The sequence below is a fragment of the Geodermatophilus arenarius genome (assembly GCF_042654585.1).
Taxonomy (GTDB): Bacteria; Actinomycetota; Actinomycetes; order Mycobacteriales; family Geodermatophilaceae; genus Geodermatophilus; species Geodermatophilus arenarius.
This window is the reverse complement of record NZ_JBHSGR010000005.1, coordinates 57,539-169,130: the sequence shown is the minus strand read 5'-3', so window position 1 is coordinate 169,130 and position 111,592 is coordinate 57,539. Positions and strand designations below refer to the sequence as shown.

Below are 111,592 nucleotides of genomic sequence, written 5' to 3'. Positions count from 1 at the left end.
CGCCCTGGATCTGGGCCTGGACGCCCTTGGGGCCCTCGTCGCGGATGATCTTCGCGATCTTCTTCGCGACGTCGGACTCGATGCCCTGCTTGATCCGCGCCGACAGCTTGTAGGCCTTGCCCGAGGACTGCGGCTCGTCGGCGTCGAGGGCCTTGAGCGAGATGCCGCGCTTGACGAGCTTGTCCTTGAACACGTCGAGGGCGGCGTTGACCCGCTCCTCGGTGTCGGCCTGGAGGAGGACGCCGTTCTCCCCGGCCCAGGCGATGCTCGCGTTGGTCCCGCGGAAGTCGAAGCGCTGGGCGAGCTCCTTGCCCGCCTGGTTGATGGCGTTGTCGATCTCCTGGTGGTCGACCTTGCTCACGACGTCGAAGGACGAGTCGGCCATGTCTGCTCCTCACCCCGCGCGGAGGACCCGCGACGGGACCTCGTCGGGCCGTCGCCGGCCCGTCTTGTACGCTCTCCCCGTGGGTCCACGGCGGGTTGCCCGAGTGGCCAATGGGAGCGGACTGTAAATCCGTCGGCTTAGCCTACGAAGGTTCGAATCCTTCACCCGCCACCCCTCGCAGAGCGGCCCCCGACCGGCAGGTCGGGGGCCGCTCCCGCGTTCCGGGCCCGCGTCCCCGGCTCAGGGCAGCGTCGGCGCCTGCGCGCCGGCCACCGCGGTGACCTCCAGCGGCCGTCCGCCCAGGAACAGCCAGCCGAAGGCGATCTGCACCGACCGCGTGCAGCGGACCGTGACCTCGGTGCCGTCGGTCTCCGCCGACCAGGCGTCCAGGGCGGTCCCGCCGTCGGCCAGGTGGTCGGCGACGGCGGCCCGCGCCGTCTCGCCGGTCAGGGGCAGCGCCGTGCCCACGCCCGTGGCGTAGACCCGCCCCTCGTCGGTCCGGTTGGCGGCGGCCAGTGCCGCGCCGTCGCACACCGCCTGCACGTCCTGGTGCTCGAGGAAGGCGTCGGACGCGGCGACCGCACCCAGCGCCATGAAGGCGGCCACCAGCCAGCAGACGAGGACGCACGGCATCGCGGAGCCGCGCTCCTCCTCGCCGCCGACCGGCCTCCCGCCTCCCCGCACGGCGGCAGCGTAGGTGCGGCGCGGCTCCGGCGGACCGCCGTCCACGGACCCGGTCGATCACACGGGCACCACCTGTCACCCGTGCCGGTGACGAGTTGCTGATCAACAACCACTGTCCGTAGTGACACTACGGCCCGTCACCCGTTCGTGATGCTCCGTGCTTGCCTCGCCCGAGTGAGGGCAACGATGGTTCCGGGCGCGGTCCGTACTCGAACGACGCTCTGCCCCCGCGCCTGGGTGACAGCCGCAGCTGCCAGCTGTCTTTTCCATGCCTGAGGAGGCGTCATGAACGAGCGTGGTGCGAAGTGGGCTCGCGGGGCCAAGTGGGCGCGGGGCGCCAAGTGGGCCCGGGGTGCGAAGTGGGCTCGCGGAGCCAAGTGGGCCTGATCCGCGGCTGACCCCGTCCCGATCGGGACGGGGTCACGGGTGGGGCGTCCGCCCTCCCTCCTTGGGGTCGGATCGGTTCTGGGGGGCGGCCTGCGCTGTTAGCCTCGGCGCCGCCTCTTCCCTCCTCACAGATCCGGATGACCTTGGCGAGTCGCGCGCGTGTCACGCCCCGTCGTGTCGGCGCGCTGCTGCCCCTGGGCGTGATCGCCGCCGCCGGCGTCGTCCTCGCGACGGTCGCCGGCCTGCTGGTCTTCCCCGCCGCGCCGGCCGAGTTCCGGCTGGCGCCCTTCCTCGTCGTCGTGGCGGCCTTCTTCGCCACCGACATGGTCTCCCTGCACGTGGAGTTCCGGCGCCAGACGGTGGCGTGGTCGGTGAGCGAGCTCGCCCTGACGATCGCGCTCGTCGAGTTCGGCGGCGTCTGGGCAGCGGTGGCCCGGGTGGTCGGGCTCGGCGCGAGCATGGCCTACCAGCGCTACGCCTGGGCGAAGATGGTCTACAACCTCGCGGTCGCCGTCATCGAGGTGGCTGCGGCCGTCACCGTGCTGCAGGTGCTGCCGTTCGGGGCGCTGGAGGACCCGCTCAGCTGGGTGAGCCTCCTGGTCGCCGTCCTGGTCGCCGACCTCGTGGGCGCTCCCCTCGTCGTGGCGGCCATCCGACTCAGCGGTGGCAACCCCACGTGGCGGCTGTGGAAGGAGCTGTTGCTCCCGATCGGGGTCGTCGCTCCCTTCGCCGTCTCCGTCGGGCTGGTGGCCGCCCTCCTCAACGCCCGGACCGGCTGGGCGGCCTTCCTCATCGCCCCCGCGGCGGTGGCCGTCATCCTGCTGTTCCGGCGGTTCGCCCAGGTCTCCCGGGCGGGGCAGGGGCTGGAGCAGATCTACGACTTCGCCCGGCGGATCGAGTCCGTGTCGCCCGACGAGGACGGGCCGCTCGAGATCGCGGTCGCGGTCAAGGAGCTGCTCAACGCGGACAAGGTCGCGCTGTGGCTGCCGCCCTACCTCGACGAGCCGCCGCGGCTGGTCGTGGCCGGCGACGGCGGCGTCACCTGGTACGACGGGCCGGCCGACCCCGAGGACGTCCTGCGCCAGCGGGTGCTGACGCCCGGGTCCACCGAGCCGGTCCTGGTGACCGCCGGCCGCGCGACGCCGGCCGAGTCCGCCGCCCTGACCCGCCGCGGCGCCCAGGAGGTCCTCGGCGCCCCCGTGGCGACCGCGGCCGGCGAGCCCGGCTACCTCGAGGTGTGCGACCGGCGCAGCGACGTCGTCTCCTTCTCCGGCAGCGACCGCTCCGCGCTGGACTCGATGCTGACCCACGTCAACGCGGCGATCCGCCAGCAGCAGCTGCTCACCCAGATCCGCTACGACGCCGACCACGACCGGCTGACCGGGCTGCCCAACCGGCAGCGGCTGGCCGCCGAGATCGACCAGATGCTCGGCGCCGACCCGGTCGGTGCGCGGGCCGGGCTGGTGCTCGCCGCGCTGGACAACCACACCGAGATCGTCGACACCCTCGGCCACGCCGCGGCCGACGAGCTGCTGCTGGTCACCGCCGGCCTGCTGCGCGAGCACGCCCCGCCGGCCGCGCTCGTCGCGCGGATGGAGGGCGAGCAGTTCGCCGTCCTCCTGCCGGGGCTGTCCCTGCCGGCGACCGAGCGGGCCGCCCGGCGGCTGCGCGAGGCCACCTCCACCCGGGCGCGGGTCGCCGGCCTGGACCTGGAGGTCACGCTGACCATCGGCGTGGCGGCCGCGCCGGTCCACGGCACGGACTCCGGCACGCTCATGCAGCGGGCCGACGTCGCGCTGCTGGCGGCCGCCTCCGAGAGCGGCGGCGTCGCCAGCTACCACCAGGTGCTGGACCAGCAGAGCCTGCGCCGCCTGCAGCTGGGCACCGAGCTCGAGCAGGCCATGGCCGACGGGCAGATCAGCGTCGTCTTCCAGCCGATCATCGACGCCCGGACCTCCGACATCGTCTCGGTGGAGACCCTCGTGCGCTGGGCGCACCCGCGGTTCGGCGCGATCCCGCCGGACGACTTCATCCACCTCGCCGAGCAGATCGGCCGCATCGGCCCGCTCACCGACCACGTGCTGGACCTCGCGCTGGCCCGCTGCCGGCGGTGGCTGAACCAGGACATCGCGCTGTCGGTCGCGGTGAACCTCTCCGCGCGCTGCCTGGCCGAGCCGGACCTGGTCGAGCGGGTGCAGCGCGCGCTGCGCCGCCACGGCGTCCCGGGGGAGCTGCTCATCCTCGAGCTGACCGAGGGCAGCGTCGTCGACGACTCGGTCCGCTCGGGCACCGTCCTCACCGACCTGCACGCCCTGGGCCTGCGGCTGTCGATGGACGACTTCGGGACCGGCTACTCGTCCCTGTCGCAGCTGCGGCAGCTCCCGATCGACGAGGTGAAGATCGACAAGTCCTTCGTGCTGGGGATGTCCACCAGCCAGGGCGAGTCGTTCATCGCCCGCTCGATCATCGAGCTCGCGCACAACCTCGGCCTGCGCGTGGTGGCCGAGGGCGTCGAGGACGAGCTGACCCGCAAGCTGCTCACCGAGATGGGCTGCGACAAGCTCCAGGGCTTCCTGGTCAGCCGGCCGCTGGCCGACGAGATGCTGGAGAAGTGGCTGCTCGCGCGCACCGGTGTCCGGTCCGCCGCGCCCGGCGCCCAGCACCGCCGGCTGTTCGTCCGCGCCTGACTGTTACAGTCGTCTGGCACACCCCGGAGGGGGTGCGAGACCGCCGGAGACGGTGGGGTAGAGTTCCCTCCGGCTCAGTGAGCACGCCCCTTTAGCTCAGTCGGCAGAGCGTCTCCATGGTAAGGAGAAGGTCTACGGTTCGATTCCGTAAAGGGGCTCCGACCCACCGGTCCTGTCGCGAGACCGGGCCGCGCGGTCTTCCCGGCGGTGTAGCTCAGCCTGGCAGAGCAAGCGGCTCATAATCGCTGTGTCACCGGTTCAAATCCGGTCACCGCTACCCCAGACGGACCCCGTACCCCGGGGTCCGTCGCCGTGTCGGCACCCGCCGCCACGGTCCCCGGCCTCCGGGCCGGTCCGCACAAGGCGAGGAGTGCCCCGTGGCAGCCACCGACGTCCGTCCGAAGATCACCCTGGCCTGCCAGGAGTGCAAGAGCCGCAACTACATCACCCGCAAGAACCGGCGGAACGACCCCGACCGGCTCGAGCTGAAGAAGTACTGCCCGCGGGACAAGAAGCACACGGTCCACCGCGAGACCCGCTGACGCCGGTCCGCGAGGAGCGAGGGAGGGCGGGAGTGGCGCTGGACGCAGGACTGGTCGGGCGCGGCTACCCGCCCTCCGCCGTCTACGAGGTCGGTCGCGCCAAGATCGCCGAGTTCGCCGCCGCCGTCGGCGCGGCCGACCCGGTGCACACCGACCCCGACGCCGCCCGCGCGCTCGGGCACCCCGACGTCGTCGCGCCGCCCACCTTCGCCATCGTGGTCACCCTGGGCGCCGCCGACGTCGTGCTCGCCGACCCCGACGTGGCCCTCGACTACAGCCGGGTGGTGCACGGCGAGCAGCGCTTCACCCACCACCGGCCGATCCGCGCCGGGGACCGGCTGGTGAGCACCACGACCATCGAGGCCGTGCGCAGCGTGGCCGGCAACGACCTGCTCACCACCCGCGTCGACGTCGTCACCGAGGACGGCGAGGCCGTCTGCACCGCCACCTCGATGCTCGTGGCGCGGGGGACGGCGTGAGCGCCCGGCTGCGGGCCGCCGACGTCGCCGTCGGCACCGAACTGCCCGAGCAGACGCACCGGGTCACCCGCGCGGACCTCGTCCGCTACGCCGGCGCCTCCGGTGACCTCAACCCGATCCACTGGAGCGACCGGGTCGCCACCGGCGTCGGCCTGCCCGGCGTCATCGCCCACGGGATGCTCACGATGGGCCTGGCCGCCCGCGCTGTGACCGACTGGGCCGGCGACCCCGGCGCCGTCGTCGAGTACCAGGTCCGCTTCGGCCGCCCGGTGGTCGTGCCCGACGACGACACCGGCGCCGAGGTCACCGTCCGCGGGAAGGTGGGCGCCGTCCTCGACGGCGGCCGGGTGCGCGTGGACCTCACGGTCACCAGCGGCGGCGAGAAGGTGCTGTCCCTCGCCCGCGCCACCGTCGCACTGGCATGACCCCCCGGCGGGCAGTGCCGGCCGCGGCCGCGGCCCTGCTCCTGCTGGCCGGCTGCGGCACCTCCTTCACCGAGACGCTCGCCGCGGACGACACCCCGTCGGCGGCGCCGTCGTCCCCGGGCCAGCAGGGGGACACCGGTGGCGACGACGCCCCGAGCTGCCCGGCCGAGCGCGCCGAGCCCGACCCCGACCGCCCCGTCGTCGACCTGGAGTTCCGGCTCTCCGACGACGGGCGCACCGTCACCGGCACCGAGAACGTCGTCTTCACCCCGGACCGCGCCACCGACGAGATGGTGTTCCGGCTGGTGCCCAACAGCCCCGGTGCGGCCGAGCTCGGCAACAGGATCACCGTCGACGACGTCCGCGGCGACGACGTCGACCAGGCCGGGTACGAGGACGCCGGCGCCGAGGGGCCGGGCGGGCTCTACGTGCTCCAGCTCGACGGCGAGCTCCCGGCCGGCGAGTCCACCGAGGTGGAGCTGGACTTCACCGTCTCCCTCGGCGGCAGCGGCTTCGAGCGGCTCGGCACGGCCGAGGACGTGTCCTGGTGGGCCAGCGGGTTCCCGCTGCTGGCCTGGGAGCCCGGCGTGGGCTGGGCGCGCGACCCGTTCGTCGGCATCATCGGCGAGACCGCCACCAGCCCGGTCGCCGACACCACGATCAGCGTCTCGGCGCCCGAGGACCTCGTCGTCCTGATGACCGGCGACCAGGACGAGCCCTCCGCGCCCGAGGACGGCCGGCGCACCTGGACCTCGCACGAGCCGGTCGCCCGCGACGTCAGCGTCGCCGCCGGGGAGTTCCGGACCGCCACCCTCACCTCGCCGGGCGGCGTCGAGATCACCACCGGGGTGCTGCCGGACTCGCGGACCGGCCCGGGCGAGCTCGCCGACTGGGCCAGCGAGGACGTGACCGCCCTCGCCGACCGGTTCGGCCCCTTCCCGTACGACACCCTCACGGTGCCGCTGCTGCCGGACCAGGGCGGCGGCATCGAGTACCCGAGCTCGATCCTGCTCGCCGGCGCCAGCCGGGTCGTGCTCGAGCACGAGGTCGCGCACATGTGGTTCTACGGGATGGTCGGCGACTCGCAGTTCCGCGACCCGTGGCTCGACGAGGCCTTCGCCACCTACGCCGAGAGCGACGGCGACGTGTCCCGGGAGCGGCTCGACGCGACCCTGGCCGCCCCGGGCGACGTGGGCGCGGCGATGGACGAGTTCTCCGACAGCGGCAGCTACTTCGACGTCGTCTACGCCAAGGGCGGCGCCGCGCTGCTGGCCGCCCGCGAGGCCGCCGGCGCCGCGGAGTTCGACGCGGCGCTGCGCTGCTACGTCCAGCTCAACGCGTGGACGATCGCCACGCCCGCCGACCTGGCGCAGGCGCTGGCCGACCTCCCGGCCGCCACCGAGGTGCTGGTGGCGGCCGGTGCCCTCGACGAGGACGACCTGCCGGACTGAGTCAGCCGAGCAGGCGCTGCAGCCGGCCGACGCCCTCGGCCAGGTCGTCGTCGCCGAGCGCGTAGGACATCCGCACGTAGCCCGGCGTGCCGAAGGCCTCCCCGGGGACGACGGCGACCTCGGCCTCCTCCAGCACGATCTCGGCGAACTCCGCGCTGCTCGACGCGGTGCGCCCGTTGATCGGCCGGCCGAGCAGGCCCTTCACCGACGGGTACACGTAGAAGGCGCCCTGCGGCTCCGGGCAGGTGATACCGGGGATCTCCCGCAGCATCGACACGATGGTCTTCCGGCGCCGGTCGAACGCCGTCCGCATCGCGTCCACCGCCGACAGGTCACCGGTCAGCGCGGCCACCGCCGCCGCCTGGGACACGTTGGCGACGTTCGAGGTGGCGTGCGACTGCAGGTTGGTCGCGGCCTTGACGACGTCGGCGGGGCCGACGATCCAGCCGACCCGCCAGCCGGTCATCGCGTAGGTCTTGGCCACCCCGTTGACGACGACGCAGCGGTCGGCGAGCCCGGGGACCACGACCGGCATCGACGGGGCGGTGACCCCGCCGTAGGTGAGGTGCTCGTAGATCTCGTCGGTGAGCACCCACAGCCCGGCCTCCAGGGCCCAGCGGCCGATGGCCTCGACCTGGTCGGGCGGGTAGACCGCGCCGGTCGGGTTGGACGGCGAGACGAACAGCAGCACCTTGGTGCGCTCGGTGCGCGCGGCCTCGAGCTGCTCGACGGAGACGAGGTAGCCGCTGTCCTCGTCGGCGACCACGGGCACCGGCACGCCGCCGGCCAGCCGGATCGCCTCCGGGTAGGTGGTCCAGTACGGCGCGGGCACGAGGACCTCGTCGCCGGGGTCGAGCATCGTGGCGAACGCCTCGTACACGGCCTGCTTGCCGCCGTTGGTCACCAGCACCTGCGCCGGCGTGACGGTCAGGCCCGAGTCGCGCGCCGTCTTGGCGACGATCGCCTCCTTGAGCGCGGGCAGGCCGCCGGCCGGGGTGTAGCGGTGCATCGCCGGCTGGCGGGCCGCGGCGATCGCCGCCTCGACGACGTAGTCCGGCGTCGGGAAGTCCGGCTCACCGGCGCCGAAGCCGATGACCGGCTTGCCCGCCGCCTTGAGCGCCTTGGCCTTCGCGTCCACCGCGAGCGTGGCGGACTCGGCGATGGACCCGATGCGCCGGGAGACGCGGCGCTCGGCGGGGGAGAGGGCGGACTCCGACGGGGAGACGGCGGTCATGGGTCCATCGTGTCAGGCGCCACGCCGCGGGGGCCCGTCAGTTCCCGGTCCTCCGCAGCGCGACGTGCGGGACCGCCGCGGACGGCACCACCCCGGTGACCCCTGCGCGGGGGGTCCTCCGGAGCGCGGTCACGGACCGGTCCCGCGGTCCCGTACACTGGCAACCCTGGGGCGTTCGACCCCGCCACCGGCGTGCCCCGGATCCTCCCGGGACCGGCGCGCCGACGGCGAGGCCCGACCGTCCCGGGGCAGCCCGGGGTCACCGGCCCCGGGCACTAGGGGTGTAGCTCAATTGGCAGAGCAGCGGTCTCCAAAACCGCAGGCTGCAGGTTCAAGTCCTGTCACCCCTGCCCGTGCCGCCGGCCCGTCCCGGCGGGCAGCACGACCCGGCACGACCGCGCACCGGCTCCCCGGACGCGGCCGCCGGCCGGCGAGCACCACACCAGACGGCCCGACAGCAGCGGCCACCAACCACGACGCGAGCGAGGCGCAGTGAGCGAGAAGCCGGGCCGCGGGGAGGACCCCCGCACCGCCTCGGACGCCGAGCTGACCGACGAGCAGCTCGACCGCGAGGCCCCGGGCGTCGAGGACGCCGCCGAGCTGGAGGCCGCCGAGGACGAGGTCGCCGCCGAGGCGGAGTCCGAGGAGGACAAGGTCGTCAGCACGCCGGCCCGCCGCCGCGGCGGCCGGATCACCGCCGGCGACGACGAGGACGACGAGCCCGCCGCCCCGCGCACCCGTCGCCCCGCCCGCGAGGGGACCGCCGGCAGCCGTCCCGCCGGCCGCGCCACCGAGGGCTCGGGCACCCGGTCCCGGGCCGCCGCGCAGCGGGCGCGGGCCGAGGAGGTCCGGCAGAGGCGCAACCTGCGCCGGTTCCTGCGCGAGGTCGTCGCCGAGCTCCGCAAGGTCATCTGGCCCGGCCGCCGGGAGCTGATCACCTACACGACCGTCGTCATCCTCTTCGTGGCGTTCATGGTGGCGCTCGTCGCGGGCCTCGACGTCCTCTTCGCGCAGGGCGTGCTCGCCGTCTTCGGCTGACCGCCCCCTGCGCCTGACCGCACCCGACAAGGAAGAGACCCCGTGACCGACCCCCGCGAGCCCTTCGACACCGACAGCGACGTCGAGGCCATCGACCTCGACGACGAGCGGATGGACGTCCGCGGCAGCGTCGACCTCGAGACCGGCGCGGACCAGGCCGGCTCCGCCGAGGGGTCGGCCGACACGGCCGACCAGGACACCGCCACCGGTGTCGCCGACGTGACCCCCGCGGTCGAGGGCGGCGGCCGCGACAGCCTGGTCGGCGACCCGCTGGCCGCGCCGGCCCCCGACCACGACCCGGTCGTGACCGAGGCCCTGGCCGAGGCGGAGGCCGCGGACGAGGACCCGCGCGAGACGCTCAAGCGGACCCTGCGCACGCAGTTCGGCGACTGGTACGTCATCCACTCCTACGCGGGCTACGAGAACAAGGTGAAGACCAACCTCGAGTCCCGCATCCAGTCGCTGGACATGGAGGACTACATCTTCCAGATCGAGGTGCCCACCGAGGAGGTCACCGAGATCAAGAACGGCAAGCGCACCCAGGTCAACCGGAAGAAGCTGCCCGGCTACCTGCTCGTCCGGATGGACCTCAACGACGAGTCCTGGGGCGCGGTCCGCAACACCCCCGGCGTCACCGGCTTCGTCGGTGCCACCTCGCGGCCCTCGCCGCTGTCGATCGACGAGGTCGTCAACCTGCTGGTGCCCGACGCCCCGCCGCAGGCGGCCAAGGCGACCGAGGCGACCTCGCCCGCGGCGGCGTCCGCGCCGACCGCCGTCGTCGACTTCGAGATCGGCGAGTCGGTGACCGTCATGGACGGCCCGTTCGCCACCCTCCCGGCGACCATCAACGAGATCAACGCCGAGCAGCAGAAGCTGCAGGTGCTGGTCTCCATCTTCGGCCGGGAGACGCCGGTCGAGCTGTCGTTCACCCAGGTCGCCAAGATCTGAGTGCGCCCGAGCACCACCCCGGCCGTTCGAGCCTGAGTCACACGAGAAGGAAGTCATGCCCCCCAGGAAGCGGTTGACCGCGGTCATCAAGCTCCAGATCAACGCCGGTGCGGCCACCCCCGCGCCGCCCGTGGGTCCGGCGCTCGGCCAGCACGGCGTCAACATCATGGAGTTCTGCAAGGCGTACAACGCCGCCACGGAGTCGCAGCGCGGCAACGTGGTCCCGGTCGAGATCTCGGTGTACGAGGACCGCTCGTTCACCTTCGTCACCAAGACCCCGCCGGCCGCCCGCATGCTGCTCAAGGCCGCGGGTGTCGAGAAGGGCTCGGGCGAGCCGCACAAGACCAAGGTCGCCACGGTCACCCGCGACCAGGTCCGCGAGATCGCGCAGACGAAGATGCCCGACCTCAACGCCAACTCGCTGGACGAGGCCGAGCGGATCATCGCCGGCACCGCCCGGTCGATGGGCATCACCGTCACCGGCTGACGGAAGCCGCCGGGAACCGGCGGCGTCGCACCACCCGGGGCTCGCCCGAGCCCCGCGCACCTGTGGGAGGGCCTGCGCCAGGCCCGCACACCACGCGATCCCCGCACCCGCGGCGGGGGAGAGGAACCACCATGGCGAAGCACGGCAAGAAGTACCTCGAGGCGGCCTCCAAGGTCGACCGCCAGAGCCTGTACAGCCCGCTGCAGGCGGCGGGGCTGGCGAAGGAGACCTCGCCGACCACCTACGACGCCACCGTCGAGGTGGCCATGCGGCTGGGCGTCGACCCGCGCAAGGCCGACCAGATGGTCCGCGGCACGGTCAACCTGCCCCACGGCACCGGCAAGACCGCCCGCGTCATCGTCTTCGCGACCGGTGACAAGGCCGCCGAGGCCGAGGCCGCCGGCGCCGACGTCGTCGGCTCGGACGACCTGATCGCGCGCATCCAGGAGGGCTTCCTGGACTTCGACGCCGCGATCGCCACGCCCGACCAGATGGCCAAGGTCGGCCGGATCGCCCGCATCCTCGGCCCCCGCGGCCTGATGCCGAACCCCAAGACCGGCACCGTGACCCCCGACGTCACCAAGGCCGTCGCGGACATCAAGGGCGGGAAGATCAACTTCCGCGTCGACAAGCAGGCCAACCTGCACCTGGTGATCGGCAAGACCTCCTTCGACGAGACCAAGCTCGTCGAGAACTACGCCGCCGCCCTCGACGAGGTGCTGCGCGCCAAGCCGGCCGCGGCCAAGGGCCGGTACCTGAAGAAGGTCACCATCTCCACCACGATGGGCCCGGGCATCCCGGTCGACCCGAACCGCACCCGCAACCTGACGGTGGACGAGCCCACCGCCTGACGAAGGACCTCGTCCTCCCCACCCTTCGCGAGCTCAGGGCGGGCCCCGGGACGAGGCCGTTCCAGTACGTCACCACGGGGCCCCGCAGCGCACGCGCGCTGCGGGGCCCTGGCGCGTCCGGGCCCGCCCGCGGGTGAGGACGGCGACAGCGGCGTCCGCGCGGCACCGTGTACGCTGGGCGGCGTTCCCCCCACGACCGCTGGTCGTCGCACGTCCGCGTGCGATCGAAGGTCCCGGATCCCCGGGCGGCCCGCGCAGGAGGACGGTTCGATCGCCGCGGCGCCCCGTGCCCGCGTCATTCGCCCCGTGCGCCCTGCGCCGGGGCGTTCCTCGTCTCCGGGCCCCGATCGTCCGCTGCCGTGCGGCGCACGGGTGGTCACCCGTCCGACGAGAGGAGGCCCATGCCCACGCAGGCGAAGGCCGCGGTGATCGACGAGATCACCGAGCGGTTCCAGAAGTCCAGCGCGGCCGTGCTCACCGAGTACCGCGGGCTGACCGTGTCGCAGCTGACCCAGCTGCGGCGTTCCCTCGGTGCGGGCAGCAGCTACGCCGTCGTCAAGAACACCCTGACGAAGCGGGCGGCGGACTCGGTCGGCCACACCGACCTGGCTCCGCTGCTCAACGGCCCGACCGCGATCGCGTTCATCGAGGGCGACGTCGTCGAGGCCGCCAAGGCCATCCGCGACTTCGCGCGCGCCAACCCGCTGCTCGTCGTCAAGGGCGGCGTCGTCGAGGGCCGCACCGTCAGCCCCGCCGAGGTCACCGCCCTCGCCGACGTCGAGCCGCGCGAGGTGCTGCTGGCCAAGCTGGCCGGCGCGATGAAGGGCAACCTGACCAAGGCCGCCGGCCTGTTCCAGGCCCCGCTGTCGCAGGTCGCCCGCCTGGCCGCGGCGCTGCAGGAGAAGAAGGAGTCCACCGAGGGCTCCGCCGCTCCCGCCGCCGACACCGCTGCTGCCGACACCACCACCGACTCCGCTGACGCCGCGGACACCGCGGCCAGCACCGACTGACCCCCTAGGAGAGATCATGGCCAAGCTGTCCAGCCAGGAGCTGCTCGACGCGTTCAAGGAGATGACGCTGCTCGAGCTGTCCGACTTCGTGAAGCAGTTCGAGGAGACCTTCGAGGTCACCGCGGCTGCCCCTGTCGCCGTCGCGGCCGCCCCGGCCGCCGGTGGTGCCGGTGACGGCGGTGCCCCCGCCGCCGAGGAGCAGGACGAGTTCGACGTCATCCTCGAGGCCGCCGGTGACAAGAAGATCCAGGTCATCAAGGAGGTGCGCGGCCTGACCTCGCTCGGCCTCAAGGAGGCCAAGGACCTGGTCGACGGCGCGCCGAAGCCGGTCCTGGAGAAGGTCGCCAAGGACGCCGCCGAGAAGGCCAAGGCCGCCCTCGAGGGCGCCGGCGCCACCGTCACCGTCAAGTGACGCCGTCCCCGGCCTGAGCCGGGGACCAGCACCACCCAGCACGCCACAGGGGCCGCTCTCCTCCGGGAGGGCGGCCCCTGTCGCGTCCGCCCCCCTCGGTGGGGTGGCGTAACAGCGAGCCGTGTCACGTCGGACGAGTGACGCACGTAACCTCCCCCTCCGGTCCTCGTTACCCGTGAGTACGAGGAGCGGTGTCCCGGCGCACGGGGACCCGCGCCGGGACGCGGTCCCGGGGCCCCGCCGCGCGGACCCCGGATCAGGGCGAGGGAGGTCGACGGTGGGCGTCGCGGTCCAGGTCGAGGGGCTGACCAAGTCCTTCGGCAGCCAGAACATCTGGAGCGACGTCACCCTCACGCTGCCGCCCGGGGAGATCTCCGTGCTGCTGGGCCCCTCGGGCACCGGCAAGTCGGTCTTCCTCAAGTCGCTGGTGGGGCTGCTCAAGCCCGAGCGCGGCTCGATCGTCATCACCGACACCGACATCGTCCGGTGCGGCGAGGCGCGGCTCTACGAGGTCCGCAAGCTGTTCGGTGTCCTGTTCCAGGACGGCGCGCTGTTCGGCTCCATGAACCTCTTCGACAACATCGCCTTCCCGCTGCGCGAGCACACGAGGAAGAGCGAGTCCGAGGTCCGCCGCATCGTCCTCGAGAAGATGGACATGGTCGGCCTGCAGGGCGCCGAGGGGAAGCTGCCCGGCGAGATCTCCGGCGGCATGCGCAAGCGCGCCGGCCTCGCCCGCGCGCTGGTGCTCGACCCCGAGATCATCCTGTTCGACGAGCCGGACTCCGGCCTGGACCCGGTCCGCGTCGCCTACCTCAACCAGCTGATCGTCGACCTCAACGCGCAGATCGACGCCACCTTCCTCATCGTCACGCACGACATCGGCACCGCCCGCACCGTGCCCGACAACCTCGGCCTGCTCTACCGCAAGCACCTGGCCATGTTCGGCCCGCGCGAGCAACTGCTCACCTCGCAGGAGCCGGTCGTCCAGCAGTTCCTCAACGGCCGCCGCGAGGGCCCGATCGGCATGAGCGAGGAGAAGGACGTCGCGCAGGTCGAGGCCGAGATGGCCGCCCTGCAGGCCCGCGGCGGCGACCGGCACAACGGCGTCGGGCCCAAGGGCGCCGTCGGCGGCGACGCCGTCCCGCCGCAGCTCGACCCGTCCCCGGGCCTGCCCGAGCGGCGCGCCCAGCGCCGCCGGCAGGAGCGCGTGGCCCGCATGCTGCACGAGTTCGACCCGGCCACCGCCACGGCGATCCGCGACTCCCTGCCCGAGGACCTGCTCGCCCAGGTCGACGCCGGCGTGTTCGCGCCGACGACGGACGCCGCCGGCCGGCACCGGGACACCACGCAGGCGGTCGGCGCGACGGCGGCCGGTGGCTCCCTGCCCGGTCCGCGGAGCGGCCGGTGACGGCCACCGGGAAGCCGGAGGCGCCGGGCCTGCTCGACGGGAAGCTCTCCCCGGCCCGGCCGCTGCGCGCCAGCGGCACGCTGTTCGCCTTCGCGCTCGACACCTTCCGGGCGCTGCCCAGGCGGCCCTTCCAGCTGCGCGAGTTCGTCCAGCAGACCTGGTTCGTCGCCAGCGTGACCATCCTGCCGACGGCGCTGGTCGCGATCCCCTTCGGCGCGGTCATCGCCCTGCAGCTGGGCTCCCTGACCCGTCAGCTCGGCGCCCAGTCCTTCACCGGTTCGGCGTCGGTGCTGGCCGTGCTGCGCGAGGCCAGCCCGATCGTCACCGCGCTGCTCATCGCCGGCGCCGGCGGCTCGGCCATCTGCGCCGACCTCGGCGCCCGCAAGATCCGCGACGAGATCGACGCCATGGAGGTGCTCGGGATCAACCCGATCCAGCGCCTCGTCGTCCCCCGGGTGCTGGCCGCGATGCTCGTCGCCACCCTGCTCAACGGCCTGGTCAGCGTCGTCGGCGTGGCGGGCGGCTACTTCTTCAACGTCGTCCTGCAGGGCGGCACGCCGGGCGCCTACCTGGCGTCCTTCGGCGCGCTCGCGCAGGTCGAGGACTTCTGGTCCGGCGAGATCAAGGCCCTCGTGTTCGGGCTGATCGCCGGGATCGTCGCCTCCTACAAGGGCCTGCGCGCCGGCGGCGGGCCCAAGGGGGTCGGCGACGCGGTGAACCAGTCGGTGGTCATCACCTTCCTGCTGCTGTTCGCGGTGAACTTCGTGATGACGGCGATCTACTTCCAGCTCGTCCCGCCGAAGGGGCAGTGACCCGGTGGCGCTGCTCTCCCCGGTCGACCGGGTCCGCGTCGGCGTGCGCCGGCTGGTCCGCCGCGTCTACGGCCGACCGATGGACACCCTCGAGGACCTCGGCGACCAGCTGTCCTTCTACGGCCGCGCCCTGGGCTGGACGCCGCGCACGCTGCGCCGCTACAAGCGCGAGACGTTCCGGCTGCTGGCCGAGGTCACCTTCGGCACCGGCGCGCTGGCGGTCGTCGGCGGCACCGTCGGCGTCATCGCGTTCCTGTCCTTCTTCACCGGCACCGAGGTCGGCCTGCAGGGCTACGCCGCCCTCGACCAGCTCGGCACCTCGGCGTTCACCGGCTTCCTCTCGGCGTACTTCAACACCCGGGAGATCGCCCCGCTGGTTGCCGGCCTGGCGCTGTCGGCCACCGTCGGCTGCGGCTTCACCGCCCAGATCGGCGCCATGCGGATCAACGAGGAGATCGACGCCCTCGAGGTCATGGGCGTCCCCTCGCTGCCGTTCCTGGTGACCACCCGCATCGTCGCCGGGTTCGTCGCGGTCGTCCCGCTCTACGTCATCGGCCTGCTGAGCAGCTACTTCGCCACCCGGACCATCACCACCGAGGCGTACGGGCAGTCGGCCGGCACCTACGACCACTACTTCAACCTCTTCCTGCCGCCGCAGGACGTGCTGTGGTCGTTCGCCAAGGTGCTCGTCTTCGCCGTCGTGATCATCCTGAGCCACTGCTACTACGGCTACCGGGCCGGCGGCGGCCCGGCCGGCGTCGGCCTCGCCGTGGGCCGGGCGGTGCGCTTCTCGATCGTGGCGGTCATGGTCATCGACCTGTTCCTGTCGCTGGCCATCTGGGGTTCGACGACGACCGTCCGGATCGCGGGGTGAGCGGGAGATGAGCGGGGGCAGGGGCGCGGTGGTGCGCCGTCGGCTGCAGGGCGTGGCGTTCCTCGTCGTCCTGGTGGTGCTGCTCGCGCTGACCGTGGCGCTCTACACCAAGGCCTTCACCGACACCGCCCGCGTGGTGCTGCACGCCGACACCGTGGGCAACCAGCTGCAGGAGGCCTCCGACGTCAAGGTGCGCGGGGTGATCGTCGGCGAGGTGCGCTCCGTCGAGGCCTCCGCCGGGGGCGCGACGATCGAGCTGGCCATCCGGCCCGAGCACCTGGACCGCATCCCCGCCGACGTCACCGCCCGGCTGCTGCCCAAGACGCTGTTCGGCGAGCGCTACGTGTCCCTCGTGGTGCCCGAGCGGCCCTCGGGGGAGCGGCTGGCCGACGGCGACGAGATCGGCCAGGACCGCACCGAGAACGCCGTCGAGCTGCAGCGGGTCATCGACGACCTGCTGCCGCTGCTGCGGGCGGTGCAGCCGCAGGACCTCAGCTCCACGCTCGGCGCCGTCGCCTCGGCGCTGCGCGGGCGCGGTTACCGGCTGGGGGAGAACCTCGCCTCGATCGGCCGCTACGTCGGCGAGCTCAACACCGTGCTGCCCGAGCTGCAGGCCGACATCAGCGGGCTGGCCGACGTCGCCGACACCTACGACTCGGCCGCCGACGACCTGCTGGCCGTGCTCGACGACCTGGCGGTGACCTCGCAGACGCTGGTCGACCAGTCCGAGCAGCTGCGGCGCACGTTCACCGTTGTCGGCGCCTCGTCGGCGACCGCGGCCGGCTTCCTGGAGACCAACGAGCAGAGCCTGATCTCGCTGGCCGCCACCTCGCGGCCGGTGCTCGGGCTGTTCGCCGAGTACTCACCGGAGTACCCGTGCCTGCTCGACGGCCTGGCCCGGTTCAAGCCGATGATCACCGAGGCCTTCGGCGGCGACGGCGACCCCGCGCTGAACCTGGACATCACCGTGACGCTGCCGCCGCGCAACCCCTACCAGCCCGGCGACCAGCCGGCGTACCTCGACCGGTCGGGCCCCGACTGCCAGGGCCTGGACGACATCGACGCGATCATCGCGGCCGCCGACCGGGGCGAGTACTACTGCCCGGTGCCGCCGGTGGACGGCGTCGACTCGGTGGACAACCCGTACAGCGGCAACCCGAACTGCCTGGGCGGCCGGGGACCCGAGGACGTCCCCGCCGGCGCCGGGGAGCCCGACGGCAACGTGACCACCGACCTGTCCGCCTTCGGGAACTCGGTGCCGGGCCGGCTGGCCGGGTCGACGGCGGAGCTGGACTTCGTGCGCAGCATCCTCGGCTACCAGACCGGCGTGGAGCCCGGCGAGGTCTCCGACCTGGCCGCCTCGACGATGGCGCCGCTGCTGCGGGGGACCCAGGTGGCGCTGCGATGAGGGGCCTCGCCGCGCCGCTGACCAAGCTGGCCGTGTTCGCCCTGGTGACCGTGCTCGCCAGCTACGTCCTGGTCAGCACCATCACCAACGCCGGCCACGGCGAGCCGCTGGAGTACCGGGCGCAGTTCACCGACGTCGCCGGCCTGGTGGAGGGCGACGAGGTGCGCATCGCCGGCGTCCGGGTGGGCCAGGTGACCGCCATCGGCCTGTCCGAGCAGACCGACCGGCCGGTGGCCGAGGTGACCGTCGCGGTCGACTCCGACGTCCCGCTGCCCACCTCGGTGCTGGCGACCATCCGCTACCGCAACCTCGTCGGCCAGCGGTACGTCGCGCTGACCGAGGGAGAGGGGGCGGCCGGGCGCACCCTCGAGGAGGGCGACACCATCCCGCTGGCCCAGACGGAGCCGGCGCTGGACCTCACCACGCTGTTCGGCGGGTTCCAGCCGCTGTTCCAGGCCCTGTCGCCGCAGGACGTCAACCGGCTGTCCTTCGAGATCGTCCAGGTGTTCCAGGGCGAGGGCGGCACGGTGGAGAGCCTGCTCGGCCACGTCGGCTCGCTCACCTCGTCGCTCGCGGACAAGGACGCCGTCATCGGCAGCGTCATCGACAACCTCACCTCGGTGATGGGCACGGTCGCCGCCCGGGACGAGCAGCTGTCGTCGCTGGTCGTCTCGCTGCAGCAGTTCGTCTCCGGGCTGAGCGAGGACCGCGACGCGATCTTCGACTCGCTGCAGACCATCGACGGCCTCGCGGTGAGCACCGCCGGGCTGCTCGAGGACGCCCGGGCGCCGCTGGCGGCGGACGTCGAGGGCCTCGGCGACCTGGCCGGCAACCTCGCCGACACCGGCGACGTCCTGGAGGACTTCCTGCAGCTCGCACCGACCAAGATCGACCTGATCACGCGGACCGCCGTCAACGGCAGCTGGTTCAACTTCTACCTGTGCGGGGCGTCCGGCACGGTCACCCTGCCCGGCGCGAGCGAGCCGAGCACCATCCCCGCGGGCGGGCTGTCCTCCGGCGCGAGGGGGTGCTGATGGCCCGCCGTCCGGCCAAGCCGTTCCGCGACCGCAACCCGGTCGTCATCGGGGCGGTCAGCCTCTCGCTGATCGCGCTGCTGGTGCTGCTCGCCTTCAACGCCCGGTCGCTGCCGCTCATCGGCGGGGGCACCGTCTACCGCGCCCAGTTCTCCGAGGCCGCGGGCCTCCGGCCCGACGACCCGGTGCGCGTCGCCGGCGTCAAGGTCGGCCAGGTCGAGAGCCTGGCGCTGGAGGACGGCGCGGTCACCGTCGAGTTCCGCGTCCGCGACGCGTTCGTCGGCGACCGGTCCGAGGCGGCCATCAAGATCGAGACGGTGCTCGGCGCGAAGTACCTGGCGCTGGTCCCGCGCGGCGCGACGCCGCTGGACCCCGAGCAGCGCATCCCGCTGCAGCGCACCGCCTCGCCCTACGACGTCGTCGAGGCCTTCGCGGACCTGTCCACCACCGTCGACGACATCGACACCGCCCAGCTGGCGAGCTCCTTCGAGGTGCTGTCGGAGACCTTCGCCGACACCCCCGACGAGGTCCGCACCTCCCTGGACGGGCTGGCCCGGCTCTCGGACACCATCGCCTCGCGGGACGCCCAGCTGCGCGAGCTGCTGTCGGCCACCCGGGACGTGACCCAGGTCCTGGCCGACCGCAACGGCGAGTTCACCCAGCTCGTCCTGGACTCCAACACCCTGCTCACCGAGGTGCAGGAGCGCCGGGCGCTCATCGACTCGATCCTCACCAACACCCAGACGCTGGCCCAGCAGCTGACCGGGCTGGTCGCGGACAACCGCGAGGCCCTCACCCCGGCGCTGCAGCAGCTGTCGGCCGTCACCGACATCCTGTCGCGCAACCGCCAGGCCCTCGGGCAGACCGTCGCCGACCTGGCGCCCTTCGTCCGGGTCTTCACCAACACCCTGGGCAACGGCCGCTGGTTCGACAGCTTCGTGGAGAACCTGCTGCCCGGCGCCGTCGGGTCGGTGCTCTGCGGGGGCGCCGGCCAGGTGCCCGGGGGTCTCGTCTCCTGCGAGGAGGGCCGGTGACCGGGTCCCTGCAGCGCGGTGTCGCCCTGGTCGCCGCGCTCGTGCTGGTCGGCGCGGTCGGCTGGACCGTCCTGCGACCGGCCGGCCAGATCCGGGTCACCGCGTACTTCGGCCAGGCCGTGGGCGTGTACCCGGGCGGCGACGTGCGGGTCCTCGGCATCGACGTCGGCGAGATCACCGACGTCGTCCCGATGGGCGACCGGGTGCGCGTCGACATGCTCGTCGACGACGAGTACGACATCCCGGCCGACGCCGACGCGGTCGTCCTCGCGCCGTCACTGGTCAGCGACCGGTACGTGCAGTTCTCCCCGGTCTACGACGGCGGCCCGACGCTGGAGGACGGCGCCGAGCTGGACCTGTCGCGCACGGCCACGCCGGTCGAGCTGGACGCGGTGTACGGCGCCCTCGACGAGCTCTCGGCCGCCCTCGGCCCGACCGGCGCCAACGCCGACGGCGCGCTGCAGGACCTGCTGGCCACCGGCGCGGACAACCTCGAGGGCAACGGCGACGCGCTCAACCGGACGCTGACCGGGTTCTCGACCGCGGTGCAGACCCTGGCGGAGAACCGCGACGACCTGTTCGGGTCGGTGGAGGACCTGCAGGCGTTCACCTCGGCGCTGGCCACGATCGACACCCAGGTCGGCCAGTTCAACGACAACATGGCCGCGGTCGCCGCCCAGCTCGAGGGCGAGCGGGAGGACCTCGCCGCCGCGGTGCAGCTGCTGTCGCAGGCGCTGGGGGAGATCGCCACGTTCGTGCAGACCAACACCGCGCTGCTGACGACGAACGTCGACCGGCTGGCCGACGTCACCCTCACCCTGGTCCAGCAGCGGCAGGCGCTGGCCGAGGTGCTCGACGTCGCCCCCGCCGCGCTGGGCAACGTCGCGCACGCCTACAACCCCGACTACGGCACGCTCGACACCCGCGACAACTCGCTGGGCTCGGCCAACCCGGAGGTCGTGGTCTGCCAGCTGCTGGCCCAGGCCGGCCGGCTGCGGATCGCGGGCGTGGACCCCACCGACCTGACCGCGTTCCTGCAGCTGCCGCCGACCGAGCAGGTCTGCCTGCGGCTGCTCTCGGGCGACCCCGGCAACGACGGGCAGCTCGACGACCTCAACGGCGACGGCGTGCCCGACCTGCAGGAGCTGCTCGGCACCCTGTTCGGCCGCGGCACCACCCCGCGGGCCGGCGGCACCCCGCTGGTCGGCCTGCCGCCGGTGCCGGGGGCGCAGCGGTGAGCGCGCTGGGCCGGCGGGCGGTCGCGCTGGGTGCCGGGGTGCTGCTGCTGTCCGGCTGCGGCTTCCGCGGCGCCTACTCCCTCGACCTCCCCGGCGGCGCGGACGTCGGCGACGACCCGTACACGGTGCAGATCCAGTTCCTCGACGTCCTGGACCTCGTCCCGCAGGCCGGTGTCCGCGTCGCCGACGTCCCGGTCGGCCGGGTGCAGGACGTCTCGCTGGGGGAGGACTGGACCGCCCTGGTCACCGTCGAGATCAACGGCGACGTCGACCTGCCGGCCAACGCGGTCGCGATGATCCAGCAGTCCTCGCTGCTGGGGGAGAAGTACGTGGAGCTGGCCGCCCCGGGCACCGAGACGCCCACCGGCGAGCTCACCGACGGCGCGCTCATCGGCCTGGACCGCACCAACCGCAACGTCGAGGTCGAGGAGCTCCTCGGCGCGCTGTCGCTGGTGCTCAACGGCGGGGGGCTGGCCCAGCTGCAGACGATCAGCCGGGAGCTGGGTGACGCCCTCGAGGGCCGCGAGGACGCCGTCCGCGCCACCCTCACCCAGCTCGACACGTTCATCGCCGGCCTCGACCAGCAGCGCGACAAGATCGGCCGGGCGCTGGACAGCGTGGACGCGCTGGCCGAGTCCCTCGCCGCCCGCACCGGGACCATCGAGACGGCGCTGGACACCATCGGGCCGGGACTCGACGTCGTCACCGAGCAGCGCGACCTGCTCGTCTCGATGCTCGACAGCCTGTCCCGCCTCGGCGACGTCGGTACCCGGGTCATCCAGCAGGCCGGCGCGGACACCGTGGCCGACCTGCAGCTGCTGCAGCCGATCCTCACCCAGCTGGCCGCCGCGGGGCCCGACCTCGCCGAGTCGCTGGACCTGCTGCTCACCTACCCGTTCCCGGCCAGCTCGCTGTCGGCGCTGCAGTACCGGCCCGACGCGCGGACCGGCGGCTACGGCCTGTTCACCAACATGACGGCCAACCTGGACCTCGACCTGCGCGAGCTGCTGTGCCGCTACGTCGTCGACCCGGTCACCGGCGGCCTGGAGACCCTCGACCCGCAGGACCTGGCCGGCGACACCTGCGGCAGCGCCGGCACCCCGCCGGCCGACTCCGGAGGCGCCGGCACCGGCTCGTCGTCGCCGGCGCAGTCGCTCGCGCCGGGGCTGGGCGGGCTGGCCGGCACCGTCCTCGGCGGCGGCACCGGCGGCGCGCCGGCCGGCCTGCCCGGGCTGCCCGGCATCCCGACGGGAGGCACGCCGTGATCACCCGCAAGGTCAGGCTGCAGCTGCTCGCGTTCACCGCGGTCGCGCTGCTGGGCATCTCCTACGTCGGCTTCACCTACGTCGGCCTCGACCGGGTGCTGCTCGGCAGCGGCTACGACGTCGACGCCGACTTCGCCGACTCCGGTGGCATCTTCGTCAACGCCGAGGTCACCCACCGGGGCGTCGCCGTGGGCCGGGTCAGCGACATGCAGCTCACCGACGACGGCGTCCGGGTCACGCTGACCATCGACCCCGACGCCGACCCCATCCCGGCCGACACCGACGCCGTCGTGGCCACCCGCAGCGCCGTCGGCGAGCAGTACGTCGACCTGCGCCCGGCCACCGCCGACGGGCCGTACCTGGCCGACGGCGCGGTCATCCCGCAGTCGCGCACGGCCATCCCGATCCCGGTCGAGCAGCTGCTGCTCCACGTCGACCAGCTGGTCACCTCGATCGACCCGGAGGACCTGCGCGTCGTCGTCGACGAGCTCGGCCGCGCTTTCGCCGGCGCCGGCGACGACCTGACCCGGCTCATCGACAACGGCGACCTGCTGCTGGCCCGCGCCGAGGAGTCGCTGCCGCAGACGCTGCGGCTGATCACCGACGGGCGGACCGTGCTGCAGACCCAGGCCGAGAGCCGCTCGGCGATCGAGCAGTGGGCCGCCGACCTGCGCGCGGTCAGCGACACGCTGGTGGAGATCGACCCCGACCTGCGCGGCCTGGTCGTCAACGCGCCCGACGCCGGGGCGGCGCTGCAGGACCTGGTGGACGACGCGGGGCCCGGCCTCGGCTCCCTGGTGCGCCACCTCGACGTCCTCAACGGCGTCACCATCCCGCGCCTCGACGGCGTCGAGCAGATGCTCGTCACCTACCCCGACGCGGTCAGCGGCGGGTTCAGCGTCGTCCGCGACGACGGCGGCACGATGCGCGCGCACTTCGGCCTCGTGCTCAACAGCGACGACCCGCGGGCCTGCACCAGCGGCTACGTCTCCACCGGGCAGCTGCCCAGCCCGGGGTCGGTGGCCGGGCTGGACGTCGACTCCGTCGGCTGCGACGTCGTGGACGGCGCGGACCCGACCCCGGGCGACGGCGTGGACGAGTCGGGCTCGAACATCCGCGGCGAGCAGAACATCGGCCGCGACGGCGGCGTCGGCTCGCCCGGGCCGCAGGGCCGGGCCGGTGTCGGCGCGCCGGTGGCCTCGGTGGCCGACGACGTCCTCGGCGGCCTGCTCGGTGCCCTCCCCATCGCACGGACGGCGGGCTGAGTACGTCATGCTCATCACCCAGAGCACTCGACACGACACGGGACGAGAGGAGGACGCGGTGACGCGCGCCGGGCAGGACACCGCGACGACCCCCGACGAGGTCCCCGCCGACCCCTCCGCCGACTCCTCCGCCGCCGACGACGCGCCGCGCGCCCGCCGCCGGCTGTCGGTCCCGCTGGTGCCCGTGCTCGCGGCGCTGCTCGTGCTGCTGCTCGCCGCGGCCGGGTGGCTGTGGCTGACCCGCGAGGACGAGTCACCGGTGCGCACCGACAGCTACGTGCAGGTGCTGCAGGCGGCCCGCTCGGGGATCGTCGACCTGACCTCCTTCGACGCGGTCACCATCGACGACGACATCGAGCAGGTACGCCGCGTCGCCACCGGCGACCTGCGCGACGAGTCCCTGGCCCAGCTGCAGGACCGCCGGCAGGAGCTGGTCGACGCCCAGGCGGTCGTGCAGACCGAGGTCGTCGGCGCGGGCGTGGTCAGCGCCGACGAGGACTCCGGCACCGTGCTGCTGGTCATCCGGTCGACGCAGCAGAGCACCGCCAGCCCGCAGGCCCAGGTGCTGCGCTACCGCATCCAGGTGGAGCTCGTGCGCGAGGACGGCCGCTGGCTGCTGTCCGGGATCTCGGGGAGGTGACCGGCGTGAGCGAGACCCCGGGGGAGCGCCCCCGCCCCACGCCGCGCCCGCGCGCGGACCGGCCCCGCCCGTCCCCGCGCCCCCGGGTGGCCGGCAGCCGCCGGGACCGGGAGGAGGCCCGCGCCCAGGCGCCGGAGGCATCCGTCACCGAGGTGCCGGCCGAGGCGCCCGCCCGGCACGGCGCCCGCCGCGCCCGCGCCGAGCGCCCGGCCCGGACCCGCACGGTCCCCGAGCCGTCGTCGCGGCGTCCTCGCCGGCTGCCGCTGGTGGCGGTCCTCACGGTGCTGTGCGTGCTCGCCGCCGGTCTCGTCGGCCTCCTGGCCTGGCAGCGGCTGGACCCCGCGCACGTCTCGCCGTCGGTGTTCGCCGCGGCGCGCGAGGACGTGCAGGCCCTCTACGCCTACGACTACCGGGACTCCGAGGGCAGCGTGCAGCGCAAGCTCGACGTCCTGACCGGCGACCTGCGGGACCAGTACGAGCAGGACCTGTCCCAGGGCGGGATCGTCGACACCTACGAGCAGGTGTCGGCCACCACGCGGTACGAGGTGCTCGACGTCGGCCTGCAGCAGGTCTCCGACGACCAGGACAGCGCGACCGTCGTCGTCTTCGGCCAGTACGTCGTCGAGTCGGTGAACAGCGGGACCCAGCCCGCCCCCGAGGGGTCGGAGTGCACGGTCACCCCCGAGGGCGCGCAGTCGTGCACCCAGACCGTCCAGGTGCAGCTGGCGAGGGTCGACGGCGACTGGAGGATCAGCGACCTGACCCTGCTCACGACCGGCTGATCCGGGGGCCGCGGGCCGGGCCGGCTCGCGCTCCGCGCGGCGTGGCGGAGACAGCGGGGCCCCCGGACTGGCATCATGGCCGCGCGGAACGCCGCCCGGTCTGCCGGACGCCGTCCTTCCCGGAGTGTGGCGGGGCTCGCCCCCCACCCCCCGACGTGGACAGCGTGCGCGAGCAGGGGTAGGGTTCTCTGTTGCGCTGCCCCCTGACTGCCTGCCCGCCGAGACGGGTCACCTGGGCTGCCCGGGATCCCCTCCCGGCACCTGGGCGACACCCCGTTCCCCAGCGGGCCGGACGCCGCGGACAGCCCCGCCATCACCGACGACGACCCAGGACGAACCCGCACCCACCGCCCGCACGTCGTGAGGTCCTTGGAAGGACGCATCTTGGCAGGCTCTCGCCCCACCAGCATCTCCCCCAGCACGACCGAGTCCGGCGGCTTCGGCCAGCAGAACCAGACTCCCCAGGCCGGCCCCCGCACCGGAGAGGCCGACCAGCAGAAGATCCCCGGCGCGCCGCTGCGCGTCTCGTTCGCGAAGATCTCCGAGCCCCTCGAGGTGCCGGATCTGCTCGCCCTGCAGACCGCGTCCTTCGACTGGCTGGTCGGCAGCCCCGAGTGGCGCGCCACCCTCTCGCCCGAGGAGCAGGCGACCGCCGTCGGCGGCCTGGCCGAGATCCTCGAGGAGATCTCCCCGATCGAGGACTTCAGCGGCTCGATGTCGCTGTCCTTCTCCAACCCGCGCTTCGAGGACGTCAAGGCGTCCCTCGAGGAGTGCAAGGACAAGGACATGACCTACGCGGCGCCGCTGTTCGTCACCGCCGAGTTCATGAACAACACCACCGGCGAGATCAAGAGCCAGACGGTGTTCATGGGCGACTTCCCGATCATGACGAACAAGGGCACGTTCGTCATCAACGGGACCGAGCGCGTTGTCGTCTCGCAGCTCGTGCGCAGCCCCGGCGTCTACTTCGACAAGACCCTGGACAAGACCTCCGACAAGGACGTCTTCAGCGCCAAGGTCATCCCCAGCCGTGGTGCGTGGCTGGAGTTCGACGTCGACAAGCGCGACACCGTCGGCGTCCGCATCGACCGCAAGCGCCGCCAGCCGGTCACCGTGCTGCTCAAGGCGCTGGGCTGGACCGAGGACCGCATCCGCGAGCACTTCCAGTGGTCGCCGACCGTCCTCGCCACCCTGGAGAAGGACCACATCGCCGGGCAGGACGAGGCCCTGCTCGACATCTACCGCAAGCTGCGGCCGGGCGAGCCGCCGACGCGGGAGAGCGCCCAGGCGCTGCTGGAGAACCTCTTCTTCAACCCGAAGCGCTACGACCTGGCGAAGGTCGGCCGCTACAAGGTGAACAAGAAGCTCGGCGTCGAGGTCCCGCAGGGCACCCTGACGCTGACCGAGGACGACATCGTCGCCACCATCGAGTACGTCGTGCGGCTGCACGCCGGCGAGCCCGACCACGGCGTCGACGACATCGACCACTTCGGCAACCGCCGCCTGCGCACCGTCGGCGAGCTGATCCAGAACCAGATCCGGGTCGGCCTCTCCCGCATGGAGCGCGTCGTCCGCGAGCGGATGACGACCCAGGACGTCGAGGCGATCACGCCGCAGACCCTGATCAACATCCGGCCGGTCGTCGCCTCCATCAAGGAGTTCTTCGGCACCAGCCAGCTCTCGCAGTTCATGGACCAGACCAACCCGCTCGCGGGCCTGACCCACAAGCGCCGCCTGTCGGCGCTGGGCCCGGGTGGTCTGTCGCGTGAGCGGGCCGGCATGGAGGTCCGCGACGTGCACCCGAGCCACTACGGCCGGATGTGCCCGATCGAGACCCCTGAGGGCCCGAACATCGGCCTGATCGGCTCGCTGTCGGCCTACGGCCGGGTCAACGCCTTCGGCTTCATCGAGACCCCCTACCGGCGGGTCGAGAGCGGCGTCGTCACCGACCAGATCGACTACCTGACCGCCGACGAGGAGGACCGCTTCGTCGTCGCCCAGGCCAACTCGCCGCTGGACGCCCAGGGCCGGTTCGCCGAGGACCGCGTCCTGGTCCGCACCAAGGGCGGTGAGGTCGACTACCTGTCGCCCGAGCAGGTCGACTACATGGACGTCTCGCCGCGGCAGATGACCTCGGTCGCGACGGCGATGATCCCGTTCCTCGAGCACGACGACGCCAACCGCGCGCTCATGGGCGCCAACATGCAGCGCCAGGCCGTCCCGCTGCTGCGCAGCGAGGCGCCGCTGGTCGGCACCGGCATGGAGCTGCGGGCCGCCGTCGACGCCGGCGACGTCGTGGTGGCCGAGAAGGCCGGTGTGGTCGAGGACTCGACCGCCGACTACGTCACCGTCATGGCCGACGACGGCACCCGGCAGACCTACCGGCTGCTGAAGTTCCGCCGCTCGAACCAGGGCACCTCGATCAACCAGACCCCGATCGTCGAGGAGGGTCAGCGGGTCGAGGTCGGCCAGGTCATCGCCGACGGGCCGTGCACCGACCAGGGCGAGATGGCGCTGGGCAAGAACCTGCTCGTCGCCTTCATGCCGTGGGAGGGCCACAACTACGAGGACGCGATCATCCTGTCGCAGCGCCTCGTGCAGGACGACGTCCTGTCCTCGATCCACATCGAGGAGTTCGAGGTCGACGCCCGCGACACCAAGCTCGGTGCCGAGGAGATCACCCGGGACATCCCGAACGTCTCCGAGGAGGTCCTCGCCGACCTCGACGAGCGCGGCATCATCCGCATCGGTGCCGAGGTCGTCCCCGGCGACATCCTCGTCGGCAAGGTCACGCCCAAGGGCGAGACCGAGCTGACCCCCGAGGAGCGGCTGCTCCGGGCGATCTTCGGTGAGAAGGCCCGCGAGGTCCGCGACACGTCGCTGAAGGTCAAGCACGGTGAGTCCGGCAAGGTCATCGGCGTCCGCGTGTTCTCGCGCGAGGACGGCGACGAGCTGCCCGCCGGCGTCAACGAGCTGATCCGGGTCTACGTCGCCCAGATGCGCAAGATCTCCGACGGCGACAAGCTCGCCGGGCGCCACGGCAACAAGGGCGTCATCGCGAAGATCCTGCCGCAGGAGGACATGCCGTTCCTCGAGGACGGCACCCCGGTGGACATCGTCCTCAACCCGCTCGGCGTCCCGGGCCGGATGAACGTCGGCCAGGTCCTCGAGACCCACCTCGGGTGGATCGCCAAGTCCGGCTGGCAGGTCGAGGGCACGCCCGAGTGGGCGGCCAACCTGCCCGAGCAGGCGCGCCAGGCGGAGCCGGGCACCCGGACCGCGACGCCGGTGTTCGACGGCGCCCGCGAGGAGGAGATCATCGGCCTGCTGGGCTCGACGATCCCCAACCGCGACGGCAACCGGATGGTGCAGGAGACCGGCAAGGCGCGGCTGTTCGACGGTCGCTCCGGCGAGCCCTTCCCCGAGGCCATCTCGGTGGGCTACGTCTACATCCTGAAGCTGCTGCACCTGGTCGACGACAAGATCCACGCCCGGTCGACCGGCCCCTACTCGATGATCACGCAGCAGCCGCTGGGTGGTAAGGCGCAGTTCGGTGGCCAGCGCTTCGGTGAGATGGAGTGCTGGGCGATGCAGGCCTACGGCGCGGCCTACGCGCTGCAGGAGCTGCTGACCATCAAGTCCGACGACATCCTGGGCCGCGTCAAGGTCTACGAGGCCATCGTCAAGGGCGAGAACATCCCCGAGCCGGGCATCCCCGAGTCGTTCAAGGTGTTGCTCAAGGAGCTGCAGTCGCTCTGCCTCAACGTCGAGGTCCTCTCCGGCGACGGGCAGGCGATCGAGCTGCGTGACACCGACGACGAGGTGTTCCGGGCCGCGGAGGAGCTGGGCATCGACCTGTCCCGCCGCGAGCCCTCCAGCGTCGAGGACGTGTGATCGGCCGCCGGCCGGCCCTCCTCGTGACGGGCCGGCCGGCGTCCCCAGCCAACGACTAGAAGTGCAGTAACGAGCCCCGGGAAAGGGGTCCACTCAGTGCTCGACGTCAACTTCTTCGACGAGCTCCGCATCGGTCTGGCCACCGGCGACGACATCCGCCAGTGGTCGCACGGTGAGGTGAAGAAGCCCGAGACCATCAACTACCGGACGCTGCGCCCGGAGAAGGACGGTCTCTTCTGCGAGAAGATCTTCGGTCCCACGCGGGACTGGGAGTGCTACTGCGGCAAGTACAAGCGCGTCCGCTTCAAGGGCATCATCTGTGAGCGCTGCGGCGTCGAGGTGACCCGGGCCAAGGTCCGCCGCGAGCGGATGGGCCACATCGAGCTGGCCGCGCCGGTCACCCACATCTGGTTCTTCAAGGGCGTCCCCTCGCGCCTGGGCTACCTGCTCGACCTGGCGCCCAAGGACCTCGAGAAGATCATCTACTTCGCCGCCTACCTGATCACCTCGGTCGACGACGAGGCGCGCCACCGCGACCTCCCGACCATCGAGGCCGAGATCAGCGCGGAGAAGCACAACCTCGAGAGCCGGCGCGACGCCGACGTCGAGGCCCGCCAGCAGAAGCTCGAGGCCGACCTGGCCGAGCTCGAGGCGGAGGGCGCCAAGTCCGACGTCCGCCGCAAGGTGCGCGAGGGCGGCGAGCGCGAGATGCGCCAGCTGCGCGACCGCGCCCAGCGGGAGATCGACCGCCTCGAGGAGGTGCTCGACACCTTCCGCAAGCTCGAGGTCAAGCAGCTCATCGCCGACGAGGGCCTGTACCGGGAGCTGCGCGACCGGTTCGGCGAGTACTTCGAGGGCGGCATGGGTGCCGCTGCCCTGCAGAAGCTGCTGGCCGACTTCGACCTCGACGCCGAGGCCGCCTCGCTGCGCGAGACCATCCGCAACGGCAAGGGCCAGCGCAAGCTGCGGGCCCTCAAGCGGCTGAAGGTCGTCGCGGCGTTCCAGCAGACCCGCAACTCGCCCATGGGCATGGTGCTGGACTGCGTCCCGGTCATCCCGCCGGACCTGCGCCCGATGGTGCAGCTCGACGGTGGCCGCTTCGCCACCAGCGACATGAACGACCTGTACCGCCGGGTCATCAACCGGAACAACCGGCTCAAGCGGCTGCTCGACCTCGGCGCGCCCGAGATCATCGTGAACAACGAGAAGCGGATGCTCCAGGAGTCCGTGGACGCGCTGTTCGACAACGGCCGCCGCGGCCGTCCGGTCACCGGCCCGGGCAACCGCCCGCTGAAGTCCCTGAGCGACCTGCTCAAGGGCAAGCAGGGCCGGTTCCGCCAGAACCTGCTCGGCAAGCGCGTCGACTACTCCGGCCGGTCGGTCATCGTCGTCGGCCCGCAGCTGAAGCTGCACCAGTGCGGCCTGCCGAAGCAGATGGCGCTGGAGCTGTTCAAGCCCTTCGTCATGAAGCGGCTGGTCGACCTCAACCACGCGCAGAACATCAAGTCCGCCAAGCGCATGGTCGAGCGCGCCCGTCCCGTCGTGTGGGACGTGCTCGAGGAGGTCATCACCGAGCACCCGGTGCTGTTGAACCGGGCGCCGACGCTGCACCGCCTGGGCATCCAGGCCTTCGAGCCGCAGCTGGTCGAGGGCAAGGCCATCCAGATCCACCCGCTGGTCTGCACGGCCTTCAACGCCGACTTCGACGGTGACCAGATGGCGGTCCACCTGCCGCTGTCGGCGGAGGCGCAGGCCGAGGCCCGCATCCTCATGCTGTCCAGCAACAACATCCTGAGCCCGGCCGACGGTCGCCCGATCACCGCGCCGACCCAGGACATGGTGCTGGGCCTGTACCACCTGACCACCCTGGTGCCGAGCCGGCACGAGGCCGACGGTGGCCGGCCGGCGGCCTTCGGGTCGACCGCCGAGGCGATCATGGCGTTCGACAAGGGCGCCCTGGGCCTGCAGGAGCGGGCGCTGATCCGCCTCGACGAGGTGTTCGGCGTCGACAACGGCAAGGTCAACCCCGCGTGGGAGCAGCCCGCCGACTGGACCCCGGGTGCCCCGGCGCTGGTCGAGACCAGCCTGGGCCGCGTGCTGTTCAACGAGGCCCTGCCCGAGGACTACCGCTTCGTCAACTACCAGGTGCCGAAGAAGGAGCTCGGGGCGATCGTCAACGACCTCGCCGAGCGCTACCCCAAGGTGCAGGTCGCGGCGACGCTGGACGCCCTCAAGTCGGCCGGCTTCCGCTGGGCGACCCGCTCGGGCGTCACGATCGCCATCGACGACGTCGTCACCCCGCCGGCCAAGCAGGAGATCCTCGACCGGCACGAGGCCGAGGCGCGGGGCATCGAGCGGCAGTACGAGCGCGGTGTCATCACCGACGCCGAGCGCCGCGGCGAGCTGATCGAGATCTGGACCCGCGCGCGGGCCGAGGTCTCCCAGGCGATGGTGGACAACTTCCCGACCACCAACCCGGTCTGGGTCATGGTCAACTCGGGTGCCCGAGGCAACATGATGCAGATCAGCCAGATCGCCGGCATGCGCGGCCTGGTGGCCAACCCGAAGGGCGAGATCATCCCGCGGCCGATCAAGGCCAACTTCCGGGAGGGTCTGTCCGTGCTGGAGTACTTCATCTCCACGCACGGTGCGCGCAAGGGTCTGGCCGACACCGCGCTGCGGACCGCGGACTCCGGGTACCTCACCCGCCGGCTGGTCGACGTCTCGCAGGACGTCATCATCCGCGAGGAGGACTGCGGCACCGAGCGCGGCGTGGTCATGCCGATCGCGACCGTCGTCGACGGTGTCCTGACCCGGGACGCGCACGTCGAGACCAGCGTCTACGCCCGCTCCCTGGCCGCCGACGTGGTGGCCGAGGACGGCACGCTGATCGCGCAGGCCGGCCAGGACCTGGGTGACGTGCTGATCGGCCAGCTGGTCGACGCCGGCGTCGCCGAGGTCAAGGTCCGCTGCGTCCTGACCTGCGAGTCCCTGCTGGGCACCTGCGCGACCTGCTACGGCCGGTCGCTGGCCACCGGCAAGCTCGTCGACGTCGGCGAGGCGGTCGGCATCATCGCCGCCCAGTCGATCGGTGAGCCCGGCACCCAGCTGACGATGCGCACCTTCCACACCGGTGGTGTCGCGGGTGAGGACATCACCCACGGTCTGCCGCGTGTCGTGGAGCTCTTCGAGGCCCGCGTCCCCAAGGGCAAGGCCCCGATCGCCGAGCTGGCCGGCTCCGTCCGGATCGAGGACGGCGAGCAGTTCCGCAAGCTGACCATCACCCCGGACGACGGCTCCGACGAGGTCGTCTACGACAAGCTGTCGCGCCGGTCGCGGCTACGGGTCGAGGACGGCGCCCACGTCGAGGTCGGCGAGCAGCTCACCGAGGGTGCGGTGGACCCGCACGAGGTGCTGCGGATCATGGGCCCGCGCGAGGTGCAGCTGCACCTGGTCCGCGAGGTCCAGGAGGTCTACCGCAGCCAGGGCGTGTCGATCCACGACAAGCACATCGAGGTGATCATCCGCCAGATGCTGAAGCGGGTGACCATCATCGACTCGGGCGCCACGGAGTTCCTCCCCGGCGCGCTGGTCGAGCGGACGCTGTTCGAGACCGAGAACCGCCGCGTCGTCGCCGAGGGCGGCGAGCCGGCCTCGGCCCGCCCGGTGCTCATGGGCATCACCAAGGCCTCGCTCGCCACCGAGTCGTGGCTGTCGGCCGCCTCCTTCCAGGAGACGACCAAGGTGCTCACCGACGCCGCCATCCAGGGCAAGAGCGACTCGCTCCTCGGCCTCAAGGAGAACGTGATCATCGGCAAGCTGATCCCGGCGGGTACGGGCATCAGCCGCTACCGGAACATCACGGTCGAGCCGACCGAGGAGGCCCGCGCCGCCGTCTACACGATGGCCGGGTACGACGACGGGCAGTACTACAGCCCGGACGTCTTCGGGTCGGGCTCCGGTGAGGCCGTGCGCCTCGAGGAGTACGACTGGCGGGGCTGACGAAGGACCTCCCTCTCCCCACCGTTCGCACGCTCACGGCGGGCCCCTGAGGGAGGCCGTTCCAGCACCTCACGTGAGAAGGGCCCCGCAGATCGCGAGATCTGCGGGGCCCTTCCGCGTGTCAGGGGAGCGGCTGCGTCACGTGACGCAACACCGGCCTAGCGGTCGGCCAGCTTCCGCATGGTCTCCACCGTCCGCAGCCGGCCCTCACGGCTGTCGTCCAGGGGCTGCAGCGCGATGGTGGTGACACCGGCCTCCGCGTAGGCGGCCACCCGCTCGGCCACGTAGGACTCCGGCCCGATCAGCGACACCCTGCGGACGAACTCCTCGGGCAGCGCCGCGGCCGCCTCGTCCTTCTTCCCGTCCAGGTAGAGGTCCTGGACGGTCCCGGCGGCCTCCTCGTAGCCGTAGCGGCGGGCGAGGTCGTTGTAGAAGTTCTTCCCCCGGGCGCCCATGCCGCCGACGTAGAGGGCCAGCTGCGGCCGCACCAGGTCGTGCAGGTGGTCGACGTCCTCGCCGATCGCCACCGGGACGCCGCAGATGACCTGCAGGTCCCCGAGCGCGGGGTCGCGCTTGGCCTTCCCGGCGCGCAGCGAGTCGCCCCAGACGTCGTCGGCGCGCTCGGGCATGAACCAGATCGGCTCCCAGACCTCGGCGATCTCGGCGGCGAGCTCCACGTTCTTGGGGCCGAGCGCGGCGAGCATCACCGGGATGCGCTCGCGCACCGGGGTGTTGATCAGCTTCAGCGGCTTGCCGAGGCCCGTGCCCTGCTCGGCCGGCAGCGGCACCGTGTACTTCGGCCCCTCGTGCACGAGCCGCTCGCGGCGCCACACCTGCCGGCAGATCTCCACGACCTCGCGGGTGCGCTGCAGCGGGGCGTCGTAGGGGACGCCGTGCCAGCCCTCGATGACCTGCGGGCCGGAGGCGCCCAGGCCCAGGGTGAACCGCCCACCGGAGACGAAGTCCAGGCCGGCCGCGGTCATGGCCGTCAGGGCCGGCGTCCGGCTGTAGATCGGCAGGATCGCGCTCATCAGCTCGACCCGCTGCGTGACGGCGGCCAGGTAACCGAGCTGGCTGACGGCGTCGAAGGTGTAGACCTCCGCGCACATCGCGAGGTCGAGCCCGGCGGCCTCGAGGTCGACGATCTCCGCCGCCGTCTCCTGGAAACCCCCCGCGTAACTGGCCTGGATGCCGATGCGCACCTGCACTCCTCTGGTCGGCGGCGCCCGCGTCGGCGCCTCCGGCGACCGTAGCGGGTGCGCGCGGGCGGGCCCGGGGGCTCAGGCGGTGCGGCTGCGCAGCGGGCGGATGACGCCGACGACCTCGGTGACGACCCGGACGCCGTCGACGTCGCGGGGGACCAAGCCGGCCGCGTCGGCGTCGGCGACGTCGACCTTGACGACGTAGCCGCTGTCCCGCCGGGCCAGGCCGATGCCGACGACCCCCGGCTGGGCGGAGAGCTGGTCGGCGAGGACGCCCTTGGCGGCGCGGGCGGCGGCACGGTCGGTCACGAGGTCTCCTCGCTGACGCCCGCGCGCCGGGTGCCCGGGACGAGGGAGGTCCCGGACGGCCGTGCGGGCTCGGTCACCTCCCCATGGTGCCTCGTTCCCGCCCGGAGCGACATCCCCCTGACCTGGGGGACGACCTCAGGAGGAGGTCAGGAGGCGACCCACTCCGCCCCCAGGGTGGCCAGCACGGTCGACAGGGGGTTGGCGAAGGTCAGCCCGGCGCCGTTGCGGCCGCCCTGGTCGCTGCCGGCGAACAGCAGGCCCAGCGGGACGCGGTCGGCACTGCGCCAGATGACCGAGCCGCTGTCCCCGCCCGCGGAGAACGGCCCCGACAGGCCCTCGATCTCGATCTGGTCGTCGAAGACGTGCACGCCGTCGTCGTACTGGACGGCGACCCCGTCGACCTCCACCGCGGTGACCCGCCCGCGGGTGTGCCCGGTGGTGCGGCCGACCTTCTCGACCTCCTCGTCCGGCTCCACCTCCAGCCCGTCGGCCACGGTGCCGGCCAGCGGGCCGCCGGGGAGCCGGCCGGGCTCGGCCTCGACGCCCGCGTCCAGGACGGCGACGGCGGCGTCGACCTTGTTGCGCCCCTCGGTGAAGCGCTCGAAGGCGGTCAGCGTGGCCACCCGGTCGGCCGGGACGCCGCCGTCGGCCGGCCCCGGCTGCAGCACCGCGTCCCCCACCGCCCCGGCGTCGCTGGCGGCGAGGACGTGGTTGTTGGACAGGATCGCCAGCCGCCCCTCCACCCGGACGAAGCCGCCCAGCGTCCCCGCCGTGACGGCCGGGTGGGCCACCGACAGTCCCGGGTGCAGCGGGCGCGTGCGCCGCTGCAGCTCCGCCGGGGTGGGGGAGGACAGCGGCACTATCGGCCCGGTCACCCGGACGTCGATCTCGGCTCGCACCACGTCGTCGAGGTCGGTGAGCAGCACCCGGGCGTCGTCCTCGGCCGCCACGCGGATCGCGAGGTGCACCCGCCCGGGGGCGACGGGTGCCAGCCCGATGGCCGGCCGCGTCCACACGCGGCCGCCGAGGTCGCTGGCCCGGACCGGGGGGAAGCCCTCGGCCAGGCGCGCGGACAGCCGCGCCTTGAGCTCGCGCGCCGTGTCGATCAGCACCAGGACCTCCGTAGCGGTGAGTGGTCTCGTTGGGACCGACGGTAGGGGCAGGGTCCGACAGTCGCGCGCCCACCGGGGAACGGAGGCGCGGTCGCGCTCCCGGGCGACGTCCCCTGGCGCGCGGCCCCGGCCGCGGTATGGTGCGACCTCCCCCGGGGCCGTGCGGCACGGTCCCCGCGGCGGCCGGGAATGGCCGGCAGCGCCGCGTCGTTGTCCCCGTCGAACGGGCCCGGGTGGCAGGCAGACCCTGCCCGCTCGGCTCCCGGGACCCGGCTTTGACCGCCTCCCAGCACGCGGGTATCGTGGTCAGCCGTGCCCAGGGTGCCCTGGGCCTGCTCCCGTTCGCGGTGCGCCTGGGTGTCCGGAGGTCCGCCTCCTGGCCGCGGGTCCGCCCCGGTGGGCCGTCCACGGAGGACGGTGTCCGGAGGTGGCGGCGCCGAGTCGCGGGGGGCGACCAGTCCGGTTCGACCGCCGGCCGGTCCTGGGGAAGGCGACACGCCCGACCGCGGGGACCGGTGAGTGGCTCGTGACCCGGGCGGACGACCCCGGCAGGACCGGCACCGGCGACACGACAGCAGCACCGTCCACAGCACGACCCAGCGCAGGTAGGAGATCCAGGCCACCCATGCCCACGATCAACCAGCTGGTCCGCAAGGGCCGCGAGGACAAGGTCGAGAAGACCAAGACCCCGGCGTTGAAGGGCTCCCCTCAGCGTCGAGGCGTGTGCACCCGCGTGTACACCACGACGCCGAAGAAGCCGAACTCGGCGCTCCGCAAGGTCGCTCGCGTCCGCCTCACCAGTGGCATCGAGGTGACCGCCTACATCCCGGGCGTCGGCCACAACCTGCAGGAGCACTCGATGGTGCTCGTGCGCGGCGGCCGCGTGAAGGACCTCCCGGGTGTGCGTTACAAGATCATCCGTGGCTCGCTCGACACCCAGGGTGTCCGCAACCGCAAGCAGGCTCGCAGCCGGTACGGCGCGAAGAAGGAGAAGAGCTGACATGCCGCGCAAGGGCCCCGCGCCGCGCCGTCCGCTGGTCAACGACCCGGTCTACCAGTCGCCGCTGGTCACCCAGCTGGTGAACAAGGTCCTCGTCGACGGTAAGCGCTCGGTCGCCGAGTCGATCGTCTACGGCGCCCTCGAGGGCTGCCGCGCCAAGACCGACACCGACCCGGTGGTCACGCTCAAGCGCGCGCTGGACAACGTCAAGCCGGCCCTCGAGGTCCGCAGCCGCCGCGTCGGTGGCGCGACCTACCAGGTCCCGGTCGAGGTCCGCGCCTCCCGCAGCACCACCCTCGGCCTGCGCTGGCTGATCCAGTACAGCCGGGCGCGCCGCGAGAAGACGATGACCGAGCGCCTCATGAACGAGCTGCTCGACGCCAGCAACGGCCTCGGTGCCGCGGTCAAGCGCCGCGAGGACACCCACAAGATGGCCGAGTCGAACAAGGCCTTCGCGCACTACCGCTGGTAGTCGCACCCCCGCTGGTGACACCCGTCCACCAGCACCCGCCGGCGGGGACGCCGGGCCACCCCCGGACCACCGCACGCGGACCAGAGACAAAGAGGAGTGAGACATGGCCAGCAACGAGGCCCAGCTCGCCAAGACCCGCAACATCGGGATCATGGCGCACATCGACGCCGGCAAGACCACGACGACCGAGCGCATCCTCTTCTACACCGGCATCAACTACAAGATCGGTGAGGTCCACGACGGCGCGGCCACGATGGACTGGATGGAGCAGGAGCAGGAGCGCGGCATCACCATCACGTCCGCCGCGACGAAGTGCTCCTGGAACGGCCACGACATCAACATCATCGACACCCCGGGGCACGTCGACTTCACCGTCGAGGTGGAGCGGTCCCTGCGCGTGCTCGACGGTGCGGTGGCCGTCTACGACGGTGTCGCCGGCGTGGAGCCGCAGACCGAGCAGGTCTGGCGGCAGGCGGAGAAGTACGGCGTCCCGCGCATGTGCTTCGTCAACAAGCTCGACCGGACCGGCGCGAACTTCTTCCGCTGCGTCGACATGATGGTCGAGCGGCTCGGCGCCAACCCGGCCGTGCTGCAGCTGCCCATCGGCGCCGAGGCCGACTTCATCGGCGTCGTCGACCTGGTGCAGATGCGCGCGCTCACCTGGCGCGGGGAGACCAAGATGGGCGAGGACTACGCCATCGAGGAGATCCCCGCCGAGCTCGCCGACCAGGCCGCCGAGTACCGCGACAAGCTGCTCGAGACGATCGCCGAGACCGACGACGCGATCATGGAGGCCTACCTGGGCGGCGAGGACATCCCCGTCGACCAGCTCAAGGCCGCCATCCGCAAGGCGACCATCGCCGCGCAGATCAACCCGGTGCTCACCGGCACGGCGTTCAAGAACAAGGGCGTGCAGCCCCTGCTCGACGCCGTCGTGGACTACCTGCCCAGCCCGCTGGACATCGAGGCCATCGTGGGCACCGCCCTCGACGGCGAGACCGAGGTCCTGCGGCACGCCGACGAGGACGAGCCGTTCTCGGCGCTGGCCTTCAAGATCCAGACCGACCAGCACCTCGGCAAGCTGACCTACGTCCGCGTCTACTCGGGCCGGCTCAACTCCGGGTCCCCGGTGCTCAACAGCACCAAGGACCGCAAGGAGCGGATCGGCAAGATCTACCAGATGCACGCCAACAAGCGCGAGGAGCGCGAGGGCGTGGGCGCCGGCCAGATCGTCGCCGTCGTCGGCCTGAAGCAGACGACCACGGGTGACACCCTCTGCGACCCGCAGAACCCGGTGATCCTCGAGTCGATGACCTTCCCGGCCCCGGTCATCTCGGTCGCGATCGAGCCCAAGACCAAGGGTGACCAGGAGAAGCTCGGCACCGCCATCCAGAAGCTGGCCGAGGAGGACCCGACCTTCCAGGTCCGCCTCGACGAGGAGACCGGTCAGACGGTCATCTCCGGCATGGGCGAGCTCCACCTGGAGATCCTGGTCGACCGCATGCGGCGCGAGTTCCGCGTCGAGGCCAACGTCGGCAAGCCGCAGGTCGCCTACCGCGAGACCATCCGCAAGGCGGTCGAGAAGGTCGACTACACCCACAAGAAGCAGACGGGTGGGTCCGGCCAGTTCGCCAAGGTGCAGGTCAGCATCGAGCCGCTCGAGGTCAGCGGCGACGGCCCGACCTACGAGTTCGTCAACGCCGTGACCGGTGGTCGCATCCCGAAGGAGTACATCCCCTCGGTCGACCAGGGCATGCAGGACGCCATGCAGTACGGCATCCTCGCCGGCTACCCGATGGTCGGCGTCAAGGCGACCCTCGTCGACGGCCAGTACCACGAGGTCGACTCCTCGGAGATGGCCTTCAAGATCGCCGGCTCGATGGTCTTCAAGGAGGCCGCCCGCAAGGCCAGCCCGGCCCTGCTCGAGCCGATGATGGCCGTCGAGGTCGTCACGCCCGAGGACTACATGGGTGACGTCATCGGCGACCTGAACTCCCGGCGCGGGATGATCCAGGCGATGGAGGAGCGCTCCGGCGCCCGCGTCGTCCGGGCCCTGGTCCCGCTCTCGGAGATGTTCGGCTACGTGGGCGACCTGCGCAGCCGCACCCAGGGGCGGGCGAGCTACACCATGGTGTTCGACTCGTACGCCGAGGTCCCGCAGAACGTGGCCAAGGAGATCATCGCCAAGGCCACCGGCGAGTGACCCGCCGGGCGGGGTACGTCCCCGCCCGGCACCCCCAGCAAGCCCACCCCAGAGTTCCCGCGCACGACGCGAGACCACGAGGAGAGGAACCCAGTGGCCAAGGCCAAGTTCGAGCGGACCAAGCCGCACGTCAACATCGGCACCATCGGGCACATCGACCACGGCAAGACCACGCTGACCGCGGCGATCACCAAGGTGCTGCACGACAAGTACCCGGACCTCAACGAGGCGTCGGCCTTCGACCAGATCGACAAGGCGCCCGAGGAGAAGGCCCGCGGCATCACGATCTCGATCGCCCACGTCGAGTACCAGACGGAGAACCGTCACTACGCGCACGTCGACTGCCCCGGGCACGCTGACTACATCAAGAACATGATCACCGGCGCGGCGCAGATGGACGGCGCCATCCTGGTGGTCGCCGCGACCGACGGCCCGATGCCGCAGACCAAGGAGCACGTCCTCCTGGCCCGCCAGGTCGGCGTCCCCTACATCGTCGTGGCGCTGAACAAGGCCGACATGGTCGACGACGAGGAGATCCTCGAGCTCGTCGAGCTGGAGGTCCGCGAGCTGCTGTCCGAGTACGAGTTCCCGGGCGACGACGTCCCCGTGGTCCGCGTCTCGGCGCTGAAGGCCCTCGAGGGCGACGCCGAGTGGGGCGACAAGCTCATGGAGCTCATGGACGCCGTCGACACGGCGATCCCCGAGCCGCAGCGTGAGATCGACAAGCCGTTCCTCATGCCCGTCGAGGACGTCTTCACCATCACCGGTCGCGGCACCGTCGTCACCGGTCGCGTGGAGCGCGGCATCGTCAAGGTGTCGGAGGAGGTCGAGATCGTCGGCATCCGCCCGTCGTCGACCAAGACCACCGTCACCGGCGTCGAGATGTTCCGCAAGCTGCTCGACCAGGGCCAGGCCGGCGACAACGTCGGTCTGCTGCTGCGCGGCATCAAGCGCGAGGACGTGGAGCGCGGCCAGGTCGTCGTGAAGCCCGGCTCGATCACCCCGCACACCAACTTCGAGGGTTCGGTCTACATCCTCTCGAAGGACGAGGGTGGCCGTCACACGCCGTTCTTCAACAACTACCGTCCGCAGTTCTACTTCCGGACGACCGACGTCACCGGCGTCGTGACCCTGCCGGCCGGCACCGAGATGGTCATGCCGGGCGACAACACCGAGATGACGGTCGAGCTCATCCAGCCGATCGCCATGGAGGAGGGCCTGCGGTTCGCCATCCGTGAGGGTGGCCGCACCGTCGGCGCCGGTCGCGTCACCAAGATCCTCAAGTAACACCCGACGGGCGGCGGCGCACCCCTGCGCCGCCGCCCGTCCCCGGGTGTGCGTGCTGCGTGTGTGCACCGCCACCCTCCCCGCTGGGGCCGGACCGGATGACGTCCGGACGCACCCGGCGTTCCCCAGCTAGCAGAACAGCGATCGGCAGGAGCGAGAGACAGCGATGGCGGGACAGAAGATCCGCATCAGGCTGAAGGCCTACGACCACGAGGCGATCGACGCCTCTGCGCGGCGCATCGTCGACACGGTGACCAAGACCGGTGCGCGCGTCGTCGGCCCGGTGCCGCTGCCGACGGAGAAGAACGTGTACTGCGTCATCCGCTCGCCGCACAAGTACAAGGACTCGCGCGAGCACTTCGAGATGCGCACGCACAAGCGGCTCATCGACATCCTCGACCCGACGCCGAAGACGGTCGACGCGCTCATGCGCATCGACCTGCCGGCCTCGGTCGACGTGAACATCCAGTAAGGAACCGAGTCCAGTCATGGCGAGTACGTTCCGCGGGCTCCTCGGCGAGAAGCTGGGGATGACCCAGGTCTTCGACGAGAACAACCGCATCGTGCCGGTGACCGTCGTCAAGGCGGGCCCGAACGTGGTGACGCAGGTGCGCACCCCCGAGGTCGACGGCTACTCGGCCGTCCAGCTCGGCTTCGGCGAGATCGACCCCCGCAAGGTGAACAAGCCCGAGGGTGGCCACTTCGCCAAGGCCGGCGTGACGCCGCGCCGCCACGTGGTCGAGCTGCGCACCGAGGACGCCGGTCAGTACACGACCGGCCAGGAGCTCACCGTCGACGTGTTCGACGGCGTGGCCAAGGTCGACGTCATCGGGACCAGCAAGGGCAAGGGCACCGCGGGTGTCATGAAGCGGCACGGCTTCCGTGGCCTCGGTGCCGCCCACGGCACCCAGCGCAAGCACCGGCACCCCGGCTCCATCGGCGGTGCCTCCACCCCCGGCCGCGTGTTCAAGGGCCTGAAGATGGCCGGCCGCATGGGTGCGGTCAAGACCACGACGCTCTCGCTCACCGTCCACAAGGTGGACACCGAGCGCGGCCTGCTTCTGATCAAGGGCGCCATCCCCGGCCCGAAGGGCGGCCTCGTGCTCGTCCGCTCGGCCGTCAAGGGTGGCCCCGTGGGGAGTGACAACCAGTGACCCAGTCGACCGCGACCGAGGCGGCGCGCGCCGACCGCCAGGTCGACGTCCGCACGCCGGCGGGGGAGACCTCCGGCAGCGTCACGCTGCCCGGTGACCTGTTCGACGCGAACGCGAACGTCGCGCTCATGCACCAGGTCGTCGTCGCCCAGCTGGCCGCGGCCCGCCAGGGCACGCACGCGACCAAGACGCGCGGCGCCGTCAGCGGCGGTGGCGTCAAGCCGTACCGCCAGAAGGGCACCGGCCGTGCCCGGCAGGGCTCGATCCGCGCGCCGCAGTTCGCCGGCGGTGGCACGGTCCACGGCCCCCAGCCGCGCGACTACTCGCAGCGCACGCCCAAGAAGATGAAGGCCGCCGCCCTGCGCGGCGCCCTCTCCGACCGGGCGCGCGCCGGCCGCGTGCACGTCGTCACCACCTTCGTCGACGGCGACGCCCCGAAGACCAAGGCGGCCATCGCCACGCTCGACGCCGTGACGGGTGCCAAGCGGGTGCTCGTGGTCCTCGACCGCGACGACGTCCTCAACTGGGTGAGCCTGCGCAACGAGCCGCGCGTGCACTTGATCGAGGCCGGCCAGCTCAACACCTACGACGTCCTGGTCAGCGACGAGGTGGTCTTCACCGAGACCGCGCTGGCCGAGTTCGTCGCCGGCCCGCACAGCGGCAGCGGCGGCAAGGGCGGCACCTCGCTGACCAAGCCGGACCTGACGACGCCGGACATCCCCGGCGCCATCCCGTCCATCCAGCCGGCCGAGGGCACGACCGACCTGGACCTCGAGCAGAACGAGGCCATCGACACCACCGAGGAGAAGGCGTGAGCGTCCGCGACCCCCGGGACGTCCTGCTGTCGCCGGTCATCTCGGAGAAGAGCTACGGGCTGCTGGACGAGAACCAGTACACGTTCGTGGTGCTGCCCGAGGCCAACAAGACACAGATCAAGATCGCGGTCGAGCAGGTCTTCAACGTGAAGGTCCTCGGCGTGAACACCATCAACCGCCAGGGCAAGCGCAAGCGCAGCCGGGGCAACAAGCTCGGCAAGCGCAAGGACACCAAGCGGGCCATCGTCTCGCTGGCGCCCGGCGACCGGATCGAGATCTTCGGGGGCCCGGGCGCCTGAGCCCGGACTGCCGGACCAGAGACAGAGGAACCGAGTCAGCAATGGCTATCCGCAAGTACAAGCCGACGACGCCGGGCCGCCGTGGCTCCAGCGTCGCCGACTTCGCCGAGGTCACCCGCGACCACCCCGAGAAGTCGCTGGTCCGGCCGCTGCACGGTCGCGGCGGGCGCAACGTCCACGGGAAGGTCACCGCTCGCCACCAGGGCGGCGGCCACAAGCGCGCCTACCGCGTCATCGACTTCCGTCGGGCGGACAAGGACGGCGTGCCGGCGAAGGTCGCGCACATCGAGTACGACCCGAACCGCACCTCCCGCATCGCGCTGCTGCACTTCGCCGACGGCGAGAAGCGCTACATCATCGCGCCGGCCCGCCTGAAGCAGGGCGACACGGTGGAGTGCGGCCCCTCGGCCGACATCAAGCCGGGCAACAACCTGCCGCTGCGCAACATCCCCGTCGGCACGGTCGTGCACGCGATCGAGCTGCGGCCGGGTGGTGGCGCGAAGATCGCCCGCTCCGCCGGCACCAGCGTCCAGCTGGTCGCCCGCGAGGGCCGCTTCGCCCAGCTGCGCATGCCCTCGGGCGAGATCCGCAACGTCGACGTGCGCTGCCGCGCCACCGTCGGCGAGGTGGGCAACGCCGAGCAGTCGAACATCAACTGGGGCAAGGCCGGCCGCATGCGGTGGAAGGGCAAGCGCCCGACCGTCCGCGGTGTCGCCATGAACCCGGTGGACCACCCGCACGGTGGTGGTGAGGGCAAGACCTCCGGTGGTCGCCACCCGGTGAACCCGAAGGGCAAGCCGGAGGGCCGCACGCGCAAGCGCAAGGCCAGTGACGCCCTGATCGTGCGCCGCCGGCGCACCAACAAGAAGCGCTGAGCGGGTTAGAGGAGTCCGACAGACATGCCACGCAGCCTGAAGAAGGGCCCGTTCGTCGACGACCACCTGCTCAAGAAGGTGGACGCGCAGAACGAGAAGGGCACCAAGACGGTCATCCGGACCTGGTCCCGCCGCTCGACGATCATCCCGGACATGCTCGGCCACACCATCGCCGTGCACGACGGTCGCAAGCACGTCCCGGTCTTCGTGACCGAGGCGATGGTCGGGCACAAGCTCGGCGAGTTCGCTCCGACCCGGACCTTCCGCGGTCACGTCAAGGACGACCGCCGGTCGCGGCGCGGCTGAGCCCGGTCCCGAGAGAGAGACTTGAGATGACTTCCCAGCTGGGAGAGGAGACGCAGGTCGCCCGGGCCGTCGCCCGCGGCGTCCGCGTCACCCCCATGAAGGCACGCCGGGTGGTGGACCTCATCCGCTACCTGCCCACCGACGAGGCCCTGGCCCTCCTGCGGTTCGCCCCGCAGTCGGCCAGCGAGCCGGTGGCCAAGGTCGTCGCCAGCGCCGTCGCCAACGCCGAGCACAACCTGCGGCTGGACCCGGCCGCGCTCGTCGTCAGCGCCGCCTACGTCGACGAGGGCCCGACCATGAAGCGGATCCGGCCGCGCGCCCAGGGCCGCGCCTACCGCATCAACAAGCGGACCAGCCACATCACCGTCGAGGTGAGCGAGGTCGGCTCCAGCGCCGACCTCGCCGGCAAGTCCCGCACCGCCCGCCGGCGCACCGGCCAGTCCGGCCCGGCGACGCAGCAGCAGGGCACGCAGCAGCGCTCCAACACGAGGGGAGGGACCCGCTAGTGGGTCAGAAGGTCAACCCGCACGGGTTCCGCCTCGGCATCACCACCGACTACAAGTCCCGGTGGTACGCCGACAAGCTGTACAAGGACTACGTCAAGGAAGACGTGGCCATCCGCAAGCTCATGACCAAGGGCATGGAGCGCGCCGGCATCTCGAAGGTGGAGATCGAGCGCACCCGTGACCGGGTCCGGGTCGACATCCACACCGCCCGGCCGGGCATCGTCATCGGCCGCCGCGGCGCCGAGGCCGACCGCATCCGCGGCGAGCTGGAGAAGCTCACCGGCAAGCAGGTGCAGCTGAACATCCTCGAGGTCAAGAACCCCGAGGCCGACGCCCAGCTCGTGGCCCAGGCCGTGGCCGAGCAGCTGTCCAGCCGCGTCAGCTTCCGCCGCGCCATGCGCAAGGCCATGCAGTCGGCCCAGCGCAGCCCGCAGGTCAAGGGCATCCGGGTGCAGTGCTCCGGGCGCCTGGGCGGCACCGAGATGAGCCGGTCGGAGTTCTACCGCGAGGGTCGCGTGCCGCTGCACACCCTCCGGGCGAACATCGACTACGGCCTGTACGAGGCCCGCACCACCTTCGGCCGCATCGGCGTGAAGGTGTGGATCTACAAGGGCGACGTCAGCGGCTCGCGTGCCGAGCGCGAGGCCCTCGAGGCCCTCGCCGCCCGGCAGCAGCGCCGGGAGCGCCCGCAGCGCCCCCGCCGGTCGGGCTCCAGCGGCACCACCGCCGGTGGTACCGAGGCCGGCCGCGCCGCCGCCGAGACGTCGACCGGTCCGGAGACCGGCGACAGCACCGTGGCCGTGACCTCGGGTGAGGTCGCGCCCGAGCAGACCGTCGCCGAGGCCGCCGGCCCCGAGGCGACCGCCGCGGCCGAGACGACCGCGACCGAGAACACGGAGGGCTGACACGTGCTGATCCCCCGGCGCGTCAAGCACCGCAAGCAGCACCACCCGGACCGCTCCGGCCGGGCCAAGGGCGGCACGGCGATCAACTTCGGTGAGTACGCCATCCAGGCCCTCGAGCCGGCGTACGTGACCAACCGGCAGATCGAGTCCGCCCGTATCGCCATGACCCGGCACATCCGCCGTGGCGGCAAGGTCTGGATCACGATCTACCCGGACCGCCCGCTCACCAAGAAGCCGGCCGAGACCCGCATGGGTTCCGGCAAGGGCTCCCCGGAGTGGTGGGTCGCCAACGTCAAGCCGGGCCGCGTCATGTTCGAGCTGTCGGGTGTCCCGGAGTCGGTGGCCCGCGAGGCCATGCGCCGCGCCATCCACAAGCTGCCCATGAAGGCTCGCTTCATCACGCGTGAAGGAGAGGTGTGATGGCCGCCGGTCTGACCGCCCCGGAGCTGCGCGAGCTCTCGGCCGAGGAGCTCGCCACGCGGCTGCGTGAGCACAAGGAAGAGCTGTTCAACCTGCGCTTCCAGGTGGCCACCGGCCAGCTGGACAACAACCGGCGACTGCAGACCGTCCGCCGCGACATCGCCCGGATCTACACGATCATGCGCGAGCGCGAGCTGGGTCTCTCGGTCGCCCCGAACGAGGGTGTGGCATGAGCGAGCCCCAGAACACCGCTGTCGCCAGCGGCCCCGGCCTGGCCGGCCGCGGCTACCGCAAGGTCCGCGAGGGCCTCGTGGTCAGCGACAAGATGGACAAGACCATCGTCGTCGAGGTCGAGGACCGCGTGAAGCACGGCCTCTACGGCAAGGTCATCCGTCGCACCAGCAAGCTGAAGGCCCACGACGAGCAGGGCGTCGCCGGCATCGGTGACCGCGTGCAGATCATGGAGACCCGGCCGCTGTCGGCCACCAAGCGGTGGCGGCTGGTCGAGGTCCTCGAGAAGGCCAAGTAACACCCGTCGGGGGTCCGCGGGCCCTGTGACCCACGCCCTGCGGGGCGGGTCGCGGGACCGGGTACCCTGGACGACTGGCGCCCCTCCGGGTGAGCGCCACATCCCGGTACCCGTGTCGGACGCACCGGCGGCATCAGTCGCCGGTGCGTCCGCGCGTGGGTACCGGACAGCCGGTTCACCGTTCCGGCCCGGCTGTCACCACTGAGATTTGGGAGTAGGACGTGATCCAGCAGGAGTCGCGGCTCCGGGTCGCCGACAACACCGGTGCGAAGGAGATCCTCTGCATCCGGGTGCTCGGCGGGTCCGGGCGGCGCTACGCCGGCATCGGCGACGTCATCGTGGCGACCGTCAAGGACGCGCTGCCCGGTGCCGGCGTCAAGCGCGGCGACGTCGTCAAGGCCGTCGTCGTCCGCACGCGGAAGGAGCGTCGTCGTCCCGACGGCTCCTACATCCGCTTCGACGAGAACGCCGCGGTGATCATCCGCGACAGCGGCGACCCGCGCGGTACGCGCATCTTCGGTCCCGTCGGCCGCGAGCTGCGCGACAAGCGCTTCATGCGGATCATCTCGCTCGCCCCGGAGGTGCTCTGACCATGGCTGCCAAGAAGACCCCGCCGGCCAAGACGCCGGGCATGAAGGTGAAGAAGGGCGACACCGTGGTGGTCCTGTCCGGCAAGGACAAGGGCGCCCGGGGTCGCGTGATCGCCGCCTACCCCAAGCTGCAGAAGGTCCTCGTCGAGGGCGTCGGCCGCGTCAAGAAGCACACCCGCATCAGCTCGAACCAGCGGGGCGCGCAGCAGGGCGGCATCGTCACCCAGGAGGCTCCCATCCACGTCAGCAACGTGATGGTGATCGACTCCGAGGGGACGCCGACCCGGGTCGGTTACCGCCAGGACGAGGAAGGCCGCAACATCCGGGTGTCGCGGCGGACCGGTAAGGACCTCTGACGATGACTGCACCCACCCGTGAGCTCCCGCGCCTGCTGGCGCACTACCGCGAGTCGATCGTGCCGGCCCTCCAGGAGGAGTTCGGCTTCGAGAACGTCATGCAGATCCCGCGGCTGACGAAGATCGTCGTCAACATGGGCGTCGGCGAGGCGACCCGCGACGCGAAGCTGATGGACGGCGCGGTCCGCGACCTCACCGCCATCACCGGCCAGCGCCCGGCCGTCGTCCGGGCCCGCAAGTCCATCGCCCAGTTCAAGCTGCGCGAGGGCATGCCCATCGGCGCCAAGGTCACCCTCCGCGGCGACCGCATGTGGGAGTTCCTCGACCGGCTCCTGGCGCTGGCCCTGCCCCGCATCCGAGACTTCCGCGGCCTGAACGCCAAGCAGTTCGACGGGCACGGCAACTACACGTTCGGGCTGACCGAGCAGTCGATGTTCCGCGAGATCGACGTCGACAAGATCGACCGTCCGCGCGGCATGGACATCACGCTGGTCACCACCGCCACGAACGACGAGGAGGGTCGCGAGCTGCTCCGCCTCCTGGGCTTCCCGTTCGCCGGCCAGCCCGTCGTCACCACCATCCGCTGAGCCGGGCCGAGGAGACAGACAGATGGCCAAGAAGGCGCTGATCAACAAGGCGGCCCGCAAGCCCAAGTTCGCGGTCCGCGGCTACACCCGCTGCCAGCGGTGCGGTCGTCCGCACTCGGTCTTCCGCAAGTTCGGCCTGTGCCGGATCTGCCTGCGGGAGATGGCGCACGCCGGCGAGCTGCCGGGCGTGAGCAAGTCCAGCTGGTAGTCCGCACCACCCGCCCCGCGCGCTGACCGCGCGGGGCGGGCCCCCAGCTCCACCGTTCGCCGAGAGGCCCACGCGAGGGACGCGTGAGGAACCGCGGCGAGAGAGGCACGACACCCATGACGATGACCGACCCGATCGCGGACATGCTCACGCGGCTGCGCAACGCGAACACGGCCTACCACGACTCGACGCGCATGCCGTCGTCGAAGCTCAAGACGCACATCGCCGAGATCCTCCAGCAGGAGGGCTACATCGCCGGCTGGCGCGTCGAGGACGTCGAGAAGGACGGCGCCACCCGCAAGGAGCTGGTGATCGACCTCAAGTTCGGCCCCAACCGCGAGCGCAGCATCGCCGGGGTGCGCCGGGTGTCCAAGCCGGGTCTGCGGGTCTACGCGAAGTCGAACGCCCTGCCGAAGGTCCTGGGCGGCCTGGGGGTGGCCATCATCTCCACCTCGACCGGGCTGCTGACCGACCGGCAGGCGACCAAGAAGGGCGTGGGCGGGGAAGTCCTCGCCTACGTCTGGTAAGAGGAGCGAGCGAGATGTCACGGATCGGACGACTGCCGGTTCCCGTGCCCGGTGGCGTGGACGTCACCATCGACGGCCAGACGGTCAGCGTGAAGGGCCCCAAGGGCACCCTCTCCCACACCGTCGCGGCGCCCATCACGGTCGCCCGGGGCGAGGACGGCACGCTGAGCGTCCAGCGGCCCGACGACGAGCGCGAGAGCCGGGCGCTGCACGGCCTGTCCCGCACCCTGATCGCCAACATGATCACCGGCGTCACCGAGGGCTACACCAAGACCCTCGAGATCGTCGGCGTCGGCTACCGCGTCCAGGCCCGCGGCTCGGACCTGGAGTTCGCGCTCGGCTACAGCCACCCGGTGCCGGTGCGTGCCCCGGAGGGCATCACCTTCACCGTCGAGTCGCCCACCCGCCTGCGGGTGACCGGCATCGACAAGCAGCAGGTCGGCCAGGTGGCCGCCAACATCCGCGGCCTCCGCAAGCCCGACCCGTACAAGGGCAAGGGCGTCCGCTACCAGGGCGAGGTCGTCAAGCGCAAGGTCGGGAAGACGGGTAAGTGATGGCACAGACCGAGAAGGCCGCTCGGGTGCACACGCCCGTCGGCACCGACATCAGCACCGCGCGCCGCGTCTCGCGGCTGCGCCGCCACAACCGGCTCCGCAAGCGGGTCTCCGGCACGCCGGACCGCCCGCGCATGGTGGTCAACCGCAGCACGCGGCACATCCACGTGCAGGTGGTGGACGACACCGCCGGCCGTACGCTGGTGAGCGCCTCGACGCTCGACGCCAGCCTGCGCGGCGCCGAGGGCGACAAGTCCGCCCTGGCCCGCCGGGTGGGCGCCCTGGTCGCCGAGCGCGCCCAGGCCGCCGGCATCACCAAGGTCGTCTTCGACCGCGGGGGCAACCGCTACCAGGGCCGCATCGCCGCGCTGGCCGACGGCGCGCGTGAGGGCGGGCTGGACTTCTGATGAGCAGCACCGCCAACCAGCAGATCGAGAGGGACGTCTGATGCCAGGACCACAGCGACGCGGCGGCGGCGCCGGCGGCGGCAACGACCGCCGCGACCGTCGTGACGGCGGGCGGGGGCCCGGCGGCGCGCCTGCCGAGAAGAGCAACTACATCGAGCGCGTGGTCGCCATCAACCGCGTGTCGAAGGTCGTCAAGGGTGGTCGGCGCTTCAGCTTCACCGCCCTGGTGATCGTCGGCGACGGTGACGGCACCGTGGGCGTCGGCTACGGGAAGGCCAAGGAGGTGCCCGCGGCGATCGCCAAGGGCGTCGAGGAGGCCAAGAAGCACTTCTACAAGGTGCCGCGCATCGCCAGCACCATCCCGCACCCGGTGCAGGGTGAGGCCGCTGCCGGTGTCGTGCTGCTCAAGCCGGCCAGCCCCGGTACCGGTGTCATCGCCGGTGGCCCGGTGCGCGCCGTCCTCGAGTGCGCCGGCATCCACGACGTGCTCTCGAAGAGCCTCGGCTCGTCGAACCCGATCAACATCGTGCACGCCACCATGCAGGCGCTGAAGGAGCTCGTCCGGCCCGAGGAGATCGCCGCCCGCCGCGGGCTGCCCCTCGAGGACGTCGCCCCGGCCGCCATGCTGCGGGCGCGTGCGGGCCAGGGGGTCTGACATGGCGCAGCTGAAGGTGACCCAGGTCCGGTCGGCGATCGGCACGAAGCCCAACCAGCGGCAGACGCTGCGGTCCCTGGGCCTCAAGCGGATCAACGACACGGTCGTGCAGGAGGACCGTCCCGAGATCCGCGGGATGGTCGCCACGGTGACGCACCTCGTCGCCGTCGAAGAGATCTGAGCAGGGACTCGTCATGACTCTCAAGGTCCACCACCTGCGTCCGGCCCCGGGCGCCCACACCCCCAAGACGCGCGTCGGCCGGGGTGAGGGCTCCAAGGGCAAGACCGCCGGTCGCGGCACCAAGGGCACCGGGGCGCGCGGCAACACCTCCGCGCGCTTCGAGGGCGGCCAGACGCCGCTGCACATGCGGCTGCCCAAGATGTCCGGCTTCAAGAACCCGAACAAGGTCGTCTTCCAGGTCGTCAACCTCGACCGGATCGCGTCCCTGTTCCCGCAGGGCGGGCACGTCGACCCCGACACGCTCGCCGACGCCGGCGCGGTCCGCCGCGGCCAGCCGGTGAAGGTCCTCGGCACCGGTGAGCTGGGCGGCGTCCAGGTCACCGTGCACGCGCACGCCTTCTCGGCCTCCGCCGCCGAGAAGATCGCCGCGGCCGGGGGCAGCACCACCCGCATCTGACCGCCGACGACCCCCGGGTGCCCCATCGCCCCGGGGGTCGTCTGCTGTCCGGCCCGCGCGCCCCCGCGTCCGGGCCCCGGGGAGTCGCCCGCCCCGCCCGCCGGTGTGCCACCGGTGAGGGAGGGTGTGACCGGCGCGACCCCCGTCGTTGCTAACCTCATCCGACCGAGCAGGGGAGGGCACGTGCTGCAGGCGTTCGCCGCGGCGTTCCGGACGCCAGACCTCCGGCGCAAGTTGCTGTTCTCCCTGGCGATCATCGCCGTGTACCGGCTGGGCGCCTCGGTGCCCGGCCCGGGGGTCTCCGTCGAGGCCATCAACAGCTGTCTCGAGCAGGCGCAGGCGGGCAGCCAGCGCGACGTCTACTCGCTGGTGAACCTGTTCTCCGGCGGGGCGCTGCTCCGGCTGTCGATCTTCGCGCTGGGGATCATGCCGTACATCACCGCCAGCATCATCGTGCAGCTGCTGGTCGTGGTGATCCCGCGGTTCGAGCAGCTGAAGAAGGAAGGGCAGTCGGGCCAGCAGAAGCTGACCCAGTACACCCGCTACCTGACGATCGCCCTGGCGATCCTGCAGAGCACCGGGATCATCGCCCTGGCCCGCAGCGGCCAGCTGTTCCCCGGCTGCCAGCAGGACATCATCCCGTCGGACAGCATCTGGACGACGGTCGTCCTCGTGGTCGCCCTGACCGCCGGCACCGCGGTGATCATGTGGCTCGGCGAGCTGCTCACCGAGAAGGGGATCGGCAACGGCATGTCCGTGCTGATCTTCACCTCGATCGCGGCCCGCATCCCCGCCGAGGGCGGCTCGATCCTGCAGACCCGCGGCGGCGTCGTCTTCGCCGTCGTCTGCGCCTTCGCCCTGCTGATCATCGGGGCCGTCGTCTACGTCGAACAGGCGCAACGGCGCATCCCGGTCCAGTACGCCAAGCGCATGGTCGGCCGCCGCATGTACGGCGGCACCTCGACCTACCTCCCGCTCAAGGTGAACCAGGCCGGCGTCATCCCGGTCATCTTCGCCTCGTCGCTGCTGTACCTCCCGCAGCTGATCACCCAGCTCCAGGGTGACGAGACCGGCCCGGTCCGGCAGTTCTTCGAGAACTACGTCATCGACCAGAGCAGCCCGGTGCACGTCGCGCTGTACTTCGGCCTGATCGTGTTCTTCACGTACTTCTACGTGTCGATCACGTTCAACCCGGAGGAGCGGGCCGACGACATGAAGCGCTACGGCGGCTTCATCCCCGGCATCCGCCCGGGCCGGCCGACGGCGGAGTACCTGCAGTACGTGCTGTCCCGGATCACCCTGCCCGGGTCGATCTACCTGGGGATCGTCGCGGTGCTGCCGAACTTCTTCCTGTCGATCACGCAGCAGGGGGCGAACCAGAACTTCCCGTTCGGCGGGACCGCAGTGCTGATCATGGTGGGAGTGGGCTTGGAGACCGTGAAGCAGATCGAGACGCAGCTCAACCAGCGCAACTACGAAGGGTTCCTGAAGTAGTGCGCATCGTGCTGCTGGGCCCGCCGGGAGCCGGCAAGGGGACCCAGGCCCAGATCATCGCCGGCCAGCTCGGGGTGCCCGCCATCTCGACGGGCGACATCTTCCGCGCCAACGTCAGCGGGCAGACCGAGCTCGGCCGCAAGGCCAAGGTCTACATGGACGCCGGCGACCTCGTCCCGGACGAGATCACCGTCGCGATGGTCAAGGACCGGCTCGCCGAGCCCGACGCCAAGGCCGGGTTCCTGCTCGACGGCTTCCCCCGCACGATCGCCCAGGCCGAGCAGCTGCGCGGCTCGCTCGAGGAGCTCGGGCACGGGCTCGACCGCGTCGTCGAGCTGGTCGTCGAGGAGGAGGAGCTGGTGCGCCGGCTCTCCGGCCGCCGGATGCTCGTCGACGGCGAGTGGGTGCAGCGCGACGACGACAGGCCCGAGACCGTGCGGCACCGCCTCCAGGTCTACCGGGAACAGACCGCCCCGCTGTCCGGGTTCTACGACGGCGAGGGGTTGCTGTCGCGCATCGACGCGATCGGCACCATCGAGGAGGTCACCGCCCGGGTGATGACCGCCCTGGGCCGGCCCGTCCAGCCCGGGCAGCCGAGCGACGGCTGAGGGGACGGCGCCGCCCATGTCGGCCGGGATCCTGACCCGCCTCCCGCTGCTGGCGAAGTGGAGTGGACGCATGATCCAGATCAAGACACCGCACGAGATCGAGCTCATGCGCGGCGCCGGCCTCGTCGTCGCCAAGGCGATCGCCGCCGTCCGCGCCTCGGTCCGCCCCGGCGTGACCACCGGGGAGCTCGACGCGATCGCCGAGGACGTCATCCGGTCGTCCGGGGCGATCCCGTCGTTCCTCGGCTACCACGGCTTCACCGGCAGCATCTGCGCGTCGATCAACGACGAGGTCGTGCACGGCATCCCGGACCCGGAGCGCACCCTCGCCCAGGGCGACAACATCTCCATCGACTGCGGCGCCATCCTCGACGGCTGGCACGGCGACTCGGCGGTCACGGTGACCGTCGGTCCGCCGTCGGCCGAGGACGCCGCGCTCATCGACGTCACCGAGCGGTCGATGTGGGCCGGGCTGGCGAGGGCCGTGGCCGGCGGCCGGCTGACCGACATCAGCTCCGCGGTCGAGCAGGTCGTCACCGCCGAGGCGCACCCGTACGGGATCGTCGACCACTACGGCGGGCACGGCATCGGCACCGAGATGCATCAGGACCCGCACGTCCTCAACTACGGCCGGCCCGGTCGCGGCCCGCGGCTGGTCCCCGGCCTGGCGCTGGCGATCGAGCCCATGGTGACCGTGGGCGACCCGGCCACCGCCGAGCTCGAGGACGGCTGGACCGTGGTCACCAAGGACGGCTCCCGGGCCGCCCACTTCGAGCACACCGTCGCCATCACCCCCGAGGGGCCCTGGGTCCTGACGGCGGAGGACGGCGGCGTCGCGGGACTGGCCCCCTTCGGGATCACCCCGCGCACCTGAGCCGGCCTCCTCGCCCCACCACTCGCGGGCTCGTGACGGGACTCCCCCGAGGGGGGCCGGCGGCCCACCCGGGGTGTTCCGTTGTGACAGAGGCCGGGTTGGAGCGCCCCGCTGCAGCGGGGTACAGTGAACGACGGCGTTCGCGCCGTCCTGTCGTCGTGCTGTGGCCGCACGACCCGGGACGCCCTCGCGGGAGCGCCTGCACCACCTGATCTGCAACCACCGCGTTCGACCCGACCGGCATCCGGCGCGGTCGCATGCGACTCCAGCACCACACCAACCAGCACCACCGAGTCAGGGAGGCCGTGTCGGGCATGGCGAAGAAGGACGGGGCCATCGAGGTCGAGGGTCGCGTCGTCGAGCCGCTGCCCAACGCGATGTTCCGGGTCGAGCTGCAGAACGGGCACCGGGTGCTCGCCCACATCAGCGGCAAGATGCGCCAGCACTACATCCGCATCCTGCCCGAGGACCGCGTCGTCGTGGAGCTCTCGCCCTACGACCTGACCCGCGGTCGCATCGTCTACCGCTACAAGTGACCGCCGCCGGCGCGGGGCACCTCCGGGTGCCGCGTGGGCGGCCATCGATCGACAGGAATGAGGGGCGGCACCGGTGAAGGTCCAGCCGTCGGTGAAGAAGATCTGCGACAAGTGCAAGGTGATCCGCCGGCACGGCCGGGTCATGGTCATCTGCGACAACGCCCGCCACAAGCAGCGGCAGGGCTGAGGGAGTACCTGAGACATGGCACGACTGGCCGGCGTCGACCTGCCCCGCGAGAAGCGGATGGAGATCGCGCTCACCTACATCTACGGGATCGGCAAGGCGCACGCCAAGGAGACCCTGGCGGCGACCGGCGTCAGCCCGGACCTGCGCGTCAAGGACCTCGGCGACGAGGACCTGCTGAAGCTGCGCGACTACATCGACGAGCACTTCCGCGTCGAGGGTGACCTCCGCCGCGAGGTGGCCGCGGACATCCGCCGCAAGATCGAGATCGGCGCCTACCAGGGCCTGCGGCACCGCCGTGGCCTCCCGGTGCACGGTCAGCGCACCCGCACCAACGCGCGCTCGAGCAAGGGCCCGCGCAAGACCATCGCCGGCAAGAAGAAGGCCGGCAAGAAGTAAGCCGCGCAGCGGCCCGTCGCGGCGACCCGGGAGGGCGGGAGCGGCGGGCTGCGCGCGTGTTTCCAGGCCATACGTCAGAAGGAATCCGGAGAGACATGCCTCCCAGGGCTCGCGCCGCGGCCGGTGCCAAGAAGGTCCGCCGCAAGGAGAAGAAGAACGTCGCCCACGGCGCCGCTCACATCAAGAGCACGTTCAACAACACGATCGTGTCGATCACCGACCCGACCGGCAACGTGATCAGCTGGGCCTCGGCCGGCCACGTCGGCTTCAAGGGCTCGCGCAAGTCGACGCCGTTCGCCGCCCAGATGGCCGCCGAGAACGCCGCGCGCAAGGCCCAGGAGCACGGCATGCGCAAGGTCGACGTCTTCGTGAAGGGCCCGGGCTCGGGCCGCGAGACCGCGATCCGCTCGCTGCAGGCCACCGGCCTCGAGGTGGGGCAGATCCAGGACGTGACGCCGCAGCCGCACAACGGCTGCCGCCCCAAGAAGCGCCGCCGGGTCTGACCGGCCACTGACGAGAAGAACGAGGAGTACCTGACGTGGCCCGTTACGCCGGAGCCGACTGCCGCATGTGCCGGCGCGAGAAGATGAAGCTGTTCCTCAAGGGCAGCAAGTGCGAGTCCCCGAAGTGCCCGATCGAGATCCGGCCCTACCCGCCGGGCGAGCACGGCCGGGGCCGCAGCAAGGACAGCGAGTACCTCCTGCAGCTGCGCGAGAAGCAGAAGGCCCGCCGCATCTACGGCGTCCTCGAGAAGCAGTTCCGCGGCTACTACGAGGAGGCCAACCGCAAGACCGGCAAGACCGGTGAGGTCCTGCTGCAGATCCTCGAGTCCCGCCTGGACAACGTCGTGTACCGGGCCGGCTGGGGCGAGAGCCGCGACATGGCCCGCCAGCTGGTCAAGCACGGCCACATCCGGGTCAACGGCCGCAAGGTCGACATCCCGTCCTACCGGGTCAGCGCGAACGACATCATCGAGGTCGCCGAGAAGTCGCGGCGGATGGTGCCCTTCGAGATCGCCCAGGCCCGCGCCGGCGAGCGCCCCGTGCCGCCGTGGCTGGAGGTCATCAGCGGCCAGCTGCGCGCCGTCGTGCACAGCGTCCCGGCCCGCCAGGTGATCGACACCCCGGTGCAGGAGCAGCTGATCGTCGAGCTCTACTCCAAGTAAGCAGAAGGACCCCTCTGCAGGGTCCCACCGCTCGCACGCTCGCGGCGGGACCCTGCAGAGGGGCCGACGGCCCCGGCGGGCGGACCGATGTCCGCCGGGGCCCGCACCACCCCCTCACGGCGTCATATGGCGGGCGCCGGAGGACCCAAGGGAGAACACACGATGCTCATCGCACAGCGTCCGACGCTGACCGAGGAGACCCTCACCGAGCAGCGCTCGCGGTTCGTCATCGAGCCGCTGGAGCCCGGCTTCGGCTACACCCTCGGCAACTCGCTGCGCCGCACCCTCCTGTCCTCGATCCCCGGCGCTGCCGTCACCAGCATCCGGATCGAGGGCACCCTGCACGAGTTCACGACCGTGCCCGGGGTCAAGGAGGACGTCACCGAGATCATCCTCAACCTCAAGGGCCTGGTCGTCAGCTCCGACTCCGACGAGCCGGTGACCATGTACCTGCGCAAGCAGGGCCCCGGTGAGGTCACCGCCGCCGACATCGCGCCCCCGGCCGGTGTCGAGGTGCACAACCCCGACCTGCACATCGCCACCCTCAACGGCAAGGGCCGCCTCGAGATCGAGCTGGTCGTCGAGCGGGGCCGCGGGTACGTCCCGGCGCCGCAGAACAAGCAGCCCGGCCAGGAGATCGGCCGCATCCCGGTCGACTCGATCTACTCGCCGGTCCTCAAGGTCACCTACGCCGTCGAGGCCACCCGCGTCGAGCAGCGCACCGACTTCGACCGCCTCGTGGTCGACGTCGAGACCAAGCCCTCGATCGCGCCGCGCGACGCCATCGCCTCCGCCGGCTCCACGCTGGTCGAGCTGTTCGGCCTGCTGCGCGAGCTGAACGTCGACGCCGAGGGCATCGAGGTCGGGCCCAGCCCGGCCGAGGCCGCCGACATCGCGAACTTCTCGATGCCGATCGAGGACATGGACCTCACCGTCCGGTCCTACAACTGCCTCAAGCGCGAGGGCGTGCACACCGTCGGTGAGCTGGTCACCCGTTCGGAGGCCGACCTGCTCGACATCCGCAACTTCGGGGCCAAGTCGATCGACGAGGTCAAGATGAAGCTGGCGGCCATGGGCCTGGCGCTCAAGGACAGCCCGCCCGGGTTCATCCCGACCTCGGTCGAGAGCTACGACGAGGGCTACGAGACCGACGCCTACCAGGGCCACGGCGAGTACGGCACCGAGTACGGGCAGGTCCAGTACGACGACGGCTCCTACCAGGAGACCGAGCAGCTCTGACGCTGCACCGGCCGGGCGGCGGGACGACCGCCGTCCGGCCGGACCGCGTGGGCCCGCCGTGCGCAGGCCCGCCACACTGACGAAAGCGACAGCACCACCCGGATGCAGCCGGCAGACGCCCGCCCGGCCGCGTGAGGAAGGACCGACATGCCCACCCCCACCAAGGGCCCCCGTCTCGGCGGGTCCCCCTCGCACGAGCGGCTGATGCTGGCCAACCTGGCCACGTCGCTGTTCGAGCACGGGCGGATCACCACCACCGAGGCGAAGGCGAAGCGGCTGCGCCCGTTCGCCGAGAAGCTGGTCACCTTCGCCAAGCGCGGTGACCTGCACGCGCGCCGCCAGGTGATGACGGTCATCCGGGACAAGGACGTCGTCCACCACCTGTTCGCCGAGATCGGCCCGCGCTTCGAGAACCGGCCCGGCGGCTACACCCGCATCACCAAGGTCGGCCCGCGCAAGGGCGACAACGCCCCCATGGCCGTCATCGAGCTCGTCGAGGCGCTGACCGTGGCCCAGCAGGCCGTCGGTGAGGCCGAGCGCGCCCGCGGCACCCGCTTCGCCGCCGGCGCCGGCGCGGCCGCCGCCTCCGGTGAGGTCACCGCGGACGCCGTCGAGACCGCCGCGGCCGACGAGGACACCACCGAGGCCGCGGACGCCGACGCGACCGAGGCCGAGGCCGAGGTCACCGACGCCGAGGCGAGCGACGCCGACGACACCGCCGTCGCCGCGGACGCCGAGGCCCCGGCCGGGGACGCGGACGGCGCCAAGTGAGCGAGCAGCCGGGCCAGGGCGGCGACGCCGGCGCGGCCGGGGTCTCCGCCGGCGGCGGCGACCAGGGCGCGACGTTCGAGGGCGAGACCACCGGTCCCGGTGGCGACACCTCGCCGGCCGTGACCTCCGGTGAGGTCGACGCCGAGGCGCAGGAGGTCGTGACCGACCTCTACAACCCGGACGGCGAGCGCCAGGACGACGGCGACGTCACCCCCGAGCCCAGGGCCGAGAACCTGGCCGTGGTCGAGGACCCGGTGCTGTCCCCGGACGTGGCCGCAGCGGCGGCCGCGGAGATCGAGGCGGCGGAGATCGGGGACGCCGCGACCGCGGGCACCCACGCCCCCGGCGGCGAGTCCGCGCCCGACCCGAAGTGACCCGCTGCTGAACACCGAGCACCACCGCGACGAGCCCGCTCCCGATCCCGGGGGCGGGCTCGTCCGTCTCCGGCTGTCCGTCGCCTACGACGGGACGGACTTCTCCGGCTGGGCGCGCCAGCCCGGCCGGCGCACCGTGCAGGGCGAGCTGGAGATCGCGCTGGCCACCGTGCTGCGCGCGCCGGTCGAGCTGACCGTCGCCGGCCGCACCGACGCCGGCGTGCACGCCACCGGCCAGGTCGCGCACGCCGACGTCCCGCGCGCCGCCTGGGAGGAGCAGCGCGAGCGCCTGGTCCGCCGGCTGCGCGGCCTGCTGCCGCCGGACGTCGCGGTGCCCGCCGTGACGGAGGCGCCGCCCGGGTTCGACGCCCGCTTCGGCGCCCTGGCGCGGCACTACGCCTACCGGCTCACCGACAGCGACGCCGGGCCCCCGCCGCTGCGCCGGGCGGACACCGTCGGCTGGCCCCGCCGGCTCGACGCCGCCGCCATGGACGCCGCCGCCCGCCTCGTGACCGGCGAGCACGACTTCGCCGCCTTCTGCCGCCGCCGCGAGGGCGCCACGACCGTCCGCACGCTGCTGGAGCTGGCCGCGGCCCGCGACGGCGACCTGGTGACCGTCAGGGCCTCCGCGGACGCCTTCTGCCACTCGATGGTGCGCAGCCTCGTCGGCGCGCTGGTCGCCGTCGGGGAGGGGCGCCGGGCGCCGGAGTGGCCGGCCGGCCTGCTCGACCGCCGGGAGCGGGCGGGCGAGGTCGTCGTCGCCCCGCCCGGGGGGCTCACGCTGGTACGGGTCGACTACCCGGCCGACGCCGACCTCGCCGCCCGCGCGCTGGTCACCCGCGCCCGCCGCGACTAGGGGAGGGCGGCCACGGCGTCGGCGACGGGGGTGTCGCCGGACACCAGCTCCACCACCTCGTTCGTCTTGCCGGAGTCGAGGAAGGCCAACAGGACCGCGGCGACGTCGTCGCGGGGGACCTCGCCGTACTCGACGCCGTGGGCGAGGGTGACCCGGCCGGTGCCGGGCTCGTCGGTCAGCCGCCCGGGCCGCACGATCACGGTGTCCAGCGCGGGGCGCGGCAGGATGACGTCCTCGGCGCGCAGCTTCGCCTGCAGGTAGACGGCGAACACCGGGTCCATGCCCTTCGGCGTCCCCTGCCGGGCCTGCTCGACGCCCATCGAGGACACCAGCAGGTAGGGGCGGACGCCGGCGCGCTCGGCGGCGTCGGCCAGCAGGACCGCGGCGCCGTGGTCGACGGTGTGCTTGCGCTCCGCGCCGCTGCCCGGGCCGGCGCCCGCGGCGAACACGACGGCGTCGGCGCCGCGGACGACCTCCGCGACGTCGTCGACCGAGGCGGACTCGAGGTCCAGCACCGCGGGCGTGACGCCGTCGGCCTCGAGGTCGGCGGTGTGGTCGGGGTTGCGGACGATGCCGACGACGGTGTCCCCGCGCCCGGTGAGCAGCCGGCCGAGGCGACGGGCGACCTGACCGTGGGCACCGGCGATGACGACGCGCATGCGCAGGCCGTACCCCGCGGCCGGGGCGGTCACCCGCCGGCGTCCCTGCGGGCCCGGGCGAGGTCGGCGGGGGTGTCGCAGTCGGTCCACGGCGGCGGGGTGCCCGGCTCCCGGGCGGGGGACCAGCGGGTGACCGTCAGCCGGCCGACCACCCGGCGGACCGGCACCGGGCCGTCCGCGCCGGCCACGGCCGCCCGGAGGGCCGCGGTCCGCCAGACGCCGAGCAGGTACTGGTCGCGGCCGGCGTCGTCGACGACCAGGACGCCGTCGGCGGTCAGCCGCGCCCGCAGGTCGCGGAGCAGCCCGGGGGTCACGAACGGCAGGTCGCCGGCGAGGACGGCGACCACCGCGGTGTCGACGACGGCGAGCCCCGCGCGCATCGCGGCCACCGGCCCGCCGCCGGGCGGCCGCTCGCGGACGACGCGGACGCCGTCGGGGACCGGCTGCGGCGGCCCGACGACGACCCGCGACGCGGCGTCGGGGACCGCGGCGAGGACGGCGGCGAGCATCGTGCGGCCGCCCACCTCCAGCTGCGGCTTGGCCTGCCCGCCCAGCCGGGCCGCGCGGCCGCCGGCCAGGACCACCGCCGCGTAGGGCTGGAGCGGGTCCGGCGCGGTCACGGTCCGACCGTAGGGGCCGCGCATGGGTACCGTCGCCGTTCGTGGGACGAGTCACCAGCCGCACCCCCGTGCTGCGCATCCGGGGCCCCGTGCGCACCACCCGGCCCGACACGGTGGCCGCCGAGGAACCCCTGGAGATCCGGCTGGCCGGGTCGCCCCTGGCGGTCACCATGCGCACGCCCGGCGCGGACTTCGACCTGGTGCACGGCTTCCTGGCCACCGAGGGCGTCATCGGCGGCGTCGAGGACGTCGCCGGGCTGCGCTACTGCGACTCGGTGGACGCCGAGGGCCGCAACACCTACAACGTCGTCGACGTCGACCTGGCGCCGGGCGTGGAGCCGCCGGACACCGCGCTGGACCGCAACTTCCTCACCTCGAGCTCGTGCGGCGTCTGCGGCAAGGCGAGCATCGACGCGATCCGCACCCGCACGCGGTACGACGTCGCCGGTGACGGCACCCGGCTGGAGCTGGCCACGCTGCTGGCGCTGCCCGACCGGCTGCGCGCGGCGCAGGAGGTGTTCACCAAGACCGGCGGCCTGCACGCGGCGGGGCTGTTCACCGCCGACGGCGACCTGGTGGCGCTGCGCGAGGACGTCGGCCGGCACAACGCGGTGGACAAGGTGGTGGGCGACGCGCTGCGCGCCGGCCGGATGCCGCTGGCCGGGCACGTGCTCATGGTCAGCGGCCGGGCCAGCTTCGAGCTGACGCAGAAGGCGGCGATGGCCGGCATCCCGGTGCTCGCCGCGGTGTCGGCGCCGTCGTCGCTGGCGGTGGAGCTGGCCGCCGACGTCGGCATCACGCTGGTCGGCTTCCTCCGCGGCGACGGCTGCAACGTCTACACCCGCCAGGAGCGCATCGTCCTGCCCGACTGACGGCGAGCGTGTGCGCCCACGCCGGTTCTCGGGCCGAGGAACACCGCGCGTACGCACACGCTCGTCGACGCGGCCGGTCAGGGGACGACGTCGAGGCCGATCAGCCACCCCGGGGGTGGTCGCCGCCGCGGAGCTGGCTGACCACGTGGGGGAGCAGCGGGCCGAGGACGGCGAGCCCGTCGCGCACGCCGCCGGGGGAGCCGGGCAGGTTCACGACCAGCGTCCGCCCCGCGGTGCCGGCGATGCCCCGGGACAGCACCGAGGTCGGCACCTTCCCCTCCCCGTGGCGGCGCACCGCCTCGGCCAGCCCGGGCGCCTCCCGCTCGACCACCGCGCGGGTGGCCTCGGGCGTGACGTCGGTGGGGGAGAGCCCGGTGCCGCCGGTGGTGAGGACGACGTCGGCACCGGAGGCCACCGCCTCGCGGAGGACGGCGGCCAGCGCGCCGACGTCGTCGGGGCGCACGTGCGGCCCCTCGACGACGAAGCCGAGCGCCCGCAGCCCCTCGGCCAGCGCCTGCCCGCTGCGGTCCTCGTAGACCCCGGCCGAGGCGCGGTTGGACGCGGTGACGACGACGGCCCGCGCGTCCGCGGGGAGCTCGCTCACCGCCGCCACTCCCCGCTCTTGCCGCCGGACTTCGCGAGCAGCCGCACGTCGGTGATCGAGGCCCGCGGGTCCACGGCCTTGACCATGTCGATCACCGTCAGCCCCGCCACGGCGACCGAGGTCAGCGCCTCCATCTCCACGCCGGTGCGGTCGGCGGTGCGGGCGGTGGCGGTGATCTCCACGGCGTCGTCAGTGACCTCGACGTCGACCGTCACGCCGTGCAGCGCGATCGGGTGGCACAGCGGCACGAGGTCCGGCGTCCGCTTGGCCCCGGCGATGCCGGCGATCCGCGCGACGGCGACGGCGTCGCCCTTGGGCACGCCCTCCCCGCGCAGCAGCGCCACCACCTCGGGGCTGACCAGCACCCGGCCGGCGGCGGTGGCCTCGCGGGCGGTCACCGGCTTGGCGGAGACGTCGACCATCCGGGCGGCGCCCTTCTCGTCGACGTGCGTCAGCTCGCTCACTGCAGGGCTCCCTCGATCAGGACGACGTCGACCTCGGCGCCCGCGGGCAGCTCGGTGACGTCCTCGGGCACGACGACCAGGCAGTTGGCCCGGGCCAGGTGGGCGACCAGGTGCGAGCCGGGTCCGCCGACCTGGGAGACGCGGCCGGCGTCGTAGCGGCCGCGGAGGAACTGCCGCCGCCCGGCGGGGGAGCGCAGCGGCGCGGTGAGCACCGCGGGCGCGCGCAGCCGGCCGGGCGCGGAGTGCCCGAGCGCCCGGCGCAGCGCCGGGCGGACGAACACCTCGAAGGACACGAACGAGCTCACCGGGTTGCCGGGCAGCGTGACCACGGGGACGCCGTCGACCGTGCCGCAGCCCTGCGGGCCGCCCGGCTGCATCGCGACCTTGACGAACTCGACCGTGCCGAGGGTGCGGAACGCGTCCTTGACCACCTCGTAGGCGCCCGCGCTGACCCCGCCGCTGGTGACCAGCAGGTCGGCCTCGGCCAGCTCGGCGCGGACGGTGGCGAGGAACTGGCCGACGTCGTCGGGCACGAAGTGCAGCCGCCGCGCGGTGCCCCCGGCGTCCTCGGCGGCCGCGCACAGCAGCAGCGAGTTGGACTCGTAGACCTGACCGGGCAGCAGCGGCTCGCCCGGCTCGACGAGCTCGCTGCCGGTGGACAGCACCAGCACCCGCGGGCGGCGGCGCACCCACAGCGTCCGGGCGCCGACCGCGGCGGCCAGGCCGAGCTGCGCGGCGCCGAGCGGGCCGCCGGCCTCCAGCGCGACGGTGCCGGCGGTGATGTCCTCCCCGGCGCGGCGCAGGTGGGTCCCGGCGGCGGGGGCGTCGCGGATCTCGACGACGTCGGTGGCCGCGTCGGTGAGCTCCACGGGGACGACGACGTCGGCGCCCGGGGGCAGCAGCGCGCCGGTCATGATCCGCTGCACGGTGCCCGGCGCCAGGGGGACGACGTCGGTGCGGCCGGCCGGGACGTCGTCGGCCACCGGCAGCCGGGCGGGGAGCGCGCCGAGCTCGGCGGAGCGGGCGGCGTAGCCGTCCATCGCCGAGTTGTCGAAGCCGGGCAGCGGCACCTCCGCGACGACGTCGCGGGCGAGGACCCGGCCGTGCGCCGCGGCCAGCGGCACCTCCTCCTCCCCGAGCGGGGCGAGCAGGGCGGCGACCGCCGCCTGGTGTTCCTCGACCGTGCGCACGCGGTCATCCTGGCGGATGGGCCCCGGCCCGGCTGGCGGGTGCCCGGGGCCGCGGGCAGCGTGGGCGGCATGACCGACGTCGTCGTGCTCGGGCAGGCCGGGCGGGACCTGGTGCTGCAGGTCGGGCGGCTGCCGTCCGCGGGCGGCTCGGCGGAGGTGCTCCGCCGGATCGAGGTGCTCGGCGGCAAGGGCGCCAACCAGGCGGTGGCACTGGCCCAGATGGGCGTCCCGGTGGCGCTGGTCGGCGTGGTGGGGGACGACGGCGACCCGCTGCTCGCCCAGGCCCGCGCCGACGGCGTGGACGTGTCCGGCGTGCGCCGGCGGCCGGGCGTCCCCTCTGCGCTGCTGGTCGACGTGGTGGGGCGCGGCGGCGCGCGCCGGCTGCTCGAGGACGTCCCGGACGGCGTGCTGCTCACCGCCGGCGACGTCGCCGCGGCCGCCGACCTCGTGGCCGGGTGCCAGGCGCTGTCCCTGCAGATGCAGCAGCCGGGGGAGGCGGTGCGCGCGGCGCTGGACCTGGTCCGCCCGGACGCGCTCGTCGTCGCCGACGGCGCCCCCGCCGACGACGCCACCCGCGACGCGCTGCTGGCCCGCGCCGCCGTGCTGCGCGCCGACGCCGCGGAGGCCGCGCTGCTGGTCGGCCGGGACCTCGACGGCGTCGACGACGTCCGGGAGGCCGCGCTCGAGCTCCGGGCGGCCGGACCGCGGCTGGTGGTCCTGTCCGCGGGCGCCGACGGCGAGGTGGTCGCCTGGCGCGCCGGTGGGTCGCGGGCCACGGGCGGCGCGGACCGGCCGGCCGACGGGGTGGTCCGCGTGCCGCTGTCGGACAGCGACCCCGTCGACCCGACCGGCGGCGGGGACGCCCACGTCGCCGGGCTGGTCGCCGCGCTGCTGGGCGGTGCCGGCCCGGCCGAGGCCGCGCGGACCGCCTCGGCGGCGGCCACGCTCACCGTCCGACGGCTCGGCGGCCGCCCGGACCTCTCCCCGGCGGCGCTCGCCGGCCAGGTCGCCCGCGAGCGGGTGGTGGAGGCATAGGAAGCTGTCCCCACGTCCGCGCGCCCGAGGCGTGCGGAGAGCTTCCACTGCCTGACCACACGAGAGGAGCGCCCACGTGGCCGAGTACGAGCGGATGCTGGCCGCCAACGAGGAGTGGGCCCGCGACTTCCGGGGCGGGCTGCCGGTGGCCCCGGCGCGCAGGGTCGCCGTCGTCGCCTGCATGGACTCGCGCATGCCGCTGTTCCCGCTGCTCGGCCTAGCCGTGGGCGACGCGCACGTCATCCGCAACGCCGGCGGCGTGGTCACCGAGGACACCATCCGCTCGCTGACCATCTCCCAGCACGTGCTCGGCACGCGCGAGATCGTGCTGGTGCACCACACCGACTGCGGCCTGCAGAAGACCGACGACGCCTCGTTCGCCGACCTGGTCGAGCAGGCCACCGGCGTCCGGCCGCCGTGGCCCGCGCGCGCGTTCACCGACGTCGACGAGGACGTCCGCGAGTCGATCCGGCTGCTGCGGGAGAGCCCGTTCCTGCTGTCCAAGGAGATCTGCGGCACCGTCTACGACGTCGAGACCGGGCTGCTGCGCCGGGTCGGCTGACCCCCGACCGGGCGGGCGCCTGCGTCCCCGGGTGTGCGACCTGCGCAGACGCCGCCCTCGGCTCCCGCCCGTGACGGGGACACGGGGACGGCGGCTGGGCGCCGCGGTGGCCGGGGCGGTGCTGCCGGCCCAGCGCGACCTCGGCACCGGCTGAGGGAGGACCCCGTCCCTGACGGGGCCGTTCCAGCACGTCATCCGGCTGGTATCGTCGTCGGCTGGTGCGCGGCCGCCGGCTGGTGCGCGCGCGCCGTCGGCGTCTCCCGTCCTCGGTGAGGCGATCCCACCAGCCACCCCGACGACGACGGAGGACACGAGCGCCGTGCGCACGTACTCACCCAAGCCCGGCGAGGTCACCCGCGCCTGGCACGTCATCGACGCCACCGACGTGGTGCTCGGTCGACTCGCCAGCCAGGTCGCGACCCTGCTGCGCGGCAAGCACAAGCCCCAGTTCGCCCCGCACGTCGACGTCGGTGACTTCGTCGTCGTCGTGAACGCGAACAAGATCGCCCTCACCGGCTCCAAGCGCGACCAGAAGACCGCCTACCGGCACTCCGGCTACCCGGGCGGCCTGCGCGCGATCAACGTCGGCGACCAGCTGCGCACCCACCCTGACCGCGTCGTCGAGCGCGCGGTGAAGGGCATGCTGCCGCACAACAGCCTCGGCCGGCAGATGATCAAGAAGCTGAAGGTGTACGCGGGCCCCGAGCACCCGCACGCCGCCCAGCAGCCCCAGACGTTCGAGATCAAGCAGGTGGCCCAGTGACCTCCCCCCTCACCGTGACCGACGCCGAGGGGCGCCCGGTCCAGACCGTCGGCCGGCGCAAGGAGGCCGTCGTCCGGGTGCGCCTCGTGCCCGGCACCGGCCAGTTCCGCCTCAACGGCCGCAGCCTCGAGCAGTACTTCCCGAACAAGGTGCACCAGCAGCTCATCCGCGAGCCGTTCGTGACCCTGGAGAAGGCCGAGCAGTACGACGTCGTCGGCATCCTCAAGGGCGGCGGCGTCACCGGCCAGGCCGGCGCGCTGCGCCTGGCGATCGCCCGCGCCCTCATCGAGGTCGAGGCCGAGGACCGCCCGGCCCTCAAGAAGGCCGGCTTCCTCACCCGCGACGCGCGGGTCAAGGAGCGCAAGAAGTACGGCCTCAAGAAGGCCCGCAAGGCTCCTCAGTACTCGAAGCGCTGACCGGCACCGCCGTGGGTCGCCTCTTCGGGACCGACGGCGTCCGGGGTCGGGCCAACGCCGACCTCACGCCGGAGTTGGCCCTGTCGGTGGCGCGTGCCGCCGCCAACGTGCTCGCCGACCGCGACGGGACCTCGCGTCCCGTCGCGGTCGTCGGGCGTGACCCCCGCGCCAGCGGGGAGATGCTCGAGGCCGCCGTCGTGGCGGGCCTCGCGAGCGCGGGTGCCGAGGTGCTGCGCGTGGGCGTGCTCCCCACCCCGGCCGTCGCGTTCCTCACCGCCGAGACCGGCGCCGACCTCGGCGTCATGATCTCGGCGAGCCACAACCCGATGCCCGACAACGGCATCAAGCTGTTCAGCCGCGGCGGCCACAAGCTGCCCGACGCGGTCGAGGCGGCGATCGAGAGCACCCTCGCCACCTCCCGCCGGAGCACCGACGGCCACCGCCCGACCGGTGCCGACATCGGCCGGGTCCGCGACCTGCCCAGCGCCGTCGAGGACTACGCCGAGCACCTGCTGTCGACGCTCCCGGCGTCGGTGTCCGGACTGCGCCTGGTCGTCGACTGCGCGCACGGCTCGGCCGCCACCGTCGCCCCCGACGTCTACCGCCGCGCCGGCGCCGAGGTCACCGTCATCGGCGGCGAGCCCGACGGCTGGAACATCAACGACGGCATCGGCTCCACCCACCTGGGCCCGCTGACCGACGCCGTCCGCGAGACCGGCGCGGACCTCGGCATCGCGCACGACGGCGACGCCGACCGCTGCCTCGCGGTCACCGCCGACGGGCGGGTGGTCGACGGCGACGCGATCCTCGCCGTCTGCGCGCTGGCGCTCAAGGAGCGCGGCGAGCTGGCCCGGGACACGGTCGTCGCCACGGTGATGAGCAACCTCGGCTTCCACCACACGATGCGCGACGCCGGCATCGCGGTGCACACCACCGCCGTCGGCGACCGCTACGTCCTCGAGGCGCTGCGCGAGCAGGGGCTCAGCCTCGGCGGGGAGCAGAGCGGCCACCTGGTCTTCCTCGACCACGCCACCACCGGCGACGGCCTGCTCACCGGCCTGTCGCTCCTGTCCCGCATGGCCGCCACCGGCGCCTCGCTCGCCGAGCTGGCCTCGGTGGTGCGCCGGCTCCCGCAGACCCTGGTCAACGTCCCGGTCCGCGACCGCATCCGGGTCGTGGAGAGCGAGGCCGTGGGCGGCGCGGTCAACGCCGCCGAGGCCGAGCTCGGGGACGACGGCCGGGTGCTGCTGCGGCCCTCCGGCACCGAGCAGCTCGTGCGCGTGATGGTCGAGGCGCCCACCCAGGAGCTCGCCGACGCGATCGCCTCCCGGCTGGCCGCGGTCGTCGCCGCCGTCGACTGACCGCCGGGCTGGACCGGGGCGCCGCCCCGGGACGAGCATGGCGCCCACCGGCCCGGCGGGAGGACGCGATGACCGTGCGGATGCGCGACCTGGTCGGCGGGGCCGTCGGCCGGCTCCGGTACGAGCCCACCGCCAAGCGGGTGCGGGCCGAGGCCGACGGCGTCGTCGTCGCGCTCACCGACCGGGCGCTGCTCGTGTGGGAGCCGCGGCGGGTGGTGCCCGCGTACGCCGTCCCGCGCGAGGACCTGCGCGGGACCCTCGCGCCCGCCCCGGCCCCGCCCCCGGACGTCCCGGCGGGCACCGGCTTCGCCGTCCCCGACGTGACCGAGCTGCGCGTGCTCGACCCCCGGGTCCCGTTCTCCGTGCGCAGCACGCCGGGGGAGCCGGTGGCGGTGCGGGTACCGGGCAGCGACCGCGTCGTCGAGGGGTTCTGCCCGGCGGACCCGGCGCTGGCCGGCTACGTCGTCCTGGACTTCGGCGGCTGCGACGCCTGGTACGAGGAGGACGAGCCGCTGCACGGGCACCCGCGCGACCCGTTCCACCGGGTCGACGTCCGGGCCGGGTCGCGGTCGGTGCGGGTGTCGGCCGGCGGGGAGCTGCTGGCGGCCTCCTCCCGGCCGCGGCTGGTGTTCGAGACCCTGCTGCCGGTGCGCTGGTACCTGCCGGCCGAGGACGTCGTCGCCGACCTGGTGCCCAGCGAGACGCGCACCTGGTGCGCGTACAAGGGCCAGGCGGAGTACTGGTCGGTGCGGACCGGCGACGGGCTGGTCCCGGACGCGGTGTGGAGCTACCGGGACCCGCTGCCCGACGCGGCCGGGCTGCGCGGGCTGCTGTGCTTCTTCGACGAGCGCTTCGACGTGGCCGTCGACGGCGTGCCCCGCCCGCGCCCGGTGACGCCCTGGTCCTGACCGGCCCGGTGGGGCGGGTGGGACGGGCTCCGCGTCTCACACCGCAGGGGGACGGATCGGTCCCCCTTCCCCGGTAGCCTCGATACACATGTGCGGCATCGTGGGTTACGTCGGCCCCCAGAACGCCCTGGACGTCGTCCTGGAGGGCCTGCGCCGGCTCGAGTACCGCGGATACGACTCCGCGGGCGTGGCCGTCCGGGTGGACGGCGACGGCTCCGGGGAGCTGGCGTCGGCCAAGAAGGCGGGCAAGCTGGCCAACCTGGAGAAGGTCCTGGCCGACGACCCGCTGCCGGAGTCGACGCTGGGCATCGGGCACACCCGCTGGGCCACGCACGGCGGCCCGACCGACCGCAACGCCCACCCGCACCTGTCGGCCGACGGCCGGGTCGCGGTCATCCACAACGGGATCATCGAGAACTTCGCGCACCTGCGCGCCGAGTGCGAGGCCGCCGGCGCCGAGATGCGCTCGGAGACCGACACCGAGGTCGTGGCGCACCTGCTGGCCGCCGCCTACGCGGAGCTGCCCGCGGGCCCGGGCCGGTTCGCCGAGGCGATGCGCCTGGTCAGCCGCCGGCTGGAGGGCGCGTTCACCCTCGTCGCGGCGCACGCCGACGAGCCCGACACGCTGGTGGCCTCCCGCCGCAACAGCCCGCTGGTGGTCGGCGTCGGCGACGGCGAGTACTTCCTCGGCTCCGACGTCGCGGCGTTCATCGCGCACACCCGCGAGGCCCGCGAGCTCGGCCAGGACCAGGTCGTCGAGATCGACCGCACCCGCGGCCTGACCGTCACCGACTTCGAGGGCGCGCCCGCCGAGCCCGCCGCCTACACCGTCGACTGGGACGCCGCGGCCGCGGAGAAGGGCGGCCACGACTGGTTCATGCTCAAGGAGATCGCCGAGCAGCCGCAGGCGGTCGCCGACACCCTGCGCGGGCGCCTCGGCGACGACGGCGAGCTGCTCCTCGACGAGGTGCGGCTGTCCGACCAGGACCTGCGCGACGTCGACAAGGTCTTCGTCGTCTCCTGCGGCACCAGCTACCACGCCGGGCTGATCGCCAAGTACGCCATCGAGCACTGGACCCGCATCCCGGTCGAGGTCGAGGTGGCCAGCGAGTTCCGCTACCGCGACCCGGTGCTCGACCGCTCCACGCTGGTCGTCGTCATCAGCCAGTCCGGCGAGACGATGGACACCCTCATGGCGCTGCGGCACGCCAAGGAGCAGAAGGCCCGCGTGCTGGCCATCTGCAACGTCAACGGCTCGACGATCCCGCGCGAGTCCGACGCCGTGCTGTACACCCACGCCGGCCCGGAGATCGCCGTCGCCTCGACCAAGGCGTTCCTGGCGCAGATCGTCGCCTGCTACCTGGTCGGGCTGTTCCTCGCCCAGGTGCGCGGGATCAAGTACGCCGACGAGGTCGGCTCGATCGTCCAGCAGCTGCAGCGGCTGCCCGAGGCGGTCGAGCAGGTGCTGACCCAGATGGAGCCGGTGCGGGAGCTGGGCCGGTCGCTGGCCGACGCGGACACGGTCCTGTTCCTCGGCCGCCACGTGGGCTTCCCGGTGGCGCTGGAGGGCGCGCTCAAGCTCAAGGAGCTGGCCTACATCCACGCCGAGGGCTTCGCCGCCGGCGAGCTCAAGCACGGCCCGATCGCGGTCATCGACGAGGGCACGCCGGTGGTGGTCATCGCGCCGTCGCCGGCCGGGCGCAGCGTGCTGCACGGCAAGGTCGTCTCCAACATCCAGGAGATCCGGGCCCGCGGGGCGCGCACCATCGTCATCGCCGAGGAGGGCGACGACGACGTCGTCCCCTACGCCGACCACCTCATCCGGGTGCCGCGCACGCCCACCCTGCTCGCCCCGGTGGTGACCACGGTGCCGCTGCAGATCCTCGCCTGCGAGATCGCCGACACCCGCGGCTTCGACGTCGACCAGCCCCGCAACCTGGCCAAGAGCGTCACCGTCGAGTGAGCTCGTGCACGATCAGGTGAGCTGATCGTGCTGCGTCCTGGCTCGCCGTCGGCGGTGAGCCAGGACGCGTGACGGTGAGCCAGGACGGCGCGTCCGGCGGGCGCACGGCAGACTGGCCCGGTGATCGTCGGGGTCGGGATCGACGTGGTCCCCGTGACCCGTTTCGCCGAGTCGCTGGAGCGCACCCCCGGGCTGCGGGACCGGCTGTTCACCGCGGACGAGCAGACGACGCCGTCCGGCAGCCCCCGCACCGCGGAGTCGCTGGCCGCGCGGTTCGCCGCCAAGGAGGCGGTCGCCAAGTCCCTCGGCGCGCCCGGTTCGCTGCACTGGCACGACGTCGAGGTCATGGTCGGCGAGCGCGGCCGCCCGCACCTGGAGGTGCGCGGCACGGTCGCGAAGCGGGCCGCGGACCTCGGCATCAGCAGCTGGCACCTCTCGCTCAGCCACGACGGCGGCATCGCGTCGGCCGTGGTCGTCGCCGAGGGCGGGGCCGGGCGGGAGGGGGCGCCGTGATCGGGCTGTCCACCGTCGCGGAGGTCCGCGCCGCCGAGGACGTGCTGCTGGCCCGCACCCGCGAGGGCGCGCTCATGCAGCGGGCGGCGACCGGCCTGGCCACCGTCTGCCTGCGGCTGCTCGGCCGGGCGCCCGGCGCGCGGGTCACCGTCCTCGCCGGCGGCGGCAACAACGGCGGCGACGCGCTGTTCGCCGGCGCGCGGCTGGCCGCCCGCGGCGCCCGGGTGACCGCCGTGCTGCTCGCCCCGGACCGCGCCCACCCCGCTGGGCTGGCGGCGCTGCGCCGCGCCGGCGGGCGGGTGACCGGCCCGGACGGGCCCGACGGGCTGGACCGCGCCGACCTCGTCCTCGACGGGATCGTCGGCATCGGCGGCCGCGGCGGGCTGCGGCCGGACGCCGCCCGGCTGGCCGACCGCGCCGCCACCGGGCCGGGCACCACCGTCGCCGTCGACGTGCCGAGCGGTGTGGACGCCGACACCGGCGCGGTCGAGGGCGCCGCGTTCGCCGCCGTCCACACGGTCACCTTCGGCGCGGTGAAGCCCGGGCTCGTCGTCGGCGAGGGCCGCGGGTACGCGGGCACGGTGCACCTGGTCGACATCGGCCTGGGCCCGCACCTGGCCCCGGCGCGGGCGCACCAGCTCACCGACGACGACGTCGCCGCGCACCTGCAGCCGCCCGGCGACGTCGACGACAAGTACTCCCGCGGCGTCGTCGGGATCGTGGCCGGCTCGGCCACCTACCCCGGCGCCGGGGTGCTGTGCACCGGGGCGGCGCTGCGCACCCGGCCGGGGCTGGTCCGCTACGCGGGCACCGCGGCCGAGGGCGTGCGCGCCGCCTGGCCCGAGGCGATCGTCACCGCGGGCCGCCCCGGCGACGCCGGCCGCGTGCAGGCCTGGGTGGTCGGCCCGGGCACGGGCACCGACGACGACGCCCGCAGCGTGCTCGCCGAGGTGCTGGCCACCGACCTGCCGGTGGTGGTCGACGCCGACGCGCTGACGATGGCCGCCCGCGAGCCGGACCTCGTCCGCCGCCGGGCCGCGCCCACCGTGCTCACCCCGCACGACCGCGAGTTCGAGCGCTTCGGCGTCGCGGTCGGCGCCGACCGGGTCGGCAGCGCCCGCCGGCTGGCCGCGGACCTCGGCGCGGTCGTGCTGCTCAAGGGCAGCGCCACCGTCGTCGCGGACCCGGGCGGGACCGCGTTCGTCAACGGCACCGGCACCCCGGAGATGGCCACCGCCGGCACCGGGGACGTGCTCTCGGGGATCCTCGGCGCCCTGCTGGCCACCGGCACCCCGGCCGCGGAGACCGCGGCGGCGGCCGCGCACCTGCACGGCCGCGCCGGTCAGGTCGCCGCCGAGACCGGGCCGCTGGTCGCCGGCGACATGGTGCGGCGGCTCTCCGAGACGGTGGGCCGGGTGCGCGGCACCGGCCTGCGAGACTCGGGGGTGTGAGCGAACCCCGGGCCGAAGTGGTCGTCGACCTCGACGCGATCGCGGCGAACACCGCCGTGCTGCGCGAGCGGGTCGGCCGGCCGCTGATGGCGGTGGTCAAGGCCGACGGATACGGGCACGGGCTGGTGCCCGCGGCCCGGGCGGTGCTGGCCGGCGGTGCCGACGCGCTCGGCGTCGCCGTGCTGGAGGAGGCGCTGGCGCTGCGTGCCGCGGGGGTGACCGCGCCGCTGCTGGCCTGGCTGCACACCCCCGGCACCGACTTCGCCCCGGCGCTGGAGGCCGACGTCGAGCTGTCGGTGAGCGCGGAGTGGGGGCTGGCCGAGGTGGTCGCCGCCGCCCGCGCCACCGGCCGGGCCGCGCGGCTGCACCTGTTCGCCGACACCGGCCTGTCCCGCGAGGGCGCCACGACGGCCGACTGGCCGGGCCTGGTCGCCGCGGCCGCCCGCGCGCAGGCCGACGGCGAGGTCGAGGTCGTGGGGCTGTGGAGCCACATGGCCTACGCCGACGCGCCGACCCACCCGACGATCGGCGCCCAGGTGCGGGTGTTCGACGAGGCCGTGGACCTCGCCCGCGGGGCCGGGCTGGACGGGCGCCGGCACCTGGCCAACTCCGCGGCCACCGTGGCGCTGCCGGACACCTGGTACGACATGGTCCGACCCGGCGTCGCCCTCTACGGCCTGGACCCGCTCGGCGGCGACCCGGCGGTCCACGGCCTGCGGCCCGCGATGACCGTGCGCGCGCGGGTCGCGCTGACCAAGCGGGTGCCCGCGGGCGTCGGGGTCTCCTACGGCCACACCTACTCGCCGGTGACCGAGACCACGCTCGCGCTCGTGCCGGTCGGGTACGCCGACGGGGTGCCGCGGGCGGCGGGCAACCGGGCGCCGGTGCTCGCCGGCGGCGCCCAGCGCACCATCGCCGGGCGGGTGTGCATGGACCAGTTCGTGCTCGACGTCGGCGACGCCGCCGTGGCGCCGGGCGACGAGGTGGTCCTCTGGGGTCCCGGCGACCGGGGCGAGCCCACCGCGCAGCAGTGGGCCGACGCGGTCGACACCATCCACTACGAGCTGGTCACCCGGGTCGGCGGGCGGTTCACCCGCCGGCACGTCGGGTCCGCGGGGGCGGTCTGATGGCACGCAGCAGGGGACCGGTGCGGCGCGCGGCCGCCCCGGCGCGGTCCGGTGTCGCCGGGGCGCTGGAGCGCCACCCGGCCGCCGGGGTCGCCGGGGCCGTCGTCGGCCTGGCGGCGGCGACCACCGCCGTCGGCGTGGCCGTCGCCCGGATCGCCACCCGGCGGGTGCGCGCGGAGCGGCTGAGTCCCGCCGGGGCGCTGCCGGAGGGCGCCACCGCCGCCGAGCTGCGGGAGGACGACCCGCTCGGCCCGGCCTCCCGCCGGGCCGACCGCACCGCGCTGGTCCAGGCCGACGACGGCGTGCTGCTGGCGGTGGAGGAGGTCGGCCCGCTCGACGCGCCGCTGACCGTCGTCTTCGTGCACGGCTACACGCTGTCGATGGCGTCGTGGACGTTCCAGCGGCGGTCGCTGGGCGCGCAGCTGGCCACCGCCAACGGGCACCGCCCCGCGGCCCGGCTGGTGTTCTACGACCAGCGCGGCCACGGGGGCTCCACCCGGGGCCCGGCCGAGAACTCGACGATCGAGCAGCTGGCCCGCGACCTCGCCGCCGTCGTCGAGACCCGGGTGCCCGAGGGCCCGGTCGTGCTCGTCGGCCACTCCATGGGCGGCATGACCGTCATGGGCCTGGCCGAACTGCACCCGGAGCTGTTCGGCACCAAGGTCGTCGGCGCGGCCCTGGTGTCGACGTCGAGCGGCAACCTGGCCGACCTCGACTTCGGCCTGCCCGAGTTCCTCACCCGCCTGCGTGCCGCGGTGCTGCCGGTCGCGGCCTGGACGATGCGCCGCCGGCCGGCGTTCGCCGAGCGCACCCGCCGGCTGGCCGCCGACGTCGTCTCCGCGGCCACCTGGTCGCTGTCGTTCTCCTCCACCGACGTCGACCCGCGGTTGGGCCGCTACGTGGACGCGATGATCGGCGGCACGCCGGTCGACGTGATCGCGGAGTTCTACCCGGCGCTGGCCGGCCTCGACGAGACCGGCGCGCTGCAGCCGCTGCGCAGCGTGCCGACGCTGGTGCTCACCGGTGACGCGGACAAGATGATCCCGAAGGCGCACAGCGACACCCTCGTGGAGCTGCTGGGCGGCGAGGGCCCGATGGTCGAGTACGTCGTCGTGCCGGACGCCGGGCACCTGGTCCCGCTGGAGCGGCCCGAGGAGGTCACCCGGGCGCTGTCCGGCCTGCTGCGCCGCGTCGCCGCCGGGGTGCCCGTCCGGGACTGAGCCCTCAGCCGCGGGCGTCGTACAGGCGGCCCATCAGCTCCTCGCGGGTGCGGTGGGCGGCCTCGCAGCCGTCGGCGAAGGTCAGCTCCCACGGCGTCCCGGCGCCGGGCACGACCGGACGGCGCGGGGGCGCCACCACCGCCGCCCGCAGCGCCGGGTCGGGAAGCCGCTGCACGCCGTCGAGCGCCACCCGCCGCACCGGGTCGCCGTCGCCGGCCCGCGCGTCCCGCAGCAGCCGCCGGCCCGCGGCGGTCGGGCCGAGCAGCCGGCCGAGCAGCCCCTCGTGCCGCAGCCGCCGCACGACCTCGGTCACCCGGTCGTCGCCGAGCGCACGCCAGCGCACGGTCTCCACCGAGCGGCGGCCCCGCGCCCCGACGGCGTCGAGGACCGCGGCCTCGACCGGGTGCCGGCGCCGCGGGGAGACCACCTGCAGCTCGCCCGGGGCGACGGCGCGCACCCGGCCGGTGACCACCAGGGCGACCAGCGCGGTGTCGACCACCCGCTGCGTCCCGCCGGCGAGGCAGGCGACGTCGTACACGTCCGGTTGCGGCGTCATGGCGGCTCCTCCCGGCGCGGGGTCCCGAGCACAGGGTGAGGCTCCCGGGCCGCGGAGGGAAGCCCGGAGGCCCGGCCGCAGCGGCCCCCGTAGGGTCGGCGCGTGGCCGCCTCCCGTCCGCCCCGGTTCGACGCCGAGACCCGGGCGATGGCCGAGGAGGTCGCGCGCACCGCCGCCGCGGCCGCCGGCTGGCCGGAGCTCGCCGCGGCCGCCACCCCCTGCGTCGCCTGCCCCGAGCTGGCCGCCACCCGGCAGCACGTCGTCGTCGGGGACCCGCCGGTGCGCGGCCGGGCCCGGTTCGCGCTGGTCGGGGAGGCGCCCGGCGCCAACGAGGACGAGACCGGCCGGCCCTTCGTCGGGAAGTCGGGGCAGCTGCTGGACCTGCTGCTCGCCGAGGCGGGGCTGGACCGCGCCGAGGCCGCGGTGCTGAACATCGTGAAGTGCCGGCCGCCCGGGAACCGGACGCCGAAGACCTCCGAGGTGGCCCGCTGCAGCGGCTGGCTGCGCCGCCAGCTCGAGCTGCTCGACCCGCCCGTCGTCGTGGCGCTCGGGCTGTCGTCGGCCAAGTGGTTCCTCGGGCCGCGGACCGTGCTCGCCGAGGCCCGCGGCCGCCCGCACGACGTCGGCGGCCGCGCGGTCTGGGCGACCTACCACCCGTCGGCGGCGATCCGGTTCGGCCCGGCCGGGGCGCCGCGGGCGGGGCTGCTCGAGGACCTCACCTCGGTGGCGCGGAGCCTGGCCCCGTGAGGCGCGAGCACGAGCTGCCCACCCCCGAGGACACCCGGGCGCTGGGCGCGGCGCTCGCCGCGGTGGTGCGGCCGGGCGACCTCGTCGTCCTCACCGGCCCGCTGGGGGCGGGCAAGACCGCGCTCACCCAGGGCCTCGGCGCCGCGCTCGGGGTGGCCGAGCCGGTCACCTCGCCCACCTTCGTCATCGCCCGCGTGCACCGCGGCGGGCGGCTCCCGCTGGTGCACGTGGACGCCTACCGGCTCGGCAGCGTGGCCGACGTCGACGACCTCGACCTCGACGCCTCCACCGAGGAGTCGGTGACGGTGGTCGAGTGGGGCGCCGGGCTGGTCGAGCGGCTGGCCGACGAGCACCTCGAGGTCCGGCTGGACCGCCGCGACGACGACGTCCGCACCGCGGTGCTGGTCCCGCACGGCCCCGGCTGGGAGGCGCGCCTCGACGGCTGAGGACCCTTCCCGGATCGGGATCGGGCGGATTTCAGTCGCGGCCGCACCCTGCCGATGAGCGGACGTGCTCCCCGTGTCCACGACCTCCGTTCCCTCCGCCGGCCGCGGCGCCTCGACGACCGGCGCGCCCGCCGGGTGCGATCCGGGTGCAGCGGGCCGCCGCCTCCTGCGCCGGGTCACGACCGCCGCCGTCGCCGCCGGGCTCGTCACGCTCACCGCGGGCTGCGCGGACGCCGGTGTCGGCGCCGCCGCGCAGGTCACCCCGTCCGCGCCGGCGACCGCCCCGCCGACCGTCAACGGCCTCGCCGTGGAGCAGGAGGCCGCCGCTGCCGCCGTCCGTGAGGCGGAGCGCGTCGCCGCCGAGCAGGTGGCCGCCGAGCACGTTGCCGCCGAGCGGGCCGCCGCCGAGCAGGCGGCCGGCGAGGCCGCAACGGGTGCCTCGCGGCAGACCGCCCCGCCGCAGCCGGCGCGGGGCTCCTCGGGCGCTGCGGCGACGCCCTCCCGCCCGGCGTCGACGCCGGCCTCCGCCCCCGCACCGGCCCCCGCTCCCGCCCCGGCTCCCGCGCCGCAGCCGCAGGTCGACTCCTGGGTGAGCCTGACGGGCAAGTCGTGCACCTTCGACGGCAGCACGTACGTCATGGCCTTCACGATCGTCTGGTCCGACGGCCACACCGCGCGGGTCGGCAGGTACACCTCCAGTGGCCCGTACATCGCCAACCTCTACACCGACTACGCGGGTGAGGACCTCTGGACGGTGGTCCCGGAGGACCAGGAGTTCGCCTGCTGACCGGCGACCCCACGCCGACGGGCGGTCCTCGGACCTGCTCCTGCCCGTCCCGCCCCGGGCACCGTGCGGGTGTGGACGGACGTCGCGGGAGCTGTCCGGATCGGTCGCCGTGACGCCGCGGGTCGAGGTGCCGGCGCTGAGCGGCCCGGTGCTCGCGGCCCTCGCCGACGGCGACACCACCCCGGCGCCGGTCCCGCTGCCGCCGGCGTTCGCGGGCCCCGGAGTAGGCGCCGGTGTGGCGGATGCGGGCCGCGCAGGTGGCCGCCGACCCGTCGGCCGCCGCGTGGGTGACCGGCGTCGTCCGGGACGTCGCCCGCGGCCCGGCCGTCGGCCGCGCCGGCTTCCACGGCCCGCCCGACGCCCGCGGGACGGTGGAGATCGGCTACGCCGTGCTGCCGGAGCACCGGCGCCGCGGCTGCGCGCGGGCGGCCCTGGCCCTGCTGCTGGACCGGGCGCGGCGCGCGCCGGGCGTCGCGGTCGCCCGGGTGTGCACCGCGCCGGGCGACGCGGCGTCGCGGGCGGTCGCGCTCCCGTTCGGCTCCCTCGAGGTGGGGGAGCAGGTCGACGGGGTCGACGGCCCCGAGGTCGTGTACGAGCCGTCGGTCTAACCTGGCGAGCCGTGCTCGTCCTCGCCCTCGACACCGCGACCCCCACCCTCGTCGCCGGGGTCGCCCGCCGCACGGCCGGCGCCGTCGAGGTGCTCGCCGAGCGGGCGGTGCCCTCGGGCAACCGGCACGCCGAGCTGCTCGTCCCCGCCGTCCGCGAGGCGCTGGCCGCGGCCGGGCTGACCCTCGCCGACGTCGGCGCCGTCGTCGCGGGCCTCGGCCCCGGGCCCTTCACCGGCCTGCGGGTCGGCGTCGTCACCGCCGCGGCGCTCGCCGACGCGCGCGGCGTCCCCGCGGTCGGGGTCTGCTCGCTGGACGCGGTCGGCTCCGGGCGCCGCACCGTGGTCACCGACGCCCGCCGCAGGGAGGTCTACTGGGCCGCCTACGACGACGCCGGCGCGCGGGTGGACGGTCCCGGCGTCGTCCGTCCCGAGGAGGCCGGCCTCCCCGGCCCGCTGGTCGGCGACCCGCGGTTCGCCGACCGGCTGGGCGCGCCGGTCGAGCCCGCCGAGGTGACCACCGCCGGGCTGCTGCGCGCGGCGGCGCCCCTGCTCGACGACCCGTCGTCGGCCGGGCCGCTGGTGCCGCTCTACCTCCGCCGCCCCGACGCCGTCCCGCCGACGTCGTTCAAGCCGGTGACCACCACGTGAGCGGGCTCGTGAGCTCGCGCGGGGGCGGAGCACCGGCGGTCGCCGGGCCGACGAGCGCCGGCGAGGAGGTCCGGTGAGCGTGCGGCTGCGGCCGATGCGGCTGGCCGACCTCGACGCGGTCCTCGCGCTGGAGGAGGAGCTCTTCGCGCCCGACACCTGGACCCGCGCGATGTACCGCGACGAGCTCGCCCGCACCGACACCCGCCACTACCTGGTCGCCGTCGACACGGACGACGGGGACGAGGGGGCCGTGGTCGGCTACGCCGGGCTCATCGCCTACGACGACGAGGCGCACGTGGCGACCATCGGCGTCGCGCGCGACCGGCAGGGTGAGGGGATCGGGGCGCGGCTGCTCGACGCGCTGCTCGCCGAGGCCGACCGGCGCAGCCCGGTGGTGCTGCTCGAGGTGCGGGCGGACAACGAGCTCGCGCAGGGCCTCTACCGCCGGCGCGGGTTCACCGAGATCGGCCGGCGGCGCGGCTACTACCAGCCGAGCAACACCGACGCGGTCGTGATGAGGAGGGAGAGGCTCCGTGGCTGACGAGCCGCTGGTGATCGGGTTCGAGACCTCCTGCGACGAGACCGGCGTCGGCGTCGTCCGCGGGCACACGCTGCTCGCCGACGCGCTGGCCACCTCGATGGCCGAGCACGAGCGCTTCGGCGGGGTCGTGCCGGAGATCGCCTCGCGGGCGCACCTGGAGGCGATGGTCCCGACGGTGCACCGCGCGCTGGCCGAGGCCGGGGTGTCCGCCGCCGACGTCGACGCCGTCGCCGTCACCGCCGGGCCCGGGCTCACCGGCGCCCTGCTGGTCGGGCTGGCCGCCGCCAAGGCGTACGCGCTCGCGCTGGACAAGCCGCTGTACGGGGTGAACCACCTGGCCGCGCACGTCGCCGTCGACGAGCTGCAGCACGGCCGCCTCGCCGAGCCGTCGCTGGCGCTGCTGGTCTCCGGCGGGCACAGCTCGCTGCTGCTGGTGCCCGACCTCGCCCAGGAGGTGCAGTCGCTGGGCCGCACGATCGACGACGCCGCCGGCGAGGCCTTCGACAAGGTCGCGCGCGTGCTGGGCCTGCCCTTCCCCGGCGGCCCGCCGATCGACCGGGCCGCGCGCGAGGGCGACCCGGCGGCGATCGACTTCCCGCGCGGGCTCACCGGCCCCCGCGACGCGCCCTACGACTTCAGCTTCTCCGGGCTGAAGACCGCCGTCGCGCGGTGGGTCGAGGCCCGGCGGAAGGCGGGGGAGCCGGTGCCGGTGGCCGACGTCGCGGCGTCGTTCCAGGAGGCGGTCGCCGACGTGCTGACCGCCAAGGCGGTGCGGGCCTGCCGCGAGCACGGCGTCGACCACCTGGTGCTGGGCGGGGGAGTGGCGGCCAACTCGCGGCTGCGGGCGCTGGCCGAGGAGCGCTGCGCGACGGCGGGGATCGTGCTGCGGGTGCCCAGCCCGCGGCTGTGCACCGACAACGGCGCGATGGTCGCCGCGCTCGGCTCGCGGCTGGTGGCCGCCGGCGTGGAGCCGTCGGCGCCGGAGCTGGGCGCCGACAGCTCGCTGCCGATCGACGTCGTCAGCCGCTGACGGCGCGGGCCGCGTCGCGCAGCCGGGCGCGGTCGACGCCGAGGTCGGCCAGCGCGCGGACCACCGTGCCGCGCTCGAGGTCGCACACCGCGGCGACGACGTGCGCGCCGCGCAGCGGGGAGCGCGCCGCCTTCGCCGCCGCGACCGCCGCCCGGAAGACCTGCTGCGCCTGCGGGGTCGAGCGCATCGGGCCGGTGGCGGGTCCGCGCAGCGCCGGCTCGCCGGTCGCGGCGCCGACCCCGACCGTCCCGGCCGCGGCGGCGTGCGCGGCCTCGTCGGCGGCGCGCAGCCGCTCGGCGGCGGTCCCGACCCGGGCGAGCGCGGCGGCGGCCGTGCCGTCCGGGAGCGCGGTGGCCGCGAGCAGGAGGTGCTCGGGGCCGGGCGTCGCCTCCCCGCTGCCGCGTGCCTCGGCCTCGGCGCCGGTGAGCAGCGCCTCCACCGTCCGCAGGTCCCGCACCGCGGTGGCGATCCCCATCAGCTCTCTCCTCCTGGTCGGTGCCCGCGCCGCGCGCGGACCTCGGGGGCGAACCTCTTGTGGGCGGCCTGCGCGCTGATGCCGAGCGCCTCGCCGACCTGGGCCCACGTCCAGCCCCGGCCGACCGCCTCGACCACCGCCTCCACCTCGAGCCGGCCCGCGAGCCGGCGCAGGGCGACGACGGCAGCCAGCGCCTCCTCCGGGTCCTCGGGACCCGGCACGTCGACCCGTCCGACCGCCACGCTCGTCAACCTAGGTTGATGAGTGGATCCCGTCAACCCGGGTTGATGGCGCACACAAGGGCCGTGGGTGTGCCGGCGACCCGGGTGACGACGACGGTCGCCGTCCCGCTCCCCGGCCCGCGCAGCTGTCGCGCGAGGGTCTCCGGCTCGATCGCCGAGCCGCGCTTCTTCACCACCACCCGGCCCACGCCCCGGGTCCGCAGCAGCACCCGCAGCCTCTTGAGGTGGAACGGCAGCACCGCGTCGACGCGGTAGGAGGTGACCCAGGGTGAACCGGTCGCGGCGTCGGAGGTCAGGTAGGCGATCGTCGGGTCGACCAGCGTGGCGCCCAGCTCCGCGGCCACGAGCGACACGAGGCCCGACCGGATGACGGCGGGGTCGGGCTCGTGCAGCCACCCGCGGACCGGGCCGGTGTCGGCGGTGCCGGGGTCGGCGTCCGCGGTCAGCTCGTGCACCGCGCCGTCCCGGACGACGGTCGCCCGCCGCCACACCTCCGACACCCCGCGGCCCCAGAGCAGCGCCTCGACGACCGACCCGCGCACCGACACCCACTCGGCCTCGACGCCCTCGGGCACCCGGTCGTGGTCGAGCCCGGGCGCCACCTTCACCACCGCCCGCGGCACCCGGTCGAGCAGCGTGGCGACCGTCGACCACGGCGGGGACCAGCGGTCAGGGTCGAGCAGCCGTCGCCCGCCGCCCCGCCGGGCGGGGTCGAGGACGGCGGCGCCGCAGCCGGCCACCTCCCCACCGCGGGCGGCGTCCACCAGGTCGACGACGTCGCCGGCGACCACCCACACGTCGTCGTCCACCCCGAGTGCCGCGGCGTTGGCGGCGGTCAGCTCCCGGGCCACCGGGTCGCGGTCGACGGCGAGCACCCGCGCACCGGCCCGGGCCAGCGCGACCGTGTCGGTCCCGGCCGCGCAGCCGAGGTCGGCGGCGGAGTCGGTGCCGTCGGCGAGCAGCCGGGCGGCGCGGCGGGCGGCCAGCTCGGGACGGCCGGCCTGCTCGAGGGTGTCGGCGGTGAGGAACAGCCGGTCGGCGTCGGCGCCGAATACCGGGCGGGCCCGGGCGCGCAGCCGGGCCAGCTCCCAGGCCGGGCCGGCCAGCTCCGGGCCGACCTCGGCGCGCAGCCGGGCCACGCCCGCGAGCACGTCGGCCCCTTCCGCCAGCAGGGCCGCCGCCCGCGCGGTCGCCGCGGTCCCTTCCGGCGTGCGCAGGAGGGCGACCGGGCCGGCGTCGTCGGGCACGGCGTCCAGCCTCCCGCAGGGCGGCGTCGCCCGACCCGGCGACCCGGTTGAGGGGCTGGCACTCTCGTGGGTAGAGTGCCAACCGACACGGGCAGGCGCCTGATCCCCGCGACGGCAGGCCCGGCCCCCGTGCCACAGCATGAGAGACCACCCGCCGTTCGATCCCGAAGGGGGCGTCACCTCGTGACGACCGCTACCAAGGTCAACATCAAGCCGCTCGAGGACCGCGTCGTCGTCCAGGCCAACGAGGCCGAGACCACCACCGCCTCCGGCCTGGTCATCCCGGACACCGCCAAGGAGAAGCCGCAGGAGGGCACGGTCATCGCCGTGGGCCCCGGCCGCATCGACGACAACGGCAACCGCGTGCCGCTCGACGTCAACGTCGGCGACGTCGTCATCTACTCGAAGTACGGCGGCACCGAGGTCAAGTACGCCGGCGAGGAGTACCTGGTGCTCTCCGCCCGCGACCTGCTCGCCGTCGTGGAGAAGTGACGACACTTCCCCGCTCAGCCTGAAGCGACCGCCCCGGCGACCCGAATGACCGGGTCCCGGGGCGGTCGCCGTCTCACCCCGTAGCGATCTGATCGGAAGGGCCCCATGGCCAAGATCATCAAGTTCAACGAGGACGCCCGCCGCGCGCTCGAGCGCGGCGTGGACAAGCTCGCCGACGCCGTCAAGGTGACCCTCGGCCCGCGCGGGCGCAACGTCGTCCTCGACAAGAAGTTCGGCGCCCCGACCATCACCAACGACGGCGTCACCATCGCCCGCGAGGTCGAGCTCGAGGACCCGTACGAGAACCTCGGCGCCCAGCTGGCCAAGAACGTCGCCACCAAGACCAACGACGTCGCCGGTGACGGCACCACCACCGCGACCGTGCTGGCGCAGGCCCTGGTCAAGGAGGGCATGCGCAACGTCGCCGCCGGCGCCAACCCGATGGGCCTCGGCCGCGGCATGCGCGCCGCCGTCGACGCCGTGTGGGGCGCTCTCGACGAGGTGGCCACCCCGGTCGAGGAGCAGGACGCCATCGCCGGCGTCGCGACCATCTCGGCGCAGGACGCCGAGGTCGGCCGCCTGATCGGCGAGGCGATGGAGAAGGTCGGCAAGGACGGCGTCATCACCGTCGAGGAGAGCAACACCCTCTCCACCGACCTCGACGTCACCGAGGGCGTGCAGTTCGACAAGGGCTACCTCTCGCCCTACTTCGTCACCGACCAGGAGGCGATGGAGGCCGTCCTCGACGACGTCCTCGTGCTGCTGGTCCAGGGCAAGGTCAGCGCGCTGGCCGACCTCCTGCCGCTGCTGGAGAAGGTGCTCGGCAACGGGGCCCGCCCGCTGCTGATCGTCGCCGAGGACGTCGAGGGCGAGGCGCTGTCCACCCTCGTCGTCAACTCGATCCGCAAGACGATCAAGGTCGTCGCGGTCAAGTCGCCCTACTTCGGCGACCGTCGCAAGGCGTTCATGACCGACCTCGCCGTCGTCACCGGCGGCCAGGTGGTCAGCGAGGACGTCGGCCTCAAGCTCGACCAGGTCGGCCTCGAGGTGCTCGGCACCGCCCGCCGCGTCACCGTCACCAAGGACACGACGACGATCGTCGACGGCGGCGGCACGGCCGGCGCGATCTCCGACCGGGTCGCCCAGATCCGCCGCGAGATCGAGGCCACCGACTCCGACTGGGACCGCGAGAAGCTGCAGGAGCGGCTGGCCAAGCTGGCCGGCGGCATCGGCGTCATCCGGGTCGGCGCGGCCACCGAGGTCGAGCTCAAGGAGCGCAAGCACCGCATCGAGGACGCCATCGCCGCCACCAAGGCCGCGGTCGAGGAGGGCGTCGTCCCCGGTGGTGGCTCGGCGCTCGTGCACGCCGCCGCCGCGATCGACGCGCTGGACCTCACCGGTGACGAGCTGACCGGCGCCCGTGCCGTGAAGCGCGCCCTGGAGGCCCCGCTGGCCCGCATCGCCGACAACGCCGGCTTCGAGGGCCGCGTCGTCGTCAGCAAGGTCCGCGACCTCGGCGTGGGCCAGGGCTTCAACGCCGCCACCGGCGAGTACGGCGACCTGGCCGCCCAGGGCGTCATCGACCCGGTCAAGGTCACCAAGGCCGCGCTGGGCAACGCCGCGTCGATCGCCGCGATGGTGCTCACCACCGACTCCGCCGTCGTCGAGGCGCCGGAGGAGGAGGACGAGCACGCGGGGGCCGGGCACCACACCCACGGCCACTCGCACGGCCACGGCCACAGCCACTGAACGGTGCGGGCCCCGGGCGACGTCCCGGGGCCCGCACAGCACGAGAGGGCCGGTCCAGCGTCTGCTGGACCGGCCCTCTCGTTCGCGAGTGCCGGGTACGGCCCCCTGCAGGGTCCCGCCGCGAGCCTGCGAGTGGTGGGGAGGAGGGGGTCCTCCCTCTAGACCCCCGCGGCGACGGCGGCGGGCTCCGCGGCGATCAGCCGGGCCCGCTCCTCCTCGCTCATGCCGCCCCAGACGCCGTAGGGCTCACGGACGCTCAGGGCGTGCTTGAGGCAGGCCTCGACGACGGGGCACTTCGCGCACACGGCCTTGGCCGCGGCCTGGCGACGGGCCCGGGCGGGACCGCGCTCGCCGTCGGGGTGGAAGAACAGCGCGGTGCTCTCGCCACGGCAGGCGCCGTGCAGCTGCCAGTCCCACACCTCGGCAACGGGCGTCGGGAGACGGCGGATGTCGGCCATGTCGGTCCTCCTCGGCTCGGTGCGAGCCGGAGGGGGGCGGTCCGGTCGCACGGGAGCCGGTGCCCGAGGGGTCCCGGGGTCAAACACAGGGGGATCGGACATTTTCCCGGTCCGCGTCTCCCCCCGCAGGGTGATCACGGGTGTCGTGTCCCGTTCCCGCCGGTCATGGTCGTTCCAGGCCGTAGCCGTTCCGGGTCGTGGGGACCCGGGTGCCCTCCACGGCCGGGGGAGACGAGGAGAACCACGTGATCGACGACAGGATGCGCGGTCCGGGCCACGGGGCCACGACCGTGTGGGTGTACGACGAGCGCCGTCGTGTCCGCGACGACGTCGCCGCGCGCCTGGTGGCCCTGCCGTTCGTGGGCCGGGTCGAGGTCGTCGGGGACGCCGCCGCCCTCGTCCAGCGCCTGGCCACCCGCCAGCCCGACGTGCTGCTGGTCGGCACGCAGCGCGCGGTGGACACCGGCCTGACCGTCGCCACGCAGGTCATCCGCACCCACCCCACCGTCCCGGTGCTCGTGCTCGGCGCGCCCGACGACGCCGAGACGGTGCGCGCCGCGGTCGCCGTCGGGGCCCGCGGGTACCTCCGCTGGGACGCCAGCGCCCTGGAGATGGGCCTCGGCCTGTCCCGCGTCGGCCTGCGCGCCGACGGCCGCCCGCCGCAGCCGGCGCCCGCCCCGGTGCCGCTGAACTCCGTCGGCGCCCCCGTGCCGGCCTGGGCGACGCCGCTCAACGGCGCCGGGCCGCGGGTGGTGAGCACCCCCGTCCGCGAGGCCGCGCCGGCGGTCACGCTGTCGATGCGCGAGATGCAGGTGCTCACCGGGATGAGCCAGGGCAAGAGCAACGCCCAGATCGGCCGGGAGCTCTACCTGTCCGAGGACACCATCAAGACCCACGCCCGCCGGCTGTTCCGCAAGCTCGGCGCGAAGGACCGCGCCGAGGCCGTGGCCACCGGCTTCCGCCGCGGCATGATGAGCTGATCCGCACGAGAACGCAGCGAGGGGCCCCTCCGGCATCCGGAGGGGCCCCTCGCTGCGTCCTCGCCTAGTCGTCCCTGGCGTGGCGGCCGGTGCCGCCGGAGCCGGGCTCCTCGCGCTCGGCCATCGCGGCCACCCCGTCGGCGTAGCCGCTGGCGTAGTCCCAGCTGACGTAGTCGTCGGGGTCGGGGTCGAACGGCGGCTCGTGCCGGCCGGTCTGCCCCTCCTCGAGGAGCTGGCGCAGGTTGGCCTGCATCAGCGCCCAGTCGACGTGGTGCTCCTCGTCGCAGTCCGGGCAGTCGACGACGATGCCCTTGATCCCCGTCGGCTCGAGCAGGGTGCGGAACACCTCGAGCTCGGCCAGGTCGTCGAGGACGCCGGCCCGTTCCTCCATCGACAGCGGTGGCGGGTCCGACGGCGAGTCGAAGTCGGGCCCCGGGGCGTCGTCGAAGGGACTCACGGGTGCCTCCTCCCTCGTGCTGGCGGCGCGGGCGTCCCGGCCCGGACGCGCGGGCTCGCCCGTCCGGGGCACCACGGTAGCCGCCCGCGCCGACGGTTCCCACGCCCAGCGCCCGGCGGCGTCCCGGGCGCTGGAGCGCCCGGCCTACGATCGGGAGTGGTTCCCGCGCGCCCGGCCGGGGGCGAAGCCGACGGAGAGGGTGGCGGCACCATGCAGCCCGACGAACGGATCCCCGAGCTGCCGGCGAAGTTCGCCCCGCTCGGCCTGACCTACGACGACGTCCTGCTCATCCCCGGGGAGTCCGACGTCGTCCCCGCCGAGGTCGACACCAGCAGCCGCCTCACCCGGGGCGTCCGGCTGGCCGTGCCGCTGGTCTCCAGCGCGATGGACACCGTCACCGAGGCCCGCATGGCGATCGCCATGGCGCGCGTCGGCGGCGTGGGCGTGCTGCACCGCAACCTCGCCGCCGAGGAGCAGGCGGGCCAGGTCGACCTGGTCAAGCGCTCCGAGGCCGGCATGGTCACCAACCCGGTCACCTGCTCGCCGGACAACACCCTCGCCGAGGTCGACGCCCTGTCGGCCCGCTACCGCATCTCCGGCGCGCCCGTCGTCGACGACGAGGGCGTGCTGGTCGGCATCGTCACCAACCGCGACATGCGCTTCGAGACCGACCAGAACCGGCTCGTGCGCGACGTCATGACGAAGATGCCGCTGGTCACCGCCCCGGTCGGCGTCGACCCCGACACCGCGCTGCGGCTGCTGTCCCAGCACAAGATCGAGAAGCTGCCGATCGTCGACGAGTCCGGCCGGCTGCGCGGCCTGATCACCGTCAAGGACTTCGTCAAGCGCGACCAGTACCCGAACGCCACCAAGGACGCCGACGGCCGGCTCGTCGTCGCCGCGGCGGTCGGCGTGGGCGAGGACGCCTACAAGCGGGCCGGCCTGCTGGTCGACGCCGGGGTCGACGTGGTCGTCGTCGACACCGCGCACGGCCACCAGCGCGCCGTCCTCGACATGGTCGCCCGGGTCCGGCAGGACTTCGGCGGCGACGGCGGCGTCCAGGTGGTCGGCGGGAACGTCGCCACCCGCGCCGGCGCGCAGGCGCTGGTCGACGCCGGCGCGGACGCGGTCAAGGTCGGCGTCGGCCCCGGCTCGATCTGCACCACCCGCGTGGTCGCGGGCGTCGGCGTCCCGCAGATCACCGCCATCTACGAGGCGAGCCTCGCCTGCAGGCCGGCCGGCGTCCCGGTCATCGCCGACGGCGGCCTGCAGTACTCCGGGGACATCGCCAAGGCGCTGGTCGCCGGCGCCGACACCGTCATGATCGGCGGGCTGTTCGCCGGGGTCGAGGAGGCCCCGGGCGAGCTGGTGTTCATGAACGGCAAGCAGTTCAAGACCTACCGCGGCATGGGGTCCCTCGGCGCCATGCAGAAGCGCGGCAACCAGTCCTACAGCCGCGACCGCTACTTCGCCGACGACGTCCTCTCCGACGACAAGCTCGTCCCCGAGGGCATCGAGGGCCAGGTGCCCTACCGCGGGGCGCTGGCGACCGTGGCCCACCAGCTCGTCGGCGGCCTGCGCGCGTCGATGGGCTACGCCGGTGCCGGCACCGTCGCCGACCTGCAGGACCGCGGGCAGCTGACCCGGATCACCTCGGCCGGTCTCGTGGAGAGCCACCCCCACGACATCCAGATGACCGTCGAGGCGCCGAACTACCGGGGGCGGTGACCGTGCCCGCCCGCGACACCGTCGAGATCGGCCTCAACCGCTTCGCCCGCCGCGGCTACGACCTGGACGAGGTCTCGATCGTCCCGTCCCGCCGCACCCGCGACGTCGACGACGTCTCCACGGCCTGGCAGATCGACGCCTTCCGGTTCGACATCCCGCTGGTCACCAGCCCGAGCGACGCCGTCGTCAGCCCGGCGACGGCGATCGCCGTCGGCCGGGCCGGCGGCCTCGGCGTGCTCAACGCCGAGGGGCTGTGGACCCGCTACGACGACCCGCTGCCGGTCTACCGGCAGCTGCGCGAGGCGGGTGCGGAGGCGCCGCCGCCGGTGTCGCTGCTGCAGCAGGTCTACTGCGAGCCGGTCAAGCCGGACCTGATCACCGCCCGGATCAAGGAGATGCGCGACGCCGGCGTGACGACGGCGGTGCGCGTCTCGCCGCAGCACACCGAGCAGCTCGCGCCCGCGGTGCTCGCCGCCGGCGTCGACCTGCTGGTCATCCAGGGCACGATCGTCTCCGCCGAGCACGTGACCACCCAGGGCGCGGCGCTCAACCTCAAGTCGTTCATCGCCGACCTCGACGTCCCGGTGATCGTCGGCGGCGCGGCGAACTACCAGACGGCGCTGCACCTCATGCGCACCGGCGCGGCCGGGGTGGTCGTCGGCGTCGGCGCCGACAGCTTCTCCACCGGCGACGCCGTCATGGGCATCCGGGTGCCGCTGGCCAGCGCGATCGCCGACGCCGCGGCCGCCCGCCGCGACTACCTCGACGAGACCGGCGGCCGGTACGTGCACGTCATCGCCAACGGCCGGATCGAGACCAGCGGCGCGATCGCGCGGGCGCTGGCCTGCGGCGCGGACGCCGTGCAGGTCGGCGAGCCGCTGCGGGCGGCGAAGGAGGCCCCCGGCGGCGGCGTCTGGTGGGACTCGGTGGCCGCGCACCCGCGGCTGCCACGTGGCGGCACCTCGGCGCCGATCCCGTCGGCCGGGTCGCTCGAGCAGGTGCTGCTCGGCCCCGCCGAGACCTCCGACGGCCGGACCAACCTGTTCGGCGCGCTGCGCCGCACGATGGCCAAGACCGGCTACCGCGACCTCAAGGAGTTCCAGCGGGTGGACCTGGTGATCGGCGGTCGACCCGACTGATGGACTTCCCCACCGTCCTGGTCGTCGACTTCGGCGCGCAGTACGCCCAGCTCATCGCCCGGCGCATCCGCGAGGCCGGCGTCTACTCCGAGATCGTCCCGTCCTCGGTGCCCGTCGAGGAGATCCTGGAGCGGGAGCCGGCGGCGATCGTGCTCTCCGGCGGGCCCTCCAGCGTCTACGCCGAGGGCGCGCCGCAGGTCGACCCGGCGCTGTTCGAGGGCGGGGTGCCCGCCTTCGGCATCTGCTACGGCTTCCAGGCCATGGCGCAGACGCTCGGCGGCACCGTCGCGCACACCGGCGACCGCGAGTACGGCGGCACCCCGCTGACGGTCACCACGCAGGGCCGGCTGTTCGGCGACCTGCCGGTGGAGCAGTCGGTGTGGATGAGCCACGGCGACGCCGTCAGCGCGCCGCCGCCGGGGTTCACCGTCACCGCCACCTCCACCGGCGCGCCGGTGGCGGCGTTCGAGGACGTCGACCGGCGGCTGGCCGGGGTGCAGTTCCACCCCGAGGTGCGGCACACCGCGCACGGCCAGACGGTGCTCGAGCACTTCCTGTTCGACATCGCCGGGCTCGAGCGCAGCTGGACGATGAGCAACGTCGTCGACGAGCAGGTGGCCGCCATCCGGGCGCAGATCGGTGACCGACGGGCGCTGTGCGCGCTGTCGGGTGGCGTCGACTCCGCCGTGGCCGCCGCGCTCGTGCAGCGGGCCATCGGCGACCGGCTCACCTGCGTGTACGTCGACCACGGCCTCATGCGGCAGGGCGAGACCGAGCAGATCGAGCGCGACCTCGCCGAGGTCACCGGCGCCGACCTCCGGGTGGTCGACGCCAGCGGGCAGTTCCTCTCCGCGCTGGCCGGCGTCAGCGATCCGGAGGAGAAGCGGAAGATCATCGGCCGCGAGTTCATCCGGGTGTTCGAGCAGGCGGCCACCGACGTCGTCGCCGACGCGCAGGCGCACGGCGAGACCGTCGACTTCCTCGTGCAGGGCACTCTCTACCCCGACGTCGTGGAGTCCGGCGGCGGCACCGGCACGGCCAACATCAAGAGCCACCACAACGTCGGCGGGCTGCCCGAGGACCTGCAGTTCACCCTCGTCGAGCCGCTGCGGACGCTGTTCAAGGACGAGGTGCGCGAGGTGGGCCGGCAGCTCGGCCTGCCCGACCGGCTCGTGCAGCGCCAGCCGTTCCCCGGCCCAGGGCTGGGCATCCGCATCGTCGGCGAGGTGACCCGGGACCGGCTCGACGTGCTGCGGCGGGCCGACGCGATCGCCCGCGAGGAGCTCAGCGCGGCGAAGCTGGACTCCGAGATCTGGCAGTGCCCGGTGGTGCTGCTGGCCGACGTCCGCTCGGTCGGCGTCCAGGGCGACGGGCGCACGTACGGCCACCCGGTGGTGCTGCGCCCGGTGTCCAGCGAGGACGCCATGACCGCCGACTGGACCCGGCTGCCCTACGACGTGCTCGCCCGGATCTCCACCCGCATCACCAACGAGGTGTCCGAGGTCAACCGCGTCGTCCTCGACGTGACGAGCAAGCCGCCGGGCACCATCGAGTGGGAGTGACGGTCACCTGACGGAGTGCGCGTCGGGTGGGGGAGTGCCGTAGACGGCGGCGTCCCGCTCGGGGGCGGGTTCGGTGGTCAGGGCGGCGGCCTCGATGCGGTCCCAGCGGAACCAGCGCGGCGCGTCCCGCTCCCGGCACCAGCCCACGAGGTACCAGCGGTCGCCGGTGCGGGCCAGCAGGTGCGGCTCCACCCGCCGCCGGGACGCCGTCCCCGCCCGGTCCCGGTAGGTGATCGCGACGACGCGGCGCCGGGCCAGCGCCTCCTCCACCACCGGCGCCGGGTCCGGCCGCCGGGCCGACGGTGCCCGCACCCACACCCGGCCGCCGAGCCGCTCCACCTCCGCCCGGGCCTGCGGACCGAGGACGTCGAGCACCTTCTCCAGCGCCGCGCGGCCGTCCGCGGCGAACGGCGCGTCCGCCGCGCCGGCCAGGGCGACGGCGACCGCCACCGCCTGCGCCGGCGTCAGGTTCACCGGCGGGAGCGTGGCCGCGGCGTCGAGCACGTAGCCGCCGCCGGGACCCGAGGTCGCCCAGATCGGGACGCCGGCCTGCTGCAGCGCGCTCACGTCCCGCTTGACCGTGCGGGTGGACACCTCCAGCCACGCCGCCAACCGCCGCGCCGTCCGCCCGCGCGGCCCGGCACGGCGCAGCTCCTCGGTGAGCGCGTGCAACCGGTCGGTGCGGTTCACGGCGCGGATCCTCGCAGGAGTCGGTGACAGGACGGTGTCACCGAGGACCCGCCACCGTGGGTCCGTGACGACCATCGCGCTCTTCCACTCCGTCCTCGGCGTCCGGCCCGGGGTCACCGACGCCGCGGACCGGCTGCGGGCCGCCGGCCACGAGGTCCGCGTCGTCGACCAGTACGACGGGCGGGTCTTCGACGACTACGCCGAGGCCGGCGCGTACGTCGAGTCGGTCGGCTTCCCGGCCCTCATGGCCCGCGCGGTCGACGCCGTCCGGGACCTGCCCGACGGGTTCGTGGCCGCCGGCTTCTCCAACGGCGCGGGGATGGCCGAGCACGTGGCCACACAGCGCCGGTGCGGCGGCGTCCTGCTGGTCTCCGGGGCACTGCCGATGGCGGTCCTCGGGGCGCCGGGCTGGCCGGCCGGGCTGCCCGCGCAGCTGCACCGGACCACGGACGACCCGAAGCGCTCCGCGGAGTGGGACGAGGCGTTCGCCGCGGACGTCGCCGCGGCCGGCGCGCCCCTCGAGGTCTTCCGCTACCCGGGGGAGGGGCACCTGTTCACCGACCCGTCGCTGCCGGCGGAGCACGACCCGGAGGCCACCGCCCTGTTCTGGACCCGGGCGCTGGCCTTCGTCGACCGGGTCACCGGCTGACACGCGCGGACACGGCGAGGGCCCGGGGAGCTCCTCGCTCCCCGGGCCCCCGGAACGGCCGCCCCGTGTCGTCAGCCGCGCCTGCGGCGCGCCCTCCGCAGCTCGCTCACCATCAGCGCCACGCCCACGCCGACCAGCAGCAGCCACAGCAGCCCGCCGTCGGCGAGGAAGCCCAGCGGCACGGTCACCCCGGCGAGGAAGACCAGGGCCAGGACGACGAACGCGACGCCCGGGACCAGCGCGACCAGGTCCACCCGCCGCTTCGGGGCGGGGGCCTCGACCGGGAGGGCGCTGGTGTGCTGCCAGTCGGCGGCCAGCGCGCGCTCCTGCCAGCCGGTGGGGGTGGTGGGGAACTCGCTGTAGTCAGGCACGGGACACCTCCAGGTCGCCGACCCCGTGGTCGATGGTCAGGACGAACTCGGGCCGGCTGTCGCCGCCCGGTGCGCGGAAGTAGCCGTCCTCGTCCTCCTGGTCGAACAGCTCGGCGTCGCCGATGCCGTTCTCGACGTCGACCTGCACGTCGGCGTCGTCGGGGACGGTGACGTCGAGGTCGCCGACGCCGTGCTCGATGCGCACCTCGACCGGCTCGTCGACGTCGTCGACGTCGATGCGGGAGAGGTCGACGTCCATGTCGCCGGCGCCCAGGCTGTAGACGGGGCGCACGTCCTCGACGGTCGCCGGGTGGTAGTCGCGGTCGCCCACGCCGCCGCCGGGCCCGACGCGGTCGTCGGAGTCCCACGCGGGGACGGACGAGGTGAACAGCAGCGCCAGGGTGAGCACGGAGCCCAGCGCGATCAGCCCGCCGCGCGGCGTGCGGCCGCGGGTCAGCGCCGAGACGACCAGTCCGAGGCCGACGACGAGCAGCGCGCCGGCGAGGAAGCCGCGGGGGCCGAGGTCGAGGTCGGTGTAGCGGGTCACCAGGACCATCAGGCCGACGACGATGAGCAGCCCCGCGACGGTCATCCCGGCGACGGGGGAGCGGGGCGCCGGCGGCTCGGCGGGCGCCCCGTCGACGCCGGCCCGGCGCGGGCCGCGCGGCATGAGCAGCCAGAGCAGCGCGTAGACGAGGACGCCGGTGCCGCCGGCGAGCGTCAGGGCGACGAAGCCGACGCGCCACAGCAGCGCGTCGACGCCGCTGTACTCGGCGAGGCCGCCCGCGACGCCGCCGAGCACCTTGTCGGTGCGGCTGCGCCGGAGCGTGGGGCGTGGTGCGGGCGGGGGATCGAAGGGTGGGGCGGGAGGAGGGGAGGCGGCGGTCATGGCACAGAGCGTGCCGAGCGGGCGCCCGCCGCGACATCGGGGAAGGCCCCCATCCGACCCTGGTCCTGCCCGTCCGGGGGCTTCCCGGTACCGGGGGAGGTGCGCGCGGTGCGACGATCGGTGCCGTGACGAGGACGGCGCCCAGCACGGGCGGGCCGCCGGCCGGCGCCCCGCCGGCCGGGCCCGTCGGCGTGCCCACGCAGACCCCGCTGACCACCGGGACCCCGCCGGCTCCCGCGGGCGCCACCGCCGTGGCGACCCGCCCGGCGGAGACCCGGCCGCCGCTCGTGCGCCCGCGGCAGGGCCGGATGCTCGCCGGCGTCGCGGCGGGGACGGCGGCGCACCTGCGCACCGATCCGCTGGTCGTCCGCGCGGCGTTCGTCGCGCTGGCGGTGACCGGCATCGGCGTCATCGCCTACGCGCTGCTGTGGTTCTTCGTGCCGCTGGGCGAGGTCGCCCCCGACACGGCGCCGCGGCCCAGCCGCCGGCAGACCGTCGGCCTGGTCTTCTTCGGCCTCGGCGCGATGGTGCTGGTCACCAACCTGGCGACGTGGGGGAACAACGACCTCATCGCCCCGCTGCTGCTGGTCGGCGGCGGGCTCGCCGTCATCTGGCGGCAGCTGGACACCGACCGCACGCTGACCCGGCCCGGCGTCCGCTGGGTGCTCGCCGGCGGCGCGGCGCTCGCCGCCATCGGCCTGGTCCTGCTGCTCGCGACGACGGGTCAGCTGGCCGCGGCGCGCAACGGCTTCGTGGCCACCCTGGTCATCCTGGTCGGCGTCGTGCTGGCCACCGCGCCGTTCTGGCGGCGGCTGCTGGACTCCCGCGAGTCCGAGCGCACCGCCCGCATCCGCTCCGAGGAACGGGCCGCCGTCGCCGCGCACCTGCACGACTCGGTGCTGCAGACCCTCGCGCTCATCCAGCGGAACTCCGGTGACCAGCAGGCCGTCGCGCGGCTGGCCCGCAGCCAGGAGCGGGAGCTGCGCAGCTGGCTGTACGAGCCGGCGTCCTCGCCCGGCGGCGGCACCTGGTCCGCGCTGGTCTCGGAGATGGTCGCCGAGGTGGAGGGCGACCACGCGCTCACCGTGGACCCGGTCGTCGTCGGCGACGCCCCGGTCGACGACGCGCTCGCGGCGCTGGGCGCGGCCACCCGCGAGGCGCTGCTCAACGCCGCCAAGCACGCCGGCGTGACCTCCGCCGACCTCTACACCGAGGTGGGCGCGCAGTCGGTGTCGGTGTTCGTCCGCGACCGCGGCGCCGGCTTCGACCCGTCCGCCGTCCCGGCCGACCGACGCGGGCTGCGCGACTCGGTGTCCGGCCGGCTCACCCGCCTGGGCGGGACGGCGACGGTGCGCTCGGCGCCCGGCGAGGGCACCGAGGTCGAGCTCGTGCTGCCCCGCGAGGCCGCCGCGTGAGCGTCCCCCGCGTCTTCGTCGTCGACGACCACGCCATGGTCCGCGCCGGCGTGCGCGCCGAGCTCGGCGGCGCCGTCACCGTGGTCGGCGAGGCGTCCGACGTCGACTCCGCCGTCGCCGGCATCCGCGCCACCGTCCCCGACGTCGTGCTGCTCGACGTGCACATGCCCGGCGGCGGGGGCCGCACCGTGCTGGAGACGCTGCGCGCCGAGCTGCCCGACGTGCGCTGGCTGGCGCTGTCGGTGTCCGACGCCGCCGAGGACGTCATCGCGGTCATCCGCGCCGGCGCCCGCGGCTACGTCACCAAGACCATCTCCGGGCCGGACCTGGTGTCGGCGGTGCAGCGGGTGGCCGAGGGCGACGTCGTGTTCAGCCCCCGGCTGGCCGGCTTCGTGCTCGACGCCTTCGCCGCGAGCGCGCCGTCGGCCGCGCCCGCCGAGGACCCGGCGACCGACCCCGGCCTGGACCTGCTCAGCGCCCGCGAGCGCGAGGTCATGCAGCTGCTGGCGCGCGGCTACACCTACCGGGAGATCGGCTCGCGGCTGTTCATCTCGGTGAAGACGGTGGAGTCCCACGCGTCCAACGTGCTGCGCAAGCTGCAGCTGTCCAACCGCAACGAGCTCACCCGGTGGGCGGCGACCAACAGGTTGCTGTGACCCGCGAGGTCACGCCGTGTGGACGACGTGGAAGGCCTCGGCCAGGCGGCCGTCGGGCAGGCCGAAGCGGCGGGCGGTCTGCGCCATCCAGCCCGTGACGAAGGACTCGAGGTCGTGGATGTGGCTGACCTGCGTCACGTGGCTCTTGAGCGCGGCGAACTTGAGCTCGACGACGTCGGTCACGTCGACGGCGTGGTCGGCCCGCGGGCTGGCGCCCAGCCACACCTCCTCCACCGTCCACGCCTCCAGGCCCTCGTCGGCCAGGAGCTCCGGGAAGGCGAACGGGTTGCGGGCGTCGGGGTAGACCGCGCGCAGCGTCGACTCGCCCACGGTCATGTGGTCGGGGTGACTGGCGCCGACCCGCTCGTACCAGCGCTCCGGGGAGCTGGTGAGCACCCGCTGCGGGCGCACCTGCCGGATGACCCGGCTGATGTCCCGGCGCAGGTCGAGCGTCAGCTCCAGCCGGCCGTCCGGGTAGCCGAGGAAGCGCACGTCGGTGACGCCGACGGCGGCGGCCGCGGCGCGCTGCTCCTCCCGCCGCAGCGGGCCCATCCGGTCGCGCGGGGTCTCGTCGAAGCCGCCCGCGTCGCCGTCGGTGACGATGCAGTAGACGACCTCGGTGCCGGCCGCGGTCCAGGTCGCCACGGTGCCCGCGCTGCCGAAGTCGACGTCGTCGGGGTGGGCGAGCACGCACAGGACGCGCTCGACGTGCTCGGCGGGCTTCCGGGGCGGGACGGCGGTCACCGCCGGAGCCTAAGTGACGGGCCTCCTCGCCCCCCACGCCTCGCAGGCTCGGCGCCGGCCCCTGTGAGGAGGCCGTTCCCGCACCTCACCTCCGCAGGCCCGCCAGCTTGTCGGGGTTGAGCACCACGAGGACCTGCTGGACCAGGCCGTCGGTGACGACCAGCGAGACCGCGGCGAGGGGCTCCCCGCCGGTCCACGCCGCCACCCCGGGCCGGCCGTTGACCTCGGTCAGCACCATCCGCAGTCCCGGCACCGACACCCCTCCGGGGATGACGGCGGCGAGGAAGCGGGCCACCTTGTCCGCGCCGGTGATCGGCCGCAGCGCCGCCTTCGCCCGGCCGCCGGCGTCGGTCAGCAGGACCGCGTCCGGGGCGAGCGCGGCCAGCAGCGCGTCGACGTCGCCGCCCGCGCACGCGGCGAGGAACCGCTCGGTGACCTCGCGGTGGGTCGCCCGGTCGGCGTCGAACCGCGGGCGGCGGGCGGACACGTGCTCCCGCGCCCGGTGGCCGAGCTGCCGGACCGCCGCCTCGGAGCGGCCGAGGACGGCGGCCACCTCCGCGGCCGGCAGCCCGAACACCTCGCGCAGGACGAACACCGCCCGCTCGGCGGGGGACAGGCTCTCCAGGACGACGAGCAGCGCCAGTGACACCTCCTCGCCGAGCACCGCCTCGTCGGCCGGGTCCGCGGCCTCGTCGGTGAGCAGCGGCTCGGGCAGCCACGGGCCGACGTAGGCCTCCCGGCGCGCGCGGGCGGAGTCCAGCCGGTCCAGCGCCAGCCGGGTGGTGACCCGGACCAGGTAGGCGCGCGGGTCGGCCACGTCGTCGCGGTCGGCCGCCGACCAGCGCAGCCAGGCATCCTGGACGACGTCCTCGGCGTCGGCCACGCTGCCGAGCATCTGGTAGGCGACGGTGAACAGCAGCCGCCGGTGCGCGTCGAACGCCGGCAGCGGGCCGGTCACGCGGGAGCCGGGAGCTCGCAGCGGTCCCGGAAGCCCTGGCTGGTCAGGCCCAGGGCGCTGTTGGCCCGCGCCCGGCTGTTCTCCACGGCGACCATCATCGTGAGCTCGACCAGGGCGGCGTCGTCCAGGTCGCGGCGCAGCGCGGCGACCATCTCGTCGGTGACGCCCATCGGCGTGGTGCTCATCGCCTCGGCGTACTCGACGACGCGCCGCTCGAGGTCGGTGAGCGCGTCGCTGTCCCGCCAGGCGGGGACGGCGCGCAGCTTGGCCGGGTCCACGCCCTCGTGCGCGGTCCCGACCCAGTAGCCGAAGTCGACGCACCACGAGCAGCCGACGGTCACCGCCGCCGACATGACCGCGAGTGACTTGAGCGTCGGGTCCAGCCGGTCCCACTTCGCGAGGGACTGCTCGTGGCGCAGGTAGGTGAGCAGCAGGCGGGGGTGGTGCCCGAACGCCGCGGCGGGGTCCAGCGTCGCGCCGAAGCGGCGGCGCGAGTACCGGTCGACGAGGCGGGTGAGCAGCGTGCGCGGCGGGTCGAGCGGGATGCGGGCGGTGCGGGTCTCGGTCACGGCGTCGTCCTCTCCGGTGGGGTGTCCATGGAGACGACGCAGTCGCCCGGAACGTGACAGGGCGGCCCTCGCAGGGCCCGCCGCGAGCGTGCGAGCGGTGGGGGGCGAGGGGGTCCGTCGTCTAGAGGCGGCCGCGGCCCTGGCGCAGCAGCAGCATCCCGAGCGCGGCGCCGTCCGGGCCGAGGGCGGTGCGGAAGCGGTCGATCACCTGCTGCTCCCGGGACAGCGACAGCCGGGTGCCGCCGGTGGCGCGGCGCAGCTCACCGATCTCCTGCGAGACGGCGAGCCGCCGCTGCACCAGCGCGATCAGCTCGGCGTCGCAGGCGTCGATCTCGCCGCGCAGCTCGGCGATGCGGGTGTCGGCGTCGGTGGGCGGCAGGGTGGCGGTCATCGGGTTCCTCCGGGGCGGGGAGCGGCCGTCGGACCCCGGGGAACGAGAAACGCCCCGGGCTCCTCGGGCCCGGGGCGTTCGTTGCGGCGGCTGCTCAGCCGGCGGCGACGGACACCGGAACCCGGTGCCCGTAGTAAAAGCCGACGGTGGCGATCAGCACGTCGCCGAGTGTGCCACAGCACGCCCGGCGGTCACGAGGGCGTCCGTCGCGGGACGGGTCCGTCGTCGGTCCGAACTACAGTGGTGTGGCTATGAGCAGCGTGCAGCAGGCCCTCCCCGGAACCGCCGCGCTCCAGCGTTCCGCTCCCGGCTCGGCCGGCCGGGAACTGGACCGCATGCTGGCCGGACTCAACGGTCCCCAGCGTCAGGCCGTCGTCCACGAGGGCGGCCCGCTGCTCATCGTGGCCGGTGCCGGGTCGGGCAAGACCCGCGTGCTCACCCACCGCATCGCCTACCTGCTCGGGGCCCGCGGGGTGCAGCCGGGCGAGGTCCTCGCGATCACCTTCACCAACAAGGCCGCCGGCGAGATGAAGGAGCGCGTCGCGCACCTCGTCGGGCCGCGCGCCCGGGCGATGTGGGTGTCCACCTTCCACTCGATGTGCGTGCGGATCCTGCGCGCCGAGTCGGCGAAGCTCGGCCTGAAGTCGTCGTTCACGATCTACGACCAGGGCGACTCGGTCCGCCTGATGACGATGGTCGCCCGCGACCTCGACCTCGACGCCAAGCGCTACCCCGGGCGCAGCCTCGCCGCCCAGGTGTCGAACCTGAAGAACGAGCTGGTGGACGAGGAGTCCTTCAGCCCCGAGACGGCGCCGGAGAAGGTGCTCAAGGAGGCCTACACGCTCTACCAGCGGCGGCTGCGCGAGGCGCACGCGCTGGACTTCGACGACCTGATCATGACGACGGTCAACCTGCTGCAGGCCTTCCCCGACGTCGCCGAGCACTACCGCCGCCGGTTCCGGCACGTGCTGGTCGACGAGTACCAGGACACCAACCACGCGCAGTACGTGCTGGTCCGCGAGCTGGTCGGCACGGGCGAGGGGCCGGTCCCGCCGGCCGAGCTGTGCGTCGTCGGCGACGCCGACCAGTCGATCTACGCCTTCCGCGGCGCCACGATCCGCAACATCGACGAGTTCGAGCGCGACTACCCCGACGCGACGACGATCCTGCTCGAGCAGAACTACCGCTCCACCCAGCGGATCCTCAAGGCGGCCAACACCGTCATCGCCAAGAACACCGGCCGCCGTCCCAAGAACCTGTGGACCGACGCCGGCGACGGCGAGCTGATCGAGGGCTACGTCGCCGAGAACGAGCACGACGAGGCCGCCTGGGTCGCCGAGCAGATCGACGCGCTGGTCGACGCCGGCACGGTCCGGCCCGCGGACATCGCCGTCTTCTACCGGACCAACAACGCCTCCCGCGTGTTCGAGGAGGTGTTCATCCGCGTCGGCATGCCCTACAAGGTCGTCGGCGGGGTGCGCTTCTACGAGCGCAAGGAGGTCCGCGACGCGCTGGCCTACCTCCGGGTGGTCGCCAACCCGGCCGACGTCGTCAGCCTCCGCCGGGTGATCAACACGCCCAAGCGCGGCATCGGCGACAAGGCCGAGTCCTGCATCGAGCAGTTCGCCGACCGCGAGCGGATCGCGTTCCCGTCGGCGCTGCGCCGCTGCCCGGAGATCACCACGCTGGCGCCGCGGTCGCTCAAGGCGGTCCAGGAGTTCGTCGCGCTGCTCGAGGAGTTCGAGCAGCTGGTCGAGACCGGCTCGGGCCCGGCCGCGCTGCTGGAGAGCATCCTCGACCGCACCGGCTACCTCGCCGAGCTCGAGGCCAGCACCGACCCGCAGGACGAGGGCCGCGTCGACAACCTCAACGAGCTCATCTCGGTGGCCGCCGAGTTCGAGGCGGCCAACCCCGGCGGCACGGTCACCGACTTCCTCGAGCAGGTCTCGCTGGTGGCCGACGCCGACCAGATCCCCGTCTCCGGCGACGAGGCCGGCGTCGTCACGCTGATGACGCTGCACACCGCCAAGGGCCTGGAGTTCCCGGTCGTGTTCCTCACCGGCCTCGAGGACGGCGTGTTCCCGCACCTGCGCGCGCTCGGCGACCCGCGGGAGCTGGAGGAGGAGCGGCGGCTGGCCTACGTCGGCATCACCCGCGCGCGGCAGCGGCTGTTCCTCTCCCGCGCCACGGTGCGCACCAGCTGGGGACAGCCGGCCTACAACCCGCCGTCGCGGTTCCTCGACGAGCTGCCCTCGGACACCGTGCACTGGGCGCGCACCGACCCGACGCCGGCGCCGAGCACCGGCTCGTCGGCGCAGCAGCGGGTGGCCGCGACCGGCCTGTCGACGGGCGGCCTGCGCGGCGGCCGCGGCAACCGGCCGGTGATCTCCGTCGAGGTCGGCGACCGGGTCAGCCACGACGCGTTCGGTCTGGGCACGGTGGTCGAGGTCAACGGCGCCGGCGACAAGGCACAGGCCACGGTCGACTTCGGCTCCGGCGGCACCAAGCGCCTCGTCCTGCGCTACGCCCCGCTGGTCAAGCTCTAGGCCCGCGCTCCGCCGCGGGAGGGGCGCTCCTGGGGTCGTTCGCGGCCTCCGGGGGTGCTGCAGCACTCCCGGAGCGCGGGGAGAGCTCCAGGAGCGGAGCGACGCCGGATCACAGGGTGACGCCGTGGTCGGCGAGCCACTCCTCGGGGTCGATCGGCCGGCCGGTCATGCCGCCGCGGTGGATCTCGTAGTGCAGGTGCGGGCCGGTGGACTGGCCCTCGTTGCCGATCTTCGCGATCTCGTCGCCGGCGTGCACGATCTGGCCGGCCTCGACGTCGTAGTAGCGCATGTGCCCGTAGATGTGCACGTTGCCGTCGGCGTCCTGGATGTAGACGGCGTTGCCGTACCCGGAGGCCCGGCCGGCGCGCAGCACGACCCCGTCGGTCACCGAGTGGATCGGCGTGCCGAGGGAGTTGGCCAGGTCGATGCCCCAGTGCATGGAGCCCCAGCGCTGGCAGAAGCAGGTGGTCATCCGGCCGGTGGTCGGCGCGACGGTCCGGGGTTCGCGGGCGGCGCGGGAGGCGGCCAGCTCCGACAGCCGGACGGCGGCCTCGGCCTGGGTGATGCCCTGCCGGACCCCGGCGTCCTCCATGTCCCCGGTCAGGCCGATGTCGGCGGCGCCGAGGCCGTAGTCGGCGGCGCTCACCGAGGCGGCCGGGGCCGGGGTGCCGCCGGTGAGGGCGGGGACGGCGGCGACGAGCGCACCGGCGACGAGCGCGCCCAGCCACAGCGGGCCGCGGCGCCCGGGCGGGCGGCGGACGGTGCGCCGCGCGGCGGGCTCGGTGTCGGGCTCGGTGCCGGCCGGCTCGGCGGCGGCCTCGGCAGCGTCCTCGACCTCGGCGTCCTCGACCTCGGCGTCCTCGACCTCGGCGTCCTCGGCCGGAGCGGTGACGGGGGCGACCACCCGGGCGGGGAGGACGGTGCTCGGCACCGCGGGCCGCGGGACCGGCGGCACGGCCGGGGTCCCCAGCGGGCCGGACGAGATGCGGCCGGTCGCGTCGGGCCCGGTCGCCCGGCGGCCGGTCGCCGCGGGCTCGAGGAGCGCGGTCACGGGACACCCTTCGTCCACGCTCCCGGGACCACTGCACGGGGCAGCCCGTCGGGGGAGCGACGGCGGTGGAGGCGCCTGGGAGGACGCCCGCCGGTGGGTACCGGCGCCGTGATCGGACCGTAACGTTCCGTCAGGGCCGACCGGGGGAAGCGACGCTGCGTGTCGCCATGTCTCCCCGGGGTGGGGTGCCGCTCAGGCGGCGTCGGCGAGCGGCGCGGGGGCGGCCGGCCGCAGCCCGGCCAGCGTCGCGGCCACCTCGTCGACGACGCCGCGGTGGAACGGCAGCGACATGTGCCCCACGCCCCTCACGAGGACGTTGCGCGCCTGCAGGTCCGGGTGGTCGCACCGGCCGGCCACGGTGGGGACGACGATCTGGTCGAGGTTGCTGTAGACGGCGGTCATCGGGGTCGACCAGTCCGGCGCCGGCTCGGCGAGCTCCCGGAGCACCGGCGACCCGGGCCGCAGCTGGCGCACCATCGGCGTCGGCAGCAGGTGGGCCAGCACCGAGCCGCCGTGCGGCGTGCCGAGGGTGACCAGCGACTCCACCCGCCGGCCCCCGCCCTGGCGCTGCACGTAGTGCCGGGCGATGAGGCCGCCGAGGCTGTGTCCCACCAGGTGCACCCGGTCGTGGCCGGTCCGGGCGCAGATCCGCTCGACGTGCTCCCCCAGGTCGCGCGCGCCCTCGGCGACGTCCCCCAGCAGCGGGCTGTAGTTCCAGGTGCAGACCTGGGTGAACCCGCGCCGCCGCAGTCGGCGGCGCATGACGGTGAAGATCGACCGGTTGTCGATGAGCCCGTGGACCAGCAGCACCGGGACGCGCGCGGCGAGCGGGTCGGCGGCGAACAGCGCGCGGACGGCGGCCGGCTGGACCCCCGGGCGGCAGCGCGGGTCGAGCAGCAGGGCCTCGGTCCGCGCGCCGAGCGGGTAGAGCAGGGCGTGCGCCCCGACCCAGGCCAGTTCGGTGAGCCCGCCGGCGACGGTGGTGGGGGAGACCAGTGCCCGGAGCGCGTCCCGTGGCGTACCCGGGGAAGGCTCTCCCGTGTGCCACTCTGGACGGCACCCGGGGTCGCCGGTCGCGCGCATGGACGTCCTCCCGTTCGGCGGCCGCCGGCGGTGTCCCGGGACCCGGGTCCGTCGACGGCGGAGCACCGCTGTGGTGCTCGGTTCACACGACGGTAATGCCCTGGTGTGGCGACGGTCACACGGACGATGCGGGGATCTCGACGAGATCGAGACCGGAACGCGACACATCTCGACGAAGGGGGACCCGTGGCCGGCCGTGAGAGTGCTGCCCGCGACGACCGGACCCGGGACGGCGCCCGGCGGACCGGGGCCACGGGTGCCGCCCGCCGCACCGGGGCCGCCGCCGCCGGGGCGCGGCGCACCGGCGCCCGCCCGGCCCCGGACCGGCGCCCGGCCCGCACCCCGGCCGCCCCTCCCGCCCCGGACGACGGGCTCGTCGTCGGGCACCTCCCCGGCGGCGCCCGCACCGCGGGGGTGCTGCTCGTGCTCGCCGGCCTGGCCGGGGTCGCCGCGCTGTCCCCGACCTACCTCGTCGTCGGCGGCCGGGAGCTGTCGCTGGCCGGCGGGCTCGGCGGCGCGCTGGTCGGCCTGGTCGTCCCGCTGACCGCCGTCGCGGTGGGGGCCGGCCTCGCCGCCGGCCGGGTGCCGCGCTTCGGGCTGGCCTACGCCGGCGTCGGCGGGGTGCTGGCGCTGGGCTCCCTGCTCATCGAGGTCTACCGCGGCAGCGCCTCCACCGTCCGTCCCGGCGTCGAGGTGCTGGCCGGGGAGCGGGTGCTCACCAGCTCGGTGGAGACCGGGGCCGGCTGGTGGCTCGAGGTCGCCGGGCTCGCGCTGACCGTCCTGGCCGCGGTCTGCGCCGCGGCGGCGTGGAGCCGCACGGTCATGGAGGACCGGGGGGCGCTCGACCCCGCCCGCGGCGCGCTGGCCGGCGCGGCGGTGCTGCTCGGCGTCCTCACCGTGCTGTGCCTGGCGCTGCCGGCCGCCGACGTCCCCGACCGGCTGGTCGACGACCCGTCCACCGGCCTGGAGGTCGTGGTCGAGCAGCAGGGCCCGCAGGCGCTCCTGGAGCGGCCCGGGCTGGCGCTGCTCGGCGGGCTGCTGCTGGCCGGCGCCGTCCTGCTCGCCTCGGTGCTGGCGCCCTCGCTGCGGCCGCGGCTGGCCGCCGTCGGCGGCTTCCTCGCCGTCGCGGTGACCGTGCTCGCCGCCGGCCTCGGCGGGCTGCGCGACGCCCTCGCCTCCGACGAGCTGGAGTGGACCGTCCCCGGCGCCGGGCTGCTCGCCGCCGGGCTGGGCTACGCGCTGCTCACCGTGCTCGCCTGGCGGCTGCGCCGCACGACCGCCCGGTGACGGCGGGCGAGCGGCTGCGCGTCGTCGTCGCCGGGCCCGAGGGCCGGGACGACCCGCGCGCGGTCGCCCTCGCCCGCGCGCTGCGCGACTCCGGCGCCGAGGTGGTGCTGACCGGCGAGGTCGCCTCGGCCGGGCGGCTGGCCGCGACGGTCGTGCAGGAGGACGCCGACGCCCTCGGCGTGGCCGGGGCGCGGCCGGGGCTGCTCGGCGAGGTGCTCGCCCGGCTGTCCGCCGCCGGCGTCGACGACGTCACCGCCTTCGTCCTCGGGGACGGCGACGACGGCGGAGGCGACCTGCCGGCCGACGTTCGCCGCTTCCCCGACGGCACCACCCCCGACGACGTCGTGGCCGCGCTGCGGCGGCTGTCCGGGGGCCTGTGACCCGGGGCACGGGGCCCGGTGCCGGTGCGGCGGCCGGGACGCGCGAGGTTTACGGTGCCTGTTCGTGGATCTCTTCGAGTACCAGGCGCGTGACCTGCTGGCCTCGCACGGCGTGCCCGTGCTGCCCGGCGGCGTGGCCGAGACACCCGACCAGGCCGAGGCGATCGCCCGCGAGATCGGGCAGACCGTCGTCGTCAAGGCGCAGGTCAAGACCGGCGGCCGCGGCAAGGCCGGCGGCGTCAAGCTGGCCAACGACGCCGACGAGGCGAGGGCCCGCGCCCAGGACATCCTCGGGCTGGACATCAAGGGCCACATCACCCACCGCGTGATGGTGGCGCAGGCCAGCGACATCGCCGAGGAGTACTACTTCTCCTACCTGCTCGACCGCGCCAACCGCACCTTCCTGGCCATGGCCAGCGTCGAGGGCGGCATGGAGATCGAGCAGCTCGCCGTCGAGCGGCCCGAGGCCCTCGCCCGCATCCCCGTCGACGCCACGACCGGCGTCGACGCGCAGAAGGCCGCCGAGATCGTCGACGCCGCCGGGTTCGCCCCCGAGGTGCGCGACCAGGTGATCGCCATCGCCGTCCAGCTGTGGGAGACCTTCGCCCAGGAGGACGCCACCCTCGTCGAGGTCAACCCGCTGGCCAAGGCGCCCGACGGCACCGTCCTCGCGCTCGACGCGAAGGTCACCCTCGACGAGAACGCCTCCTTCCGGCACCCCCAGCACGCCGAGCTCGCGGACTCCGCCTCGGCCGACCCGCTCGAGGCGCGCGCCAAGGAGAAGGACCTCAACTACGTCAAGCTCGACGGCGAGGTCGGGATCATCGGCAACGGCGCCGGCCTGGTCATGAGCACCCTCGACGTCGTCGCCTACGCGGGCGAGGAGTTCGGCGGGGTCAAGCCGGCCAACTTCCTCGACATCGGCGGCGGCGCCTCGGCCGAGGTCATGGCCAACGGCCTGGAGATCATCCTCTCCGACCCGGCCGTGAAGAGCGTGTTCGTCAACGTCTTCGGCGGCATCACCGCCTGCGACGCCGTCGCCAACGGCATCGTCAGCGCCCTGGGCATCCTCGGTGACGAGGCGACCAAGCCGCTGGTCGTCCGGCTCGACGGCAACAACGTCGAGGAGGGCCGGCGCATCCTCGCCGAGGCGGACCACCCGCTGGTGACCCTGGTGGACACGATGGACGGCGCCGCGCGCCGGGCCGCCGAGCTCGCCGCCTGAGGAAGGACCCCTTCCCTCCCCACCCCTCGCAGGCTCGGGGCGGGCCCCTGGAAAGGGGCCGTTCCCTCACCTCCAGACAGGACCTGAAGAGATGTCGATCTTCCTCAACGAGAACAGCAAGGTCATCGTCCAGGGCATGACCGGCTCGGAGGGGCGCAAGCACACCCAGCGCATGCTCGCCTCCGGCACCGCGATCGTCGGTGGCGTGAACCCGAAGAAGGCCGGCGAGCGCGTCGACTTCGAGGGCGCCAGCGTGCCGGTGTTCGGCAGCGTGTCCGAGGCCATGAAGGAGACCGGCGCCGACGTCAGCGTCATCTTCGTGCCGCCGGCCGGCGCCAAGGGCGCGGTCATCGAGGCCGTCGACGCCCAGATCGGGCTCGCCGTCGTCATCACCGAGGGCATCCCGGTGCACGACTCGACCTACTTCTGGGCCCACGCCCAGGGCGGCGCCACCCGGATCATCGGCCCGAACTGCCCCGGCCTGATCAGCCCCGGGCGCTCCAACGCCGGCATCATCCCGGCCAACATCACCAAGCAGGGCAAGATCGGCCTGGTCAGCAAGTCCGGCACGCTGACCTACCAGATGATGTACGAGCTCCGGGACATCGGCTTCTCCACCTGTGTCGGCATCGGCGGCGACCCGGTCATCGGCACCACGCACATCGACTGCCTGCAGGCCTTCCAGGACGACCCGGAGACCGAGGCCATCGTCATGATCGGTGAGATCGGTGGCGACGCCGAGGAGCGCGCGGCCGACTTCATCAAGGCCAACGTGACCAAGCCGGTCGTCGGCTACGTCGCCGGGTTCACCGCGCCCGAGGGCAAGACGATGGGCCACGCCGGCGCCATCGTGTCCGGCTCGGCCGGCACCGCGCAGGCCAAGAAGGAGGCCCTCGAGGCCGCCGGGGTCAAGGTCGGCAAGACGCCGTCGGAGACCGCCCGCCTCATGCGGGAGCTCGTCGGCGACTGATCGCCCCCCGTGGACTGCCCCGGCCCCTCCCCAGGAGCCGGGGCAGTTCCGCTTCCCGGGGACGGGTTGCGGGGCGGTCACGATCTCGCCCCTCGTGGTGAGGGGCGAGCGTGGCGAGGTTGCAGCCCGTCGACGGCGGGGGAGAGCATCCGCGACGCCGTACCGATGTGACGAGGGAGAGTCGAACGATGACGTCCAGTCAGCCGCCTCAGCAGCCCGGGATGTCCGGGCAGCCGGGACCGGGCGGCCAGCCGGGGTACGGCCAGCCGGGGTACGGGCCGCCGGGGTACGGGCCGCCGGGGTACGGGCAGCAGCCGCCGTCCTACGGTGCTCCTCAGGGGCAGCCGTCCTACGGCCAGCAGGCCCCCTACGGTCAGCAGCCGCCCCACGGCCAGCAGCCCCACGGCGCGCCGCAGCCCTACGGGCAGCCGTACGGCCAGCAGCCGCCGCCCGGCGCCCCGTCGCCGTACGGCCAGGCCCCGCGCCCGGCCGGTGCGGGCTTCGACCTCGGGCGCCTGAGGACGGCCGACTACGTCGTCGCCGCCGGCGCGCTGGTCTACCTGGTCCTCGCGCTGCTGCCGTGGGCGACCTTCTCCAGCAGTGACGACTTCGGCTTCGACGTCCCCGGCTTCGACGTCCCGGAGATCAGCTACAGCTTCTCCGGCTTCGAGGTCAGCGGCCTGGTGACCTTCAGCTTCGTGCTGCTGCTCCTGGCCGGCGTGTGGGCGCTGCTGCCGGCGTTCGTGCAGCTGGACCTGGGCTTCCCGCGCAGCTGGATCACCGTGGGCCTGGCCGGGCTGGCCGCGCTGCTCACCCTGGTCGCCTGGATCCAGACCTTCGACGCCGGCTTCTCGGTGTTCGCGCTGCTCGGCTTCCTGGTCACCGTCGCGGTGGCGGTGTTCGCGTTCCTGCGGCTGCTGCCGGAGATGCGGAACAGGCCGGCGCTGCCCGGCGCCCTCGCCGGCGCCGCGCAGTGGGCCAACCAGCAGGCGCCGGACTTCGGCATCGGCCAGGGCGGCGCCCCGGGCCCGCCGGCGGCTCCGGGCCAGTACGGCGCCCCGGGCCCGTACGGCGGGCCCGCCCCCTACGGCGGCCAGCCGGCGCAGCCGTGGGGCCAGCCCGGGCAGCCGGGGCAGCCCGGGCAGCCGGGCCTCGGTCAGCCGTACACCCCGTCGCCGGTCACCGACCCCGGTCAGCACTCCTCCGGCCAGCACGGCGGTTCCTCCGCCTCGGGTCACGGCCAGCCCTGATCCGACCGCGCTCCGTCACGGGCGTACCCGTCCCGACGAGGGCCGGCGGCACTGCCGCCGGCCCTCGTCGCCGTTCCGGCGCCCCTCCCGGCGCGTGCGGCGGACAGACGGCGGGGACGCTTGCGAGAGTGGGGTCGTGGTCTCCCTGCTGGCGCGCCTGCCCGTGCCGGGACAGCGCGGCCCCGGTGCCGGGCGGCCCTGGTACCCGGCCGCGCTGACCGCCGCCGCCACGGCCGCGGTCACGCTGCTCGGGCTGCTCGGGCTCGGGCTCGCGGTCGTGGTGGTCGAGACGCTCGATCCCGCAGGCGGGTTCTCGGTCCCGAGCGCGGCCCGCGTCGGCGGCCGGCTGTGGCTGCTGGCCAACGGCGGCGGGCTCGACCTGCCGTCGGGGCCGCTGGTCCTCGCGCCGCTGCTGCTCACCCTCGCCGTCGCCTGGGGGCTCGACCGGGCCGGGCGGGGCGTGCTGCGCGTCGCCGAGCCCGCCGGCGCCCGCGCCGCCGCCGGGGTCGTGGCGACCGCGGTCGCGGTGCACGCGCTGCTGGCGGTCCTGCTCGGGCTCGTCGTCGACGGGCCCGGGGCCCGCACCGACCTGCTGCGCTGCGGCCTCGGCGCCGCCGTCCTCGCCGCGGTCGCCGTCGGCTGGGGCGTGCTCCGGGAGGGCGACCTGCTCGACGGCGTCCTGGACCGCCTGCCCGGGCCGGTGCGGCCCCTGCTGCCCGCCGTCCTCGCCGGGCTGCTCGCCGCGGGCGCACTGGGTCTCGCCGTCGTCGCCGTCGCGCTGGCCGCGGACGCCTCCGGCTACGCCGCGGTCGCGGGCGCCCTCGGCGGCTCCGGGGCCGGTGCGGTGGGCACGCTGGCGCTCGGGGCGCTGCTGCTGCCCAACGCCGCCGCGGCCGCGCTCGGGGTGGCGGCCGGGCCCGGGTTCGCCGTCGGCGCCGGCACCGTCGTCTCGGTGCACGGGATCAGCCTCGGTCCGGTGCCGGCGTTCCCGCTGCTGGCCGCGCTGCCCGACACCCAGGCGGTGCCGCTGCTGGCGTTCGTCTCGCAGGCGGTCCCGGCGCTGGCCGGGCTGGTCGCCGGGGTGGCGCTGGGCCGCCGCATGACCGACGACGACGGCGGCTCGGTGGTCGCCGGCCTGTGGGGCGTGCCGGCCGGCGTCGTCCTGGGGCTGGGCGTGGGCGTCCTCGCCGCGGTGGCCGGCGGCTCGCTGGGCGACGGCGCGCTCGCCGACGTCGGCGCGCCGCCCGTGGCCACGGCGCTCTCCTTCGCGCTGCAGGCCGGCGTCGCTGCGGCGGTCGGGGCGGCCACCGCGCGCTGGCGGTCCCTCGGCTGAGGCCCCTGGCGCCGTCGATAGGGTCGCGGACGTGCCCGGCCCCGAGTCCTCCCCGCGGGCGCGGGTCGTCGTGCTGATCTCGGGCACCGGCTCGCTGTGCGCGGCGCTGCTCGAGGCCGCCGACGACCCCGGCTACCCGGCGCAGGTGGTCGCCGTCGGCGCCGACCGCGACGCCGCCGGGCTCGCGCACGCCCGCCGCCGCGGCCTGCCGACGTTCACCGTCGCGCTGCGCGACTTCCCCGACCGGGCCGCCTGGGACCGCGCGCTGACCGAGGCGATCGCCGCGCACGAGCCCGACCTGGTGGTGTCCGCCGGGTTCATGAAGATCGTCGGTCCCGCCGTCCTGGCCCGCTACGAGGGCCGGCTGGTCAACACCCACCCCGCGCTGCTGCCGGCGTTCCCGGGCGCGCACGCCGTCCGCGACGCGCTGGCCGCCGGCGTGGACGTCACCGGCAGCACGGTGCACCTGGTCGACGCCGGCGTCGACACCGGCCCGGTGCTCGCCCGGCGCGAGGTGCCGGTGCTGCCGGGCGACGACGAGGACCGCCTGCACGAACGCATCAAGGCCGTGGAGCGGACGCTCCTGGTGGAGACGGTGGCGCGACTCGTCACCGGGACGACGGAGGAGAGCCCGCGATGACCGAGAGCCGGACCCCCATCCGCAGAGCCCTGCTGGGCGTCTACGACAAGACCGGGATCGAGGAGCTCGCCCGCGGCCTGGCCGATGCCGGCGTGGAGCTGGTCAGCACCGGGGCCACCGCGCGGCGGATCGCCGACGCCGGGATCGCGGTCACCCCGGTCGAGCAGGTCACCGGCTTCCCCGAGTGCCTCGACGGGCGGGTCAAGACGCTGCACCCCGCCGTGCACGCCGGCATCCTCGCCGACCGGCGCAAGCCCGAGCACGTCGCGCAGCTCGAGGAGCTCGGCGTCGCCGCCTTCGACCTCGTCGTCGTGAACCTCTACCCCTTCACCGCGACCGTGGCCTCGGGCGCGACCCCGGACGAGTGCGTCGAGCAGATCGACATCGGCGGCCCGGCGATGGTGCGCGCGGCCGCGAAGAACCACCCGTCGGTCGCCGTGGTCGTCGACCCGGCCCGGTACGGCGACGTCCTCGCCGCCGTGGCCGCCGGCGGCTTCACCCTCCCCGAGCGGCAGCGGCTGGCCGTGGCCGCCTTCCGGCACACCGCCACCTACGACATCGCCGTCGCCTCGTGGATGGGCAACGTGCTCGCCCCCGACGACGAGTCCGGCTTCCCGTCCTGGGTCGGCGCGTCCTGGGAGCGCGCCGACGTGCTGCGCTACGGCGAGAACCCGCACCAGCGGGCGGCGCTGTACCGCAGCGGCGAGCCGGGCGCCGGGACAGGGGGGATCGCGCACGCCGAGCAGCTGCACGGCAAGCAGATGTCCTACAACAACTACGTCGACACCGACGCCGCGTGGCGGGCCGCGCACGACCACGACGACCCCTGCGTGGCGATCGTCAAGCACGCCAACCCGTGCGGGATCGCCGTCGGCCCGGACGTCGCCGCCGCCCACCGCAAGGCGCACGCCTGTGACCCGGTCTCGGCGTTCGGCGGCGTCATCGCGGCCAACCGGGAGGTCGACCTGGCGATGGCCGAGCAGGTGGCCGGCGTGTTCACCGAGGTCGTCGTCGCGCCGTCGTTCACCGCCGACGCCGTCGAGGTGCTGACGGCGAAGAAGAACATCCGGCTGCTGCGGCTGCCCGAGGCCGGCCGGCCCCCGGTCGAGCTGCGGCCGGTCGGCGGCGGGCTGCTGCTGCAGAGCGCCGACCGCATCGACGCCGCCGGCGACGACCCGACCACCTGGACGCTGGCGTGCGGCGAGCCGCTGGACGCCGCCGGCCTCGACGACCTCGTGTTCGCGTGGCGCTCGGTCCGCGCGGTGAAGAGCAACGCGATCCTGCTCGCCCACGACAGGGCGACCGTCGGCGTCGGCATGGGCCAGGTGAACCGGGTGGACTCCGCGCGGCTGGCGGTCGCGCGGGCGGGGGATCGGGCCGCGGGGTCGGTGGCCGCCTCGGACGCGTTCTTCCCCTTCGCCGACGGCCTGCAGGTGCTGCTCGACGCCGGGGTGCGCGCGGTGGTGCAGCCAGGGGGGTCGGTGCGGGACGAGGAGGTCGTCGCGGCGGCGCGGGCGGCCGGCGTCCCGCTCTACCTGACCGGCACCCGCCACTTCGCGCATTGAGGTCGGGCGCACCGGGGGGCCGGCCCCACGTCCGTCCGCCGGAGCCGGGGGAGGAGCTCGAGGACGCCGACCTCGCGCGCGTCGACTGGTGGGGCGCCGAGCTCGACGGCGTCACCTTCACCCGCTGCCGCTTCGACGACGCCGACCTCACCGAGCTGGTCACCCGCCGCTGCGTGTTCGACTCCTGCGTCCTCACCGGCGTGCGGATGAGCGGGTCGC

At 74.1% G+C, this 111,592-nt stretch carries 125 protein-coding genes and 4 tRNA genes (2 of these 129 cut by a window edge); 103 read left to right on the top strand and 26 right to left on the bottom strand.

The features are described from left to right. On the bottom strand, positions 1-385 hold the 5' portion of the coding sequence (locus tag ACFO3M_RS06845; protein WP_387987812.1) for a YajQ family cyclic di-GMP-binding protein. Its footprint begins 107 nt before the window's first position; 385 of the gene's 492 nt are visible here — the first part of the coding sequence; it begins with the start codon at positions 383-385; its stop codon lies off the left edge, out of view. A gap of 89 nt (positions 386-474) precedes the next feature. Here ACFO3M_RS06845 and ACFO3M_RS06840 point away from each other — a divergent pair. Continuing rightward, positions 475-556 (top strand) — tRNA-Tyr (locus tag ACFO3M_RS06840). 69 nt (positions 557-625) lie between these two features. Here the strand turns inward: ACFO3M_RS06840 and ACFO3M_RS06835 are convergent. Continuing rightward, positions 626-1,069, bottom strand: coding sequence for a pilus assembly protein TadG-related protein (locus tag ACFO3M_RS06835; protein WP_387987810.1), 444 nt, complete (start codon positions 1,067-1,069; stop codon positions 626-628). Between the two features lie 524 nt (positions 1,070-1,593). On the opposite strand from ACFO3M_RS06835, the gene ACFO3M_RS06830 reads away from it, so the two are divergent. From ACFO3M_RS06830 to ACFO3M_RS06800, 7 genes are all read left to right on the top strand, one after another. Next, positions 1,594-4,143 (top strand): putative bifunctional diguanylate cyclase/phosphodiesterase, encoded by a 2,550-nt coding sequence (locus ACFO3M_RS06830; protein ID WP_387987808.1) that lies wholly within the window; start codon positions 1,594-1,596, stop codon positions 4,141-4,143. Between the two features lie 85 nt (positions 4,144-4,228). Continuing rightward, positions 4,229-4,301: transfer RNA gene (locus tag ACFO3M_RS06825), tRNA-Thr, on the top strand. 45 nt (positions 4,302-4,346) lie between these two features. Further along, a tRNA-Met gene (locus ACFO3M_RS06820) sits at positions 4,347-4,420 on the top strand. Between the two features lie 100 nt (positions 4,421-4,520). Next, positions 4,521-4,685, top strand: a complete 165-nt coding sequence (rpmG, locus tag ACFO3M_RS06815; RefSeq protein WP_387987806.1) for a 50S ribosomal protein L33 — start codon at positions 4,521-4,523, stop codon at positions 4,683-4,685. Positions 4,686-4,717: 32 nt separating this feature from the next. After that, a complete protein-coding gene (locus ACFO3M_RS06810) occupies positions 4,718-5,164 on the top strand; it encodes an FAS1-like dehydratase domain-containing protein (protein ID WP_387987804.1) in 447 nt (148 codons plus the stop codon). After that, positions 5,161-5,589, top strand: coding sequence for a MaoC family dehydratase (locus tag ACFO3M_RS06805; RefSeq protein WP_387987802.1), 429 nt, complete (start codon positions 5,161-5,163; stop codon positions 5,587-5,589). The genes ACFO3M_RS06810 and ACFO3M_RS06805 overlap by 4 nt, the downstream gene beginning before the upstream one ends. Beyond that, positions 5,586-7,040, top strand: coding sequence for a M1 family aminopeptidase (locus ACFO3M_RS06800; RefSeq protein ID WP_387987800.1), 1,455 nt, complete (start codon positions 5,586-5,588; stop codon positions 7,038-7,040). Before ACFO3M_RS06805 ends, ACFO3M_RS06800 begins: the two co-directional genes overlap by 4 nt. Before the next feature lies 1 nt (position 7,041). On the opposite strand, the gene ACFO3M_RS06795 is transcribed toward ACFO3M_RS06800, so the two are convergent. Continuing rightward, positions 7,042-8,274, bottom strand: coding sequence for a pyridoxal phosphate-dependent aminotransferase (locus ACFO3M_RS06795; RefSeq protein ID WP_387987798.1), 1,233 nt, complete (start codon positions 8,272-8,274; stop codon positions 7,042-7,044). 277 nt (positions 8,275-8,551) lie between these two features. On the opposite strand from ACFO3M_RS06795, the gene ACFO3M_RS06790 reads away from it, so the two are divergent. The 20 genes from ACFO3M_RS06790 to ACFO3M_RS06695 all read left to right on the top strand — a co-directional run bounded on the left by ACFO3M_RS06790 (position 8,552) and on the right by ACFO3M_RS06695 (position 32,676). Continuing rightward, positions 8,552-8,624 (top strand) — tRNA-Trp (locus tag ACFO3M_RS06790). Positions 8,625-8,766: 142 nt separating this feature from the next. Next, a complete protein-coding gene (gene secE / locus ACFO3M_RS06785) occupies positions 8,767-9,312 on the top strand; it encodes a preprotein translocase subunit SecE (RefSeq protein WP_387987796.1) in 546 nt (181 codons plus the stop codon). A gap of 42 nt (positions 9,313-9,354) precedes the next feature. Beyond that, on the top strand, positions 9,355-10,260 hold the full coding sequence (gene nusG, locus ACFO3M_RS06780; protein ID WP_387987794.1) for a transcription termination/antitermination protein NusG: 906 nt from the start codon (positions 9,355-9,357) through the stop codon (positions 10,258-10,260). 55 nt (positions 10,261-10,315) lie between these two features. Continuing rightward, positions 10,316-10,747: a 50S ribosomal protein L11 gene (gene rplK / locus ACFO3M_RS06775; RefSeq protein WP_387987792.1), complete on the top strand. Its 432-nt coding sequence runs from the start codon at positions 10,316-10,318 to the stop codon at positions 10,745-10,747. 131 nt (positions 10,748-10,878) lie between these two features. Then, positions 10,879-11,598, top strand: coding sequence for a 50S ribosomal protein L1 (rplA, locus tag ACFO3M_RS06770; protein ID WP_387987790.1), 720 nt, complete (start codon positions 10,879-10,881; stop codon positions 11,596-11,598). A 401-nt stretch (positions 11,599-11,999) separates the two neighbouring features. Next, positions 12,000-12,608 carry a 50S ribosomal protein L10 gene (gene rplJ, locus ACFO3M_RS06765; RefSeq protein ID WP_387987788.1) on the top strand — a complete coding sequence of 203 codons (609 nt, stop codon included), beginning with the start codon at positions 12,000-12,002 and terminating at the stop codon, positions 12,606-12,608. 16 nt (positions 12,609-12,624) lie between these two features. Next, positions 12,625-13,020 (top strand): 50S ribosomal protein L7/L12, encoded by a 396-nt coding sequence (gene rplL, locus ACFO3M_RS06760; RefSeq protein WP_387987787.1) that lies wholly within the window; start codon positions 12,625-12,627, stop codon positions 13,018-13,020. 277 nt (positions 13,021-13,297) lie between these two features. After that, positions 13,298-14,428: an ABC transporter ATP-binding protein gene (locus tag ACFO3M_RS06755; protein WP_387987785.1), complete on the top strand. Its 1,131-nt coding sequence runs from the start codon at positions 13,298-13,300 to the stop codon at positions 14,426-14,428. Beyond that, positions 14,425-15,240 carry an MlaE family ABC transporter permease gene (locus tag ACFO3M_RS06750; protein WP_456901403.1) on the top strand — a complete coding sequence of 272 codons (816 nt, stop codon included), beginning with the start codon at positions 14,425-14,427 and terminating at the stop codon, positions 15,238-15,240. The genes ACFO3M_RS06755 and ACFO3M_RS06750 overlap by 4 nt, the downstream gene beginning before the upstream one ends. A 4-nt stretch (positions 15,241-15,244) precedes the next feature. Next, complete coding sequence (locus tag ACFO3M_RS06745; protein WP_456949070.1) at positions 15,245-16,114, top strand: MlaE family ABC transporter permease; 870 nt, start codon at positions 15,245-15,247, stop codon at positions 16,112-16,114. A gap of 7 nt (positions 16,115-16,121) precedes the next feature. Beyond that, on the top strand, positions 16,122-17,522 hold the full coding sequence (locus ACFO3M_RS06740) for an MCE family protein (protein ID WP_387987783.1): 1,401 nt from the start codon (positions 16,122-16,124) through the stop codon (positions 17,520-17,522). Beyond that, entirely contained in the window at positions 17,519-18,556 is a 1,038-nt protein-coding gene (locus ACFO3M_RS06735; protein ID WP_387987781.1) for an MCE family protein, read from the top strand. The genes ACFO3M_RS06740 and ACFO3M_RS06735 overlap by 4 nt, the downstream gene beginning before the upstream one ends. Beyond that, positions 18,556-19,590 (top strand): MCE family protein, encoded by a 1,035-nt coding sequence (locus ACFO3M_RS06730; RefSeq protein WP_387987779.1) that lies wholly within the window; start codon positions 18,556-18,558, stop codon positions 19,588-19,590. The genes ACFO3M_RS06735 and ACFO3M_RS06730 overlap by 1 nt, the downstream gene beginning before the upstream one ends. Continuing rightward, positions 19,587-20,828, top strand: a complete 1,242-nt coding sequence (locus ACFO3M_RS06725; protein WP_387987776.1) for an MCE family protein — start codon at positions 19,587-19,589, stop codon at positions 20,826-20,828. The genes ACFO3M_RS06730 and ACFO3M_RS06725 overlap by 4 nt, the downstream gene beginning before the upstream one ends. After that, positions 20,825-22,093 (top strand): MCE family protein, encoded by a 1,269-nt coding sequence (locus ACFO3M_RS06720; protein ID WP_387987774.1) that lies wholly within the window; start codon positions 20,825-20,827, stop codon positions 22,091-22,093. Before ACFO3M_RS06725 ends, ACFO3M_RS06720 begins: the two co-directional genes overlap by 4 nt. Next, positions 22,090-23,358, top strand: a complete 1,269-nt coding sequence (locus ACFO3M_RS06715; protein WP_387987772.1) for an MCE family protein — start codon at positions 22,090-22,092, stop codon at positions 23,356-23,358. The genes ACFO3M_RS06720 and ACFO3M_RS06715 overlap by 4 nt, the downstream gene beginning before the upstream one ends. 58 nt (positions 23,359-23,416) lie before the next feature. Further along, complete coding sequence (locus ACFO3M_RS06710; RefSeq protein ID WP_387987770.1) at positions 23,417-23,998, top strand: hypothetical protein; 582 nt, start codon at positions 23,417-23,419, stop codon at positions 23,996-23,998. Positions 23,999-24,003: 5 nt separating this feature from the next. Continuing rightward, the gene (locus ACFO3M_RS06705) at positions 24,004-24,780 is read left to right on the top strand and encodes a hypothetical protein (protein ID WP_387987768.1); all 777 of its coding nucleotides are present in this window, start codon (positions 24,004-24,006) and stop codon (positions 24,778-24,780) included. Between the two features lie 384 nt (positions 24,781-25,164). Beyond that, positions 25,165-28,674, top strand: a complete 3,510-nt coding sequence (gene rpoB, locus ACFO3M_RS06700) for a DNA-directed RNA polymerase subunit beta (RefSeq protein ID WP_456901394.1) — start codon at positions 25,165-25,167, stop codon at positions 28,672-28,674. Positions 28,675-28,770: 96 nt separating this feature from the next. After that, positions 28,771-32,676 carry a DNA-directed RNA polymerase subunit beta' gene (locus ACFO3M_RS06695; RefSeq protein ID WP_387987766.1) on the top strand — a complete coding sequence of 1,302 codons (3,906 nt, stop codon included), beginning with the start codon at positions 28,771-28,773 and terminating at the stop codon, positions 32,674-32,676. Positions 32,677-32,834: 158 nt separating this feature from the next. On the opposite strand, the gene ACFO3M_RS06690 is transcribed toward ACFO3M_RS06695, so the two are convergent. From ACFO3M_RS06690 to ACFO3M_RS06680, 3 genes are all read right to left on the bottom strand, one after another. Further along, positions 32,835-33,878 carry an LLM class F420-dependent oxidoreductase gene (locus ACFO3M_RS06690; protein WP_387987764.1) on the bottom strand — a complete coding sequence of 348 codons (1,044 nt, stop codon included), beginning with the start codon at positions 33,876-33,878 and terminating at the stop codon, positions 32,835-32,837. A gap of 78 nt (positions 33,879-33,956) precedes the next feature. Further along, positions 33,957-34,187 (bottom strand): hypothetical protein, encoded by a 231-nt coding sequence (locus tag ACFO3M_RS06685; RefSeq protein ID WP_387987762.1) that lies wholly within the window; start codon positions 34,185-34,187, stop codon positions 33,957-33,959. A gap of 146 nt (positions 34,188-34,333) precedes the next feature. Then, positions 34,334-35,299, bottom strand: coding sequence for a chymotrypsin family serine protease (locus tag ACFO3M_RS06680; RefSeq protein WP_387987760.1), 966 nt, complete (start codon positions 35,297-35,299; stop codon positions 34,334-34,336). 625 nt (positions 35,300-35,924) lie between these two features. Between ACFO3M_RS06680 and rpsL the strand changes: the two genes are divergently transcribed. The 37 genes from rpsL to truA all read left to right on the top strand — a co-directional run bounded on the left by rpsL (position 35,925) and on the right by truA (position 59,092). Beyond that, the gene (gene rpsL / locus ACFO3M_RS06675) at positions 35,925-36,299 is read left to right on the top strand and encodes a 30S ribosomal protein S12 (protein WP_012950487.1); all 375 of its coding nucleotides are present in this window, start codon (positions 35,925-35,927) and stop codon (positions 36,297-36,299) included. A 1-nt stretch (position 36,300) separates the two neighbouring features. After that, on the top strand, positions 36,301-36,771 hold the full coding sequence (gene rpsG, locus ACFO3M_RS06670; protein WP_075013303.1) for a 30S ribosomal protein S7: 471 nt from the start codon (positions 36,301-36,303) through the stop codon (positions 36,769-36,771). A 103-nt stretch (positions 36,772-36,874) separates the two neighbouring features. After that, positions 36,875-38,974 carry an elongation factor G gene (gene fusA, locus ACFO3M_RS06665; protein ID WP_387987757.1) on the top strand — a complete coding sequence of 700 codons (2,100 nt, stop codon included), beginning with the start codon at positions 36,875-36,877 and terminating at the stop codon, positions 38,972-38,974. A gap of 93 nt (positions 38,975-39,067) precedes the next feature. After that, a complete protein-coding gene (tuf, locus tag ACFO3M_RS06660) occupies positions 39,068-40,261 on the top strand; it encodes an elongation factor Tu (protein WP_387987755.1) in 1,194 nt (397 codons plus the stop codon). Between the two features lie 166 nt (positions 40,262-40,427). Beyond that, entirely contained in the window at positions 40,428-40,733 is a 306-nt protein-coding gene (gene rpsJ / locus ACFO3M_RS06655) for a 30S ribosomal protein S10 (protein ID WP_014742859.1), read from the top strand. A gap of 16 nt (positions 40,734-40,749) precedes the next feature. After that, a complete protein-coding gene (rplC, locus tag ACFO3M_RS06650; protein WP_387987752.1) occupies positions 40,750-41,415 on the top strand; it encodes a 50S ribosomal protein L3 in 666 nt (221 codons plus the stop codon). Then, positions 41,412-42,230, top strand: a complete 819-nt coding sequence (gene rplD, locus ACFO3M_RS06645) for a 50S ribosomal protein L4 (RefSeq protein ID WP_387987750.1) — start codon at positions 41,412-41,414, stop codon at positions 42,228-42,230. The genes rplC and rplD overlap by 4 nt, the downstream gene beginning before the upstream one ends. Beyond that, a complete protein-coding gene (gene rplW / locus ACFO3M_RS06640) occupies positions 42,227-42,529 on the top strand; it encodes a 50S ribosomal protein L23 (RefSeq protein ID WP_100497379.1) in 303 nt (100 codons plus the stop codon). The genes rplD and rplW overlap by 4 nt, the downstream gene beginning before the upstream one ends. A 41-nt stretch (positions 42,530-42,570) precedes the next feature. Next, a complete protein-coding gene (rplB, locus tag ACFO3M_RS06635; RefSeq protein WP_387987748.1) occupies positions 42,571-43,404 on the top strand; it encodes a 50S ribosomal protein L2 in 834 nt (277 codons plus the stop codon). A 24-nt stretch (positions 43,405-43,428) separates the two neighbouring features. Further along, positions 43,429-43,710: a 30S ribosomal protein S19 gene (rpsS, locus tag ACFO3M_RS06630; RefSeq protein ID WP_089402109.1), complete on the top strand. Its 282-nt coding sequence runs from the start codon at positions 43,429-43,431 to the stop codon at positions 43,708-43,710. Between the two features lie 26 nt (positions 43,711-43,736). Then, on the top strand, positions 43,737-44,216 hold the full coding sequence (gene rplV / locus ACFO3M_RS06625) for a 50S ribosomal protein L22 (RefSeq protein ID WP_456901392.1): 480 nt from the start codon (positions 43,737-43,739) through the stop codon (positions 44,214-44,216). Continuing rightward, positions 44,216-45,121 carry a 30S ribosomal protein S3 gene (rpsC, locus tag ACFO3M_RS06620; RefSeq protein WP_387987745.1) on the top strand — a complete coding sequence of 302 codons (906 nt, stop codon included), beginning with the start codon at positions 44,216-44,218 and terminating at the stop codon, positions 45,119-45,121. Before rplV ends, rpsC begins: the two co-directional genes overlap by 1 nt. Positions 45,122-45,124: 3 nt before the next feature. After that, positions 45,125-45,541, top strand: coding sequence for a 50S ribosomal protein L16 (gene rplP, locus ACFO3M_RS06615; protein WP_387987743.1), 417 nt, complete (start codon positions 45,125-45,127; stop codon positions 45,539-45,541). Next, positions 45,541-45,774 carry a 50S ribosomal protein L29 gene (rpmC, locus tag ACFO3M_RS06610; RefSeq protein WP_387987741.1) on the top strand — a complete coding sequence of 78 codons (234 nt, stop codon included), beginning with the start codon at positions 45,541-45,543 and terminating at the stop codon, positions 45,772-45,774. Before rplP ends, rpmC begins: the two co-directional genes overlap by 1 nt. Continuing rightward, positions 45,771-46,070 carry a 30S ribosomal protein S17 gene (rpsQ, locus tag ACFO3M_RS06605; protein WP_387987740.1) on the top strand — a complete coding sequence of 100 codons (300 nt, stop codon included), beginning with the start codon at positions 45,771-45,773 and terminating at the stop codon, positions 46,068-46,070. Before rpmC ends, rpsQ begins: the two co-directional genes overlap by 4 nt. A gap of 221 nt (positions 46,071-46,291) precedes the next feature. Further along, positions 46,292-46,660 (top strand): 50S ribosomal protein L14, encoded by a 369-nt coding sequence (gene rplN / locus ACFO3M_RS06600; protein ID WP_387987738.1) that lies wholly within the window; start codon positions 46,292-46,294, stop codon positions 46,658-46,660. Positions 46,661-46,662: 2 nt separating this feature from the next. After that, entirely contained in the window at positions 46,663-47,016 is a 354-nt protein-coding gene (rplX, locus tag ACFO3M_RS06595; RefSeq protein ID WP_456901391.1) for a 50S ribosomal protein L24, read from the top strand. A 2-nt stretch (positions 47,017-47,018) separates the two neighbouring features. After that, positions 47,019-47,603, top strand: a complete 585-nt coding sequence (gene rplE / locus ACFO3M_RS06590) for a 50S ribosomal protein L5 (RefSeq protein ID WP_387987736.1) — start codon at positions 47,019-47,021, stop codon at positions 47,601-47,603. Between the two features lie 22 nt (positions 47,604-47,625). Then, positions 47,626-47,811 carry a type Z 30S ribosomal protein S14 gene (locus ACFO3M_RS06585; RefSeq protein WP_012950469.1) on the top strand — a complete coding sequence of 62 codons (186 nt, stop codon included), beginning with the start codon at positions 47,626-47,628 and terminating at the stop codon, positions 47,809-47,811. Between the two features lie 122 nt (positions 47,812-47,933). Further along, complete coding sequence (gene rpsH / locus ACFO3M_RS06580) at positions 47,934-48,338, top strand: 30S ribosomal protein S8 (protein WP_456901390.1); 405 nt, start codon at positions 47,934-47,936, stop codon at positions 48,336-48,338. Positions 48,339-48,352: 14 nt separating this feature from the next. After that, a complete protein-coding gene (rplF, locus tag ACFO3M_RS06575; RefSeq protein ID WP_387987731.1) occupies positions 48,353-48,892 on the top strand; it encodes a 50S ribosomal protein L6 in 540 nt (179 codons plus the stop codon). Further along, a complete protein-coding gene (gene rplR, locus ACFO3M_RS06570; RefSeq protein WP_387987729.1) occupies positions 48,892-49,299 on the top strand; it encodes a 50S ribosomal protein L18 in 408 nt (135 codons plus the stop codon). The genes rplF and rplR overlap by 1 nt, the downstream gene beginning before the upstream one ends. 40 nt (positions 49,300-49,339) lie before the next feature. After that, positions 49,340-49,954: a 30S ribosomal protein S5 gene (gene rpsE, locus ACFO3M_RS06565; RefSeq protein WP_387987727.1), complete on the top strand. Its 615-nt coding sequence runs from the start codon at positions 49,340-49,342 to the stop codon at positions 49,952-49,954. Position 49,955: 1 nt separating this feature from the next. Beyond that, positions 49,956-50,135, top strand: a complete 180-nt coding sequence (rpmD, locus tag ACFO3M_RS06560; RefSeq protein WP_387987725.1) for a 50S ribosomal protein L30 — start codon at positions 49,956-49,958, stop codon at positions 50,133-50,135. Between the two features lie 13 nt (positions 50,136-50,148). Beyond that, positions 50,149-50,592, top strand: coding sequence for a 50S ribosomal protein L15 (rplO, locus tag ACFO3M_RS06555; RefSeq protein WP_387987723.1), 444 nt, complete (start codon positions 50,149-50,151; stop codon positions 50,590-50,592). A 183-nt stretch (positions 50,593-50,775) separates the two neighbouring features. Further along, a complete protein-coding gene (secY, locus tag ACFO3M_RS06550; protein ID WP_387987721.1) occupies positions 50,776-52,086 on the top strand; it encodes a preprotein translocase subunit SecY in 1,311 nt (436 codons plus the stop codon). Further along, the gene (locus tag ACFO3M_RS06545; RefSeq protein ID WP_387987719.1) at positions 52,086-52,694 is read left to right on the top strand and encodes an adenylate kinase; all 609 of its coding nucleotides are present in this window, start codon (positions 52,086-52,088) and stop codon (positions 52,692-52,694) included. Before secY ends, ACFO3M_RS06545 begins: the two co-directional genes overlap by 1 nt. A gap of 70 nt (positions 52,695-52,764) precedes the next feature. Then, complete coding sequence (gene map / locus ACFO3M_RS06540) at positions 52,765-53,568, top strand: type I methionyl aminopeptidase (protein ID WP_387987718.1); 804 nt, start codon at positions 52,765-52,767, stop codon at positions 53,566-53,568. Positions 53,569-53,882: 314 nt separating this feature from the next. Beyond that, complete coding sequence (gene infA, locus ACFO3M_RS06535; RefSeq protein ID WP_012950459.1) at positions 53,883-54,104, top strand: translation initiation factor IF-1; 222 nt, start codon at positions 53,883-53,885, stop codon at positions 54,102-54,104. Between the two features lie 73 nt (positions 54,105-54,177). Beyond that, positions 54,178-54,291, top strand: coding sequence for a 50S ribosomal protein L36 (rpmJ, locus tag ACFO3M_RS06530; RefSeq protein ID WP_012950458.1), 114 nt, complete (start codon positions 54,178-54,180; stop codon positions 54,289-54,291). Between the two features lie 15 nt (positions 54,292-54,306). Further along, positions 54,307-54,687, top strand: a complete 381-nt coding sequence (gene rpsM / locus ACFO3M_RS06525; protein ID WP_089402121.1) for a 30S ribosomal protein S13 — start codon at positions 54,307-54,309, stop codon at positions 54,685-54,687. 95 nt (positions 54,688-54,782) lie between these two features. Beyond that, complete coding sequence (rpsK, locus tag ACFO3M_RS06520; RefSeq protein ID WP_012950456.1) at positions 54,783-55,190, top strand: 30S ribosomal protein S11; 408 nt, start codon at positions 54,783-54,785, stop codon at positions 55,188-55,190. Positions 55,191-55,225: 35 nt separating this feature from the next. Next, positions 55,226-55,852 carry a 30S ribosomal protein S4 gene (gene rpsD, locus ACFO3M_RS06515; protein WP_089402122.1) on the top strand — a complete coding sequence of 209 codons (627 nt, stop codon included), beginning with the start codon at positions 55,226-55,228 and terminating at the stop codon, positions 55,850-55,852. A 162-nt stretch (positions 55,853-56,014) separates the two neighbouring features. Next, positions 56,015-57,091: a DNA-directed RNA polymerase subunit alpha gene (locus ACFO3M_RS06510; RefSeq protein ID WP_387987713.1), complete on the top strand. Its 1,077-nt coding sequence runs from the start codon at positions 56,015-56,017 to the stop codon at positions 57,089-57,091. A 147-nt stretch (positions 57,092-57,238) separates the two neighbouring features. Then, the gene (rplQ, locus tag ACFO3M_RS22735; protein WP_456954859.1) at positions 57,239-57,862 is read left to right on the top strand and encodes a 50S ribosomal protein L17; all 624 of its coding nucleotides are present in this window, start codon (positions 57,239-57,241) and stop codon (positions 57,860-57,862) included. Beyond that, entirely contained in the window at positions 57,859-58,236 is a 378-nt protein-coding gene (locus ACFO3M_RS06500) for a hypothetical protein (RefSeq protein WP_387987711.1), read from the top strand. The genes rplQ and ACFO3M_RS06500 overlap by 4 nt, the downstream gene beginning before the upstream one ends. A 4-nt stretch (positions 58,237-58,240) precedes the next feature. Then, positions 58,241-59,092: a tRNA pseudouridine(38-40) synthase TruA gene (gene truA / locus ACFO3M_RS06495; protein WP_387987846.1), complete on the top strand. Its 852-nt coding sequence runs from the start codon at positions 58,241-58,243 to the stop codon at positions 59,090-59,092. Here the strand turns inward: truA and ACFO3M_RS06490 are convergent. Together ACFO3M_RS06490 and mobA are read right to left on the bottom strand one after the other, a co-directional pair. Continuing rightward, positions 59,089-59,784, bottom strand: a complete 696-nt coding sequence (locus ACFO3M_RS06490; RefSeq protein ID WP_387987709.1) for an NAD(P)H-binding protein — start codon at positions 59,782-59,784, stop codon at positions 59,089-59,091. The two genes, truA and ACFO3M_RS06490, sit on opposite strands and share 4 nt — an antisense overlap. After that, positions 59,781-60,371: a molybdenum cofactor guanylyltransferase gene (gene mobA / locus ACFO3M_RS06485; protein ID WP_387987707.1), complete on the bottom strand. Its 591-nt coding sequence runs from the start codon at positions 60,369-60,371 to the stop codon at positions 59,781-59,783. Before mobA ends, ACFO3M_RS06490 begins: the two co-directional genes overlap by 4 nt. A gap of 41 nt (positions 60,372-60,412) precedes the next feature. Between mobA and fdhD the strand changes: the two genes are divergently transcribed. Beyond that, a complete protein-coding gene (fdhD, locus tag ACFO3M_RS06480; protein ID WP_387987705.1) occupies positions 60,413-61,243 on the top strand; it encodes a formate dehydrogenase accessory sulfurtransferase FdhD in 831 nt (276 codons plus the stop codon). A gap of 100 nt (positions 61,244-61,343) precedes the next feature. Here the strand turns inward: fdhD and ACFO3M_RS06475 are convergent, their stop codons facing one another. From ACFO3M_RS06475 to moeA, 3 genes are read right to left on the bottom strand one after another with little or no spacing between them, the layout of a single operon-like run. Further along, positions 61,344-61,847, bottom strand: coding sequence for a MogA/MoaB family molybdenum cofactor biosynthesis protein (locus ACFO3M_RS06475; protein ID WP_387987703.1), 504 nt, complete (start codon positions 61,845-61,847; stop codon positions 61,344-61,346). Further along, positions 61,844-62,311 (bottom strand): cyclic pyranopterin monophosphate synthase MoaC, encoded by a 468-nt coding sequence (gene moaC, locus ACFO3M_RS06470; RefSeq protein ID WP_387987701.1) that lies wholly within the window; start codon positions 62,309-62,311, stop codon positions 61,844-61,846. Before moaC ends, ACFO3M_RS06475 begins: the two co-directional genes overlap by 4 nt. Further along, the gene (gene moeA / locus ACFO3M_RS06465; protein ID WP_387987699.1) at positions 62,308-63,501 is read right to left on the bottom strand and encodes a molybdopterin molybdotransferase MoeA; all 1,194 of its coding nucleotides are present in this window, start codon (positions 63,499-63,501) and stop codon (positions 62,308-62,310) included. The genes moaC and moeA overlap by 4 nt, the downstream gene beginning before the upstream one ends. A 69-nt stretch (positions 63,502-63,570) precedes the next feature. Between moeA and ACFO3M_RS06460 the strand changes: the two genes are divergently transcribed. From ACFO3M_RS06460 to ACFO3M_RS06410, 11 genes are all read left to right on the top strand, one after another. Further along, positions 63,571-64,536, top strand: coding sequence for a PfkB family carbohydrate kinase (locus tag ACFO3M_RS06460; RefSeq protein ID WP_387987696.1), 966 nt, complete (start codon positions 63,571-63,573; stop codon positions 64,534-64,536). Positions 64,537-64,612: 76 nt separating this feature from the next. Further along, the gene (locus tag ACFO3M_RS06455) at positions 64,613-65,098 is read left to right on the top strand and encodes a beta-class carbonic anhydrase (protein ID WP_387987695.1); all 486 of its coding nucleotides are present in this window, start codon (positions 64,613-64,615) and stop codon (positions 65,096-65,098) included. Between the two features lie 319 nt (positions 65,099-65,417). Further along, positions 65,418-65,861, top strand: coding sequence for a 50S ribosomal protein L13 (gene rplM, locus ACFO3M_RS06450; RefSeq protein WP_387987693.1), 444 nt, complete (start codon positions 65,418-65,420; stop codon positions 65,859-65,861). Further along, the gene (gene rpsI / locus ACFO3M_RS06445; protein ID WP_387987691.1) at positions 65,858-66,277 is read left to right on the top strand and encodes a 30S ribosomal protein S9; all 420 of its coding nucleotides are present in this window, start codon (positions 65,858-65,860) and stop codon (positions 66,275-66,277) included. Before rplM ends, rpsI begins: the two co-directional genes overlap by 4 nt. A gap of 11 nt (positions 66,278-66,288) precedes the next feature. Then, a complete protein-coding gene (glmM, locus tag ACFO3M_RS06440) occupies positions 66,289-67,638 on the top strand; it encodes a phosphoglucosamine mutase (RefSeq protein WP_387987689.1) in 1,350 nt (449 codons plus the stop codon). A gap of 68 nt (positions 67,639-67,706) precedes the next feature. Continuing rightward, positions 67,707-68,546: a DUF427 domain-containing protein gene (locus ACFO3M_RS06435; protein ID WP_387987687.1), complete on the top strand. Its 840-nt coding sequence runs from the start codon at positions 67,707-67,709 to the stop codon at positions 68,544-68,546. Between the two features lie 88 nt (positions 68,547-68,634). Continuing rightward, a complete protein-coding gene (glmS, locus tag ACFO3M_RS06430; protein ID WP_387987685.1) occupies positions 68,635-70,509 on the top strand; it encodes a glutamine--fructose-6-phosphate transaminase (isomerizing) in 1,875 nt (624 codons plus the stop codon). 120 nt (positions 70,510-70,629) lie between these two features. Next, positions 70,630-71,022 carry a holo-ACP synthase gene (locus ACFO3M_RS06425; protein WP_387987683.1) on the top strand — a complete coding sequence of 131 codons (393 nt, stop codon included), beginning with the start codon at positions 70,630-70,632 and terminating at the stop codon, positions 71,020-71,022. Next, a complete protein-coding gene (locus ACFO3M_RS06420) occupies positions 71,019-72,473 on the top strand; it encodes an NAD(P)H-hydrate dehydratase (protein WP_387987681.1) in 1,455 nt (484 codons plus the stop codon). The genes ACFO3M_RS06425 and ACFO3M_RS06420 overlap by 4 nt, the downstream gene beginning before the upstream one ends. Further along, complete coding sequence (alr, locus tag ACFO3M_RS06415; RefSeq protein WP_387987679.1) at positions 72,470-73,600, top strand: alanine racemase; 1,131 nt, start codon at positions 72,470-72,472, stop codon at positions 73,598-73,600. Before ACFO3M_RS06420 ends, alr begins: the two co-directional genes overlap by 4 nt. Positions 73,601-73,620: 20 nt before the next feature. After that, on the top strand, positions 73,621-74,820 hold the full coding sequence (locus ACFO3M_RS06410; RefSeq protein WP_387987677.1) for an alpha/beta fold hydrolase: 1,200 nt from the start codon (positions 73,621-73,623) through the stop codon (positions 74,818-74,820). 4 nt (positions 74,821-74,824) lie between these two features. On the opposite strand, the gene ACFO3M_RS06405 is transcribed toward ACFO3M_RS06410, so the two are convergent. Beyond that, positions 74,825-75,634, bottom strand: coding sequence for a TIGR04222 domain-containing membrane protein (locus ACFO3M_RS06405; RefSeq protein ID WP_387987675.1), 810 nt, complete (start codon positions 75,632-75,634; stop codon positions 74,825-74,827). Here ACFO3M_RS06405 and ACFO3M_RS06400 point away from each other — a divergent pair. From ACFO3M_RS06400 to tsaD, 7 genes are all read left to right on the top strand, one after another. Then, positions 75,524-76,123, top strand: coding sequence for a uracil-DNA glycosylase (locus ACFO3M_RS06400; RefSeq protein ID WP_387987673.1), 600 nt, complete (start codon positions 75,524-75,526; stop codon positions 76,121-76,123). The two genes, ACFO3M_RS06405 and ACFO3M_RS06400, sit on opposite strands and share 111 nt — an antisense overlap. Next, positions 76,120-76,569, top strand: coding sequence for a tRNA (adenosine(37)-N6)-threonylcarbamoyltransferase complex ATPase subunit type 1 TsaE (gene tsaE, locus ACFO3M_RS06395; protein WP_387987671.1), 450 nt, complete (start codon positions 76,120-76,122; stop codon positions 76,567-76,569). The genes ACFO3M_RS06400 and tsaE overlap by 4 nt, the downstream gene beginning before the upstream one ends. A 73-nt stretch (positions 76,570-76,642) precedes the next feature. Continuing rightward, positions 76,643-77,356 (top strand): hypothetical protein, encoded by a 714-nt coding sequence (locus ACFO3M_RS06390; RefSeq protein WP_387987669.1) that lies wholly within the window; start codon positions 76,643-76,645, stop codon positions 77,354-77,356. A gap of 242 nt (positions 77,357-77,598) precedes the next feature. Continuing rightward, the gene (locus ACFO3M_RS06385) at positions 77,599-77,964 is read left to right on the top strand and encodes a GNAT family N-acetyltransferase (RefSeq protein WP_387987845.1); all 366 of its coding nucleotides are present in this window, start codon (positions 77,599-77,601) and stop codon (positions 77,962-77,964) included. 11 nt (positions 77,965-77,975) lie between these two features. Then, positions 77,976-78,611 carry a tRNA (adenosine(37)-N6)-threonylcarbamoyltransferase complex dimerization subunit type 1 TsaB gene (tsaB, locus tag ACFO3M_RS06380; RefSeq protein ID WP_387987667.1) on the top strand — a complete coding sequence of 212 codons (636 nt, stop codon included), beginning with the start codon at positions 77,976-77,978 and terminating at the stop codon, positions 78,609-78,611. Positions 78,612-78,684: 73 nt separating this feature from the next. Beyond that, complete coding sequence (gene rimI, locus ACFO3M_RS06375; RefSeq protein WP_387987665.1) at positions 78,685-79,152, top strand: ribosomal protein S18-alanine N-acetyltransferase; 468 nt, start codon at positions 78,685-78,687, stop codon at positions 79,150-79,152. Then, on the top strand, positions 79,145-80,182 hold the full coding sequence (tsaD, locus tag ACFO3M_RS06370) for a tRNA (adenosine(37)-N6)-threonylcarbamoyltransferase complex transferase subunit TsaD (protein ID WP_387987663.1): 1,038 nt from the start codon (positions 79,145-79,147) through the stop codon (positions 80,180-80,182). The genes rimI and tsaD overlap by 8 nt, the downstream gene beginning before the upstream one ends. Here tsaD and ACFO3M_RS06365 read toward each other — a convergent pair. The 3 genes from ACFO3M_RS06365 to ACFO3M_RS06355 are packed head-to-tail and all read right to left on the bottom strand — an operon-like array spanning position 80,172 to position 82,146. Next, positions 80,172-80,657 carry a Clp protease N-terminal domain-containing protein gene (locus ACFO3M_RS06365; protein ID WP_387987662.1) on the bottom strand — a complete coding sequence of 162 codons (486 nt, stop codon included), beginning with the start codon at positions 80,655-80,657 and terminating at the stop codon, positions 80,172-80,174. The two genes, tsaD and ACFO3M_RS06365, sit on opposite strands and share 11 nt — an antisense overlap. After that, positions 80,657-80,899 (bottom strand): RNA polymerase subunit sigma-70, encoded by a 243-nt coding sequence (locus tag ACFO3M_RS06360; protein WP_387987661.1) that lies wholly within the window; start codon positions 80,897-80,899, stop codon positions 80,657-80,659. The genes ACFO3M_RS06365 and ACFO3M_RS06360 overlap by 1 nt, the downstream gene beginning before the upstream one ends. A gap of 32 nt (positions 80,900-80,931) precedes the next feature. Continuing rightward, on the bottom strand, positions 80,932-82,146 hold the full coding sequence (locus tag ACFO3M_RS06355; protein ID WP_387987659.1) for a THUMP-like domain-containing protein: 1,215 nt from the start codon (positions 82,144-82,146) through the stop codon (positions 80,932-80,934). A 183-nt stretch (positions 82,147-82,329) separates the two neighbouring features. Here ACFO3M_RS06355 and groES point away from each other — a divergent pair, with 183 nt between their 5' ends. Together groES and groL are read left to right on the top strand one after the other, a co-directional pair. After that, positions 82,330-82,638 (top strand): co-chaperone GroES, encoded by a 309-nt coding sequence (groES, locus tag ACFO3M_RS06350; protein ID WP_110005357.1) that lies wholly within the window; start codon positions 82,330-82,332, stop codon positions 82,636-82,638. A gap of 105 nt (positions 82,639-82,743) precedes the next feature. Further along, positions 82,744-84,387 (top strand): chaperonin GroEL, encoded by a 1,644-nt coding sequence (groL, locus tag ACFO3M_RS06345; protein WP_387987656.1) that lies wholly within the window; start codon positions 82,744-82,746, stop codon positions 84,385-84,387. 158 nt (positions 84,388-84,545) lie between these two features. Here the strand turns inward: groL and ACFO3M_RS06340 are convergent, their stop codons facing one another. After that, on the bottom strand, positions 84,546-84,845 hold the full coding sequence (locus ACFO3M_RS06340) for a WhiB family transcriptional regulator (protein ID WP_387987654.1): 300 nt from the start codon (positions 84,843-84,845) through the stop codon (positions 84,546-84,548). Positions 84,846-85,090: 245 nt separating this feature from the next. On the opposite strand from ACFO3M_RS06340, the gene ACFO3M_RS06335 reads away from it, so the two are divergent. After that, positions 85,091-85,825, top strand: a complete 735-nt coding sequence (locus tag ACFO3M_RS06335; RefSeq protein ID WP_456901378.1) for a response regulator transcription factor — start codon at positions 85,091-85,093, stop codon at positions 85,823-85,825. A 64-nt stretch (positions 85,826-85,889) separates the two neighbouring features. Here the strand turns inward: ACFO3M_RS06335 and ACFO3M_RS06330 are convergent, their stop codons facing one another. Next, positions 85,890-86,282, bottom strand: a complete 393-nt coding sequence (locus tag ACFO3M_RS06330; RefSeq protein ID WP_387987652.1) for a DUF5319 family protein — start codon at positions 86,280-86,282, stop codon at positions 85,890-85,892. Positions 86,283-86,492: 210 nt separating this feature from the next. Between ACFO3M_RS06330 and guaB the strand changes: the two genes are divergently transcribed. Genes guaB through guaA form a run of 3 tightly spaced genes read left to right on the top strand, consistent with a single transcriptional unit; the run spans position 86,493 to position 90,711 of the window. Beyond that, entirely contained in the window at positions 86,493-88,010 is a 1,518-nt protein-coding gene (gene guaB, locus ACFO3M_RS06325; RefSeq protein WP_387987650.1) for an IMP dehydrogenase, read from the top strand. After that, positions 88,007-89,149 carry a GuaB3 family IMP dehydrogenase-related protein gene (locus ACFO3M_RS06320; protein WP_387987647.1) on the top strand — a complete coding sequence of 381 codons (1,143 nt, stop codon included), beginning with the start codon at positions 88,007-88,009 and terminating at the stop codon, positions 89,147-89,149. Before guaB ends, ACFO3M_RS06320 begins: the two co-directional genes overlap by 4 nt. Next, on the top strand, positions 89,149-90,711 hold the full coding sequence (gene guaA / locus ACFO3M_RS06315) for a glutamine-hydrolyzing GMP synthase (protein ID WP_387987645.1): 1,563 nt from the start codon (positions 89,149-89,151) through the stop codon (positions 90,709-90,711). Before ACFO3M_RS06320 ends, guaA begins: the two co-directional genes overlap by 1 nt. A gap of 3 nt (positions 90,712-90,714) precedes the next feature. Here guaA and ACFO3M_RS06310 read toward each other — a convergent pair whose 3' ends face one another. Further along, positions 90,715-91,401: a helix-turn-helix transcriptional regulator gene (locus tag ACFO3M_RS06310; protein ID WP_387987643.1), complete on the bottom strand. Its 687-nt coding sequence runs from the start codon at positions 91,399-91,401 to the stop codon at positions 90,715-90,717. A gap of 64 nt (positions 91,402-91,465) precedes the next feature. Between ACFO3M_RS06310 and ACFO3M_RS06305 the strand changes: the two genes are divergently transcribed. Beyond that, positions 91,466-92,050, top strand: coding sequence for a dienelactone hydrolase family protein (locus ACFO3M_RS06305; RefSeq protein ID WP_387987641.1), 585 nt, complete (start codon positions 91,466-91,468; stop codon positions 92,048-92,050). 71 nt (positions 92,051-92,121) lie between these two features. Here ACFO3M_RS06305 and ACFO3M_RS06300 read toward each other — a convergent pair whose 3' ends face one another. Then, positions 92,122-92,421, bottom strand: coding sequence for a hypothetical protein (locus tag ACFO3M_RS06300; RefSeq protein ID WP_387987640.1), 300 nt, complete (start codon positions 92,419-92,421; stop codon positions 92,122-92,124). After that, the gene (locus ACFO3M_RS06295) at positions 92,414-93,310 is read right to left on the bottom strand and encodes a PspC domain-containing protein (RefSeq protein ID WP_387987638.1); all 897 of its coding nucleotides are present in this window, start codon (positions 93,308-93,310) and stop codon (positions 92,414-92,416) included. The genes ACFO3M_RS06300 and ACFO3M_RS06295 overlap by 8 nt, the downstream gene beginning before the upstream one ends. Before the next feature lie 125 nt (positions 93,311-93,435). On the opposite strand from ACFO3M_RS06295, the gene ACFO3M_RS06290 reads away from it, so the two are divergent. After that, the gene (locus tag ACFO3M_RS06290; protein WP_387987636.1) at positions 93,436-94,725 is read left to right on the top strand and encodes an ATP-binding protein; all 1,290 of its coding nucleotides are present in this window, start codon (positions 93,436-93,438) and stop codon (positions 94,723-94,725) included. Continuing rightward, positions 94,722-95,381, top strand: a complete 660-nt coding sequence (locus ACFO3M_RS06285; RefSeq protein WP_387987634.1) for a response regulator — start codon at positions 94,722-94,724, stop codon at positions 95,379-95,381. The genes ACFO3M_RS06290 and ACFO3M_RS06285 overlap by 4 nt, the downstream gene beginning before the upstream one ends. 9 nt (positions 95,382-95,390) lie before the next feature. Here ACFO3M_RS06285 and ACFO3M_RS06280 read toward each other — a convergent pair whose 3' ends face one another. From ACFO3M_RS06280 to ACFO3M_RS06265, 4 genes are all read right to left on the bottom strand, one after another. Next, complete coding sequence (locus ACFO3M_RS06280; protein ID WP_387987633.1) at positions 95,391-96,125, bottom strand: PIG-L deacetylase family protein; 735 nt, start codon at positions 96,123-96,125, stop codon at positions 95,391-95,393. 85 nt (positions 96,126-96,210) lie between these two features. Beyond that, positions 96,211-97,083, bottom strand: coding sequence for an RNA polymerase sigma-70 factor (locus ACFO3M_RS06275; protein ID WP_387987631.1), 873 nt, complete (start codon positions 97,081-97,083; stop codon positions 96,211-96,213). Beyond that, on the bottom strand, positions 97,080-97,652 hold the full coding sequence (locus ACFO3M_RS06270; RefSeq protein ID WP_387987629.1) for a carboxymuconolactone decarboxylase family protein: 573 nt from the start codon (positions 97,650-97,652) through the stop codon (positions 97,080-97,082). The genes ACFO3M_RS06275 and ACFO3M_RS06270 overlap by 4 nt, the downstream gene beginning before the upstream one ends. A gap of 121 nt (positions 97,653-97,773) precedes the next feature. Further along, on the bottom strand, positions 97,774-98,043 hold the full coding sequence (locus tag ACFO3M_RS06265) for a chorismate mutase (RefSeq protein ID WP_387987627.1): 270 nt from the start codon (positions 98,041-98,043) through the stop codon (positions 97,774-97,776). A gap of 251 nt (positions 98,044-98,294) precedes the next feature. Between ACFO3M_RS06265 and pcrA the strand changes: the two genes are divergently transcribed. Continuing rightward, positions 98,295-100,589 carry a DNA helicase PcrA gene (pcrA, locus tag ACFO3M_RS06260; RefSeq protein ID WP_387987626.1) on the top strand — a complete coding sequence of 765 codons (2,295 nt, stop codon included), beginning with the start codon at positions 98,295-98,297 and terminating at the stop codon, positions 100,587-100,589. A gap of 109 nt (positions 100,590-100,698) precedes the next feature. Here the strand turns inward: pcrA and ACFO3M_RS06255 are convergent, their stop codons facing one another. Both ACFO3M_RS06255 and ACFO3M_RS06250 read right to left on the bottom strand, forming a co-directional pair. Beyond that, positions 100,699-101,640: a M23 family metallopeptidase gene (locus tag ACFO3M_RS06255; RefSeq protein WP_387987624.1), complete on the bottom strand. Its 942-nt coding sequence runs from the start codon at positions 101,638-101,640 to the stop codon at positions 100,699-100,701. Positions 101,641-101,832: 192 nt separating this feature from the next. Continuing rightward, on the bottom strand, positions 101,833-102,723 hold the full coding sequence (locus ACFO3M_RS06250; protein ID WP_387987623.1) for a lipase family alpha/beta hydrolase: 891 nt from the start codon (positions 102,721-102,723) through the stop codon (positions 101,833-101,835). 186 nt (positions 102,724-102,909) lie between these two features. On the opposite strand from ACFO3M_RS06250, the gene ACFO3M_RS06245 reads away from it, so the two are divergent. From ACFO3M_RS06245 to ACFO3M_RS06205, 9 genes are all read left to right on the top strand, one after another. Continuing rightward, positions 102,910-104,010 carry a hypothetical protein gene (locus ACFO3M_RS06245; RefSeq protein WP_387987622.1) on the top strand — a complete coding sequence of 367 codons (1,101 nt, stop codon included), beginning with the start codon at positions 102,910-102,912 and terminating at the stop codon, positions 104,008-104,010. After that, on the top strand, positions 104,007-104,390 hold the full coding sequence (locus tag ACFO3M_RS06240) for a methylmalonyl-CoA mutase (RefSeq protein WP_387987620.1): 384 nt from the start codon (positions 104,007-104,009) through the stop codon (positions 104,388-104,390). Before ACFO3M_RS06245 ends, ACFO3M_RS06240 begins: the two co-directional genes overlap by 4 nt. A gap of 64 nt (positions 104,391-104,454) precedes the next feature. Continuing rightward, positions 104,455-105,615, top strand: coding sequence for an ADP-forming succinate--CoA ligase subunit beta (sucC, locus tag ACFO3M_RS06235; RefSeq protein ID WP_387987618.1), 1,161 nt, complete (start codon positions 104,455-104,457; stop codon positions 105,613-105,615). A gap of 91 nt (positions 105,616-105,706) precedes the next feature. Continuing rightward, positions 105,707-106,585: a succinate--CoA ligase subunit alpha gene (sucD, locus tag ACFO3M_RS06230; protein WP_387987616.1), complete on the top strand. Its 879-nt coding sequence runs from the start codon at positions 105,707-105,709 to the stop codon at positions 106,583-106,585. Positions 106,586-106,806: 221 nt separating this feature from the next. Next, on the top strand, positions 106,807-107,835 hold the full coding sequence (locus ACFO3M_RS06225; protein ID WP_387987614.1) for a hypothetical protein: 1,029 nt from the start codon (positions 106,807-106,809) through the stop codon (positions 107,833-107,835). Positions 107,836-107,971: 136 nt separating this feature from the next. Beyond that, a complete protein-coding gene (locus ACFO3M_RS06220; RefSeq protein ID WP_387987613.1) occupies positions 107,972-109,168 on the top strand; it encodes a cell division protein PerM in 1,197 nt (398 codons plus the stop codon). 31 nt (positions 109,169-109,199) lie between these two features. Further along, positions 109,200-109,808: a phosphoribosylglycinamide formyltransferase gene (purN, locus tag ACFO3M_RS06215; protein WP_387987612.1), complete on the top strand. Its 609-nt coding sequence runs from the start codon at positions 109,200-109,202 to the stop codon at positions 109,806-109,808. Further along, positions 109,805-111,373: a bifunctional phosphoribosylaminoimidazolecarboxamide formyltransferase/IMP cyclohydrolase gene (gene purH, locus ACFO3M_RS06210; protein WP_387987610.1), complete on the top strand. Its 1,569-nt coding sequence runs from the start codon at positions 109,805-109,807 to the stop codon at positions 111,371-111,373. Before purN ends, purH begins: the two co-directional genes overlap by 4 nt. Beyond that, a protein-coding gene (locus ACFO3M_RS06205) for a pentapeptide repeat-containing protein (RefSeq protein ID WP_387987606.1) crosses the window boundary here: on the top strand, positions 111,370-111,592 show its 5' portion. The gene runs 422 nt beyond the window's last position; the window shows 223 of its 645 coding nt (coding positions 1-223); its start codon is at positions 111,370-111,372; its stop codon lies beyond the right edge, outside the window. The genes purH and ACFO3M_RS06205 overlap by 4 nt, the downstream gene beginning before the upstream one ends.

What these genes read in the sequence shown, in the direction of transcription:
- rpsG (WP_075013303.1), top strand. Translation starts at nt 36,301, where the DNA reads ATGCCGCGCAAGGGCCCCGCGCCGCGCCGTCCGCTGGTCAACGACCCG.
- rplB (WP_387987748.1), top strand. Translation starts at nt 42,571, where the DNA reads ATGGCTATCCGCAAGTACAAGCCGACGACGCCGGGCCGCCGTGGCTCC.
- ACFO3M_RS06385 (WP_387987845.1), top strand. Translation starts at nt 77,599, where the DNA reads ATGCGGGCCGCGCAGGTGGCCGCCGACCCGTCGGCCGCCGCGTGGGTG.
- ACFO3M_RS06800 (WP_387987800.1), top strand. Translation starts at nt 5,586, where the DNA reads ATGACCCCCCGGCGGGCAGTGCCGGCCGCGGCCGCGGCCCTGCTCCTG.
- map (WP_387987718.1), top strand. Translation starts at nt 52,765, where the DNA reads ATGATCCAGATCAAGACACCGCACGAGATCGAGCTCATGCGCGGCGCC.
- ACFO3M_RS06730 (WP_387987779.1), top strand. Translation starts at nt 18,556, where the DNA reads ATGGCCCGCCGTCCGGCCAAGCCGTTCCGCGACCGCAACCCGGTCGTC.
- ACFO3M_RS06740 (WP_387987783.1), top strand. Translation starts at nt 16,122, where the DNA reads ATGAGCGGGGGCAGGGGCGCGGTGGTGCGCCGTCGGCTGCAGGGCGTG.
- rpsK (WP_012950456.1), top strand. Translation starts at nt 54,783, where the DNA reads ATGCCTCCCAGGGCTCGCGCCGCGGCCGGTGCCAAGAAGGTCCGCCGC.
- rpsJ (WP_014742859.1), top strand. Translation starts at nt 40,428, where the DNA reads ATGGCGGGACAGAAGATCCGCATCAGGCTGAAGGCCTACGACCACGAG.
- ACFO3M_RS06585 (WP_012950469.1), top strand. Translation starts at nt 47,626, where the DNA reads ATGGCCAAGAAGGCGCTGATCAACAAGGCGGCCCGCAAGCCCAAGTTC.
- ACFO3M_RS06400 (WP_387987673.1), top strand. Translation starts at nt 75,524, where the DNA reads ATGGCCGAGGAGGTCGCGCGCACCGCCGCCGCGGCCGCCGGCTGGCCG.
- ACFO3M_RS06225 (WP_387987614.1), top strand. Translation starts at nt 106,807, where the DNA reads ATGTCCGGGCAGCCGGGACCGGGCGGCCAGCCGGGGTACGGCCAGCCG.
- infA (WP_012950459.1), top strand. Translation starts at nt 53,883, where the DNA reads ATGGCGAAGAAGGACGGGGCCATCGAGGTCGAGGGTCGCGTCGTCGAG.
- rplJ (WP_387987788.1), top strand. Translation starts at nt 12,000, where the DNA reads ATGCCCACGCAGGCGAAGGCCGCGGTGATCGACGAGATCACCGAGCGG.
- rplR (WP_387987729.1), top strand. Translation starts at nt 48,892, where the DNA reads ATGGCACAGACCGAGAAGGCCGCTCGGGTGCACACGCCCGTCGGCACC.
- rpsQ (WP_387987740.1), top strand. Translation starts at nt 45,771, where the DNA reads ATGAGCGAGCCCCAGAACACCGCTGTCGCCAGCGGCCCCGGCCTGGCC.
- sucD (WP_387987616.1), top strand. Translation starts at nt 105,707, where the DNA reads ATGTCGATCTTCCTCAACGAGAACAGCAAGGTCATCGTCCAGGGCATG.
- ACFO3M_RS06510 (WP_387987713.1), top strand. Translation starts at nt 56,015, where the DNA reads ATGCTCATCGCACAGCGTCCGACGCTGACCGAGGAGACCCTCACCGAG.
- ACFO3M_RS06295 (WP_387987638.1), bottom strand. Translation starts at nt 93,310, where the DNA reads ATGACCGCCGCCTCCCCTCCTCCCGCCCCACCCTTCGATCCCCCGCCC.
- rpsH (WP_456901390.1), top strand. Translation starts at nt 47,934, where the DNA reads ATGACCGACCCGATCGCGGACATGCTCACGCGGCTGCGCAACGCGAAC.
- rplA (WP_387987790.1), top strand. Translation starts at nt 10,879, where the DNA reads ATGGCGAAGCACGGCAAGAAGTACCTCGAGGCGGCCTCCAAGGTCGAC.
- ACFO3M_RS06830 (WP_387987808.1), top strand. Translation starts at nt 1,594, where the DNA reads ATGACCTTGGCGAGTCGCGCGCGTGTCACGCCCCGTCGTGTCGGCGCG.
- groL (WP_387987656.1), top strand. Translation starts at nt 82,744, where the DNA reads ATGGCCAAGATCATCAAGTTCAACGAGGACGCCCGCCGCGCGCTCGAG.
- rpsL (WP_012950487.1), top strand. Translation starts at nt 35,925, where the DNA reads ATGCCCACGATCAACCAGCTGGTCCGCAAGGGCCGCGAGGACAAGGTC.
- rplL (WP_387987787.1), top strand. Translation starts at nt 12,625, where the DNA reads ATGGCCAAGCTGTCCAGCCAGGAGCTGCTCGACGCGTTCAAGGAGATG.
- rplE (WP_387987736.1), top strand. Translation starts at nt 47,019, where the DNA reads ATGACTGCACCCACCCGTGAGCTCCCGCGCCTGCTGGCGCACTACCGC.
- ACFO3M_RS06250 (WP_387987623.1), bottom strand. Translation starts at nt 102,723, where the DNA reads ATGCGCGCGACCGGCGACCCCGGGTGCCGTCCAGAGTGGCACACGGGA.
- fusA (WP_387987757.1), top strand. Translation starts at nt 36,875, where the DNA reads ATGGCCAGCAACGAGGCCCAGCTCGCCAAGACCCGCAACATCGGGATC.
- rpsS (WP_089402109.1), top strand. Translation starts at nt 43,429, where the DNA reads ATGCCACGCAGCCTGAAGAAGGGCCCGTTCGTCGACGACCACCTGCTC.
- ACFO3M_RS06365 (WP_387987662.1), bottom strand. Translation starts at nt 80,657, where the DNA reads ATGGGGATCGCCACCGCGGTGCGGGACCTGCGGACGGTGGAGGCGCTG.
- ACFO3M_RS06435 (WP_387987687.1), top strand. Translation starts at nt 67,707, where the DNA reads ATGACCGTGCGGATGCGCGACCTGGTCGGCGGGGCCGTCGGCCGGCTC.
- guaB (WP_387987650.1), top strand. Translation starts at nt 86,493, where the DNA reads ATGCAGCCCGACGAACGGATCCCCGAGCTGCCGGCGAAGTTCGCCCCG.
- ACFO3M_RS06795 (WP_387987798.1), bottom strand. Translation starts at nt 8,274, where the DNA reads ATGACCGCCGTCTCCCCGTCGGAGTCCGCCCTCTCCCCCGCCGAGCGC.
- rpmC (WP_387987741.1), top strand. Translation starts at nt 45,541, where the DNA reads ATGGCCGCCGGTCTGACCGCCCCGGAGCTGCGCGAGCTCTCGGCCGAG.
- rpsE (WP_387987727.1), top strand. Translation starts at nt 49,340, where the DNA reads ATGCCAGGACCACAGCGACGCGGCGGCGGCGCCGGCGGCGGCAACGAC.
- ACFO3M_RS06265 (WP_387987627.1), bottom strand. Translation starts at nt 98,043, where the DNA reads ATGACCGCCACCCTGCCGCCCACCGACGCCGACACCCGCATCGCCGAG.
- ACFO3M_RS06460 (WP_387987696.1), top strand. Translation starts at nt 63,571, where the DNA reads ATGACCGACGTCGTCGTGCTCGGGCAGGCCGGGCGGGACCTGGTGCTG.
- rplQ (WP_456954859.1), top strand. Translation starts at nt 57,239, where the DNA reads ATGCCCACCCCCACCAAGGGCCCCCGTCTCGGCGGGTCCCCCTCGCAC.
- guaA (WP_387987645.1), top strand. Translation starts at nt 89,149, where the DNA reads ATGGACTTCCCCACCGTCCTGGTCGTCGACTTCGGCGCGCAGTACGCC.
- ACFO3M_RS06340 (WP_387987654.1), bottom strand. Translation starts at nt 84,845, where the DNA reads ATGGCCGACATCCGCCGTCTCCCGACGCCCGTTGCCGAGGTGTGGGAC.
- rplX (WP_456901391.1), top strand. Translation starts at nt 46,663, where the DNA reads ATGGCTGCCAAGAAGACCCCGCCGGCCAAGACGCCGGGCATGAAGGTG.
- glmS (WP_387987685.1), top strand. Translation starts at nt 68,635, where the DNA reads ATGTGCGGCATCGTGGGTTACGTCGGCCCCCAGAACGCCCTGGACGTC.
- purH (WP_387987610.1), top strand. Translation starts at nt 109,805, where the DNA reads ATGACCGAGAGCCGGACCCCCATCCGCAGAGCCCTGCTGGGCGTCTAC.
- ACFO3M_RS06735 (WP_387987781.1), top strand. Translation starts at nt 17,519, where the DNA reads ATGAGGGGCCTCGCCGCGCCGCTGACCAAGCTGGCCGTGTTCGCCCTG.
- rpsM (WP_089402121.1), top strand. Translation starts at nt 54,307, where the DNA reads ATGGCACGACTGGCCGGCGTCGACCTGCCCCGCGAGAAGCGGATGGAG.
- rplV (WP_456901392.1), top strand. Translation starts at nt 43,737, where the DNA reads ATGACTTCCCAGCTGGGAGAGGAGACGCAGGTCGCCCGGGCCGTCGCC.
- rplC (WP_387987752.1), top strand. Translation starts at nt 40,750, where the DNA reads ATGGCGAGTACGTTCCGCGGGCTCCTCGGCGAGAAGCTGGGGATGACC.
- rpmD (WP_387987725.1), top strand. Translation starts at nt 49,956, where the DNA reads ATGGCGCAGCTGAAGGTGACCCAGGTCCGGTCGGCGATCGGCACGAAG.
- rplK (WP_387987792.1), top strand. Translation starts at nt 10,316, where the DNA reads ATGCCCCCCAGGAAGCGGTTGACCGCGGTCATCAAGCTCCAGATCAAC.
- pcrA (WP_387987626.1), top strand. Translation starts at nt 98,295, where the DNA reads ATGAGCAGCGTGCAGCAGGCCCTCCCCGGAACCGCCGCGCTCCAGCGT.
- rplF (WP_387987731.1), top strand. Translation starts at nt 48,353, where the DNA reads ATGTCACGGATCGGACGACTGCCGGTTCCCGTGCCCGGTGGCGTGGAC.
- rplO (WP_387987723.1), top strand. Translation starts at nt 50,149, where the DNA reads ATGACTCTCAAGGTCCACCACCTGCGTCCGGCCCCGGGCGCCCACACC.